This window comes from Chitinophaga sp. ARDCPP14, assembly GCF_051362515.1.
GTDB lineage: Bacteria > Bacteroidota > Bacteroidia > Chitinophagales > Chitinophagaceae > Chitinophaga.
Window position 1 is genome coordinate 403,700 of record NZ_JBKIXB010000001.1, and the last position, 115,343, is coordinate 519,042.

General features: G+C 47.7%; 97 protein-coding genes, 1 tRNA gene, 2 pseudogenes and 1 riboswitch (2 of these 101 running past the window's edge). Of the genes and pseudogenes, 44 read left to right on the forward strand and 56 right to left on the reverse strand.

Going from position 1 to position 115,343, the window contains the following annotated elements; all coding sequences use genetic code 11:
* The 9 genes from ACLHR0_RS01525 to ACLHR0_RS01565 all read left to right on the forward strand — a co-directional run.
* Positions 1-615, forward strand: partial view of a metal-dependent hydrolase gene (locus ACLHR0_RS01525; protein ID WP_370909797.1) — the 3' portion only. 66 nt of this gene lie to the left of the window's left edge; 615 of the gene's 681 nt are visible here — the last part of the coding sequence; its start codon lies off the left edge, out of view; it ends in the stop codon at positions 613-615.
* A gap of 66 nt (positions 616-681) precedes the next feature.
* Positions 682-1,503 carry a ParA family protein gene (locus ACLHR0_RS01530; protein WP_370909796.1) on the forward strand — a complete coding sequence of 274 codons (822 nt, stop codon included), beginning with the start codon at positions 682-684 and terminating at the stop codon, positions 1,501-1,503.
* On the forward strand, positions 1,487-2,404 hold the full coding sequence (locus tag ACLHR0_RS01535) for a ParB/RepB/Spo0J family partition protein (RefSeq protein WP_370909795.1): 918 nt from the start codon (positions 1,487-1,489) through the stop codon (positions 2,402-2,404). The genes ACLHR0_RS01530 and ACLHR0_RS01535 overlap by 17 nt, the downstream gene beginning before the upstream one ends.
* Positions 2,405-2,465: 61 nt before the next feature.
* Positions 2,466-3,104, forward strand: a complete 639-nt coding sequence (locus ACLHR0_RS01540) for a DUF5683 domain-containing protein (protein WP_436484347.1) — start codon at positions 2,466-2,468, stop codon at positions 3,102-3,104.
* 41 nt (positions 3,105-3,145) lie between these two features.
* Positions 3,146-3,865, forward strand: coding sequence for a 4-hydroxy-tetrahydrodipicolinate reductase (gene dapB / locus ACLHR0_RS01545; RefSeq protein ID WP_370909793.1), 720 nt, complete (start codon positions 3,146-3,148; stop codon positions 3,863-3,865).
* Between the two features lie 151 nt (positions 3,866-4,016).
* Complete coding sequence (locus tag ACLHR0_RS01550) at positions 4,017-4,436, forward strand: RrF2 family transcriptional regulator (RefSeq protein WP_142683316.1); 420 nt, start codon at positions 4,017-4,019, stop codon at positions 4,434-4,436.
* Positions 4,437-4,825: 389 nt separating this feature from the next.
* A complete protein-coding gene (locus ACLHR0_RS01555) occupies positions 4,826-5,509 on the forward strand; it encodes a phosphoadenylyl-sulfate reductase (protein ID WP_436484348.1) in 684 nt (227 codons plus the stop codon).
* 35 nt (positions 5,510-5,544) lie between these two features.
* A complete protein-coding gene (cysD, locus tag ACLHR0_RS01560) occupies positions 5,545-6,453 on the forward strand; it encodes a sulfate adenylyltransferase subunit CysD (protein ID WP_370909791.1) in 909 nt (302 codons plus the stop codon).
* A gap of 81 nt (positions 6,454-6,534) precedes the next feature.
* Positions 6,535-7,785: a sulfate adenylyltransferase subunit 1 gene (locus ACLHR0_RS01565; protein ID WP_429045529.1), complete on the forward strand. Its 1,251-nt coding sequence runs from the start codon at positions 6,535-6,537 to the stop codon at positions 7,783-7,785.
* Between the two features lie 231 nt (positions 7,786-8,016).
* Here ACLHR0_RS01565 and ACLHR0_RS01570 read toward each other — a convergent pair whose 3' ends face one another.
* On the reverse strand, positions 8,017-8,955 hold the full coding sequence (locus tag ACLHR0_RS01570) for an NAD-dependent epimerase/dehydratase family protein (RefSeq protein ID WP_429045527.1): 939 nt from the start codon (positions 8,953-8,955) through the stop codon (positions 8,017-8,019).
* A gap of 245 nt (positions 8,956-9,200) precedes the next feature.
* On the opposite strand from ACLHR0_RS01570, the gene kdsA reads away from it, so the two are divergent.
* The gene (gene kdsA, locus ACLHR0_RS01575) at positions 9,201-10,022 is read left to right on the forward strand and encodes a 3-deoxy-8-phosphooctulonate synthase (RefSeq protein WP_370909788.1); all 822 of its coding nucleotides are present in this window, start codon (positions 9,201-9,203) and stop codon (positions 10,020-10,022) included.
* A 119-nt stretch (positions 10,023-10,141) separates the two neighbouring features.
* Positions 10,142-10,543, forward strand: coding sequence for a hypothetical protein (locus ACLHR0_RS01580; protein WP_436484349.1), 402 nt, complete (start codon positions 10,142-10,144; stop codon positions 10,541-10,543).
* Between the two features lie 70 nt (positions 10,544-10,613).
* Here ACLHR0_RS01580 and ACLHR0_RS01585 read toward each other — a convergent pair whose 3' ends face one another.
* Positions 10,614-10,835 (reverse strand): PspC domain-containing protein, encoded by a 222-nt coding sequence (locus ACLHR0_RS01585; RefSeq protein WP_079468922.1) that lies wholly within the window; start codon positions 10,833-10,835, stop codon positions 10,614-10,616.
* A 209-nt stretch (positions 10,836-11,044) separates the two neighbouring features.
* On the opposite strand from ACLHR0_RS01585, the gene ACLHR0_RS01590 reads away from it, so the two are divergent.
* From ACLHR0_RS01590 to ACLHR0_RS01600, 3 genes are all read left to right on the forward strand, one after another.
* Complete coding sequence (locus ACLHR0_RS01590) at positions 11,045-13,315, forward strand: aconitate hydratase (RefSeq protein WP_436484350.1); 2,271 nt, start codon at positions 11,045-11,047, stop codon at positions 13,313-13,315.
* A gap of 85 nt (positions 13,316-13,400) precedes the next feature.
* The gene (locus ACLHR0_RS01595) at positions 13,401-14,018 is read left to right on the forward strand and encodes an HD domain-containing protein (RefSeq protein WP_436484351.1); all 618 of its coding nucleotides are present in this window, start codon (positions 13,401-13,403) and stop codon (positions 14,016-14,018) included.
* Between the two features lie 10 nt (positions 14,019-14,028).
* Entirely contained in the window at positions 14,029-14,610 is a 582-nt protein-coding gene (locus ACLHR0_RS01600; protein ID WP_370909784.1) for a TIGR00730 family Rossman fold protein, read from the forward strand.
* On the opposite strand, the gene ACLHR0_RS01605 is transcribed toward ACLHR0_RS01600, so the two are convergent.
* Positions 14,607-15,656 (reverse strand): DUF4421 domain-containing protein, encoded by a 1,050-nt coding sequence (locus ACLHR0_RS01605; protein ID WP_429045519.1) that lies wholly within the window; start codon positions 15,654-15,656, stop codon positions 14,607-14,609. The genes ACLHR0_RS01600 and ACLHR0_RS01605 overlap by 4 nt on opposite strands.
* A 31-nt stretch (positions 15,657-15,687) precedes the next feature.
* Positions 15,688-16,158 (reverse strand): metallophosphoesterase family protein, encoded by a 471-nt coding sequence (locus tag ACLHR0_RS01610; protein ID WP_370909782.1) that lies wholly within the window; start codon positions 16,156-16,158, stop codon positions 15,688-15,690.
* 56 nt (positions 16,159-16,214) lie between these two features.
* Between ACLHR0_RS01610 and purU the strand changes: the two genes are divergently transcribed.
* Positions 16,215-17,084, forward strand: coding sequence for a formyltetrahydrofolate deformylase (gene purU / locus ACLHR0_RS01615; RefSeq protein ID WP_436484352.1), 870 nt, complete (start codon positions 16,215-16,217; stop codon positions 17,082-17,084).
* 33 nt (positions 17,085-17,117) lie between these two features.
* Positions 17,118-17,951, forward strand: coding sequence for a CHAD domain-containing protein (locus ACLHR0_RS01620; protein ID WP_436484353.1), 834 nt, complete (start codon positions 17,118-17,120; stop codon positions 17,949-17,951).
* Positions 17,952-17,981: 30 nt separating this feature from the next.
* Here the strand turns inward: ACLHR0_RS01620 and hutG are convergent, their stop codons facing one another.
* From hutG to ACLHR0_RS01650, 6 genes are all read right to left on the reverse strand, one after another.
* Positions 17,982-18,986: a formimidoylglutamase gene (gene hutG, locus ACLHR0_RS01625; protein WP_436484354.1), complete on the reverse strand. Its 1,005-nt coding sequence runs from the start codon at positions 18,984-18,986 to the stop codon at positions 17,982-17,984.
* Positions 18,983-20,209, reverse strand: coding sequence for an imidazolonepropionase (gene hutI, locus ACLHR0_RS01630; RefSeq protein WP_436484355.1), 1,227 nt, complete (start codon positions 20,207-20,209; stop codon positions 18,983-18,985). The genes hutG and hutI overlap by 4 nt, the downstream gene beginning before the upstream one ends.
* A gap of 30 nt (positions 20,210-20,239) precedes the next feature.
* On the reverse strand, positions 20,240-21,910 hold the full coding sequence (hutU, locus tag ACLHR0_RS01635) for a urocanate hydratase (RefSeq protein WP_436484356.1): 1,671 nt from the start codon (positions 21,908-21,910) through the stop codon (positions 20,240-20,242).
* Complete coding sequence (hutH, locus tag ACLHR0_RS01640; RefSeq protein ID WP_436484357.1) at positions 21,888-23,456, reverse strand: histidine ammonia-lyase; 1,569 nt, start codon at positions 23,454-23,456, stop codon at positions 21,888-21,890. Before hutH ends, hutU begins: the two co-directional genes overlap by 23 nt.
* Before the next feature lie 29 nt (positions 23,457-23,485).
* A complete protein-coding gene (locus ACLHR0_RS01645; protein WP_429045505.1) occupies positions 23,486-23,965 on the reverse strand; it encodes a MarR family winged helix-turn-helix transcriptional regulator in 480 nt (159 codons plus the stop codon).
* A gap of 127 nt (positions 23,966-24,092) precedes the next feature.
* Positions 24,093-24,515, reverse strand: a complete 423-nt coding sequence (locus tag ACLHR0_RS01650) for an SET domain-containing protein (protein ID WP_436484358.1) — start codon at positions 24,513-24,515, stop codon at positions 24,093-24,095.
* A gap of 125 nt (positions 24,516-24,640) precedes the next feature.
* Here ACLHR0_RS01650 and ACLHR0_RS01655 point away from each other — a divergent pair, with 125 nt between their 5' ends.
* Together ACLHR0_RS01655 and mgtE are read left to right on the forward strand one after the other, a co-directional pair.
* Positions 24,641-25,519: a bestrophin family protein gene (locus ACLHR0_RS01655; protein ID WP_436484359.1), complete on the forward strand. Its 879-nt coding sequence runs from the start codon at positions 24,641-24,643 to the stop codon at positions 25,517-25,519.
* A 55-nt stretch (positions 25,520-25,574) separates the two neighbouring features.
* The gene (gene mgtE, locus ACLHR0_RS01660; RefSeq protein WP_429045501.1) at positions 25,575-26,951 is read left to right on the forward strand and encodes a magnesium transporter; all 1,377 of its coding nucleotides are present in this window, start codon (positions 25,575-25,577) and stop codon (positions 26,949-26,951) included.
* 35 nt (positions 26,952-26,986) lie between these two features.
* On the opposite strand, the gene ACLHR0_RS01665 is transcribed toward mgtE, so the two are convergent.
* A complete protein-coding gene (locus tag ACLHR0_RS01665; protein WP_436484360.1) occupies positions 26,987-27,517 on the reverse strand; it encodes a histidine phosphatase family protein in 531 nt (176 codons plus the stop codon).
* A gap of 102 nt (positions 27,518-27,619) precedes the next feature.
* On the opposite strand from ACLHR0_RS01665, the gene ACLHR0_RS01670 reads away from it, so the two are divergent.
* From ACLHR0_RS01670 to ACLHR0_RS01685, 4 genes are all read left to right on the forward strand, one after another.
* Positions 27,620-29,992: a prolyl oligopeptidase family serine peptidase gene (locus ACLHR0_RS01670; RefSeq protein WP_436484361.1), complete on the forward strand. Its 2,373-nt coding sequence runs from the start codon at positions 27,620-27,622 to the stop codon at positions 29,990-29,992.
* A 265-nt stretch (positions 29,993-30,257) separates the two neighbouring features.
* Positions 30,258-32,093 carry a glutamine--fructose-6-phosphate transaminase (isomerizing) gene (gene glmS / locus ACLHR0_RS01675; protein ID WP_429045496.1) on the forward strand — a complete coding sequence of 612 codons (1,836 nt, stop codon included), beginning with the start codon at positions 30,258-30,260 and terminating at the stop codon, positions 32,091-32,093.
* A gap of 90 nt (positions 32,094-32,183) precedes the next feature.
* On the forward strand, positions 32,184-34,385 hold the full coding sequence (locus tag ACLHR0_RS01680; RefSeq protein WP_436484362.1) for a DUF4954 family protein: 2,202 nt from the start codon (positions 32,184-32,186) through the stop codon (positions 34,383-34,385).
* Positions 34,373-34,945, forward strand: a complete 573-nt coding sequence (locus ACLHR0_RS01685) for a DNA-3-methyladenine glycosylase I (protein ID WP_436484363.1) — start codon at positions 34,373-34,375, stop codon at positions 34,943-34,945. The genes ACLHR0_RS01680 and ACLHR0_RS01685 overlap by 13 nt, the downstream gene beginning before the upstream one ends.
* Before the next feature lie 232 nt (positions 34,946-35,177).
* Here ACLHR0_RS01685 and ACLHR0_RS01690 read toward each other — a convergent pair whose 3' ends face one another.
* From ACLHR0_RS01690 to ACLHR0_RS01730, 9 genes are all read right to left on the reverse strand, one after another.
* Complete coding sequence (locus ACLHR0_RS01690) at positions 35,178-36,227, reverse strand: cytochrome-c peroxidase (RefSeq protein WP_436484364.1); 1,050 nt, start codon at positions 36,225-36,227, stop codon at positions 35,178-35,180.
* 7 nt (positions 36,228-36,234) lie between these two features.
* On the reverse strand, positions 36,235-36,990 hold the full coding sequence (locus tag ACLHR0_RS01695; protein WP_436484365.1) for an MbnP family protein: 756 nt from the start codon (positions 36,988-36,990) through the stop codon (positions 36,235-36,237).
* 68 nt (positions 36,991-37,058) lie between these two features.
* Entirely contained in the window at positions 37,059-38,297 is a 1,239-nt protein-coding gene (locus ACLHR0_RS01700) for a sugar MFS transporter (protein WP_429045485.1), read from the reverse strand.
* 60 nt (positions 38,298-38,357) lie between these two features.
* Positions 38,358-39,140 carry an SDR family oxidoreductase gene (locus ACLHR0_RS01705; RefSeq protein ID WP_436484366.1) on the reverse strand — a complete coding sequence of 261 codons (783 nt, stop codon included), beginning with the start codon at positions 39,138-39,140 and terminating at the stop codon, positions 38,358-38,360.
* A 20-nt stretch (positions 39,141-39,160) separates the two neighbouring features.
* Complete coding sequence (locus ACLHR0_RS01710) at positions 39,161-39,988, reverse strand: amidohydrolase family protein (protein WP_429045481.1); 828 nt, start codon at positions 39,986-39,988, stop codon at positions 39,161-39,163.
* Positions 39,989-40,039: 51 nt separating this feature from the next.
* Entirely contained in the window at positions 40,040-40,369 is a 330-nt protein-coding gene (locus tag ACLHR0_RS01715; protein WP_370909761.1) for an L-rhamnose mutarotase, read from the reverse strand.
* A gap of 5 nt (positions 40,370-40,374) precedes the next feature.
* Positions 40,375-41,226, reverse strand: a complete 852-nt coding sequence (locus ACLHR0_RS01720) for a fumarylacetoacetate hydrolase family protein (protein WP_370909760.1) — start codon at positions 41,224-41,226, stop codon at positions 40,375-40,377.
* Positions 41,227-41,250: 24 nt separating this feature from the next.
* A complete protein-coding gene (locus tag ACLHR0_RS01725; protein WP_429045479.1) occupies positions 41,251-41,997 on the reverse strand; it encodes a hypothetical protein in 747 nt (248 codons plus the stop codon).
* A gap of 82 nt (positions 41,998-42,079) precedes the next feature.
* On the reverse strand, positions 42,080-42,865 hold the full coding sequence (locus ACLHR0_RS01730; RefSeq protein WP_436484367.1) for an SDR family NAD(P)-dependent oxidoreductase: 786 nt from the start codon (positions 42,863-42,865) through the stop codon (positions 42,080-42,082).
* Between the two features lie 144 nt (positions 42,866-43,009).
* On the opposite strand from ACLHR0_RS01730, the gene ACLHR0_RS01735 reads away from it, so the two are divergent.
* Positions 43,010-43,687, forward strand: coding sequence for a M15 family metallopeptidase (locus ACLHR0_RS01735; RefSeq protein ID WP_436484368.1), 678 nt, complete (start codon positions 43,010-43,012; stop codon positions 43,685-43,687).
* A gap of 2 nt (positions 43,688-43,689) precedes the next feature.
* On the opposite strand, the gene ACLHR0_RS01740 is transcribed toward ACLHR0_RS01735, so the two are convergent.
* The 6 genes from ACLHR0_RS01740 to leuC form a co-directional block, all read right to left on the reverse strand.
* Complete coding sequence (locus ACLHR0_RS01740) at positions 43,690-44,079, reverse strand: hypothetical protein (RefSeq protein ID WP_436484369.1); 390 nt, start codon at positions 44,077-44,079, stop codon at positions 43,690-43,692.
* Positions 44,080-44,352: 273 nt separating this feature from the next.
* Complete coding sequence (locus ACLHR0_RS01745) at positions 44,353-45,858, reverse strand: 2-isopropylmalate synthase (protein WP_370909755.1); 1,506 nt, start codon at positions 45,856-45,858, stop codon at positions 44,353-44,355.
* A gap of 26 nt (positions 45,859-45,884) precedes the next feature.
* Positions 45,885-46,964 (reverse strand): 3-isopropylmalate dehydrogenase, encoded by a 1,080-nt coding sequence (gene leuB / locus ACLHR0_RS01750; RefSeq protein WP_436484370.1) that lies wholly within the window; start codon positions 46,962-46,964, stop codon positions 45,885-45,887.
* A 37-nt stretch (positions 46,965-47,001) separates the two neighbouring features.
* Entirely contained in the window at positions 47,002-47,601 is a 600-nt protein-coding gene (gene leuD, locus ACLHR0_RS01755; RefSeq protein WP_370909753.1) for a 3-isopropylmalate dehydratase small subunit, read from the reverse strand.
* 14 nt (positions 47,602-47,615) lie between these two features.
* Positions 47,616-48,365 carry a class I SAM-dependent methyltransferase gene (locus tag ACLHR0_RS01760; protein WP_429045470.1) on the reverse strand — a complete coding sequence of 250 codons (750 nt, stop codon included), beginning with the start codon at positions 48,363-48,365 and terminating at the stop codon, positions 47,616-47,618.
* 34 nt (positions 48,366-48,399) lie between these two features.
* Positions 48,400-49,800 carry a 3-isopropylmalate dehydratase large subunit gene (leuC, locus tag ACLHR0_RS01765; RefSeq protein ID WP_436484371.1) on the reverse strand — a complete coding sequence of 467 codons (1,401 nt, stop codon included), beginning with the start codon at positions 49,798-49,800 and terminating at the stop codon, positions 48,400-48,402.
* Positions 49,801-50,028: 228 nt separating this feature from the next.
* On the opposite strand from leuC, the gene ACLHR0_RS01770 reads away from it, so the two are divergent.
* Entirely contained in the window at positions 50,029-51,507 is a 1,479-nt protein-coding gene (locus tag ACLHR0_RS01770; RefSeq protein ID WP_429045466.1) for a hypothetical protein, read from the forward strand.
* Positions 51,508-51,524: 17 nt separating this feature from the next.
* Positions 51,525-52,103 (forward strand): NADPH-dependent FMN reductase, encoded by a 579-nt coding sequence (locus tag ACLHR0_RS01775; protein WP_436484372.1) that lies wholly within the window; start codon positions 51,525-51,527, stop codon positions 52,101-52,103.
* Here ACLHR0_RS01775 and ACLHR0_RS01780 read toward each other — a convergent pair.
* Both ACLHR0_RS01780 and ACLHR0_RS01785 read right to left on the reverse strand, forming a co-directional pair.
* Positions 52,082-53,209: a hypothetical protein gene (locus ACLHR0_RS01780; protein ID WP_436484373.1), complete on the reverse strand. Its 1,128-nt coding sequence runs from the start codon at positions 53,207-53,209 to the stop codon at positions 52,082-52,084. The genes ACLHR0_RS01775 and ACLHR0_RS01780 overlap by 22 nt on opposite strands.
* A 1-nt stretch (position 53,210) precedes the next feature.
* Positions 53,211-53,852 (reverse strand): ABC transporter ATP-binding protein, encoded by a 642-nt coding sequence (locus ACLHR0_RS01785; protein WP_436484374.1) that lies wholly within the window; start codon positions 53,850-53,852, stop codon positions 53,211-53,213.
* A 444-nt stretch (positions 53,853-54,296) separates the two neighbouring features.
* Here ACLHR0_RS01785 and ACLHR0_RS01790 point away from each other — a divergent pair, with 444 nt between their 5' ends.
* Both ACLHR0_RS01790 and ACLHR0_RS01795 read left to right on the forward strand, forming a co-directional pair.
* Entirely contained in the window at positions 54,297-55,271 is a 975-nt protein-coding gene (locus ACLHR0_RS01790) for a ribonucleoside-diphosphate reductase small subunit (RefSeq protein ID WP_429045459.1), read from the forward strand.
* Positions 55,272-55,309: 38 nt separating this feature from the next.
* On the forward strand, positions 55,310-57,685 hold the full coding sequence (locus ACLHR0_RS01795; protein WP_429045457.1) for a ribonucleoside-diphosphate reductase subunit alpha: 2,376 nt from the start codon (positions 55,310-55,312) through the stop codon (positions 57,683-57,685).
* 69 nt (positions 57,686-57,754) lie between these two features.
* Here the strand turns inward: ACLHR0_RS01795 and ACLHR0_RS01800 are convergent, their stop codons facing one another.
* Together ACLHR0_RS01800 and ACLHR0_RS01805 are read right to left on the reverse strand one after the other, a co-directional pair.
* A complete protein-coding gene (locus ACLHR0_RS01800) occupies positions 57,755-58,600 on the reverse strand; it encodes a helix-turn-helix domain-containing protein (RefSeq protein ID WP_436484375.1) in 846 nt (281 codons plus the stop codon).
* 9 nt (positions 58,601-58,609) lie between these two features.
* Positions 58,610-59,272, reverse strand: a complete 663-nt coding sequence (locus tag ACLHR0_RS01805) for a TrmH family RNA methyltransferase (protein ID WP_436484376.1) — start codon at positions 59,270-59,272, stop codon at positions 58,610-58,612.
* A gap of 51 nt (positions 59,273-59,323) precedes the next feature.
* Between ACLHR0_RS01805 and ACLHR0_RS01810 the strand changes: the two genes are divergently transcribed.
* Together ACLHR0_RS01810 and ACLHR0_RS01815 are read left to right on the forward strand one after the other, a co-directional pair.
* On the forward strand, positions 59,324-62,026 hold the full coding sequence (locus ACLHR0_RS01810; RefSeq protein ID WP_436484377.1) for an AsmA family protein: 2,703 nt from the start codon (positions 59,324-59,326) through the stop codon (positions 62,024-62,026).
* A gap of 261 nt (positions 62,027-62,287) precedes the next feature.
* Positions 62,288-62,671 carry an SdpI family protein gene (locus ACLHR0_RS01815; RefSeq protein WP_436484378.1) on the forward strand — a complete coding sequence of 128 codons (384 nt, stop codon included), beginning with the start codon at positions 62,288-62,290 and terminating at the stop codon, positions 62,669-62,671.
* A gap of 67 nt (positions 62,672-62,738) precedes the next feature.
* Here the strand turns inward: ACLHR0_RS01815 and ACLHR0_RS01820 are convergent, their stop codons facing one another.
* From ACLHR0_RS01820 to ACLHR0_RS01840, 5 genes are all read right to left on the reverse strand, one after another.
* Complete coding sequence (locus ACLHR0_RS01820; RefSeq protein WP_429045448.1) at positions 62,739-65,921, reverse strand: efflux RND transporter permease subunit; 3,183 nt, start codon at positions 65,919-65,921, stop codon at positions 62,739-62,741.
* 29 nt (positions 65,922-65,950) lie between these two features.
* Complete coding sequence (locus ACLHR0_RS01825) at positions 65,951-67,084, reverse strand: efflux RND transporter periplasmic adaptor subunit (protein WP_436484379.1); 1,134 nt, start codon at positions 67,082-67,084, stop codon at positions 65,951-65,953.
* A gap of 18 nt (positions 67,085-67,102) precedes the next feature.
* Positions 67,103-68,437 (reverse strand): TolC family protein, encoded by a 1,335-nt coding sequence (locus tag ACLHR0_RS01830; protein ID WP_436484380.1) that lies wholly within the window; start codon positions 68,435-68,437, stop codon positions 67,103-67,105.
* A 408-nt stretch (positions 68,438-68,845) separates the two neighbouring features.
* Complete coding sequence (lipA, locus tag ACLHR0_RS01835; protein ID WP_079468971.1) at positions 68,846-69,745, reverse strand: lipoyl synthase; 900 nt, start codon at positions 69,743-69,745, stop codon at positions 68,846-68,848.
* A 36-nt stretch (positions 69,746-69,781) separates the two neighbouring features.
* Positions 69,782-70,588 (reverse strand): hypothetical protein, encoded by an 807-nt coding sequence (locus tag ACLHR0_RS01840; protein WP_436484381.1) that lies wholly within the window; start codon positions 70,586-70,588, stop codon positions 69,782-69,784.
* Positions 70,589-70,781: 193 nt separating this feature from the next.
* Between ACLHR0_RS01840 and ACLHR0_RS01845 the strand changes: the two genes are divergently transcribed.
* Complete coding sequence (locus ACLHR0_RS01845; protein ID WP_370909736.1) at positions 70,782-71,189, forward strand: OsmC family protein; 408 nt, start codon at positions 70,782-70,784, stop codon at positions 71,187-71,189.
* Positions 71,190-71,441: 252 nt separating this feature from the next.
* Here ACLHR0_RS01845 and ACLHR0_RS01850 read toward each other — a convergent pair whose 3' ends face one another.
* Entirely contained in the window at positions 71,442-72,725 is a 1,284-nt protein-coding gene (locus tag ACLHR0_RS01850) for a DUF2851 family protein (protein WP_436484382.1), read from the reverse strand.
* 127 nt (positions 72,726-72,852) lie between these two features.
* A riboswitch (SAM riboswitch) is annotated at positions 72,853-72,972 on the forward strand.
* 185 nt (positions 72,973-73,157) lie between these two features.
* Between ACLHR0_RS01850 and ACLHR0_RS01855 the strand changes: the two genes are divergently transcribed.
* Together ACLHR0_RS01855 and ACLHR0_RS01860 are read left to right on the forward strand one after the other, a co-directional pair.
* A complete protein-coding gene (locus ACLHR0_RS01855; RefSeq protein WP_429045438.1) occupies positions 73,158-74,336 on the forward strand; it encodes a trans-sulfuration enzyme family protein in 1,179 nt (392 codons plus the stop codon).
* Between the two features lie 96 nt (positions 74,337-74,432).
* Complete coding sequence (locus ACLHR0_RS01860) at positions 74,433-75,614, forward strand: homoserine dehydrogenase (RefSeq protein ID WP_429045436.1); 1,182 nt, start codon at positions 74,433-74,435, stop codon at positions 75,612-75,614.
* 62 nt (positions 75,615-75,676) lie between these two features.
* Here the strand turns inward: ACLHR0_RS01860 and ACLHR0_RS01865 are convergent, their stop codons facing one another.
* The 4 genes and pseudogenes from ACLHR0_RS01865 to ACLHR0_RS01880 form a co-directional block, all read right to left on the reverse strand.
* Complete coding sequence (locus ACLHR0_RS01865; RefSeq protein ID WP_370909733.1) at positions 75,677-76,246, reverse strand: Maf family protein; 570 nt, start codon at positions 76,244-76,246, stop codon at positions 75,677-75,679.
* 2 nt (positions 76,247-76,248) lie between these two features.
* Positions 76,249-77,193, reverse strand: a pseudogene (locus ACLHR0_RS01870) (geranylgeranylglycerol-phosphate geranylgeranyltransferase); the annotation flags it as partial.
* A 10-nt stretch (positions 77,194-77,203) separates the two neighbouring features.
* On the reverse strand, positions 77,204-77,725 hold the full coding sequence (locus ACLHR0_RS01875) for a KdsC family phosphatase (protein ID WP_370909732.1): 522 nt from the start codon (positions 77,723-77,725) through the stop codon (positions 77,204-77,206).
* 43 nt (positions 77,726-77,768) lie between these two features.
* The gene (locus tag ACLHR0_RS01880) at positions 77,769-78,533 is read right to left on the reverse strand and encodes a Rossmann-like and DUF2520 domain-containing protein (RefSeq protein ID WP_436484383.1); all 765 of its coding nucleotides are present in this window, start codon (positions 78,531-78,533) and stop codon (positions 77,769-77,771) included.
* 224 nt (positions 78,534-78,757) lie between these two features.
* On the opposite strand from ACLHR0_RS01880, the gene topA reads away from it, so the two are divergent.
* Both topA and ACLHR0_RS01890 read left to right on the forward strand, forming a co-directional pair.
* Positions 78,758-81,106 carry a type I DNA topoisomerase gene (gene topA / locus ACLHR0_RS01885; RefSeq protein ID WP_370909730.1) on the forward strand — a complete coding sequence of 783 codons (2,349 nt, stop codon included), beginning with the start codon at positions 78,758-78,760 and terminating at the stop codon, positions 81,104-81,106.
* Between the two features lie 127 nt (positions 81,107-81,233).
* Positions 81,234-82,106 (forward strand): transglutaminase-like domain-containing protein, encoded by an 873-nt coding sequence (locus ACLHR0_RS01890; RefSeq protein ID WP_370909729.1) that lies wholly within the window; start codon positions 81,234-81,236, stop codon positions 82,104-82,106.
* Positions 82,107-82,433: 327 nt separating this feature from the next.
* On the opposite strand, the gene ACLHR0_RS01895 is transcribed toward ACLHR0_RS01890, so the two are convergent.
* The 5 genes from ACLHR0_RS01895 to ACLHR0_RS01915 form a co-directional block, all read right to left on the reverse strand.
* The gene (locus ACLHR0_RS01895) at positions 82,434-82,652 is read right to left on the reverse strand and encodes a hypothetical protein (RefSeq protein ID WP_370909728.1); all 219 of its coding nucleotides are present in this window, start codon (positions 82,650-82,652) and stop codon (positions 82,434-82,436) included.
* 89 nt (positions 82,653-82,741) lie between these two features.
* Positions 82,742-84,055, reverse strand: coding sequence for a ribosome biogenesis GTPase Der (gene der, locus ACLHR0_RS01900; protein ID WP_429045428.1), 1,314 nt, complete (start codon positions 84,053-84,055; stop codon positions 82,742-82,744).
* 58 nt (positions 84,056-84,113) lie between these two features.
* Positions 84,114-84,983, reverse strand: coding sequence for a GTPase Era (era, locus tag ACLHR0_RS01905; RefSeq protein WP_079468984.1), 870 nt, complete (start codon positions 84,981-84,983; stop codon positions 84,114-84,116).
* A gap of 114 nt (positions 84,984-85,097) precedes the next feature.
* A tRNA-Met gene (locus ACLHR0_RS01910) sits at positions 85,098-85,169 on the reverse strand.
* A gap of 111 nt (positions 85,170-85,280) precedes the next feature.
* Complete coding sequence (locus tag ACLHR0_RS01915; RefSeq protein WP_436484384.1) at positions 85,281-85,688, reverse strand: single-stranded DNA-binding protein; 408 nt, start codon at positions 85,686-85,688, stop codon at positions 85,281-85,283.
* 238 nt (positions 85,689-85,926) lie between these two features.
* Here ACLHR0_RS01915 and ACLHR0_RS01920 point away from each other — a divergent pair, with 238 nt between their 5' ends.
* Positions 85,927-88,302 (forward strand): TonB-dependent receptor, encoded by a 2,376-nt coding sequence (locus ACLHR0_RS01920; protein WP_436484385.1) that lies wholly within the window; start codon positions 85,927-85,929, stop codon positions 88,300-88,302.
* Positions 88,303-88,540: 238 nt separating this feature from the next.
* Here the strand turns inward: ACLHR0_RS01920 and argH are convergent, their stop codons facing one another.
* The 9 genes from argH to ACLHR0_RS01965 form a co-directional block, all read right to left on the reverse strand.
* A complete protein-coding gene (gene argH / locus ACLHR0_RS01925) occupies positions 88,541-89,875 on the reverse strand; it encodes an argininosuccinate lyase (protein ID WP_429045423.1) in 1,335 nt (444 codons plus the stop codon).
* 78 nt (positions 89,876-89,953) lie between these two features.
* On the reverse strand, positions 89,954-91,018 hold the full coding sequence (locus tag ACLHR0_RS01930) for a M20 family metallo-hydrolase (RefSeq protein ID WP_436484386.1): 1,065 nt from the start codon (positions 91,016-91,018) through the stop codon (positions 89,954-89,956).
* Positions 91,019-91,021: 3 nt separating this feature from the next.
* Complete coding sequence (gene argB / locus ACLHR0_RS01935; RefSeq protein ID WP_436484387.1) at positions 91,022-91,810, reverse strand: acetylglutamate kinase; 789 nt, start codon at positions 91,808-91,810, stop codon at positions 91,022-91,024.
* Positions 91,811-91,812: 2 nt separating this feature from the next.
* The gene (locus ACLHR0_RS01940; protein ID WP_429061302.1) at positions 91,813-92,763 is read right to left on the reverse strand and encodes an N-acetylornithine carbamoyltransferase; all 951 of its coding nucleotides are present in this window, start codon (positions 92,761-92,763) and stop codon (positions 91,813-91,815) included.
* A gap of 72 nt (positions 92,764-92,835) precedes the next feature.
* Positions 92,836-93,963 carry an aspartate aminotransferase family protein gene (locus ACLHR0_RS01945; protein ID WP_436484388.1) on the reverse strand — a complete coding sequence of 376 codons (1,128 nt, stop codon included), beginning with the start codon at positions 93,961-93,963 and terminating at the stop codon, positions 92,836-92,838.
* A 31-nt stretch (positions 93,964-93,994) separates the two neighbouring features.
* Positions 93,995-94,978, reverse strand: coding sequence for an N-acetyl-gamma-glutamyl-phosphate reductase (gene argC, locus ACLHR0_RS01950; protein ID WP_436484389.1), 984 nt, complete (start codon positions 94,976-94,978; stop codon positions 93,995-93,997).
* 11 nt (positions 94,979-94,989) lie between these two features.
* Complete coding sequence (locus ACLHR0_RS01955) at positions 94,990-96,180, reverse strand: argininosuccinate synthase (RefSeq protein ID WP_436484390.1); 1,191 nt, start codon at positions 96,178-96,180, stop codon at positions 94,990-94,992.
* Between the two features lie 50 nt (positions 96,181-96,230).
* Positions 96,231-97,010: a GNAT family N-acetyltransferase gene (locus ACLHR0_RS01960; RefSeq protein ID WP_370909718.1), complete on the reverse strand. Its 780-nt coding sequence runs from the start codon at positions 97,008-97,010 to the stop codon at positions 96,231-96,233.
* 743 nt (positions 97,011-97,753) lie between these two features.
* On the reverse strand, positions 97,754-99,814 hold the full coding sequence (locus ACLHR0_RS01965) for an alpha-L-fucosidase (protein ID WP_436484391.1): 2,061 nt from the start codon (positions 99,812-99,814) through the stop codon (positions 97,754-97,756).
* 319 nt (positions 99,815-100,133) lie between these two features.
* Between ACLHR0_RS01965 and ACLHR0_RS01970 the strand changes: the two genes are divergently transcribed.
* Complete coding sequence (locus ACLHR0_RS01970) at positions 100,134-101,528, forward strand: Gfo/Idh/MocA family protein (protein WP_370909716.1); 1,395 nt, start codon at positions 100,134-100,136, stop codon at positions 101,526-101,528.
* Positions 101,529-101,781: 253 nt separating this feature from the next.
* Here the strand turns inward: ACLHR0_RS01970 and galK are convergent, their stop codons facing one another.
* Entirely contained in the window at positions 101,782-102,927 is a 1,146-nt protein-coding gene (galK, locus tag ACLHR0_RS01975; protein ID WP_436484392.1) for a galactokinase, read from the reverse strand.
* Positions 102,928-103,036: 109 nt separating this feature from the next.
* Positions 103,037-104,359, reverse strand: a complete 1,323-nt coding sequence (locus tag ACLHR0_RS01980; RefSeq protein WP_436484393.1) for a sugar MFS transporter — start codon at positions 104,357-104,359, stop codon at positions 103,037-103,039.
* A gap of 198 nt (positions 104,360-104,557) precedes the next feature.
* On the opposite strand from ACLHR0_RS01980, the gene ACLHR0_RS01985 reads away from it, so the two are divergent.
* The 8 genes and pseudogenes from ACLHR0_RS01985 to nagB form a co-directional block, all read left to right on the forward strand.
* Entirely contained in the window at positions 104,558-106,474 is a 1,917-nt protein-coding gene (locus ACLHR0_RS01985; protein WP_429045408.1) for an MFS transporter, read from the forward strand.
* The gene (locus tag ACLHR0_RS01990) at positions 106,446-107,411 is read left to right on the forward strand and encodes an ROK family protein (RefSeq protein ID WP_370909712.1); all 966 of its coding nucleotides are present in this window, start codon (positions 106,446-106,448) and stop codon (positions 107,409-107,411) included. Before ACLHR0_RS01985 ends, ACLHR0_RS01990 begins: the two co-directional genes overlap by 29 nt.
* Positions 107,412-107,447: 36 nt before the next feature.
* Complete coding sequence (locus tag ACLHR0_RS01995; protein ID WP_436484394.1) at positions 107,448-108,503, forward strand: N(4)-(beta-N-acetylglucosaminyl)-L-asparaginase; 1,056 nt, start codon at positions 107,448-107,450, stop codon at positions 108,501-108,503.
* A gap of 65 nt (positions 108,504-108,568) precedes the next feature.
* Entirely contained in the window at positions 108,569-109,324 is a 756-nt protein-coding gene (locus tag ACLHR0_RS02000) for a copper homeostasis protein CutC (protein WP_429045404.1), read from the forward strand.
* Between the two features lie 83 nt (positions 109,325-109,407).
* Positions 109,408-110,292, forward strand: coding sequence for an alkaline phosphatase (locus ACLHR0_RS02005; RefSeq protein WP_429061307.1), 885 nt, complete (start codon positions 109,408-109,410; stop codon positions 110,290-110,292).
* A gap of 7 nt (positions 110,293-110,299) precedes the next feature.
* Positions 110,300-111,067 (forward strand): endonuclease/exonuclease/phosphatase family protein, encoded by a 768-nt coding sequence (locus ACLHR0_RS02010; RefSeq protein WP_436484395.1) that lies wholly within the window; start codon positions 110,300-110,302, stop codon positions 111,065-111,067.
* 20 nt (positions 111,068-111,087) lie between these two features.
* Complete coding sequence (locus ACLHR0_RS02015; protein ID WP_436484396.1) at positions 111,088-113,382, forward strand: beta-N-acetylhexosaminidase; 2,295 nt, start codon at positions 111,088-111,090, stop codon at positions 113,380-113,382.
* 235 nt (positions 113,383-113,617) lie between these two features.
* Positions 113,618-115,343 (forward strand): annotated as a pseudogene (nagB, locus tag ACLHR0_RS02020) (glucosamine-6-phosphate deaminase) (its annotated part continues 206 nt past the right edge of the window); the annotation flags it as partial.

The window sequence follows — 115,343 nt, forward strand, 5'->3', positions numbered from 1 at the left end:
GATCCTTTCATCACCCATAACGAACTGGCGGCTAAGGTGGATATCCATGCCATAACGGCGGATTATATTTTTGTTTCCCACGGACATGAAGATCATACGGCCGACCTGGTAGACCTGGCAAAACGGACAAATGCAACAGTAGTATCCAATTTTGAAATTGCCACCTGGGCAGGTAAACAGGGAATCGAAAAGGTACATCCCATGAATACCGGCGGGAAATGGAAGTTTGACTTTGGTACGGTAAAATGCGTGGTGGCACAACATTCCAGCAGTTTACCCGATGGAACCTACGGCGGTAATCCCATGGGTTTCATATTTATGACGGAAGAGGGGAATTTTTATTATGCCGGCGATACCGCACTCACCGTGGATATGGAGCTGATACCAGCTGTTACTTCCCTGGATTTTGCAGTACTGCCAATTGGCGATAACTTCACCATGGGCATCGAAGATGCCATTGCGGCCGCTGAAATGATAGAATGTGAGAAAATAATAGGGGTACACTACAACACTTTCGGCTACGTTAAGATTGACACAGACGAAGCAAAGATGCAGTTTATTGATGCCGGGCTTGAACTGTTACTGCCTGAAATAGGCAGTACTATAGAGGTTTAAGGAAGAAGTGATCATAGCTGATTTATCCTTTATCCTATAAATAACCTTGAATTTTTAAATTACACAATGGCTAGAATAATCGCAATCGCTAACCAAAAAGGTGGCGTAGGAAAAACTACAAGTGCAATAAACCTGGCAAGCAGCCTGGCTGTGCTGGAATTTAAGACACTGCTGGTTGACGCCGACCCGCAGGCAAACAGCACCACAGGGCTGGGTTTCGACCTGCGCAATGTGCAGCAGAGCCTGTACGATTGTATGGTGAATGACGTGCTGGCCAAAGACGTTATCCTGGAATCAGATACTCCCAACCTGAAGGTATTGCCTTCCCATATAGACCTCGTAGGCGCAGAACTGGAACTCATCAACCATCCCAACAGGGAAAGAGTGATGAAACAGGTGATCGACACCGTGGAAGCGGACTACGACTTCGTTATTGTTGACTGCTCCCCTTCCCTCGGCCTTATCACCGTAAATGCCCTCGTGGCGTCCAACTCGGTGATCATACCCGTGCAGTGCGAATTTTTTGCACTGGAAGGACTCGGCAAACTGCTCAACACCATCAAAATTGTACAAAGCCGGCTGAATATAGAACTGGAAATTGAAGGCATCCTGATGACCATGTACGATGGCCGTCTGCGCCTCAGCAACCAGGTAGTGGATGAAGTAAAACAACATTTTGAAGAAAGTGTGTTTAACACCATCATCCACCGCAATACCAAACTGGGAGAAGCTCCCAGCTTCGGCAAATCCGTTATTATGTATGATGCAGCCAGCACAGGTGCGATTAACTATCTCAACCTGGCCAAGGAAATCCTGCAGAAACATAATTTCACCAAAATTAAATCTAAAGACAAAATCCTAGCTATTAACGATGACCAATCCAAGTAAGAAAGAGGCGTTAGGCAAAGGCATCCGCTCACTGCTTCAGAACATGGATACAGATCTGAAGCAAACTGCCGGCGCCCTGGGTGATAAGGTAGTAGCTGCTGCTACCGGTATTGAACGCATATCGCTGGATCTGATTGCCACCAATCCGAAACAGCCGCGTCGTGACTTTGATGAGGTTTCTTTACAGGAGCTAAGCCAGTCGATCAAGCTGCACGATGTTATCCAACCCATCACCGTATCCAGGATCAGCGCCAAAAAATTCCAGCTGGTCGCCGGTGAACGGCGCCTGAGAGCCAGCAAACTTGCCGGCCTCAAAGATATTCCCGCTTATATCCGCCAGGTAAACGACCAGGAACTCCTGGAACTCGCCCTGCTGGAAAACCTGCAACGGGAAAACCTCAACGCCATTGAAGTTGGACTCAGCTATAAAAGGCTTATGGATGAATGCAGTCTCACCCAGGAACAGGTGGCCGACCGCATGGGCAAAGAAAGAAGTACCGTTACCAACTATATACGCCTGCTGAAACTGCCCCCGGATATCCAGGTAGCCGTGCGCAACGGCCAGCTCAGCATGGGCCACGCCCGCGTACTCACCGGCGTGGAAAATGTGGAAAACCAACTTTTCCTGTATAACGAAATCCTGAAAAACGGATTGTCAGTACGCCAAACAGAAGAACTGGCCCGCACCATCAATCAGGCCGATAAAAATCATCAGCAAAAAGCTGCCAAAGTAAAACTACCTCCTGCTTTTCAGAAAATACAGGACAAACTGGCCACTCACTTCTCTACCAAAGTAAAACTGGACAGGGGAAAAAGCGGTAAAGGCAGCATCTTAATTGAATTCTATTCGGATGAAGAGCTGGATAGTATCCTCGAAAAAATAGATATATACGGTGGCTAATAAGGCGCATTACATATTTCATTCACTACGATACTCTTTGTTGTTTTTAATCGCGGTTGTAATGGCAGCGCCATTGCACGCGCAGCAGGATACCCTGCGCCCGGTAGCCAAAACAATGGATACGCTCATCCGGCCCATCCCTGCTCCAGGTACGGACACCGTGAAAGCCAATAAAGCCATCTTCACCGACAGCGCCTATATTCCCGATTCCAAACTCCCCCACAGCCCGCGTAAAGCAGCCCTTTACTCCGCCGTGGTACCAGGTCTGGGACAGGCATATAACAGGGAATACTGGAAAATTCCGCTCGCATACGCCGCCATCGGCACCTGTGTGTATTTCTTCGTGGATAATATGAAGACCTACAAACTGTACCGCGATGCCTACCGCCTCCGGGTAGACGGCAACCCGGATACAAACGACACCAGCCCGGATACCAAACCTTATGATACGGAATCACTGAAGCTGGGCCGCGACCAGTTCCGGCAGTATGTGGACTATTCCGTGTTGTTCTTCATCCTGGCCTATGGCGTAAACATTATAGACGCCACGGTATTCGCACACCTCCGCAACTTTGATATGTCAGACGACCTGAGTATGCGCGTTTCTCCCACACTGATCAACAACCGTACACTGGGCATCGGCATCAACATTTCCATCGGCGGCAAAAAGGCCAAAAGCCGGTACTTTGCCGGCCGCTGATCATCATTAATACATCCACTTAAATACAACTTGCAAGGGTCATGAAAATAGCGCTCATCGGATATGGTAAAATGGGACAGGCAATAGATGCTATTGCCACTGCCAAAGGACATGAGATAATACTCCGGGTAGACGTCAACAGCAAACACCTGCTGGAAAAAGAACACCTCGGCCAGGCAGATGTAGCCATCGAGTTTACCACCCCTGAAACAGCTTACCACAACATCGTAAAGTGCTTCGAGGCAAATGTACCCGTAGTATCCGGTACCACCGGCTGGCTCGATAAACTGCCGGAAATAAAAGCGCTTTGCCTGGAAAAAAACCAGGCTTTCCTCCACGCCACCAATTTCAGCATCGGCGTTAATATCTTCTTTGAACTGAATAAGAAACTGGCAGCCCTCATGGCCAGCCAGCCGCAATACAACGTACAGATGGAAGAAATCCATCATACCCATAAAAAGGATGCGCCAAGCGGTACTGCTATTACACTGGCAGAACAGGTGCTGGCCTCCCTGCCCCGTAAAACCGGCTGGGTAAACGAAGAAAGCAACCAACCGGAAGCCCTTCCCATCATCTCTAAAAGGATTGATCCGGCGCCGGGTACACACACTGTAAATTACACCTCCGCCATCGACGATATTACCATCACCCACACCGCCCACTCCCGTGAAGGCTTTGCAGCCGGCGCAGTAGTAGCGGCAGAATGGCTGAAAGGTAAAACCGGCGTGTTCACCATGCGGGATGTATTGAATTTAGGATAGCAGCAGCTAAACGCATTAGCCGCCGGATACCGCTCCGGTGGCTAAAAGCCAGCCACTCACTGCTGGCAGCTAAAAACTGCTTATCTTTGCAGGAATATAAAGTGTGCACGGCACTATTAGTTCATCCGTGGAGGGATGCAAAAAAGTCAGTATGTTATCGAAAAAAACGCAATACGCATTTCACGCATTAGTACACCTGGCAGAGAACGTAGATAAAGGCCCCATCCTTATATCTGAAATTGCACAGGAAAAAAATATCTCTATCAAATTCCTGGAAAATATTTTGCTGGAATTGAAGAATGCCGGCATCCTCGGCAGTAAAAAAGGAAAAGGTGGCGGTTATTACCTCATGCGGCCTCCAAAAGAGATCGCACTGGCCAAAATCATCCGCCTGCTCGATGGCCCCATTGCGCTGCTTCCCTGCGTAAGCCTCAATTACTACGAACGCTGCGAAAACTGCCGCGATGAAGCCGTTTGCGGCCTCAACGAAGTAATGGGCCGGGTAAGGGACTCCGCCCTGAAAATCCTCGAGAACAAAACTTTGAAAGACATTCTGACCCGGAACAGCTAATCAGGGTGTAAAATATCCGAGCCGGCCCAAACGCCGGCTTTTCCGCTACAGTAGCAGGTTCCAGGATCAAGTCCACCTCCCCTCCAGGTCACCTCCGGGTTTACAGCACGGATACTCCCAGTGTAAAGCCACTCCTATCCCAGTCTACAGCGGATATGTCCCCAGCTTACAGCACATATAAGCTACTCCTTTTCCCCGTCCACAGTAAATAGCCCCCAGGCTCTACCCACGCCCAATTTCCACCCGCCACCACAGCCATTTTACCCGAAAGAAATAATTTTTTACCTTATTAGTCTATCTTTTTTATAGGTTTTATGTATTTTTGTTGAAGGAGTGACCGTAATCGCTCCGCTGGCACTAGACATATCAATTCAATAAGGAAGATCTACATGACAGACATTACCACCGCGCTGGTCAATAAACCGGTTGAGGAGGCCATACAGTACCTGCTGGAACAATACCCCGGCGCTGTAGCATTCTCCACCTCTTTTGGCCAGGAAGACCAGGTGATATCAGATATTATCTGGCGTAACCAATTGCCGGTTAGAGTTTTTACCCTGGACACGGGCCGCCTCTTTCAGGAAACATACGATGTAATGGACCTCACCATGGCCCGTTATAAACAACCTGTAGAAGTTTTCTACCCCGACACCGCCGCGGTAGAAAAACTGGTTTCCACCAAAGGACCCAACAGCTTTTACGAATCAGTGGAAAACCGCAAAGAATGCTGCGGCATCCGTAAAATTGTACCGCTCAACCGGGCCCTGGAAGGCGTAAAGGTATGGATCACCGGCCTCCGGGCAGAACAATCCGAAAACCGGCAAGGCATGGAAATCCTCGAATGGGATGAACATCGCCACCTCTATAAATTTAATCCGCTGATCCACTGGGGCTACGACGAAGTACTGGCCTACCTGGATCAACATAACGTGCCCTACAATAAACTGCACGATAAAGGCTTCATCAGCATTGGCTGCGCACCCTGTACACGCGCCATTGAGCCGGGAGAAAATCCGCGCGCCGGCCGGTGGTGGTGGGAACAGTCGCAGAAAGAATGCGGTCTGCACGGATAAACAACATTTGCTTTTAGAATAAATTATTATAGTCCATGACTAATCAAATAAATTGGGAATTTCCTCAGGCACTGGAAGATGAAGCCATTTATATACTCCGCGAAACAGTAGCACAGTTCGAAAAACCAGTGCTCCTGTTCTCCGGAGGCAAGGATTCAATTACACTCGTACGACTGGCACAGAAAGCATTTTACCCCGGTAAAATTCCTTTCTCCCTGCTTCATGTGGATACCGGCCACAACTTCCCGGAAACCATCGAATTCCGTGATTGGCTCGTGAATTCACTCGGACTGGACATCATCGTTAGAAATGTACAGGACAGCATCGACCAGGGTAAAGCCCAGGAAGAAACCGGCAAATACGCCAGCAGAAACGCCCTCCAAACCGTTACCCTCCTGGATGCCATCGAAGAAGGAAAATTTGACGCCTGCATCGGCGGCGCCCGCAGGGACGAAGAAAAAGCCCGCGCCAAAGAAAGGATTTTCTCCGTAAGAGACGAATTCGGTCAATGGAACGCCAAAATGCAACGCCCCGAACTGTTCGATATCCTCAACGGTAAAATCAATATCGGTGAAAACGTACGCGTATTCCCCATCTCCAACTGGACAGAACTGGACGTGTGGAATTATATCGTTCGTGAAAAACTGGAAATACCTTCTATCTATTTCTCCCATGAAAGAGAAATTATAGAACGCGACGGTCTATACTGGCCTTACTCCTCTTTCCTCAATACTACCGCCGATGAAGTACCGTTCCGCCAGAAAGTACGCTTCCGTACCGTAGGCGACATGACCTGTACCGCCGCCGTGTTATCTGAAGCCGATAAACTGGAAGATATCATTGCCGAAATCATGGAAGCAAAGATCTCTGAACGTGGCGCACGTATAGATGACAAACGTTCTGAAGCCGCTATGGAAAAGAGAAAACAGGCAGGATACTTCTAGCAGCATTCCCTGTAACACACACTTTAACTTAATTAAACACATCTTTTAACGCCAGCCGCTAAAAGCAAAAAAATAAAAATAATGGAGGTTTTACGTATAGCCACTTCCGGTAGTGTAGACGATGGTAAAAGTACCTTAATAGGCCGTTTATTATACGATACCAATTCTATTCCGCAAGATAAAATGGAAGCGCTCCACGCTGCCAGCAAACGCAAAGGACTGGACTTTACAGACCTGTCGTTGCTAACCGACGGACTGGTAGCAGAACGTGAGCAGGGAATTACGATAGATGTGGCACACATCTACTTCTCCACCCCTACCCGTAAATACATCATTGCCGATACCCCCGGGCATATTGAATATACCCGCAACATGGTAACCGGCGCCTCCAATGCACAGGTATCGCTGATCCTCATCGATGCCCGCAGAGGCATCGTGGAACAAACACACCGCCACTTCTTTATCGCTAACCTCCTCCGTATTCCGTACCTGGTGGTTTGCGTAAATAAAATGGATCTCGTGGATTACAGCGAAGCCCGCTTTAACCAGATAGTGGAAGATTTCCAGCAAATGCTCGATAACGCCGGTTTTAAAGGACAGGAAGTGAAGTTTATTCCCATCTCCTCCCTGTATGGCGAAAACGTGGCCAGCCGCACGGGTGCTATCAACTGGTACAACGGCAGCACCCTGCTGGAATACCTGGAACAGGTGTCTTTCGATCATGAAGACCGTAACCACCCTGCCCGTTTCCCCATTCAAAGCGTGATCCGCCCACGCACCACCGAATACCACGATTTCCGTGGCTTTGCAGGCAAAGTGGCCAGCGGGCATTTCTCTGTTGGCGACGAAGTGATCTCCCTGCCCTCCGGGCAAAAGAGCCGCATCAAAACCATTGAGCAATTTGAAAAACAACTACCGGCAGCGCATGCACGCGAAAGCGTGGTGATCACCCTGGAAGGTGAAATAGACAGCAGTCGCGGTAACATGCTCGTAAAAACAAACGAAATACCACCGCAACTAAAAGAAATAAGCGCCAATATCTGCTGGATGGACCAGCTGCCGCTTACTTCCGGCAAAACCTACCTGTTGCAACATGGCGTTAACCGCGTGAAAGCAAAAGTGCAGCAGATCAACTACGTAACAGACGTAACCAACCACGTACAGGTAACGGACAAAACATCCATGACACTAAACGACATCGGCAGAATTACGCTGAAAACCGCAGCACCCATATTCGCCGATCCTTATCAGAGCAATCCGGCCAACGGCGCCTTCATTCTCATCGATGAATTCAACAACACCACCGTAGCGGTAGGCTTCATCGAAGGGTAGCGCAGCGCGGATTTTGTCTTGGCTCAGGATTACGCTGATTTTACTGATTACCTGGATTTTTACTTTTGGATTTTTTTTGATTTTTTAGATTTTCTTATAATAATTAAGGGAGATAAGAGCGGATATCCGCTTCTATCTCCCTTAATCCTTTATAAAATCAAAAAAGTAAAAATCCAGGTAATCAGTAAAATCAGCGTAATCCTGAGCCAAGACAAAATCCGCGGCAATCTCCTATATATGCTCCAGCATGTCCCGCGTCATTGCCGCCAGGTCGAACTCTGGCTTCCAGCCCCAATCGGCCCGTGCCTGGCTGTCGTCGATACTGTTGGGCCAGCCATCTGCGATTTGCTGACGGTAATCCGGTTCGTAGGCCATGGTGAAGGCGGGAATGTGTTTCTTTATTTCTGCGCCTATTTCTTTCGGGGAGAAGCTCATGGCGCCCAGGTTATAAGCGGAACGTACTGCTATTTTAGAGGCGTCTGCTTCCATTAGCTCAATGGTGGCGCGGATCGCATCCGGCATGTACATCATTGGCAGGTACGTGTTTTCAGAGAGGAAGCTGGTATATTTCTGATGCTCTTTCGCCTCATGGAAAATTTCAATGGCATAATCAGTGGTACCGCCGCCGGGCGCCGATTTATAGCTGATCAGGCCAGGGTAACGTAAGCTTCTTACGTCCACACCAAAGCGGTGGTTGTAGTATTCGCACCAGCGCTCACCCGCAAATTTGCTGATACCATAAATGGTGGTAGGCTCAATTACCGTGTGCTGAGGCGTTTCCTGCGATGGTGAGTTAGGACCAAATACCGCGATGGAACTTGGCCAGTATATTTTATCGAGGTTTTCTTCTTTCGCAATATCCAGTACGTTCAACAGGCTTTGCATGTTAATATGCCACGCCAGTAATGGATTCTTTTCACCGGTGGCCGACAGGATCGCCGCCAGCAGATAGATCTGGGTGATATTATGACGGATCACCAACACATGCAGCATCTCCTTGTTCATCACATCCAGCGACACATACGGACCGGTTCCTTTCAGCAAATCATGCTCTTCACGCAGATCTGAAGCCAGCACATTCGCATCCCCATACATCTTTCTTAAGGCCAGGGTGAGCTCCACGCCAATTTGTCCGCAGGCGCCTATAACCAGTATCTTATCTTTCTTCATACAAAAATATAATTGTAAGCTATTTTAAATCGGACCGTAATATTAACGGGTTCGCCGCTATTTCCATTCACCCCGCCTCAGCGCATGACAATGCTATAACAATAAAATTAACGCCAGGTTATACACATGGTTTTCGGATTACAATGTTATGACAATTACCCCAAATAGCGTGGCTTCATCACCTCCCTTTGCCAGAGAATGCCTATCTTTGCACCTTCAATTAAATGACACAATTTTTTCAAGATATGAAGCATTTAAAATCTTTATTCAAAGAGCAATACAACCCCGAAAATTTCTTCCTGATTGCTGGTCCCTGTGTGATTGAAGAAGAATCCATTTTGATGGAAGTGGCGGAAAAAGTATCCACCATCTGTAAAAGATTAGCGATCCCTTATATTTTCAAGGCTTCTTACCGTAAAGCAAACCGTACCAGCGTGCATTCCTTCACCGGAATCGGTGATGTGGAAGGACTGGAACTGCTGCAGAAAATTGGTAAAACTTTTAATGTTCCGGTTACTTCAGATATTCACTCCGCCGCAGAAGCTGCTATGGCAGCCGCTTACGTGGATGTATTGCAAATCCCTGCCTTCCTCTGCCGCCAAACGGACATCCTGCTGGCCGCCGCAGAAACAGGCAAGGTAGTAAATGTAAAGAAGGGACAGTTCCTCAGCGGCGAATCCATGAAATTTGCCGTGGAAAAAATCAAGGGAGCCGGTAATGATCATATCATCCTCACCGAACGTGGTACCACCTTCGGCTACCAGGACCTGGTAGTGGACTACCGCAATATCCCTATCATGAAACACCTGGGTGAGCCCGTGGTAATGGATTGTACCCACTCCTTACAACAGCCCAACCAAACCAGCGGCGTAACCGGTGGTAACCCGCAAATGATCAGCACCATCGCCAGAGCAGCCATTGCTACCGGCGCAGATGGCCTGTTCATTGAAACCCACCCCGATCCTTCCTGCGCAAAATCCGACGGCGCCAACATGCTCCGCCTGGATTTACTGGAACCATTACTGGAACAACTGGTGGAACTCCGCCAGGTAGTGAGAAAGTTTTAATCCAAACCACATAATGCAAAAAAGCTATTATCATCTTCCGGTGGTAATAGCTTTTTTCTTTACATGAAGCTTTGCACTTTTTTCAGTAAATTCATGAAACACATAAAACTCAGTTCACTATGATTAATATCCACGAATTAAAATCAGGTGATACCATTATCACAAATTATGGCGGGACAGAAAAGGAAGGGAAGATTTTGCAGGTAGATCATGAGGATAAGAAAGTGTTGGTGGCTACGGATGAAAATGAGTTCTGGTACGATCTTGATAACCTGGAACCTATTCATCTGACCGAGGCCACCCTGCTGAAACTGCAATTTCATAAAGATGAAACGGCATCGTCGAAGGCAGGAGGAACATTGTATGTGAGAGGACCCTTCTCTATCCGCTGGTTTGAAGAAGGCAACAAACCGCTGATGCAGCTGCATTACCGGGATGAAACCAGGAATCTCACAGAGCCGATCACGTTAAATGAATTGCAGAACCATTATCACCAGATGACATTGTTTCACCTGGAATAAGGAAAATATTTAAAAGAAAAGAGGTGGTTCACGGATAACGCGAACCACCTCTTTTCTTTATATCAATAACTTATAAATAACGCAGTGGATTCCTCCGGGCATTTAGAATGTAATTCTTCATATTTACCCAAAAGGCAAGAATCATGTATACAATGAGTGGGGAGCCCATTGTCAGGAAAGTGGCATAAATGAAAAAGATGCGAATACGGGACGTGGCTACGCCAAGTTTATCTCCTATAGCGGCACATACACCGAACGCCTTCCATTCCACAAAGTCTTTTATCCGGTTCATACTTCAAATTTATCAAATTCCGGCTGGAAAAACAAGGAAAAAACGGCTGGCAGGGCTATTCCCTGTACCGCGTTGAATATCAGGGGAACTTTAAAAGTACAGGAAGTTTTCAGGTAGTTGACCCGATGTTAAGTATTTAATTTAAAAACTTGCTGATTTTAGTTAATTTTGCGAGCAATTTTTAACCGCTCTTAAATAATTTTTTTCCCATGGTGTTTGATATTGACATGATTAAAAAAGTGTATGCGGCACTCCCGGGTAAGGTGGAAGCAACCCGTAAAATGCTGGGTCGCCCGCTGACACTGGCTGAGAAGATTTTGTACGCTCACTTGTATGCACCGACTACCACGCCCTACGAAAGAGGCAAATCTTATGTTGAATTTGCGCCGGATCGCGTAGCTATGCAGGATGCAACCGCCCAGATGGCATTGCTCCAGTTTATGACCTGCGGTCGTGATAAAGTTGCGGTTCCCTCCACTGTTCATTGTGATCACCTCATTCAGGCTAAAGTAGGCGCTACAGAAGATCTGGCAACGGCTATTGACACCAATAAAGAAGTTTACGATTTCCTTTCCTCAATTTCTGATAAATACGGCATCGGTTTCTGGAAACCAGGCGCTGGTATCATTCACCAGGTAGTGCTGGAAAACTATGCGTTTCCGGGTGGTATGATGATCGGTACCGACTCCCACACCCCTAATGCCGGCGGTTTAGGCATGGTGGCGATTGGTGTTGGCGGTGCTGACGCGGTTGACGTAATGGCCGGCTTACCATGGGAGCTGAAAATGCCGAAACTGATCGGTGTGAAACTGACGGGCAAAATGAGCGGTTGGACTTCTGCCAAAGATATTATCCTGAAAGTAGCAGGTATCCTCACCGTAAAAGGTGGTACCGGCGCTATCGTGGAATACTTCGGCGAAGGTGCGGATAGCTTCAGCGCTACCGGTAAGGCAACCATTTGTAACATGGGTGCTGAAATCGGCGCTACCTGTTCCCTGTTTGCATACGACAGCAAAATGGCCGATTACCTGAAAATCACCGGTCGCTCAGAAGTGGCTGCCCTGGCTGATGAAGTAAGAGACCATCTCCGCCCTGATGCAGATGTATATGCAGATCCTTCCAAATACTACGACCAGGTGATCGAAATCAACCTGGACGAACTGGAACCTTATGTAAACGGTCCGTTCACCCCGGATCTGGCATGGCCTATCTCCAAATTTGCACAGGCAGTAAAAGAAAACAACTGGCCTGAAAAACTGGAAGTAGCCCTCATCGGTTCCTGCACCAACTCTTCCTACGAAGATATTTCCCGCTCTGCTTCCCTGGCACAACAGGCCATCGACAAGCACCTGGAGATGAAATCTGAATACACCATCACTCCCGGCTCTGAACTGGTACGTTTCACCATCGAAAGAGACGGTTTACTGAATACCTTTGACCAGGTAGGCGGTGTGGTACTGGCAAATGCCTGCGGTCCGTGTATCGGTCAGTGGGCCCGTCATATCGACGACCCTACCCGTAAAAACTCTATCATCACTTCCTTCAACCGTAACTTCGCGAAGAGAAATGATGGTAACGCTTCTACCCACGCATTTGTGGCTTCTCCGGAAATCGTAACAGCATTGGCGATCGCAGGTGATCTTACCTTCAACCCGCTGACCGACAAGCTGAAAAACAAAAACGGTGAAGAAGTAATGCTGGACGAACCGGTAGGTTTTGAACTGCCTCCAAAAGGCTTTGCCGTGGAAGATGCCGGTTACCAGGCCCCTGCTGCCGATGGTAGCGGTGTTCAGGTGAAAGTATCCCCTACCTCCGACCGTTTACAACTCCTGGCGCCATTTGCTGCATGGGAAGGCACCGATCTGAAAGGATTGAAACTGCTCATCAAAGCAAAAGGTAAATGTACTACGGATCATATCTCTATGGCTGGTCCATGGCTGAAATACCGCGGTCACCTGGATAACATCTCCAACAATATGCTCATTGGTGCGATCAACGCATTCAACGATAAAAGCGATACCGTTAAAAATTCCATTACCGGCGAATATGGTGCAGTACCTGCTACCATGCGCGACTACAAAGCACACGGCTTCGGTGCAGTGGTAGTAGGTGATGAAAACTACGGTGAAGGCTCCAGCCGCGAACACGCTGCTATGGAACCCCGTCACCTCGGCGTTCGTGCCATCCTGGTGAAATCTTTCGCCCGTATCCACGAAACCAACCTGAAAAAACAAGGCATGCTGGGTTTGACCTTCGCTAACAAAGAAGATTATGACCTGATCCAGGAAGATGATACCATCGACATCCTGGGTCTTACTACCTTCGCTCCAGGTAAACAACTCACTGTTGTGCTTCATCATAAAGATGGCACCACCAGCGAATTCCCTGTAAACCACACGTACAACGAACAACAGATCGAGTGGTTTAAAGCCGGTGGCGCACTGAACGTAATCCGTGCAGAAGCTGCGAAAAAAGCTTAATCAGGCTACTCAGCATAAAAGAAACGGGCAGGAATTTTTTCTGCCCGTTTTCTTTTTAAATTACTCCCCGAAAAGAACCCTGCGTATGTCAGCATTAAATATCATCTGGTCCTCCCTTCATCCCAACACGGATGTGGCGCTGGTTAACAGCTCCTACGCGGCCCTGCTGGATGCCTACCAATCGCCCGGAAGGTATTATCACAACTGGTCGCATATACAGCAGCTGGTAAGCCTGCAACAGGTCTATGCGCATCAGCTCACAGATCCGGAAGCCGTGCTTTTTGCCATCTTCTTTCATGATATCATTTATAACCCGCAGCAACCCGATAATGAAGAGCGCAGCGCTGCAGCCGCAGTAGCCCATCTGCATAAAATTAATTACCCGGCGGAAAAAACCGCCCAAATCAGCGATTTCATTATCGCCACCAAAACACATATCAATACCCGTCAGGATCCGGACCTGGATTACTTCCTGGACTTCGACCTGCAAATACTCGGCGCCGCACCGGAAACATACCGGGCCTACGCACAGCAAATCAGGCAGGAGTACCAGGTTTACCCCGATGAGGTGTATAACTCCGGCCGTAAAAAAGTATTGCAGCATTTCCTGGAAATGCCCGCCATTTATGTAACACCGGCGTTCCGGGAACAATATGAAACAGCTGCCCGCACCAACATCCGGGCTGAATTGAACACTTTATAATCAAAAGGATATGAATCGAATTGTTGTTTACTGTGGCTCCAGCGCCGGACATGATCCCGTTTATATGCAACAGGCCACCCTGCTGGGCGCCGCACTGGCCCAACGCAACCTTACACTGGTGTATGGCGGCGCTAACGTAGGACTGATGGGCGCAGTGGCAGATGGCGCCTTAAATGCCGGCGGCAAAGCCATTGGCGTACTGCCTCACTTCCTGCAACAGAAAGAACTGGCGCATACCGGCCTCACAGAACTGATCCTGGTGGACACCATGCACGAACGCAAAACGAAGATGAATGAATTGTGCGATGGCGTTATCGCATTGCCCGGAGGCTTCGGCACCATGGAGGAATTGTTTGAAATGCTCACCTGGGGACAACTGGGCCTGCATAAAAAACCCATCGGCCTGCTGAATGTAAATGGCTTCTACGACGCCCTGATGGCCCTGTCGCAAACCATGTCTGAGAAAGGCTTCCTCACGGCAGAGAACCGTGATATGCTGTTATGCAGCAATGATATCAGCGACCTGTTATTACAAATGGAAAAATACCAGCCACCGGCCAGGTCCAAGTGGATTTCACCGGCGCAAAGCTAAATCGTCTTTGATTTCCACAACGGCTTTTCCAGGGTGAAACGGCGCACCAGGCTCACCCTGAAATTGCCTGTGCCAAAGGTTTGATAAGTATGTGGTATCGACATGCCGCTACGGGTGTTCATTCCCACGTAGTGTATCCCCGCAAAATAACGGCTGGAATTATACCCCAGCGAGGCCCGCACCGTATTACTGAATTGCAGTCCCGCTTTACGGCTCACATTCCCGTTTTCCAGGAACAGGGTGGTGATATTTCCTCCTAAACCGCCGGTAAGCGATAAGGATAAAAAGAAGTGCTCCTTCAGCACAAAGGTGTAAGCATATCCTACATTGGCAGCCAGGGAATAAATGCCGGTCTTATGATAATGCTCATCCCGCAGAAATGCGGTATCTGCCATATTGGTGGGGATGAGGGAAGAATCGCCTTTGATGCCGGCAAAGAACATTTCTCCGCCTATGATCAGCGAACCCGCACTTTTCTTCTGGTATTCATTCTGTAGATTGGGCGCACGGTAAGAGAAACGTTTGTCGTTGAAGATATATCCCACATTCAGGCCGAAGTCGGTGTTCCTGATATCAGGCCGCTGCGGATAAGGATGCAGCGCAGTATAGGCTTTACCATATACTTCCTCCGGGTTGGCTACATAATAGCCTTTATAATATTGACCGTAGAAGTCTACCACAATTTTACGCAGGTATACATGCGACTGCAGATCGATGTATTTCGTTTTGCCGTACCTGTCGTTGCTGTTGATAAATGGCAGGTTAAACCCGATGTTAATGCCTATAAACCGGTAATTGGCGCCAAACCCCACATTAAAAGGAGTATTGGGACGGTAAAGGACATCAGTTTTCGTTTTCCGGTCTACGATGTCATACTTGGTGTACTTGCGGGAGCCGTACAGCCGGAAGGTAATATCTTCCGTATGATCTTCGATATACGCCGTATCATTTTCTGTTTTCAGCCATTTCAGGAATCTTCCCTGCGCCTTTGCCTGCGCAGATCCAAGTCCCAATACTACCAGCCATGCTAAAATTCGTAGGTTCATAAACGTTGTAGGTTATAAGCAATGATGTTGATCAGGGCAGTTCTATCACCTCGAGTTGTTGAATATTACCAGCCTCCAGTTGAAAACGCAGCAGCGTTTTTACCTTGTGCCATCCTTGTTGACCGCATGCACCCGGGTTCATATGTAACAAATGAAGTGCCGCGTCCGGCATTACTTTCAGGATGTGCGAATGCCCGCAGATAAACAGTTTGGCAGGATGCTGTTTCAGTTGTTCCTTCACGCCCGGGGCATATTTCCCCGGATATCCGCCAATATGTGTCATCATCACCTCTACTCCTTCCAGGTTGAAACGCAGGGTTTCGGGGTAACGGATACGGATATCTGCCCCGTCGATATTCCCGGAAACGGCCCTGAAAGGCTTGAATTTTTCCAGTTTATCGGCCAGATCCACATTACCGATGTCGCCGGCATGCCAGATTTCATCTACTTCTTCAAAATATTTGAATACCTGTGGGTGCAAATAGCTGTGGGTATCCGACATTAGTCCTATCTTTTTCAACGGAGAATTGTATTATAATTTTATATTTTGGTAGTCATATGTTAAAACAAGAAGTCCCTCATATCACCGCCTGTTTGCTTATTTGCTGTCCCGACCGGCCGGGCATCGTAGCCGGCGTATCACAGTTCCTCTACCTGTTGGGTGCAAATATACTGGATGCAAGTCAACACAGTACCGATCCACGGGAAGGATTATTTTTTATGCGTATGGAATTCCAGCTGGAACAGCTTGATAAGTCCGCGCTGGAAACGGCTTTCCAGCAACAGGTAGCTACCCCGCTGCAAATGGAATGGAAAATAGATTACAGCGATCGCCGCAAACGTATGGCTATCATGGTATCGGCGTATGATCATTGTTTGCTGGAATTATTATGGAGATGGAAAAGCGGTGAGCTGGCGGTAGATATCCCGCTCGTGATCTCGAATCATGCTTCCCTGGAAAAGGAATGCACTGCATTGGGGATCCCTTTTCACTACCTCCCGGTAAGCAGCGGTACCAAGGAATTGCAGGAGCGCGTTGCCATGCGGCTGCTGGAAGAGCACCGGGTGGATTTCACCGTACTGGCCAGGTACATGCAGATCCTGTCGCCACAGTTTGTAAGTCATTATCCGCAACGGATCATCAATATCCATCACTCTTTCCTGCCTGCCTTCGCCGGCGCACGTCCTTACCTCAACGCCTATACGAGAGGCGTAAAGCTGATTGGCGCCACCGCCCACTACGTTACCAACGAACTGGATGAAGGCCCGATTATTGAGCAGGATGTGGCCAGGGTAAGCCACAAGCACACCGTGGAGGACCTGGTGATGCTGGGCCGTGACATTGAACGGCAGGTGCTCACCCGTGCAGTGAAAGCGCATATTGATAACCGCGTGATCCTGCATGGCAACAAAACCATTGTGTTCTGATGGTTTCAGCGGATTTCGTTAATTTTAAAAGACATGTTGCAAACGGCTTTATATCATTATCTCCGTAAGGAATGCGATACGGTCACCACCGCATATGCCACCCTGCGGGAGGCTCCCGGTGACGCTGATGCCATACACGCCATGCGGGTAGGCGTAAAAAAGCTGCGGGCCTTTTTTTCGCTGGTAAAACAGCTGCCGGATTATTCGTTCGGGGCGGGTAAACATCTACGCACCGCCAGGCTGATACAGTCGATCGGCGGCGCTTCCAGGGATACGCACCTCCAGGAAAAAAACCTGCGCAGCTATGAAAAAAAAATATCGTGGCGCTTTTCATTTGCGCATCTCTTACTGCAAAACAAAGCCGCTACAGCCAGTGAAATGTTAGCCGCCACAGTGAAATACTGCTCCCTGAAAAAACTGGAGTCACTGCCGGAAAGATTTAAAGAGGCTATTGCCAATACCGATACCAATGCTGCTACTGCCGCGCTGATCAGCTACCTGGAACAACAGCATCAAAAAATCACCGTGCCGGCCAGCAGCGCGCATCACACGGTATGGCACGAAGTCAGGAAAGAAGTAAAAACATTGTACTATCAGCTCAATATACTGGAACAGGTACTCCCTGCTGTTTTCACAGAAAACCTCGCCACGCCTACCCGTAAAGCGGGTGAGCTTCTTGGCCAATGGCATGATACCAGCGAATTATTGTTGTTTGTAAAGGCAACGGCAGCACAGCTGAAGAAAGAGAAGATTACCCTGCCGGTAAATGCACAACAGCTGATACAGCTGCTGCAAATGGACATGAAAGAACAACTGGCGCAATGCGCCTGGCAGGTTAAGGAACTGAAAGCCGCTGCCGTATTTTAACGTATACCCGTTAAAGATAACGGCTACACGCTAAAATGCTTCTTCCCCGCTATACGCCATCACTATCTCAAAAACCAGCGCTGCCGCCAGTTTCGCAGTGCGGTTATCTATATCCAGTGAAGGATTTAATTCTGCAATATCGGCTCCTGCCACTTTCCCGCTTTCCAGTATCTTACGGAAACATTGCAGGAACAAACCTCCCGGCATAATACCATTATAAGCCGTAGCGCTTACTCCCGGCGCAAAGGGTGCTGCAAATACATCCAGGCAGGTGGTCAGGTATACTTTATCCACCTGGCTGAGAAAATGCTGTATGGCGGCAAACAACGTGTCTTTATCCTGCAAATGAAAAGCATCTGCGCTTACATAAGTCGCTTCTTCTTCTCCTGCAGTATTAAAAAGCTGGCGGGTATTCCCGTTCTTCTGGATACCCAGGGCCAGGTAATGAAAAGGCAGGCCGGACTGTTTGGCATCCTGCGCCAGTTGCCAGAAGCCGGTACCTGAGCTGGCGCCTTCTTCACCGGGAACACGGATATCAAAATGCGCATCAAAGTTGATAAAGCCTACGGATTGCTTTCCTGCAAACCGGCGGATACCACTGGCATGCCCATACGTAATTTCATGACCGCCGCCCAGTAACAGCGGCAGGTAACCTGCCGTGAGGATATCGTTCACCGTTTCGCTGAGCACCTGCTGTGCATTTTCCAGTTCGCCATTGGGACAAAGGATATCTCCCGCATCCAGCAACACCGTTTGTGCGTTGAAGTGAACCGGAAAGTTGGCAATCACCTTCCGTATGGCGGCGGGTCCTTTTGCAGCACCTGCCCTGCCTTTGTTGCGGCGCACGCCTTCATCGCAGGCGAAGCCCAGCAGGACAATACCTTTCTGACCCGGCTGCAAAACCGGCAAGGGCGTTTGCAACAGGTCGGTTACGGTAATTACCTGGTGCCAGCGCAGCAGGTCGGGGTCTGTACCATCAATACGACCGGTCCAGGAACCACTTGCAGTGGGCTGATAGCTTTCTTTTGTTATCATACTAAAACTCCTTTCTTCCATACCAGTGACGGCTTCATCTTACCCTGGTAATAAAGTATGTCGCGATAATCCGCGGTGGGATAAGCCTGCATATCAGCGGCGTAACCTGCCAGCAGCTGGCCTGCATCTTTCAGTTGCAACGCAGGCGCTGCTCTTACGGTCAGCGCAGCCAGTACTTCTGCGGTGGATAACTTTTCGGCGGCGCTCATTACGGCAGCCTGTATCAGCAAATCGCCCATGGGGGCCGATCCGGGGTTCCAGTCGCTCGCAATGGCTACACATGCACCTGCATTCAGCAGCCTGCGCGCCGGCGCATATAACATACCTAATCCCAGTGAAGCACCTGGCAAAACTACTGCAACGGTATCAGAATTAGCGAGTAAAGCAATTTCTTTTTCAGTGCTGGCTTCCAGGTGATCGGCAGATAACGCCCGCGCATTCACGGCAACTTCAGCACCGCCGGTGCTGAACTGATCCGCATGCACTGTTGCCACAAATCCCTGCTGCATGGCCTGTTGCAGGAAACCGGCAGCAGCCTTTGCAGAAAAAGCAGTTTCTTCTATAAAAATATCCACGCGGTTACTCAACTGCTCCTGCTGCACCACCGGCAACAGTTCCGTTAAAATCCACTCCAGGTAGGCTTCTTCACTGCCTGTATAATCACGGGGTTTCATATGCGCAGCCAAACAGGTGGAAATCAGCGTGGCAGGCGTGTGCAGCCCCGCCTGCTGTATGGCGCGCAGCATTTTCAATTCACTCTCCAGGTTCAGGCCGTAACCACTTTTTACTTCCATGGTGGTAACGCCTTCTTTCAGATGCCGGTTAGCGCGGGCCACCGTGTTCTCCGTAAGGGTAACAAGATCGGCTATACGCGTTTTGGTAACCGAATCCCATATACCACCGCCTGCACGGGCTATTTCCAGGTAACTTTTACCGGCTATGCGCATGGCATAATCACGGTTGCGGCTACCATCGTAACAAATGTGTGTATGACAATCAATAAATCCCGGCAATAACACGAGCGGTGTATCCTGGAAAGCGATTTCGCAATCCGGGTATTTCTGCAACAGGGTTTTGTACCCTGCTATCGCAATGATCTCCCCGTTTTCCACCACTACCCCGCCCTTCTCTATCACGGTCAACTGTTCATCGTGCAGGGCGCCTTTCAGCGACAAGCCCGTCATTGGCAGGATCTGGGCAAAAGGACCGATTAATGTTTTCATGGGCAATGATTAAGCGGTTAACCGCTGTGATTAAATGCTGATATCAAATTTTTGTCCCCATTCCTGTGCCTTTTCGTAACCCGCATCCGCATGACGGAAAATGCCCAGCGCCGGATCATTGAAGAGCACGCGGCGTAAGCACTCAGCTGCACGGTCGGTACCATCCGCCAGCACTACCATGCCGGCATGTTGTGAATATCCCATCCCTACGCCGCCGCCATGATGAAAAGACACCCAGGTAGCGCCGCCGCCGGTATTGGCCATGAGGTTGAGCAATGTCCAGTCGCTCACAGCATCGGAGCCGTCTTTCATAGATTCGGTTTCGCGATTGGGAGAGGCCACGGAGCCACAGTCGAGGTGATCACGGCCAATCACAATCGGCGCTTTCACTTTTCCTGTTCTCACCAGCTCATTAAAAATAAGCCCCGCTTTTTCGCGTTCGCCCAATCCCAGCCAGCAGATGCGTGCAGGCAATCCCTGGAACGCCACTTTCTCCTGCGCTTGTTTCAGCCAGTTGATCAGGTGGGTATTTTCCGGGAACGCTTCCATCAACGCGCGGTCGGTGGTATAAATATCTTCCGGATCGCCGGAGAGGGCTACCCAGCGGAAGGGTCCTTTCCCTTCGCAGAAGAGCGGACGGATATATGCCGGCGTAAATCCGGGGAAGTTGAAAGCATTGGGCTCTCCGCCTTCCCGCGCAAATTCGCGGATGTTATTACCATAATCAAAAGTAACGGCGCCTTTCTGCTGCAGCTGCAACATAAAGCCTACATGGCGCGCCATGCTTTTCAGCGACAGCTCCCGGTATTTTGCCGCATCGCTTTTACGCAGTTCCAGCGCGGCCTGCAGTGTAATGCCATTAGGCACGTACCCGTTCAGCGGATCATGTGCGGACGTTTGATCGGTGAGGATGTCCGGTATGATATTATCTTTCAGCATTCTTTCCAGCATATCACCGGCATCGCTTACCAACCCGATGGATAACGCTGTTCCGTTGGCCTGTGCTTCCTTCGCCCATTGAATGGCTTCTTCGTAGGAATAAGTCATACGGTCAATGTAACGGGTATCCAGTCTTTTTTGAATACGTGTAGGATCAATGTCGGCGCCAATGAACACGGCTCCGGCCATAGTGGCTGCCAGAGGCTGTGCGCCGCCCATACCGCCAATACCTGCTGTTACCAGCAGCTTACCGGCCAGGCTGCCATTGAAGTGCTGCCGGCCGCATTCCATAAAGGTTTCATAGGTTCCCTGTAATATACCTTGTGTACCGATATAGATCCAGCTGCCGGCCGTCATTTGTCCGTACATCATCAGGCCCTTGGAACGCAGTTCGTTGAAATGCTCCCAGGTGGCCCATTTCGGCACCAGGTTGCTGTTGGCCAGCATTACTCTTGGCGCCTGCGGATGCGTGCGTACAATACCTACCGGTTTACCGGATTGCACCAGCAGGGAATGCTCGTCGTCCAGCGTTAATAATATTTCGATAATTTTCTGAAGAGATTCGCGGTTGCGCGCTGCCTGGCCGATGCCGCCGTACACCACCAGCTCATCGGGATTTTCGGCTACTTCTGCATCCAGGTTGTTAAGCAGCATGCGCAGGGGCGCTTCGGTTTGCCAGGATCTGGCGTGCAGCTGTGCACCACGTGGCGCTTTATAATGCGGGTGAGCTGCATATGTTTTAATAAAGTCCAAACTGGTCATTATAAAGTCCGTTTAAGTTAAGTTGATGATTAGCGGCAGCTTCATTGGCTACACGTACCAGCGATTGATCGACAACAATTTTGTGCAGGGCGGCAATATCATTGGCAAAGATCCGGTCCTTATCTGCAAAGGTTACATGTCTGCGCGTATACTGATGTACGGCTTCCAGTACCGGGCCTGATTTCATTGGCCGGCGAAAATCCACTGCCTGCGCGGCATACAACAGCTCAATAGCAAGAATGTATTCGAGATTGCCGATCACCTGGTTCAATTTGCGGCCACTGATAGACCCCATTGATACATGATCTTCCTGACCCAGTGAAGTAGGTACGCTGTCGGCGCTGGCAGGGAAACACAGGGTTTTGTTTTCCGTTACCAGTGCAGCGGTGGTGTATTGTGGTATCATGAAACCGGAGTTGAGTCCGGCATCCTGGATCAATAATTTTGGCAGCCCGTATCTTCCTTCAATCATCATATAACAACGCCTGTCGGAGATGTTGCCCAGTTCCGCAGCAGCCACGGTAGCGTAGTCCAGGGGCAATGCCAGTGGCTGCCCGTGGAAGTTGCCACCGCTGATGGTGTCTTCTGCACTGAAAATAATGGGGTTATCGGTAACGGCATTCAGCTCTATGGTAGTGAGTTCCTGCAGGTGTTGCCAGGCGGTGCGTGACGCGCCGTGCACCTGCGGCATACAGCGCAGGGAATAAGGGTCCTGCACTCGGCCGCAATCCACATGCGACGACATGATCTCCGAGTTATCCAGCAATGCTTTCAAACGGTGCGCTACCAGCTGGTTGCCGGGGTACGGGCGGATAGCATGTAAGCGGGGATCAAATGGTTTGGCGGTGCCCATCAGTCCTTCGAGCGACAACGCCCCGATGATATCCGCGGCTTCGAGTGCGTTGTGCAGGCGTTGCACCGCTTTAACGGCAAACGACAGGATGAACTGTGTGCCGTTGATGAGCGCCAGTCCTTCTTTAGGACCCAGCACTATCGGTTGTATCCCTTCCTGTTGCATCATGGAAGCGGTATCTGTTTTCGCGCCACGGTACATCACATGCCCCAGCCCTATCAATGGCAGGAACAGGTGCGATAACGGTGCGAGGTCGCCCGAAGCGCCTACAGAGCCCTTTTCAGGCACCAGCGGCGTTATCCTGTGTTCAATATGCCAGATGATTCTTTCGAGGGTGGACAGCGCCACACCTGAGTAACCCTGTGCCAATGCCTGCACTTTGGTGATGAGCATGATGCGGGCAATTTCTTCCGGGATATTTTCTCCTACACCTACACTGTGACTTTGCAGGATGTTGTATTGCAGAGCGCGGGTATCTGCTTCCGAAATCTTGGTATCGCACAACGGGCCAAAACCAGTGTTAATACCATATACCGTGGTGTGTTGCGCCACAATGGTTTGTACATAGCCGAAGCTGGTTTGTACACGCGTAATGACTTCCGGTACCAGTATGCCTTTCACTTTGCCGGCAGCAATATCAATCGCGCGGGCAACAGTGAGCTGGTCGATACCGTACTTAAAAATATCACTCATGTCGTTAGATTTTTCTGGTGTATGAAGTATTATAACTGTTGTCTGATCCTTTCTGATAAAGACTTTTGCTGCACTGACTGTTCAATCTGGGCGATGGCAGCCAGTATCTGCTGGCTTTGTTTGTTTTCCGTTGCCAAAGCTTCCATAGCGCCGGTGATGGCTTCCCATACGGGTTGTATCTGTTGCAGCAGGTCTTCGCCTTTTTTGGAGAAAGCGACCAGTTGCCGGCGGCCATCTTCCTTACACGGCGTTGTTTTCAGGAGTCCTTTCTTTTTCAGGTTGGTCACCATCTGGCTTACGGCGGAGTGGGATATTTCCAGTTGTTCTGCAATATCGATCATGGGTACCGGCTGCTGTCTGGATAAGAGGTAAAACACCGGGAACCAGCTGGCATCAAAGGGTATGCCCGCCTGTTCATATACCTTGTTTACTTCCATGAGAAAGTATTCGCTCAGCCTGCGCAGGCGGCTGCCAAAAACGAGGTAGCCAAGTGATGGATAAAATGACATATGAAAAGGTTGATGTTAATATTATATAAGCGCTTATACAATATTACGAAAGAAATACGAATAATATAGTCACCGGGCAGGAATATTCACTGCTGTCTGCCCGCAACGGTACTATTCGTACTGCTTCTTACTTTTTAGCGGTCTGTTTCTTTTTAGCGGTCTGTTTCTTTTTAGTATCAAACCAAAGGGGGGAGCTGTCCGTTACATCACCATTGTAGTTGATAAAAAGCTCTTCTCCTTTCTTGATATCACGACGGGTGATGATACTCATGGTTTCTTCCTTGAAGTCCATTTCATACTCACAGTTGGGGTTGTAATCGTGATTATAGATAGAGCAAAAGCCCAGTGCCACGCAGGAACGGGTTTCTTTTGCACCCCAGAGAAAAATATAATTGTGGAGTCTTGTTTTATCCACAATCTCAGTATCGTCGTAAGTGAGAACGAGCACGGGTGACGTCTCAATTCTTGTTCCGGCAGGGATTTTTTCTTTGGTATAAACACCCCGGCCTTTTCCTTTCGACTTATCAATGTACAAATACGGCTTTATCATAGCGTAATTTCAAATAAAAGAAGACGTAAAGTAAAGTTAAAGCAGGAAGTTATCAAAATCATGTTTAAAAAATTTAGGTTTGCCGCCCGGAAAATATTTTTTTTGCCTTTCATTAACCTGCATATATGATCAATTATAATCCAAAGGAGTGGTTTACGTTCATTTTCCGTCTTCATAAAGCGGATACAGTAAGGAAGCTGTTCCCCATGTTTATTGCCCTCTCCATCTATTCTGCCATTGTAGCCTGGCTGGAACTGGAGGTCTGGAAGATGTCTGACAAGAGTGAACTGAAGAACATCACGCTGATGTATGGCCTGCTGGGCTTTGTGATCTCCCTGTTACTGGTGTTCCGCACCAACACCGCGTATGACCGCTGGTGGGAAGGCCGCCGGCAATGGGGCGCCCTGGTGAACAGCAGCCGCAACCTGGCTATTAAAATCCAGGCCATACTGCCATTGGAAAACAAGGCCGACAGGGAGTTCTTCAAAGTAATGATCCCGAACTTCGCCTATGGCCTGAAAAATCACCTGCGCAAAACTTATGTGCACGACGAGATGGAAGCTATACCAGGACAGGAGCCGCTTCATACTGATATCAGTAAGCATGTGCCTAACCAGTTGTCGCAGCTCATCATGACTAAAACCATGGACCTGTACCGCAGCGGGCAGCTCAGCGGGGATCAGCTCATTGTGCTGAACAACGAGCTGCAGTCGTTTGCAGATGTATGCGGCGCCTGCGAACGGATCAAAAATACCCCCATCCCTTTTTCCTACAGCGTATTTATCAAGAAATTTATATTCTTCTATGTAATGTCCATGCCCTTTGGATACGTGTTCAGCCTGGGTTACCTCATTATCCCCATGATTGTATTCGTATTCTTTGTACTGGCAAGCCTCGAGCTCATTGCAGAAGAAATTGAAGACCCCTTTGGCAAAGACGCCAACGATTTGCCGCTGGATAGCATTTGCAGCAACATCCGCCTGCATGTATCAGAATTATTATAACGACTGCCCCGGCAGCGTGCTATTTTAACTTAATTTCGCAGATAGAGGCAATTGTATGGAAAATGAAGCTTTACTGGAAAAATTCCAGACACTGACAAAAGAAAGAAATTACCGCGAACTGTCAGTATACCTGGACGACCAGCTGATTACGGATATAGCCGAATTGATTCACGAGGTCCCCGAAGATGCCGGAATAATCATCAATCACCTGTCGATCGGCAGAGCGGCAGCGGCTTTCCGTATCCTGGACTTTCCTTTACAGGAAGATGTGATACGTACTTTATCGCCCGCAAAAATAGCAGAGCTCATGAACGAGCTGCCGGCGGATGACCGTACCGCCTTCCTGGAAGAGCTTCCCAGCGAAGCGGTAAAAGAGCTGATCAAACTGTTGGACCCCGAAGAACGGCGCATCACCCTTTCCCTCCTGGGCTACAAGGAGAACAGTGTGGGCCGTATCATGACGCCCGATTACATTGCCGTTAGAGAAGAATGGACCGTGAAGGAGGTGCTGGATTATATCCGCGAGCATGGAAAGGACAGTGAAACCATCGACGTAATTTATGTAATCGACGAAAAAGGGCAGCTGCTGGACGACTTCCGGATACGTGAGTTCCTGCTCGTATCACCGGAAACGGTGGTGCATACCCTCATGGACGACCGCTTTGTATCGCTCCATGCCAACGACGACCAGGAAGAGGCCATCCAGGTTTTCCGGATGGAAAACAGGGTAGCCTTGCCCGTAGCAGACGACCAGGGCATCCTGCTCGGTATTGTGACCATCGATGATATGTTGTGGATCGCCAACGAAGAACATACTGAAGATATCCAGAAGATTGGTGGTACCGAAGCCCTGGACGAGCCTTACCTCGATATGCCCCTGCTCAAACTGGTGAAGAAGCGGGTTGGCTGGCTGGTAGTATTGTTTATCGGTGAAATGCTGACCGCCACCGCCATGGGATTTTTTGAAGATGAAATTGCGAAGGCGGTTGTACTGGCACTGTTTGTACCGCTCATCATTTCCAGTGGCGGTAACAGCGGCTCACAGGCTTCCACGCTTATTATACAGGCAATGGCGCTGGGCGAAATCAGCGTGAGCGACTGGTGGCGCGTGATGCGCCGGGAAATCCTTTCCGGCCTGCTGCTGGGCGGCGCACTCGGCGCCATCGGCTTCCTGCGTATCCTGCTCTGGAATACCCTGTTCAATACTTACGGCGCACACACCGTGCTGATAGGCGCTACAGTAGGCATTTCCCTGGTAGGCGTAGTATTGTGGGGAACCCTCTCCGGTTCTATGCTGCCGCTGGTACTGAAGAAATGCGGCGCGGATCCGGCCACGTCCTCCGCGCCTTTCGTGGCGACCCTGGTGGATGTAACCGGGTTGTTGATTTACTTTACAGTAGCCTATACCCTCATGAAAGGCATCTTGCTGTAATGCGCAACTATAGCGGGGGAAAAGGCTTTCCTCCGCTAATAACAGATCTCTTTAAGCACCGTTCCTTCTCTTGTTTTCCGCACTATAAACAACCGGTCGTATTCATTCTCTCCTATAGAATCCGTATGTGGCTTAGCTTTCAGGCTATGCAAGATAGGGATCAGGGTATTGGAATGCCCTATCACCAGCAGGCGCTTTCCCCAGTCCTGGTGCCGGGTAACCTGGTAAATAAAAGATTCCCCGCTGGTATCTGCGGCATAAAAACAAGTATCGATGTGCAGGTGGATGCGCAAACTATCGGCCGTGGCAACCGCTCTTTTATAAGGCGTGAAGTAAATTTTATTCAGGCCCGAATCCTTCAGCAGCCGGTATAATGCGCCTGCCCTTTCCTGGCCTGCCAGGGTTAAAGTGGAATCCGGACCCGGGTTTCTTTCTGCATGCCTGATCACATAGAAGGTGCCTGTTAAAAAGGTACTGTCTTCAGATACCGGTACCGGTTGGCGGACGGGCAGCTTCGGCTTACAAGCGGCAAGGATCAGGAGGGAAAGGAGTATTGATATACGCATAGCGTGGATTTAAGGCAGATGACCGCATTACGTCCATCCAAAACTTACGGCAATTTATGATTAAACCGTTACATTTATTCCCCAACAAAATAATGAACCGCTATGAGAAAATGGGTTATACCCGCCATTATTTTTTTATCAGCCAACCGCATCAGTGCCCAACAGGCAATGCCGCTCACGGTAGAAAAGATCATGCGCGATCCCAAATGGATAGGAACTTCTCCTGATAACGTTTTCTGGGGTACCGACAACCAGACCGTTTATTTCAGCTGGAATCCCGGCAAGCAACTGAGCGACTCCCTTTACTATGCCGGTGTTAAAAACAATACGCCCCGGATTACAACCGCAGGTGAGCGCTCTCTTATTAACGCCAAAGCTGCCGGTACCTGGAATGCAGATAAATCGCTACTGGCTTATTCCTATGAAGGGGATATTTATTTACTGGAGATAAAAAGCGGGAAAACCACCCGCATCACCAATACCAAAGCCGTGGAGTTTAACCCGGCATTCAGTTTCGGCGGTAAACAGGTGGTGTTTCAGCAAAACCGCGATCTTTATGGCTGGGACAAAGCTTCCGGGTTAATCAGTCAGCTTACCAGCTTTGAAGCAGGCAGCAAGCCGGCCGAAAACGATGACAGTAAAACCGGCAACGCAGAAGAAAAGTTCCTCAAAGCACAGCAAGAGGAACTGTTGCAGGTGATCCGTGATAAAAAAACAAAGAAAGACGCCGCCGAAGCTTTTGATAAAGCATACGACCCCAAACCACTACGGTCCCTGTACCTGCAAAACAAAAGACTAAGGGACCTGCAGATCAGTCCCGACGGGCGTTTCGTTACCTATAGCCTTTTCACCGCACCCACTGATGCCCGCAATACCATCGTTCCCGAATTTGTAACCGCCACCGGTTTCACCACCGATATTGCGGCCCGCGATAAAGTAGGCGCGCCGCAAGGCAGCTTCGAAAGTTTTGTATACGACCGGCAGCGTGATACGGTGCTCCCCATCAAAACCACTGATCTCCCCGGCATCAAAGACCAGCCCGATTACGTAAAGGACTACACGAAAAAGGATACGCCCAAAGTAAGGGAAGTAATTGTGAACGGTCCTTACTGGTCGGAACAAGGCACACATGCCATTGCCGACATCCGCTCACAGGATAATAAAGACCGCTGGATTGTACTCCTCAACGCTGAAAACGGTACCGTGAAAACACTGAACCGCCAGCGCGACGAAGCCTGGATAGGCGGCCCCGGCATTGGCTGGAGCATGGGTGGCAGCAATATCGGCTGGATAAATGAAAACACCTGCTGGTTCCAGTCGGAAGCCACCGGTTATTCACATCTGTATACCGCCAATGTAAACGATGGTACAGTTAAACCCCTCACCAGCGGCAACTATGAAGTACAGGAGGCACAATTATCTCCTGATAAAAAATACTTTTATATTACCACCAATGAAGTACACCCCGGTGAAAAACAATTTTACCGTATAGGCGTTGCCGGTGGAAAGGCCGAAAGGATCACTACCCTGCCCGGCGCCAATGAAGTAACTGTTTCTCCGGATGGAAAATGGATTGCGTTCCGTTACTCCTATTCCAACAAACCCTGGGAATTGTATGTGCAGCCAAACACACCGGGCGCAAAAGCAGTACAGGTCACCAACCTGGCGCAGACCGATGAATTTAAATCATATCACTGGCGCGATCCGCAGGTAATAACGATTACCGCGCGGGATAACCAGCCCGTGTATGCCCGCTTATACACCCCGGACCCTGCAAAAAATAATGGCGCGGCAGTGATTTTCGTACATGGCGCAGGCTACCTGCAAAATGCACATAAATGGTGGAGCTCCTATTTCAGGGAATACATGTTCCATAACCTGCTCACCGATAAAGGCTATACCGTACTGGACATGGATTACCGTGGCAGTGCCGGCTACGGCCGCAACTGGCGTACAGGCATTTACCGCTATATGGGCGGCAAGGATCTGGACGATGAAGTGGACGGCGCAAAATATCTGGCAGAAAAATTGCAGGTGGACGCCCATCGTATCGGTATCTACGGAGGCAGTTACGGCGGCTTTATGACGCTGATGGCCCTGTTCACCCAGCCAGATGTGTTTGCATCCGGCGCTGCGCTGAGGTCTGTAACGGACTGGGCGCATTATAATCATGGCTACACCAGCAATATACTGAATGAACCATTCACTGACAGTATTGCTTACCGCAGGTCTTCCCCCATCTACTTTGCAGATGGACTGAAAGGCAAACTGCTGATGTGTCATGGCATGGTGGATACCAATGTGCATTTCCAGGATATCGTGCGGCTGTCGCAGCGACTGATTGAATTAGGGAAGAATAACTGGGAGCTGGCCGTGTATCCCGTGGAAGACCACGGATTTACTACGCCCAGCAGCTGGACAGATGAATATAAAAGAATACTTTTGCTCTTCGAGAGTACGCTCTTGAAGAGATGATTGCATTTTAAATTTTTTTATTTAGTTCCGTCGATATAAAAAAATTATAAAAGGGGGATACAGTGAATGATGCAGGCTAATGTTAAGGAATCTTAATATTCGCAAGGATCGTTCCCGGTATTCCCTTTTTCATTTTACATTAGGACCGTTGTAAAATGCATGCTGACCATATCTTTACTTAAACAATATTCACATTTTCTGATGTGATCTTAACATTTTAATGCGATATTGCAATGATAAAACCTAGCACAAATCCAAAAACCTTATGTGTGGAATCGTAGCTTACATCGGGCAGAGAGAAGCCTACCCGGTAGTATTAAAAGGCCTCAAAAGACTGGAATACCGCGGATACGACAGCGCGGGAGTAGCCCTGATCAATAACGGGTTACAGGTATACAAGAAAAAAGATAAAGTTGCCGCCCTCGAAGCATTCGTGGAAGGAAAAGATCTCCGGAGTCATATTGCCATCGGGCATACCCGCTGGGCAACACACGGAGAACCCTGCGACCGCAATGCGCACCCGCATTTATCCGGCGACGGTAAACTGGCCATGATCCACAATGGCATCATTGAAAACTATGTACAGCTGAAACAGGAGCTCATTAACCAGGGCCATGTTTTTCATAGTGATACCGATACCGAAGTACTCCTTCATTTTATTGAGGAAATCAAAAAACAAAACCAGTGTTCACTGGAAGAAGCCCTGCGCATCGCTTTAAAAAGAGTGGTAGGCGCTTATGTGATTGTACTCATTGATGAAGAAAACCCGGATACCCTCATCGCCGCCCGCAAGGGAAGCCCGCTGGTAATAGGCGTTGGCAAGGGCGAACACTTCCTGGCTTCTGACGCATCTCCCATCATTGAATACACGAAAGAAGTAGTGTATGTAAATGATTATGAAATTGCCATCATCAAAGCAGATGAACTGATCCTGAAAAACATTTCCAATGAAAGGCAAACGCCTTACATTCAGAAACTGGATATCGAACTAGCTGCCATTGAAAAAGGAGGCTATGATCATTTCATGCTGAAGGAAATCTTTGAACAGCCGCAAACGATCTTCGATAGCTTACGTGGCCGTTTAGACGCGAAAAAAGGCACCCTCACCATGGGTGGCATGCGCGAATATGCGGATGTGCTGAGCAATGCCAAACGTATCATCATCGTAGCCTGCGGTACCTCCTGGCACGCAGGGCTGGTAGCCGAATACATGATTGAAGAATTATGCCGCATCCCGGTGGAAGTGGAATACGCTTCCGAGTTCCGCTACCGCAACCCGGTAGTAGGTCCCGGTGATGTCATCATTGCCGTATCGCAATCTGGCGAAACAGCCGATACCCTCGTAGCCATTGAAAGCGCTAAAGAAAAAGGCGCTATCATTCTCGGCGTTTGCAACGTGGTAGGTTCTTCTATTGCACGCTTATCTCACGCCGGCGCTTATACGCATGCCGGTCCTGAAATTGGCGTGGCCAGCACCAAAGCCTTTACTGCCCAGCTGGCAGTGCTTTGCCTGGTAGGCTTAAAACTGGCGGCCGATAAAGGCACCATCACCCCGCAAAGGTTCCAGCACCTGCTGGATGAACTGGAGCAGGTTCCTGAAAAAGTAGCAACGGCCCTTAAACTGGATAACCAGATCAAACAGGTAGCCGCCAAATATAAAGACGCACGTGATTTTCTCTACCTGGGCCGCGGATACAACTTCCCGGTAGCCCTGGAAGGAGCGCTCAAACTGAAAGAAATTTCCTATATCCACGCGGAAGGCTATCCTGCTGCGGAAATGAAACACGGTCCCATTGCACTGGTAGATGAAAACCTGCCGGTAGTAATTGTAGCCACGAAAGACAGCTACTACGAAAAAGTAGTGTCTAACATTCAGGAAATTAAAGCCCGTAAAGGTAAAGTGATCGCAGTAGTAACAGAAGGCGACAACACCATTCCTCCCATGGCGGATGATGTAATTTTTGTGCCTGCGGCAGATGAAATGGTAGCCCCTATCATTTCTGTAGTACCGTTACAACTGCTCGCTTATCATATAGGCGTGCTCAAAGGTCTGGACGTTGACAAACCCCGGAACCTTGCGAAATCAGTTACAGTAGAATAAAGACAATGGAGATACTCATCTGGTTATTTTATTATCTGCACGCATAATAAAATAACCAGATAGTCATTTCTCCTCAAATGATGTATCCTCATGAATAATATCCAAAAAAGACCCCTTTCCGATCTGGGGTATAATTTCATTGAAACCACGTTACCGAAAGGCAAAGACGAATATTATCTCCGTAATGAACAATGGAGCAGGCAGGACCAGTACAGGAAATTAACAGCATACGAAATAGAATCGCTGGTACGTAATGATAACACCTCCGACGACTGGAATATTATTTTTGTTTCCAACGAATTTGATCCACAACTGGTACAGCACTGCCACTTTTTCGGGATGGTACGTATCGGGAAACTGGAACCCTACTACCTGGAGTTCCATAACCTTCGGATGCCGGTGGGATTGTACAACAGTACCATCTGCGCCTGCGACTTCGGCGACAATGTAGTAGTACACAACGTAAATTACCTATCGCATTATATCCTCGGCAACGAGGTAATTGTAGCCAACGTAAACGAAATGGCTACTACCGATTATGCTAAGTTCGGAAACGGTATCCTGAAAGAAGGCGAAAACGAAAACGGCCGCATCTGGATGGAACTGTGCAATGAAAACGGTGGCAGAAGCGTAATGCCCTTTGATGGCATGCTCCCCGGAGATGCCTACCTGTGGACACGCTACCGCGATGATGAACAACTGCAACAGCAATTCAAATCGTTCACAGAAAAACAATTCGATAAAAAACGTGGCTACTACGGTATGGTTGGCGATCGTACAGTGATCAAAAACTGTAAGATGATCAAAGATGTTACCATTGGTACCGACGCATACCTGAAAGGCGCCAACAAACTGAAAAACCTTACCATCAACAGCAGCAGCGAAGCTTCTTCACAAATAGGAGAAGGCTGCGAAATGGTAAACGGTATCATCGGCTACGGCTGCCGCGTATTCTACGGCGTGAAAGCCGTTCGTTTTGTAATGGCCTCGCACTCGCAGTTGAAATACGGCGCCAGGCTGATCAACTCCTATCTCGGCAACAACGCCACTATCTCCTGCTGCGAAGTATTGAACTCACTCATCTTCCCGGCACATGAACAACACCATAACAACTCGTTCCTGTGTGCAGCGCTGATCATGGGTCAGAGCAACATGGCAGCAGGCGCCACCATCGGCTCCAATCACAACTCACGCGGCGCCGACGGTGAAATCATTGCCGGCAGAGGGTTCTGGCCGGGCCTGTGCGTAAGCCTGAAACATAATTCCCGCTTCGCCAGCTTCACCCTTATTTCCAAAGGCAACTATATGTCGGAGCTGAATATCTCCATTCCATTCAGCCTGGTGGTAAATGATGAACATGAAAACCGCCTGAAAATAATGCCCGGCTACTGGTTCCTGTACAACATGTACGCCATTGCCAGGAACTCCTGGAAATATGTAGACCGCGACAAACGCACCGATAAACAACAACTCATTGAATACGATTACCTGGCGCCGGATTCTGTAGAGGAAATATTCCAGGCGCTGGCGATCATGGAAACTGCCACCGGGAAAGCATGGTACGCCCTGCCGGAAAATGCCTCCAAAAAAGAACTAACGGAAAAGGACCTCCGTAAAAAAGGAAAGGACCTGTTAAAAAATAGTCCGGAAGAAGTAGCCAAGCTCACCATTCTCTCCAAAGGATTTGAAAACAGCTCGCGTGAAGTAGAACTGCTGAAAGTACACAAGGCTTATCCATTGTTCGTGGAAATGGTAGTACTGTATGCTGTTAAAAATATTCTCGCCGCAGAAAAACCATCATTCCTGGCTTTACAGGCCGCAGTAAGCACCGCTAAACGCGGCGACTGGCAAAACATCGGCGGACAACTGATGAAAGCGGAAACGGTAGCCACGCTCAAAACAAAGATCCGGAAAAATAAGATCAGCAGCTGGCCGCAACTGCACACGGCCTATGAAGAAATAGGCAATGAATATGCAGCCGACAAATTACAACATGCCGTAGCCTGCCTGCTGGAAATAAAAGACAGCTCCCTGAAAAATATGACCACCGCCGATCTCGCGCAATGGATGAACGATTCTGTTGTAACGATGGAGTGGATCACCGCACAAATTAAACGCTCCAGGGAGAAGGACTACAAAAATCCGTTCCGCCAGCTGGCCTATGAAAGTGAAAAAGAAATGAATGCAGTAGTTGGCAGCCTGGAAGACAATAGTTTCATTAAACAAACTGCTGAAGACCTGGAAAAGTATAAATTGCAGGTAAACAAAACCATCAGCGAATGGGAGCTATAGAAAAAGTAAGATGCCACTGGTCGGAGAAAGATAAGCTTTACCAGGACTACCACGACAAAGAATGGGGCACGCCCAGTCATGACGATAAACATCTCTTTGAAATGTTATGCCTGGAAGGTGCGCAGGCGGGTCTCAGCTGGTATACCGTACTTACCAAAAGAGAAAATTACCGCAAAGCCTTTGATAACTGGGACGCTAAAAAAATAGCGAAATACGACGAGAAAAAAGTGGAAGAACTGATGCAAAACGAGGGCATCATCCGCAACCGTCTGAAAATAAAATCTGTGATCGGCAACGCAAAAGCCTACCTCGCAGTCCAAAAGGAATTCGGCAGCTTTGACAAATACATATGGTCATTTGTCAACCACAAACCCATCGTTAATCACTACCGCAAAGGCATGGCCGGCGTTCCCGCCAAAACAGCCATTTCCGACGCCATGAGCAAGGACCTGCTGAAACGGGGATTCAAATTCGTGGGCTCCACCATCTGCTACGCCTACATGCAGGCCACCGGCATGGTAGACGACCACATGGAGGAGTGCTGGAAGAAGCGCGGATAATGCGGATTTTGTCTTGCTCAGGATTACGCTGATTATACTGATTAGCTGGATTTTTACTTTCTTGATTTTATAAAGGATTAAGGGAGATAGCAGCGGAGATATTCGCTTTTATCTCCCTTACTTATTATTAAAAAAATTAAAAAATCAAAGAAATCCAAAAAATCCAAAAGTAAAAATCCCGGTAATCAGTATAATCAGCGTAATCCTGAGCAAGACAAAACTCGCGGCGATCCTACTCGATCCGTACCTCACTAAGGGAAGCATTGCCGAGAAAAGAGTAGTCCGTGAGCGTGTTCAGAAAGAAATACAGCTGCCGCTTTTCCTGGTCCGACAACGGGATGCCCTGCTTTACCAGCGGGTCGGTGGTGGGAGTGACTTTCACACCGTGGTCGTAGAAGTCGAAAACCTGGAAAATATCGAAGAAACGCCCATCGTGCATATAAGGGGCGCTTTTGAGAATATTGCGCAGGGAAGGTACCTTAAAACGAAGATTATCATCTGTGCTCCCGGTGATCTTCATCCGGCCGATGTCATTCAATGCCGGTAAATAAGGCAGCCCATTACTGCGGTAGGTGAGATCTGTGAACAATGGTTCCTTATGACAGGCCGCGCACTTCTCCTGGAAAACGGTGTATCCTGCGTTTTCTTCAGCAGTGAAGGCAACGCCGGGGACTTTGAGCATTACGCTGTCGTATTTGGAACCGGCCGATACCATGGTGGCAATAAACTGGGTGAAGGCTTTGAACATGCGCTCACTGGTGATTTCTTCCGTACCAAAAGCAGCTTCGAACATACTCCTGTATTGGGAGTCTGTCCGCATTTTTTGCATCAGCTCCTTCAGGTCCACCGCCATTTCGTTGTGGTCTGTTAAGGGAGTGAGCGCCTGTATTTCGAGATGATTCACGCCGCCATCCCACATAAACGCTTTTTGCCAGATCATGTTAAACAGTACCGGTACAGAGCGGATGCCCTGCTGACCGGCCACGCCATGCGCCAATGCGTGATCAAAATGGCCGAAAGCCGCAAACTGCTGGTGACAAAAACCACAGGACACGGTGCTGTCCTGCGACAGGCGGTAATCATAAAACATAAACCGGCCCAATGCCACACCTGGTTTGGTGAGCGGGTTACGGGTGAAGTCGTATACCGGCCGCGGAAAATGCGCGGGCAGCTGCAGTAAAAAAGGCTCCGGCCCTTTTACCGCGCGCTTCTTTGTGCCCGCCTGCACCAGCGCCAGCAAAAGGCAAAACGCCCCAATGATGTATATGACCTTATGATTCACGCAGCGGCTAATTGGAAATACCTGTTATGTTAAACATATGCTGATAATTGCCGGCTACCTGTCTTGCTTTTACGCCCGGCGCCATGATCACGGTTATCTTTTTAAAACTTACAGTATCCGGTAAAAACCACTTTTCCACATCGGCAGTAAGATTAATACGGGGTTGTTTACCTGCTGCAATTGTTACCGGCTGCGGAAGCGGCAGCGTCACATATTTCAGCACACCATCTTTTGTTTTATAACCGCCGCAATGAAATAAAAATTCCTGCATAGGCGTGTTAACCGCAGCAGAATGACCTTCTATCTGCGCCATAATATAACCGCTGTTCCACGTCCAGAACATGCCGGATTCTACAGCCAGCGCGCCGGATTGCACCCCGCTCACATTACGGATACTATCTACCCCGATCAGGAAACGGATACTCTTATATTCGCCGGCAGGAATACTATCCAGCAGGATATTTTTTGAACTGTCGATCGCATCATCTACCAGGAAATAAGCCGGTGGCAAAGTAACCACATTGCCATTGACGGCTTCCAGTGAAAAGTTGCTGAGGAAATAACGGAAACGGCTGATGGTAAAAGCCTCTCCTGAAGCATTGGTGTAAGTGATCTCTTTCCTTACCAGCGGCTGCTGCCCCATCAGGTGGGTGAAAGACAATTGCAGGGAAGGTACAGGCCCGGGATCAGCAGGCGCCCCGGCAAACAACATGGTTACAACCAGGAACCAGCAAGCATAGGAAGCAAAAATCCGCAAAATCATGGTATCCTCTTTTGTTAAAGAAAGTTACAATGATTTTGCGGATTAAATATTAAAAAGAAATCTGCTGATTAAACTCTTTTATATCCTTTCCAGCCGTACAAAAACACAACAACAAAGCAGAAAGTAGGAATGCCGTAAGAAATAGCCAGCGACTGCCATTCCGTTACAATCCCCATCAGGTAAGGGACGGATGCACCACCTACGATAGACATTACCTGGAAAGAAGCGCCGCGTTTGGTATGTACACCCAGGTCTTTTACGCCCAATGCAAAAATGGTAGGGAACATAATAGACATGAAGAAGAAGATAGCGATAAGCGCGTATACAGAAGGAGCCCCGTTACCAGTCATTACAAAAGCGCAGAGTAGGACATTTATAAACGCATAAACAGCAAGCAATTGATTCGGAGCGATTTTGCGCATAAGTGCTGTGCCCACAAAGCGACCTCCTGTGAACAGTGCCATACCAATAGAGAGCAGAAGTGATGCATTTTTAGCAGAGGTGCCATGCCAGTATTCAGTTACATAGTTAATAAACAAAGCGCCTACACCTACCTGAGCCGCCACATAAAAGAATTGTGCTACCACTCCTAATACAAAATGCCGGTGAGCAAAAAGCGGGCGGGTATCCGCCATCACCTCTTCACCTTCCTGTTTTGCTTCTTCAATTTCTGGCAAGGGAGTTCTTACGAAAAAAGCTGCTATTAGCAATACTACAACAGCAATAGCAACATAAGTAATCTTTACCGTGGTGAGATCTCCTTTACCAGTGCCGAGAAATAGCCAGGCACCAATAATAGGTCCCAGGAAAGACCCCAGCCCGTTAAAACACTGTGATAAATTCAACCGTTGCTCGGAAGTAGCTTTATCTCCCAACACGGTTACATATGGATTGGCAGCCGTTTCCAGGCAGGCCAATCCGCAAGCAAGTATAAACAATGCCAGCAAGAAGAAATCAAAATTGAGTGCGTTGGCCGCTGGATAAAAAAGAAATGCACCGGTAGCATACAACAGCAAACCCAGTATGATCCCCTTCTTGTAGCCAAATTTGTTCATAAACATTCCCGCAGGAAATGCCATGAGGAAATAAGCGCCGAAATAAGCGCCCTGTAATAAAGTAGAACGTTTCGTAGTAATGCTCAATACTTCCTGGAAATGTTTATTTAATACATCCAGCAGCCCGTATGCCAGTCCCCATAGGAAGAACAGGCTGGTAACCAGGATCAGCGGGAACAGGTAGCTGCCAGGCTTTGCGCCTGTATCTTTACTGGTGGTATAGGTGGAATTACTTACTGCGCCTCCGGCCATAACGAAGAATTTAATGTTTCAGGTGATTAAATGTTGATAACGTGTGTTGGCTCTTTATCCTTAGCTGATGGATCTGTCGAGATGCGTGTAACCACCATCTACGTATACGATTTGTCCGGTTGTGTGAGATGAACGTGACGACAGCAGGAATACGGTGCTGTTGGCGATTTCTGTTGAAGTGGTCATCCTTTTTTCAAATGGAATGTTAGCCGTGATAGACGCCAGTTTTTCTTTTGGATTGGGCAACGAATTAATCCAGGTTTCATACAGCGGCGTCCATACTTCAGCTGGGATAACCGTGTTTACACGAATGGAGTATGGCAGCAATTCCACTGCCCACTCACGGGTAAGCGCGTTGATAGCGCCTTTGGAGGCAGCATAACCACTGGTGTTCCCCTGGCCGGTATCGGCTACTTTAGATCCGATGTTCACAATATTTCCTTTGGTGACCTTCAGGTACGGCAATGCAAAATGCGCCAGGTTGTAGTAGTGTGATAAATTATTTTGCAGCGACTGCATAAACCGCTCGGGGCTGCCATTTTCCAGTCCTACGCCATCATTGGCGCCGGCATTGTTTACCAGGCCGTCTATTCTGCCATACTTTGCTATCGTTTCAGAGATCACTTTTTTACAATCTTCCACTTTACCCAGTTCTGCGGTAACGGCGATCGCCTTACCACCCACCGCGATAATTTCGTTTACGGTTTTTTCATTATCGGCAGTACTGCGGCCGGCAATCACGGTAATACCACCTTCTGCTGCTATCAGCTTTGCGATAGCTTCCCCGATTCCTTTTGCACCACCGGTAACGATAATCACTTTCTCCTGTAATCCTAAATCCATAGTATGTATGATATTATTTTTTATAGATGATAAAATGAGCGGGCATTGCCTCCCATTATCTGTTCCTGTTCACTTGTTGATAAGGTGCTGATGAAATCTGTCACGATGCCTTTCACTTCGTGGTACCTGGCGGCTACCAGGCACACGGGCCAGTCGGAGCCATACACCAGCCTGTTTGCACCAAAGGCTTCCAGCGCTACTTCCAGGAAAGGCCGGAAGTGTGCCGGCTCCCACTGCTGCCAGTCGGCTTCGGTAACCATGCCGCTTAGTTTGCAGTATACGTTTGGCGACTGTGCAATGCGGCGCATATGTGCCGCCCATGCGTCCAGTTCACCGGCTTTAATATCGGGCTTGGCCAGGTGATCAATGATCAGTGGCTGGTCAGGGAACTGCTGTACAAATTCTTCTACCGCAGGTAACTGTTTCGGATATACGAGAATATCATACGTGAACCGGTGCTTCGCCAGCGCTTTGATACCGCGGCAGAAATGTTCCCCGAGAATAAACCGGTTATCCGCCTCACCCTGTACAATATGGCGGAAGCCTTTCAGCTTCGGATGTGCAGCGTACTGTTCCAGTTGTTCACTGATATTTTCAGCGCGGAGGTCTGTCCAGCCCACCACGCCTTTAATAAAATCATGCTTATCCGCCAGCGCCAGTAAAAAGGCCGTTTCATCCGGCGACTGATCCGCCTGTACCGCCACACAGCCGTGAACGCCGTTTTCAGCCAATACGGGGGCCAGGTCTTCCGGGTAAAAGTCGCGGCGGATCACTTCCATAGATTCATCGATCCATGCGTCGCGGACAGGATCGTATTGCCAGAAATGCTGATGTGCGTCAATAACCATGTAGATATTTTTTGCATACCGGTCGCCGGAAGTTCCGGCGGCCGGTATACTTTACAATGCAAAAATCTGATCCATAATCACCCACTTCTCACCTTCCTTTGCTACCGGCAATGACTGCTGGTATTTCCACATCAGCTGTTCCCACACCTTTACGGCGGGATTGGCAGCGTCCATCGCATCTTTACGTTCAAAGGAGAAAGTATCGTCTACTTCCATGATCATAAACAGGCGGTTACCGGCACGGTAAATATCCATTACGGTAATGCCGGCGTCCGTGATACTCTTTTTTATTTCAGCGGATACGTTGCGGTGATGCGCTTCATATTCGCTGATCAATTGCGGATCATCTACCAGATCCAGCGCCAGACAATATCTTTTCATAATTATTATTTACAGGCTACAGCAGTTTGTTTGGAAGTACCCAAACCATCAATACCCAGTTCAATCACATCCCCTGCTTTGAGGTATACCTGCGGATTCATGCCCAGACCCACACCAGCAGGCGTACCGGTGGAAATCACATCTCCCGGGAGCAGGGTCATGAACTGGCTCAGGTAAGCCACTACATAAGCTACGTTGAATATAAAGTTGGAAGTATTGCCATCCTGCATTTTCTGACCGTTAACGGTGAGCCATAAACGAAGATTATTCACATCGGCAATTTCATCTTTGGTAGCCAGCCATGGGCCTAACGGAGCGAATGTATCGCAGCTCTTTCCTTTTACCCACTGTCCGTTTCTTTCAATCTGGAAAGCTCTTTCGCTGTAGTCGTTATGCAGGCAGTAACCCGCTACGTAGTCCATTGCGTCTTTTTCTTCCACATAAGTGGCCTTTTTGCCAATTACTACTGCCAATTCCACTTCCCAGTCGGTTTTCTGACTGTTGCGCGGAATCACCAGGTCGTCGTTTGGACCCACCAGTGCGCTGGTACTTTTAAAGAACACGATAGGTTCTGTAGGAATGGCTGCGTTGGTTTCACGCGCATGATCTGCGTAGTTAAGACCGATACAGATAATTTTGGAAGGACGGAGGATAGGTGAGCCCAAACGTGTACCGGCAGGCACCTGCGGGCATTCTGCAGCATGTGCGCCATACCATTCTGATAACCGCGCCAGCCCGTTGGTTTCAAAGAATTTCTCTCCAAAATCTTCACCAAAAGCACTCACGTCAAACATTCCCGCTGCGGTTGCAACACCCGGTTTTTCTTCTCCCGGTAAACCAAACCTGATCAGTTTCATATCGATATTATTTATTTATTAGTCTTACTTAATTTCTTTCAGTGTTTTAATCTGTAATCTTCCGTTTTCCACATGCAGGTCAATCACCGGTTCTGCTTTACCATCTTTTACAAAAGAGAAATACACATGATCATTTTGTCCTGTTGGCTGGATCACACCTTTACTGCCACTGGGCACGGGCATGAACATACTTTTACGGAGACCGCCAAATTCCACATACAGCTCCAGGCTGTCGGGTGAGGCATCCGGCTTGATCTCTGCAATAAAATCTGCCAGGATGTTTCCGGACTGGATACTCTTTTTATATTGCTGCAACATTTCGCCGCCGGCAGATACCTTACCAAGACCCAGCGTACCTTCCATGTATGCCCAGATTGGCTCAGGCGGCGTGGCAGCCCATAATATTTTCATGTCTTTTTTACTGTCTACAAAAGCGTGGTAATAACGTGGCTGATGATTCGCTTTCATAACGCCGATATAACAGCTGTTGGGCTCATTCCACAACACCTTATAAAGGTCTTGTTCCGGTGCGTCTTTCAGGATTGTTTGTTCAAAAGTTTTTTCCTTTGTTCCTTCTTTCAGCTGAAATTTAATCGTGACCAGCGAAGTATCTTTTTCCTTATCAGAAAAAGTAACAGATACGGTACCACCCGGTGTAGCCGGTTTAACCGCTGTGGCGGAATCCCCGGTAGCAGTTTCCTTGTTGGTACCGGAATTACAGGCAGATAATACGGCTATTGCTATTGCCAGCCCTATTCGAAAATGTTGCATGATATAACTAAAAATTAATGAATGAATAACTTGAAAGATACGGGTAATCGTCCGCACTTTAAAACACACATCATATTAATTATTAATTATTAAGCCTGATAAAACCGCCATCGATGGGATAGTCGGTTCCGGTAATAAAGCCTGCTTCGTCGGAACACAGGAATAACGCCAGGTTACCCACTTCCACTGGTTTAGCCATGCGGCCGATGGGTTGTGTTTTACTCAGCTTATCAAACATTTCAGCTTCCCTGCCCGGGTAATTCTTGGCAATAAATCCATCCACAAACGGCGTGTGTACTCTTGCGGGCGACACGCAGTTGCAACGGATATTAGCGCCGAGGTAATCTTTCGCCACGGATAATGTCATAGTCAGCACCGCGCCCTTACTCATAGAGTAGGCCAGCCTGTCCGGTATACCTACACTGGAAGCAATGGATGCCACATTGAGGATCACACCGCCGCCCTGTGCTTTCATTTGTTTAATGACTGCATACATGCAGTTATAGGTGCCCTTCACATTTACCTGGTACACCCTGTCGAAGTCCTGTTCCGCCGTATTTTCGAGGTTACCCACATGCGCAATGCCTGCACAGTTCACCAGGATATCCAGTTTACCGGCCGTTTGTACAATACCGTCCATAACGCCTATCACGGCTGCCTGGTCGGCTACATTGCACGCATGCACACTTGCCTGGCCACCTGCTGCCTTGATTTCCTCTGCTGTAGCTTTACCACCATCTTCATTCAGCTCCAGGATATGCACCTGCGCACCCTGGGCCCCGAATGTTTTTGCTATTGCCTGTCCTATGCCGCTACCACCACCTGTGATAACCGCTACTTTATTGTCTAGTCTGAACAGTTCCATCATTAAAAAATTTAAGGGTTCTAAAATACCTATTAATATAAGGTGATTGCAATTGTATTTTCACTGTATTTCATACTTTCTTGCCTAATTTTCGCAAAATTCAATAATCAGGTCCAAATACGGGGCTTTTTCTGCAATTTTAAGCACATGAAAATAATACTGTTAGCGGCGCTCCTGTGGACCATTTCCGGCCAGCTATCCGCCCAGAAAATACCGGTGAATAAATACGGACTCGCCGTATTGAGCACCCGGCAGCAATATGATCAGCTGGTGAAAGCCGACAGCAACCAGCTGCTCGTAAACCTGGAAAAGTATATCCCGGGCATCAAAAAAGATGTGCGCTATGCCACCACCAATAACTTCACCAAACAAAAGCTTTATACCCGCACCGATATTTACCTCCGGCTGCCGGCAGCCAAAGCCCTCAAAGCAGTACAGGAAGCCCTGCGCAAAAAGGGATACGGCCTGCTTATTTACGATGCATACCGTCCTTATCATGTAACGGAAACGATGTTTAAAATAGTACCAAACGATCTCTATGCGGCCGATCCCCGCAAAGGATCGGGGCACAACCGCGGCGTGGCCATAGACCTGAGTATGGTAAGCCTGAAAACAAATAAGCCCGTGGCAATGCCTACGGACTTTGATGATTTTACCCTGAAAGCGCATGAAAACTACACCCCGCCGGACCCGGCAATGGCGGCCAACCGCAAATTGTTAAAAGATACCATGATGCAACATGGCTTTAAAGGAAGTTCTACAGAATGGTGGCACTTCTATCTGCCGGATTATAAAAAATACCCGCTGATGGATATCTTCTTTTAAGATCATGGAATCTTCACGGTATCCACCCGGTTGGGAATCCCCTCCCACTTTAAATAATAGGTGCCGTTATCGGCAGGTATAAAAGAATACGTTTTGGTTTGTGTAGTAAATGCCTGTGTACATACGGTGCAGGTATTGTATATATATTCCGCCTTTAGCAGTACGGTATCCTTGTCCCTCATCTCCACAATTTTGTTGATGGCGTAGCAGGAATTGGGGAAGGTACAGCTTACATCATAAAAAGCACCGTTCTGACCTCTTGCATCGCTGGTGGATTTACCCATGTATTTCGCGCCCACAATATTCACCCATCCGTACTGGGAGCAATTATCTCCTTCTTTGCTGCAACCGGCAAAGAGTAAAAAGGCAAGGAGTAAGGGAATTGTTTTCATCAGGCAAATATTTCACCCGTAGAACGGGGTGGCGCGGGAAAAGTTACAGCACGCGGATTTTGTCTTTCTCAGGATTACGCTGATTTTACTGATTAACCGGATTTTTACTTTTGGATTTTTTTTAGATTTCTTTGATTTTTTTTAATAATAAGTAAGGGAGATAAAAGCGAATATATCCGCTTCTATCTCCCTTAATCCTTTATAAAATCAAAAAAGTAAAAATCCAGTTAATCAGTAAAATCAGCGTAATCCTGAGAAAGACAAAATCCGCGGCTAGTATATCTTGTTCAGCGCGTCCACGTAGGCGTGCACGGAAGCGTTCACGATATCGGTGGAGATACCGAAACCGTAGTACGACTGGCCGTTATGTTTTACGCGCATGTTTACTTTACTCACATCATCGCTGCCGCCGCGCATGGATTGAATATTAAATTCATCCAGTTCAATATCGTCTTTAATAATATCGTGGATCGCATTGATGGTAGCATTAACGGGACCATTACCGGCAGCACTGGCTTCTTTTTCTTCGCCATTGATACGCAGTTTAACGGTAGCCATGGGGCGGAGCGGATCGCCGCAAACCACCTGCAGTAAGATTACTTTGATGGCATTGTCACCGTAGGTTTTAGCGTCGCCGTCGCCCATCAGTTCCAGCAGATCGGCATCATTGATTTCCTTTTTGGTATCCGCCATCAGCAGGAAGCGTTGGTACACTTCGTCGATGTTTACTCTTTCCAGGTTGTATCCCAGGCGCGACAGGTGATGCTTCAGCGCATGACGGCCGCTGCGGGCAGTGAGGATAATGGAGTTGGAGTTGATCCCTACATCTTCAGGGTTCAGGATCTCGTAGTTCTCGCGGTGTTTCAGCACGCCATCCTGGTGGATGCCGGAGCTGTGTGCAAATGCGTTACGGCCTACAATGGCTTTGTTGGGCTGTACCGGCATGTGCATCATGGTTTCCACGAGATTACTGATTTCATAGATCCCTTTTGAGTTGATCTGGGTATGATAACCCAGGGCATGATGCGTTTTCAGGATCATGGCTACTTCTTCCAGCGAAGTGTTACCGGCACGTTCACCGATACCATTGATAGTACATTCCACCTGGCGCGCGCCGTTGATAATACCTGCAATGGTATTGGCGGTAGCCAAACCGAGGTCGTTATGACAGTGAACGGAAATGATCGCTTTATCGATATTGGAAACGTGATCTACGAGGTACTTGATTTTTGCGCCATACTGATCGGGCAGGCAGTAACCGTTGGTATCGGGGATGTTAACGGTGGTAGCACCGGCTGCAATCACGGCTTCGATCATGCGGGCCAGGTATTCATTGTCTGCGCGGCCGGCATCTTCTGCATAAAATTCCACATCGTCGGTAAACTTGCGGGCATAGGTTACAGCGGCTACGGCACGTTGTAAAATTTCATCGCGGGTGCTGTTGAATTTATATTTGATGTGCATATCGGAAGAACCGATACCGGTATGGATACGTTTGCGTTTTGCGAAGCGTAAAGCATCTGCGGCAGCATCAATGTCTTTGTTATTGGCACGGGTAAGTGCGCAGATCACGGGCTCTGTAACCGCTTTGGAAATTTCCACCACGCTCTGGAAGTCGCCCGGACTTGAAATCGGGAAACCTGCTTCAATGATATCTACGCCTAGTGCTTCGAGTTTTTTAGCTACTTCAATTTTTTCAACGGTTGTCAGTTGACAGCCGGGGACCTGTTCTCCATCACGCAAGGTGGTATCAAAGACGTATACACGATTTTTATCCATGATAGTGTAATAATTTTATTGAATGATTAATTCAGATTCTCTAATACTTTGGCGCCCATCGCATCGGTGCCCATAATGAAATCGTTCACGGTGTGTTTGTTGGCGATGTCCATTGTTCTGTAACCCTGTCTGAGAGTAGCTTCCACGGCTTTGATCACCCGTTGTGATTCTGTTTTCAGGCCGAAGGAAATATCCAGCATGAGGGCAGCGGATAAGATAGAAGCCAGCGGATTGGCAATGCCTTTACCGGCAATATCATGTGCAGATCCGTGGATCGGTTCAAAGAAACCGGTGCTGTCACCGATGGAGGCAGATGCCAGCATACCCATGGAACCAGCGATCTGGGAGGCTTCATCCGTAAGGATATCTCCAAACAGGTTACCGGTAACCACTACATCAAAGCGTTTAGGATCTTTGATCAGCTGCATGGCCGCGTTGTCGATGAACATATGTTCTGTTTCCACATCAGGGTATTCTTTTGCTACTTCCTGCACCACTTCTCTCCAGAGACGGCTTGCTTCCAGCACGTTTGCTTTATCCACAGAGCACAGCTTTTTGCGGCGGGTACGCGCTGCTTCATAAGCTTTGCGGGCAATGCGTTCTACTTCATAACGGTGGTAGATCATGAGGTCCGAAGCGGTGTTGCGGTCGGCAGTCCGGGTCTTTTCACCGAAATACACGTCGCCGGTCAGCTCACGGAAAAAGAGGATATCTGAACCGCGTAAAATTTCCGGTTTAATGCTGGATGCTTCCAGCAGTTCATCAAACAACTTTATCGGGCGGAGGTTGGCATACAATCCCAGTTCTTTCCTGATCTTCAGCAAACCTTGTTCTGGTCTTACTTTCAGGGTAGGATCGTTGTCATATTTAGCATGACCGATAGCGCCGAACAGGATAGCATCGGCGTTCCGTGCTTTCTGCAGCGTTTCTTCAGGCAGCGGATCACCGGTAGCTTCAATGGCTACGTGGCCCATGATCCCTTCTTCGAAGGTAAAAGTGTGGTGATAATTTTTGGCTATTGTTGTCAGCACTTTTTGTCCCCATGCGGTCACTTCCTGTCCGATCCCATCCCCGGGTATAACTAGTATTTTCTTCTCAACGCCCATATATGTGTTTAGCTTTTAGTATTTAGCTTTTTGATGATTAGAAATTATATGTTCTTGTGGTTTCGTATTGTTCAATTTCTTTACGGAGGCTCAGCAGGTAATCGATATCATCATAGCCGTTGAGCAGGCATGTTTTTTTATACTGGTTGATATCGAAGTTTTCTTTTTCGCCGGTGCTCACAATTTTTATGAACTGGTTTTCCAGGTCTACTTCCAGTTCGGCTTTAGGATCGGCTTCTATGGCTTTAAAGATCCGGTCCAGGAAATCTTCTGATACCTGGATGGGTAAAATGAAGGTGTTGAGGGCGTTATTTTTAAAGATGTCTGCAAAGAAGCTACTCACCACTACTTTAAAACCGGCATCCGCAATCGCCCAGGCAGCGTGTTCACGGGAGGAACCACAACCGAAGTTTTTACCGCCTACGAGGATCTGGCCACTGTAGATGGGATTGTTCATCACAAAATCCGCCTTTGGCGTATTATCGGCTTCATAGCGCCAGTCGCGGAACAGGTTTTCGCCGAAACCTTCCCGGGTGGTAGCTTTCAGGAAGCGTGCGGGGATGATCTGGTCTGTATCTATATTCTCGATGGGTACAGGTACCGCAGATGAAACGAGGTGTTGAAATATTTTACTCATGATGATTTTACAGTTTAAATTTTTGTGGCGGCTACTCTCAGGCGCACATAATCCGCATACAATTCGCCGTTCCGCATCAGCTGTGGCGCCAGTTCGTATTGCACCTGCTGCAGGATGGCGCCTTTGTCCTGTTCCGGCACACCGGCAAAAAAGTGAGCGCCAAACATCTCCAGCCAGTCGCTGATGCCTGTTTCCGGATCCACCAGTTTTGAAGGGCGGTCAAAAAAATGCACCCTGTCTATTTTAAAGCCTTCCTTTTCCAGCAGGGTAGTATATTCTGCCGGAGATGGAAAATACCAGAACGGTTCGTAGGTATAACCCCGTTGCTGCATGGCCTTTTCCAGGTAAGTAAGGATCTGCTGCACATTGCCTTTGCCGCCCATTTCTATCACCAGCCGGCCGCCTTTTTTAAGTTGGGCGTACATCCGGCTGATGGCTTTTTCCTTCTCCCGCACCCAGTGGAGGGTAGCATTGGAAAAGATGCCATCAAACTGTTGTGGCAGGGAAAAAGTAGTAGCGTCGCCCACTTCAAAGGAAATGCCGGGAAAATGTTCACGGGCGCTGCTGATCATAGCGGCGGAAGCATCTATTCCTGTTACGGTGGCGCCTTTTTGCGCCAGCTGCGCGGTGAGTTCACCGGTGCCGCACCCCAGGTCCAGGATATTTTCCCCCGATTGTGGCTGCAGCCAGTCGATCAGGCTGTTGCCATATTCAAACACGAAGGCGTGTTTTTCTTTGTATAAGTCAGCGTTCCATTGATCCATAGCTTTCGGCTTTACTTGTTCTTTTTGTTAACTATTACGCCAACAATTCCCTTACATCTGTTACCCTGCCCGTAATGGCTGCTGCCGCCGCGGTGAGCGGACTGGCCAGGAAGGTGCGGGCATTGGGACCCTGACGACCTTCAAAGTTACGGTTGGAGGTGGAAATGCAGTACATGCCGGCAGGCACTTTATCTTCGTTCATGGCCAGGCAGGCGGAGCAACCTGGTTCACGCAGCTGGAAACCGGCTTCGGCAAATATTTTGTCGATGCCTTCTTCCATGGCCTGGGCCTCCACCTGTTTGGAGCCGGGAACGATCCATACCACTACATCGTCTGCTTTATGTTTGCCTTTCACAAAATCTGCTACGAGGCGTAAATCTTCAATGCGGGAGTTGGTGCAGCTGCCGATGAATACATAATCCACTTTTTTGCCCAGCAGTTCGGCGCCGGGTTGGAGGTCCATATACTCAAGCGATTTTTTGAAAGAAGGCCTTTCTTTCTCGTCGAGCTGCTCCAGAGAAGGAATGTGACGGGTAACGCCCATGCCCATACCGGGGTTGGTACCATAAGTAATCTGTGGTTCTATATCGGCGGCGTCAAAGGTAAGCACCTGGTCAAATACGGCGTCGCTGTCGGAATACAGTGTTTTCCAGTATTCCAGGGATTTATCCCAGTCGGCTCCCTTAGGCGCGAACTCGCGGCCTTTGATATAATCGAAAGTGATATCGTCCGGCGCGATAAGGCCTCCGCGGGCGCCCATTTCAATACTCATGTTACAGATGGTCATGCGGGCCTCCATACTGAGACTGCGGATGGCTTCCCCTGCATATTCCACAAAGTAACCGGTAGCGCCGGAAGCGGATATTTTAGAGATGATATAAAGAATGATGTCTTTAGAAAGTACGCCCTTGCCCAGTTGTCCGTTCACTTCGATCTTCATCCGCTTGGGCTTGTATTGCAGGATACACTGGGTAGCCAGTACCTGTTCTACTTCGGAGGTACCGATACCAAAGGCAACAGCGCCAAAAGCTCCGTGGGTGCTGGTGTGGCTGTCGCCGCAAACGATGGTCATGCCCGGCAGGGTGATGCCCAGCTCCGGTCCTATCACGTGCACAATGCCCTGGAACCGGTGGCCCAGTCCGTAAAGCTCTACACCGAATTCAGTAGTATTTTTTGTCAACATTTCCACCTGGCGGCGGCTCAATGCTTCTTTGATAGGCTGGTCCTGGTGTAAGGTAGGTACGTTGTGATCGGCGGTAGCCCTGGTTTTAGCCGGGCGGAATACCGGGATGCCACGCTTACGCAGCCCGTCAAATGCCTGGGGGCTCGTCACCTCGTGAATAAAGTGCGTGTTGATGTACACCGCATCGGGATGCCCCGGCTTGCTAACCACTATATGGCCATCCCAGATTTTATCAAATAACGTTTTTCCCATCCTTTTGCTTCCTTTTATAATTGTTTATACCTTCAAATCTAATGGTCCTTAATTAATTGCCATATCGCTAAATTTGCTTTAATTACAACCTTTAAACACCACTGATACACGTTAATATACTGTTTATCAATAAATTACAAGATTTTAATAACGATGCCCAACAGTCAAAGTGATGCTTTATTCATATTAATAAAAACCTTAACAAAAGCCGAAAAACGCAATTTTCAGTTGGCGTTTAACAAAAACAACACCAAGGAAGATGTACTTTTTATCCAATTGTTCACCACGCTGGACAAAATGAAAGAGTACGATGAAGAGCAGATACTGAAGAAAATAACGGATATTAAAAAGCAGCAGCTATCGAATGTAAAAGCACATCTTTACAAGCACCTGTTATCCAGTTTGCGGCAGCTATATAAACAAAAGGACCCGTTGATCGACCTGCGCGAGCAGCTGGACCATGCGCGGGTGCTGTATAATAAAGGGTTGTACAACCAGAGCCTGAAGATACTGGCCAAAGCCAAAACGATGGCGCAGGAACAGGAAGAGGTAATGCTGACCTATGAAATTGTGGAGTTTGAAAAGCTGATTGAATCGCGGCATATTACGCGAAGCCTGGAAAACCGGGCGGAAGTGCTGAGTGCCGAGTCCAGGCAGATAGAACAGCAGCTTACCAATATCAGCCGCCTGTCGACCCTTTCCCTGCGGATGTATGGCCTTTACCTCAAGCTGGGCCACGCGCGCAATGAGCGGGATGCCGAAATGGTAAAGTCTTTTTTTGAAAGCCAGCTGCCGCCCTTGCAGCATGTGCATATGAGCTTTTACGAAAAAGTGTACATGTACCAGGCATCGAGCTGGTACTACTATATTCTGCAGGACTTCGTGATGTATTACCGATATACGCAGAAATGGGTGGACCTGTTTCGCAAATACCCGTCCCTGCAGCAAACGGATATGGACCTGTATATTAAAGCGCAGCATAATTTGCTGACCGCGCATTTTTATACTTCGAATTTTGAAAAGTTCAAAACAGCTCTGCAGGACCTGGAAGAATTTATCCGGGACAACCAGGATAATTTCCACGAAAACACCCGCACCTCTGCTTTTGTATACCTGTATACCGCCAAAATAAACCGTTATTTCCTGGAAGGCACGTTCAGCCAGGGTTTGGAAATGGTGCCGGAACTCGAAACAGAGATCACCAGGCATACCCTGAAAATAGACCAGCACCGGGTGCTGGTATTTTACTATAAGATTGCCTGTTTATATTTTGGTAGCGGTGACAACAACAAAGCCATTGTTTATCTTAATAAAATTATCAATTTAAAAATTGGTAACCTGCGGGCAGATATCCAGTGTTTTGCCCGTATCCTGCACCTCATTGCACATTACGAACTGGAGAATTACAGCCTGGTGGAATACCTGATCAAATCTGTTTACCATTTCATTTCAAAACACAAGGATCTTGGTTTGGTGATGGAAGAAATCATGAAATTCCTCCGCCGTTATATTTATGCCAATCCCAAAGCATTACGTAATGCGTTCGTAGACCTGAAAGACCGGCTGGAGCAGATCTCGGAAGATCCGTATGAACGCCGATCCTTCCTTTACCTGGACATTATTTCCTGGCTGGAAAGTAAGATTGAGAGCATACCGGTGCAGGAAGTTATTCACCGGAAATTTGTGAATAAAGAAAAACGCATTTAAATAAAACCGACGAGCATATGTCTGCTGACAAACAGTATCATTTCACTGCCATTTCCGGCAGTTTACGGAAAGGCTCTTACAACACGATGGCGCTGAAAGCGCTGCAAAAACTGTGTCCTTCAAACATCAGGGTGGAGCAGGTATTTTTCGACAAGATCCCGATGTACAATGCCGACCTGCATACCGAGCAATTGCCGGAAGAAGTAGTGCCGCTGGTGCATAAAATTAAGGAATCGGATGGCGTGATCATCGTTTCACCGGAATACAACTACTCTATACCCGGCGCCCTGAAAAACGCGATAGACGTGGTTTCCAGGCACCCCGATAAACCCTTCAGCGAAAAGGCAGTGGCTATTATGGGCGCCTCGCAGGGCCAGATCGGTACTGCCAGGATGCAGTATCATTTACGGCAGGTGATGGTATTCCTGAATGCGTTTGTGATCAACAAACCGGAGATCATGATTGGCAATGCCCAGCATAAGTTTGATACCGATGGTAACCTGACAGATGAACTGGTGATTAAGCAAATCCCTCAGTTGTTGCTTTCACTGGCACGGCTGAGCGACAAAATGGGTCATGATCCTGCTTCTATATAAGGTTCATAGCTGCGGTATTTTGTAAAAAAGATAATGGCCGATGCTGTCTGTAACAACAGTACAGCCGGCCATTCATAATGTCCGAGCACCATGAACAGCACAATGAAAGAAGTGAGCATGGTATAACGTACATGCACCTCCGGATTCATTTTAGGGAAAAACAATAGGGTACGGAACAGGATCATTAATGATAATGCCGTGCAGAATACCGTTATCAGTCCCCATGGCGTTGTTTTCGTATATGCATTAACGGTAATGATGATCATCTCCGGTAAAAAAGTAATCACATATACCCCCACCAGCCGCATATAGTGGCTGAATAAATTAACAGGAAGATTCTCCATGAAATTGAGGTACGTATCATCAAACGCGCGATGATGCACCATCAGCTGCATATGTGTAAGCACGCTGATCATAACACCCAGCTGTAGTCCGCGGAGATCGAAATAATCACCTCTCGTCATAATGAGAAATGTGAGCCACAGCACTCCTGCGGAAAACAGTTTGGTGCTCACAATCCGGCGTGGAAAATTAGTAAACAGTTCATACAGGAAAAACAATACCGGCGGCTTTGTGAAGTGCCGGTTGATCCAGCGTTGCAGGTGGCCTGTAAAAAAGATGACATCCGGTTGTTCCAGTTTTCTTTCATATAACGTTAACGGCCATATGCAATTGGCAATATTAACAACCGTGATGATCACCGCCTGTACATAATATCCCTGTCGGATCGCAATAACAAGGGCAATGGCCACATATACCAGTACCGGCATATAAATGGCCGTATGGAGCCGCAGCCAGATAACGCGGCGGGTTGGTTTATCGATACTGCCCATGGTGGGATACAGGAAATCATATCCCTGCAGCTGAAATGTTTTCAGCATGAAGCCCACGCATTTGAGCGCGTAGGACGTCCACAGCAGGAGTACCAGGAACAGGAACGTATAATTGCCCAGGAAGCCCAGCATCAATCCTTTGTGATAGGCGAGCAGGTTGGCGCCGTTTACCACGCCGAACAGCAAATAAAACAGTACCAGGAAAAAGCCCGTATTCTGAATATAGAACCGTTGTGTGAATATTTTGCTAAGTATTGCCGTGGTGGTACGCATATCAGCTGAGCGTAATGTTTTTATGAGCTACTTTCAGTGTGCCCGTTACCGTTAATTCTTCCTCATCCAGCGGCTGGTGGGAAGTGATACAAAAAGAAACGCCTTTGGCGCTGTACTCCCGGATCAGGTCGTACAAAACGGCCAATGCGCGGGTATCGATGGTGATAAGGGGTTCATCCAGCAGGATGAGGGCCGGGTTACCGGTAAAGGCCAGCAGCAGGGATAATTTCTTTAGCATGCCGCTCGAATAGCTGCTTACCGGGTTATTCACAAAGATATGCACACCCAGTTTTTCACTGATGGCCCGGATGTCTCCGGGGTTCCCTCCTTTGGTGTTGAGGTAAAGCTCCAGTAAATCGCGGCCGGTGAGGAAAGAAGGGTAAAGCGGTTCCGCTTCCGCGTAGTTGATCAGGCGGCGGAACTGTACCGGGTGTTCCCGGCTGCTCACCTTTCCCTGCAGCAGTATTTCCCCTTTGAAGGGGATTAAGCCTGCCATGACCTTCATGCAGGTGGTTTTGCCGGCGCCGTTCTCCCCCTGCAGCCAGTAAATGCCGGCGGGCAGCTCCAGCCGGGCAATATCCAGGACAGGTACATCCTGGTAGTTCTTCTTAACCGCATGAAGGGCTATAACCGGTTCGGGCATATGAAAAGACTTAAAAGTGTAAATATGAAAAATTATCGCATATATATCTACGGAAGGTCCTCTTTTTAACAAAAATTTTCCGGGTACATTTTTATACTGATCATCATTCATTTAGCCGTAACAGTTAAAAAAATAATCATATAAGCCAGATTTTTGCATGGCCCTTTTCACATGCTAATCATATTACATATGCACAAAGTGCAAAACGCGTGAAACACGCATTGCCACTATACTTTCATTAAAGTTGTATATCTTTTCCACACCTGTTGAAAACTATATCGGGCATGCCTTACCCGGATGCTTACATTTGTAATCCTGAGCGTATGGATTTTAGGAAGCAGAGATGTTGAAATCGGATTGTGGGAAAGAGAAGTGAAGATTTCGGTATGCTGACCCCAAAAGAAAAACCAAAAACCTTCGACAGTACCCATAAAATAATTAAAGATGAGTAACGAGAATGAAATTCTTTTAAAAGAGAACAAGGACCGTTTTGTGCTATTGCCGATCAAATACCCAAAAATCTGGGAGCAATACAAAAAGCATGAGGCCAGTTTCTGGACAGCAGAAGAAATAGATTTAAGCAGTGATCTTAAGGATTGGGCAGGCCTGAATGATGGCGAACGTCATTTTATCTCTCACGTACTGGCATTTTTCGCCGCCAGTGACGGGATCGTAAATGAGAACCTGGCAGTAAACTTTATGAGTGAAGTACAGATCCCGGAAGCCCGGTGTTTTTACGGCTTCCAGATCATGATGGAAAACATCCACTCTGAAACATATGCATTGCTGATAGACACCTACGTAAAAGACGGCACAGAAAAAGACCGTTTGTTCCACGCCATCGATACCGTACCTGCGGTAAAGAAAAAAGCGGAATGGGCATTGCGCTGGATTGAAAATGGCAACTTCGCCGAACGCCTGGTGGCATTTGCTGCTGTAGAAGGTATCTTCTTCAGCGGTAGTTTCTGCTCCATTTTCTGGTTGAAGAAAAGAGGCCTGATGCCGGGATTAACCTTCTCCAACGAACTGATCAGCCGCGATGAGGGCCTGCACTGCGAATTCGCGTGCCTGCTTTACAGCATGCTGGAAAACAAACTGAGTGAAGAACAGGTACACGGCATCATCCGCGATGCAGTGAGCTATGAAAAAGAATTTATCACAGAAGCCCTGCCGGTTGGACTGATCGGCATGAATGCCGAACTGATGTCGCAATACATTGAATTTGTGGCAGACAGATGGATCGGTGAACTGGGCTACAACAAGATATTTAATGCGTCTAATCCTTTTGACTTCATGGAAATGATTTCCTTACAGGGTAAGACCAACTTCTTTGAAAAACGTGTGGGAGATTACCAGAAATCCGGCGTAATGGGTGGTACAAAAGAATCACAGACATTCAGCCTGGAAGAAGATTTTTAAAACATTTTGAATTACTAACCTCTTAAATTCGCAAACCCATGTTCGTAATCAAAAGAGATGGAAGGAAAGAAGCAGTGAAGTTCGATAAAATCACTGCGCGTATTGAAAAACTATGCTATGGTTTCAATACAGAATATGTAGATGCCATAGATGTAGCGAAAAAAGTGATACAAGGTTTGTATGATGGTGTAACCACCAGCGAACTCGACAACCTGGCTGCCGAAACGGCCGCTTCCCTTACTACAAAGCACCCTGACTATGCACTGCTGGCTTCCCGCATAGCAGTAAGCAACCTGCATAAGAATACCATCAAGTCGTTTTCCAAAACGATGAAGAAACTGTATGATTATATTGATCCCAAAACCGGCAAAAACGCAGCGCTGCTGTCTGACGACGTTTGGGAAATCATCCGGAAGAATGCAGAAATCCTGGATTCCAGCATCATCTACGACCGCGACTTTGCCTTTGACTATTTCGGGTTCAAAACACTGGAACGTTCTTACCTGCTGAAAACAGACGGTAAAGTGCAGGAACGCCCCCAGCATATGCTGATGCGCGTATCTGTTGGCATTCACAAAGAAGACATTGAGTCTGCCATCAAAACATACAATCTGATGAGTGAGCGCTGGTTTACACATGCCACGCCTACCCTGTTCAACGCAGGCACTCCAAAACCACAGATGTCTTCCTGCTTCCTGCTCACCATGCAGGACGACAGCATCGAAGGCATTTACGATACCCTGAAACAAACGGCCAAAATTTCACAGAGCGCCGGTGGTATCGGTTTAAGCATTCATAATATCCGCGCTACAGGATCTTACATCAGCGGTACCAACGGTACTTCCAATGGTATTATCCCGATGCTGCGCGTATTCAACGATACAGCACGCTACGTGGATCAGGGTGGTGGCAAACGCAAAGGCGCTTTCGCTATCTACCTGGAACCATGGCACGCCGACATCTACGAATTCCTGGATCTGCGCAAGAACCACGGTAAAGAAGAAATGCGCGCCCGCGACCTGTTCTACGCCCTCTGGATGCCAGACCTGTTTATGAAACGCGTGGAATCCAACGGCGACTGGTCGTTGTTCTGCCCGCACGAAGCACCAGGACTGCACGAATGCTGGGGTGATGAATTTGAAGCCCTGTACGCCAAATACGAACAGGAAGGACGCGCCCGTAAAACAGTAAAGGCACAGGATCTCTGGTTTGCCATCCTCGATGCGCAAATAGAAACCGGTAACCCCTACCTGCTGTATAAAGATGCTGCCAACCGCAAATCCAACCAGCAAAACCTGGGTACCATCAAGAGTTCCAACCTCTGCACGGAAATCATCGAGTATACTGATGCAGATGAAGTGGCCGTTTGTAACCTGGCCTCCCTGGCGCTGCCCCGCTTTGTAATTGATGGTAAATTTGATCACCAGAAATTATTCGAGGTAACCTACCAGGCTACCCTGAACCTCAACAAGATCATCGATAACAACTACTACCCTATCGAAGAGGCCAGACGCAGCAACATGCGCCACCGCCCTGTAGGACTGGGTGTACAAGGTCTTGCTGATGCGTTTATCCTGATGCGTTATCCATTTGAAAGCGACGAAGCTAAAAAACTGAACAGCGAAATATTTGAAACTATTTACTTCGCAGGGTTAACCGCTTCCAACGATCTCGCAAAAGTAGACGGCGCCTACGAAACCTTTAAAGGCTCCCCTGCCTCCAAAGGTATCCTCCAGTTTGATATGTGGGATGTGAAACCTTCCGCACGCTGGGACTGGGAAAGCCTGAAAAAATCTATCGTGAAAGATGGTATCCGCAACTCCCTGTTGCTGGCGCCAATGCCTACCGCTTCCACTTCACAAATCCTCGGTAACAACGAGTGCTTTGAACCATACACTTCCAACATCTACACCCGTCGTGTACTGAGCGGTGAGTTTGTGGTGGTAAACAAACACCTGCTAAAAGACCTGGTAGAACTGGGACTGTGGGATAATGATATGAAAACAAAGATTATTTCACACAATGGTTCTATCCAGAACATTGCTGAAATACCTGCAAATATTAAAGAACTGTACAAAACAGTTTGGGAAATCAAACAACGTAACCTCATTGATATGGCGGCTGACCGCGGAGCTTTCATCTGCCAGTCACAATCACTGAACCTGTTCGTTGACACACCTACTACCGGTAAACTTACCTCCATGCACTTCTACGCCTGGAAGAAAGGTCTGAAAACCGGTATGTATTACCTGCGTACTCAGGCAGCCACTCAGGCCGTTCAGTTTACTGTAGAGAAACAAGGCGGTCAGCAAATCCAGCCAGTAGTTGCTACCGGCGGCGACAGCGCGGCAGAAGAAATGGTGGTGGGTGCAGTTTGCACCATGGAAGAAGGTTGCGTTACCTGCAGTGCATAAGGGTTTATGTAAGTATAAATGCGAATCCCTGGTCAAATGGCCAGGGATTTTTTTGTGCAATAACTTTACCTAATACCTTTTCCCCGGCTTCGTGGTACAAAACTCCTTACGCGCAATTTGTTTAATAAACGTTTCAGGCGTGGTTCCCAGGTAGTACTGAAAATCTTTGATCAGGTGACTCTGATCATGATACCCAAAGTCGTGGATCAGATCAAACCAGTCGATCGAATCCGCAGTATTATGTTCTATGCTGCTGATCACCTGCTTGAAGCGCAGAAACCGCAGCATTTCTTTGGGGGAATAACCAACATATTTCTTAAACCGCATCTGCACCGTACGTTCGGAGAGGTCTGCATCTGCAGCAATGGCTTTCGCCGGCTGGATAAGCGGATCATTAAAATAATCAGCGCCGTTTAAAAGCGGCAGCGCCCCTTCCTCCGCCGCATGCGTAGCGGTGGAGATATAATCCTTTAGAATGTCTACTCTTTCTGCTGAAGAAGGCGTTCTTTTCAATACTTCCCATAATTCATGTGCAGATGCCTGCTCCATAAAATCACCGGGGTGATGGAGCTGTTCACTATTCAGTGCATCTACCGGCACCTGGAACAGCCGGTAAAAACCATCCAGGTTGAATACCACGGCCAACAGGTCTGTTTCCGGCAGCAATTCGTAGTTCAACATCTTCCTTAAAGGGCCTAAAACAGCCACTTTATCTATCTGCATATCATCCAGCTCGGCGGCGGCAAAAGAGAACCTGACAGGGGCGCCAAAATTGAACAGCCACATCATTTCATAGTTGGGCGACAGGTGCGCGGTAGTGGTAACGAAATCCCGGCCGGATTGCATCACGTAAAAATGCTTCACGATATCCGACAATGGCGGCGAAACTTCGAAATGTGTACCTGCTAATGCCATAAGGAGCGGTTAATTTTCTTCATCCAGATCGTGTGCCTTGAATCCCCATTCCGTCAGTAAAGTCTGATACTGTTCTTCCGGCAATCCCTGTTTATTGTAATGCCCTGCAATGGTTTTCTGACGCATGGCCTCATAAATACTCACTGCGCAGGCTACCGAAATATTCAGGGAGCGGATAATACCCATCTGGGGAATAATAAAATTCCCGTCTGCCATTGCCCTGGTGGCATCGCTCACGCCGTTCTGTTCATTCCCAAAAACCAATGCTACAGAGCCACTGAAATCAATATCATAAAGACTCACCGCATCTGCGGCGAGATGTGTCGTTAATATTTTGTCATATTTGCTGCGCAATACGGCAAAACAATCTGCCGCATTATCAAAATCATGTATGGTGAGCCACTGTTTGGCACTGCTACTGCTTCTGTGGCCCCAGTTCTTTATCCGCGGCGCTTTTGATGTGATGATATAAATATCCTGTATTCCTACGGCATCGCATGTACGCATCACCGCCGACACATTATGAGGGTCCTGTACATCCTCCAGCACTACGGTTAAATTAGCCTGCCGTTTGCCCAATACAGATAATAATTTTTCTCTTCTTTCCGGTGTCATACGCTGATTATTGCCGCTAAAATACGAAATAGTGCAGAGATGGTCCTGCACCCACATTTCCTCGTTTACACATTATGCTTATCTTCACCCCCAAAATATAGATAACCTATGCTCAAAAAGATCCTGAAAATTGTGGGTATCACAATGGTGGTCTTGATACTGGCCGCTATTGCCATCCCCTATTTCTTTAAAGACAAAATAATAGCGAAAGTAAAAACAGAACTGAATAAAAAGCTGACCGCCAAAGTAGATTTTAAAGATGTGGATATCAGCTTATTCCGCCACTTCCCCCGGCTGGCCGTTGGTCTGGAAGACCTGCAGGTGATCGGCACCGGCGAATTTGCTGCCGATACCCTTCTTTCTGTAAAACAGATAGACATAGCCCTCAACCTGATGAGTGTGATCAAGGGAGATAAAATGGACATCTACAACATTGCACTCTTACAGCCACGCATACACGCTATTGTTAATAAAGATGGCGTACCCAACTGGGATATCATGAAGCCTGATACCGCCGCCGTAAGTCCTGCCGACACCGGCAAAAGCAGCTTCTCCCTCAGTTTACAGCAATATAAAATTGAAGATGCCTGGGTGAATTACGACGACCGCCAGGGCAACATGGAATTACTCGTTACAGGCCTGAACCACCAGGGCAAGGGCGACTTTACACAAGACCAGTTCCTCCTGCAAACCAGTACCACAGCCGGCGGCATTACCTTCCGGTATGGCCTCGTTCCTTATTTGTCGCAGGTAAAAACCACCCTGGATGCCGCTATCCAGGTGGATAATAACACCAACACCTATACGTTTAAAGATGGCAAAGCCTCTCTCAACAACCTGGAACTGGCGCTGCAAGGGTTCTTTAAGCTGGTAAATGATTCCACCTATGGTATGGATATGAGCTTTAAAGCGCCTTCCACCAATTTTAAAGACCTGTTGTCTTTAATACCTGCGGTATATAAAACAGATTTCGATAAGATAAAAACCAGTGGTACCGCCGCTTTTGGCGGGTTCGTAAAAGGCAATTATTCTCCTGTGCAAATGCCTGCGTTTGGACTGGACCTGGCCGTAAAAGATGGTTTCTTCCAATATCCTGATCTTCCAAAACCGGTAAAAAATATCCAGATTGCCATGAAGATCAGCAATCCCGATGGTGTACCGGATCATACCGTGATAGATATGCCCACCGGCCACCTGGAAATGGATAACACGCCGCTGGACCTGCGCATGCTCATTAAAACACCGGTATCTGATATGTATGTAGACGCTGCTGCCAAAGGCAAACTGGATCTTTCTAAAATCACCCAGTTTGTAAAACTCGAAGCCGGCACCAATTTATCCGGCCTGCTGGATGCCGACATCAGCGCCAAAGGCAACATGAGCGCTATCGAAAAACAACAGTACGATCGCTTCTATGCCGCCGGCACACTGCAACTGAGCAATATGCTCTACAAAAGCAAAGATTACCCCGATGGTGTAAAAGTGAATAATCTCTTCTTGCAGTTCAACCCTAAAAACGTAACGGTGAAAGACCTTAACGGTCAATACCTGGGTACCAACTTTGAAGCCAACGGAGAAGTGAATAACCTGCTCGCCTATACGTTTAAAAACGAGCCGCTGGACGGACAAATGAATTTCAAAGCAGATGAAATCAACCTCGACAAATGGATGGGTACCACCAGCACCACTTCCACCGATCCCGCCACTGCAAAAAAGGATTCCGCTGCCGCTACCCCATTTGCCGTACCAGCTAACCTGAACTTAGGATTGCAGGCCAATGTGAATAAGATCCACTACGATAAAGCCGATCTTACCAATGTATCCGGCAAGCTGCTGGTAAAAGATGAAACAGTAACCATGCAGCAGTTGAAAGCCAATGCCCTGCAGGGTACTATGGAAATAAACGGCAGCTACAGCACCAAAGCCAGCAAAACAAATCCCGATATCAACCTGGCCTACGACGTGCAAAACCTGGATGTGCAACAAACATTCAACACCTTCAATACCGTACAGAAATTAATGCCAATCGGCAAATTCCTTTCCGGTAAAATTACCTCGCAGTTAACGATGCATGGTAAACTGGGAAAGGATATGTCGCCCGATCTGAGTACGCTTACGGGAGATGGCAACCTGCTGCTTGTACAAGGATTCCTGAAACAGTTTGCCCCAATTGACCAGCTGGCCAACACCCTTAATGTAACACAGCTGAAAGATCTTTCGCTGCGTGACATTAAAAACTATTTCTCTTTTGAAAACGGACGTGTTAAAGTAAACCCGTTCAAAGTAACGGTGAATGGTATACGAATGGATATCGCCGGTTCGCACGGCTTTGACCAGTCGCTCGATTACACACTGCAGCTGGCACTGCCACGCAGCATGATGGGCACTGCCGGCAACACGCTGGTGAACAACCTGGCGTCGCAGGCACAAAGCAAAGGCATCCCCATTAACCTGGGCGACAGCGTTCACCTGCAGGTATTAATGGCCGGAAACATTCTCAAGCCGAGCGTAAAAACCGACCTGCGTGAAACGGCTAACAACCTCAAATCACAGGCAACAGAACTGGTAAAGAACAAGATCGACACCGTAAAAAATACGGTAAAGGATAGTCTTAACCAGATCAAAAATACCGCTGTCAATTCCCTGAAAAATCAACTCAAAGATCAACTCAGCGGAAAGAAGGATTCTACCAAACCCGCCACGGGCAAACCACTGGACAACGTAGGCAAACAAGCCGGCGAATCCGTGAAAAACACGCTGAACGGCCTGTTCGGCAAGAAGAAACCGGCGGCGGATACCACGAAGCACTGACGCGGAGGTTGTCTTTCCCGCTGATTACGCTGATTTTACTGATTACTTTGATTTTACTTTTTGGATTTTATAAAGGATTTGGGGAGATGTAAGCGGATATTTTCGCTTATATCTCCCCAAATCCTTTATAAAATCAAAAAAGTAAAATCCTTTATAAAATCAAAAAAGTAAAATCAAAGTAATCAACAAAATCAGCGTAATCAGCGGGAAAGACAAAATCCGCCTTTTTTACGTAACTTATGGTAACCAAAACCCCGGACCATGTGGTTACGTTTCTTACATTCCACTTATTGTAATCCAGCTATTTTTGCGGGCATCATCTTTTATCTCATGGGGTATTTCATACACCGTTTCCCGCCTAAAAGCCCCAAATCCTGGTATGGTTACCGCAGCGTATTGTCTACCAAAACGCCTGAAATGTGGCGCTCTGCCAATGAATATGCCGCATATATTTCGCGGCGTGTGGGCGTGATACTGGTGGTTAGCGGCGTTGCATGCGCGCTTCTTTTTCAGCGTCAGTCCGATTGGTTCTGGTATATCACGGTGGGCGCTGTAGTAGCAGGGACTATGTACCTGGTAGGAGATACTGAATGGGAATTAACCCGTCACTTCGACAAAGACGGCAAACGTATCCTTCCGGAATAAAACAAAGAAGGCGCTGCTTTCGCAACGCCTCTTCGTGTATGTACAATTATAAACCCTTCTCTTTTTATTACAATCTGCCCTGCACATCGTGCTCCGGTACAGACTGATAATTCTCTTTCATCTTACGGAGCTTCTCTTTGCCGTAAGCCAAACGGGTGATCACCACGTACAGCACCGGCACTATAAAGATAGCCAGGAAGGTGGCGGTAAACATACCACCCAATACGGTCCAGCCCATTGTTTTACGCGCTTCCGCACCTGCGCCGGATGAAAATACCAGCGGCAGGATACCCAGCAGGAAGGCCAGGGAAGTCATGATAATAGGGCGTAAACGCAGCTTCGCTGCTTCCACCGCCGCTGTTACCAGGTCCATGCCCTTATCCACACGCTCCTTCGCAAATTCCACGATCAGGATCGCATTCTTGGCCGACAAACCGATCAGCGTGATCAAACCGATCTGTGCGTATACGTTGTTGCTCAGCTTCGGCAGGAAGGTAAGCACCGTAATGGCCCCAAAGGCGCCAATAGGCACCGCCAGGAGTACCGAGAATGGTACCGACCAGCTCTCATACAATGCGGCCAGGAACAGGAACACAAAGATGATAGACAGCGCAAAGATGTACACCGTTTTGGAACCCGACAGGAGTTCCTCGCGGCTCAAACCGGAGAACTCATAACCATATCCATCCGGCAGGGTTTGCGCCGCCACTTCTTTCAGCGCATTGATGGCGTCACCACTACTGTATCCCGGAGCCGGGTTACCATTTATTTCCGCAGAGCGGAACAGGTTATAGTGTGAAATTACCGGGGCACTTTCTATCACCTTATAAGAAGTAAGAGAACTCAGTGGCACCATAGAACCGGCTGCATTGCGTACAAATAACTGGCTCAGGTTTTTGATATCTCCACGATAACTGGAATCCGCCTGCGTTACCACGCGGAAGTTACGGCCATAGATGGTGAAGTCGTTGATATAAGCACTACCCATGTATGTTTGCAATGCAGTAGCAATATCAGATATCTTCACCCCCATTTTCTTCGCCTTCTCACGGTCGATGTCCAGCTGGTAGCCGGGCGTGCGTGCGGTGAAGAAGGAGAATGCCTTGGCTATTTCAGGGCGTTTGTTGGCGGCAGCCAGGAAGTTCTGTAATACCCCTTCAAACGCTTTCACTTCGCCGCTTCCTTTTTGCTCCAGTATAAATGAGAACCCTGCGGTAGATCCCAGACCCGGAATGGCCGGAGGCGGAATTACCACTACGTTTGCTTCTTTGTATTTCGATAGCTTTTTCTGCAGTGCAGCTACCAGTCCGAAAACCTGCAGGGAATCCGGCTTGCGTTCATCCCAGGGCTTCAGCTGACAAAAGATAGTCGCACTGTTTGATTTAGTGGCAAAGTTTACCACGTTCAAACCGCCGAGCGCTGCATAGTGGGCAATACCTTCGGTGTTGTCCAGGTCTTTCATCATTTGCTGCATGACAGCCAGCGTACGTTCTGTAGAAGAAGATTCGGGCAAATCGAAGGTGATGTAAATACGTCCGTCATCTTCTGTAGGAATGAACCCGGTGGGCTTCGCTTTGAATAACATCATTGTTCCCACAAAAATGCAGATCAGGATGACAACTACAAAGCGGAAGTAGCGGATACTTTTCTTAACCCCCATGGAATAACGGGAAGTAGTATGCCCGAACCAGCGGTTGAATTTAAAGAAGAACTTGTTCAGACCTTTTGAATCTTTATCCAGGTGCATTGGTTTCAGCAACAGGATACACAACGCCGGTGTTAATGACAAGGCTACAAAAGCAGAGATCATTACCGAGATGGCGATGGTGATCGCAAACTGCTGATACAGGCGGCCTACGATACCAGGTATAAACCCTACCGGCACAAACACCGCCGCGAGGATCAGTGCAATCGCAATTACCGGCCCGGATATTTCCTTCATGGCCATTGCAGTAGCGTCTCTCGGCGACATTTTCTCATGGTCAATATTATGCTGCACTGCTTCCACCACCACAATGGCATCATCCACCACGATACCAATGGCCAGTACGAAACCGAACAAAGTAAGGGTGTTGATGGTAAATCCAAGCGGGATGAAGAAGATAAATGTGGCGATAATGGATACCGGGATAGCCAATACCGGGATCAGGGTAGCGCGCCAGCTCTGTAAGAACAGGAACACCACGATCACTACCAGTATCAGCGCTTCCACGAGTGTGTGCAATACTTCCTCTATGGATACTTTTACTACAGATACGGATTCAAATGGCACTACATATTCCACATCGTTTGGAAACTGCTTCTTCAGTTCTTCCATTGCTGCCGTAACATTCTTCGCTGTTTCAATCGCATTGCTTCCCGGCGCCTGGTAAACCAGCAGGTAGGCTGCACGCTTGCCATCCACAAAGTTGTTACCCGCGTAGTTGAATTTGCCTAACTGCACACGGGCTACATCTTTCAGGTATACCAGCGTTCCGTCTGACGGACGTGTTTTAATGATCACATTTCCAAATTCCTCAGGGGTGGATAAACGTCCTTTGGTGAAGATGTTGTATTCAAAGGTTTGCCCGGTTTGTTGCGGCGGCGCACCCACGGAACCTGCGGTGATCTGCGCATTCTGTTCTGCCAGCGCTGCGCGTATATCCTCGGCAGTTACGCCCATTTCTGCGAGCTTATCGGGCTTCAGCCAGATACGCATACTGAAATCATCTGCACGGGTAAAGATATCACCCACACCTTTGGCCCTGAGCAACGCATCTTTTACATATACGTTGGTGTAGTTATCCAGGAAGGTAATATCGTGTGTGCCTTTGGGTGAGTACAAAGCTACCAGCATGAGAATGCTGGGATTACGCTTTCTAACGGTTAAGCCCAAACGCTGTACTTCCTGTGGCAGGGTAGGCTGCGCAATACCCACGCGGTTTTGCACATCCAGTGCGGCGATGTTGATGTCGGTACCTACTTCAAAGTTTACCGTCATACTCATCTGACCACTGCTGGTGTTGTTGGTGTTGATATAGGTCATGCCCGGCGTACCATTTACCTGTACTTCCACGGGCGTGGCCACGGTTTGTTCTACCGTTTGCGCATCCGCACCGGTATAGGTACCTGTTACCTGCACAGTGGGGGGTGAAATTTCCGGATACTGGCCAATGGCCAGGTTCATCATCGCCAATATCCCCACCAGCACCAGTACTATAGATATTACTATAGCCGTTACGGGTCGTTTTATAAAAGTATCTGCAATCATGATCTTCTGCTGTTGATTCTACTGATAAACTATTTCTTCGCAGGCGCGCCTGTTGGTGCGGCTGGTATTCCTATCTGTATCTTGCCGCCATCACGTAAACGCTGGAAGCCTTCTGTAATCACTTTATCGCCGGCCTGTATACCGTCCATGATCACGATCCTGTCGCCGATTCTTGGTCCGAGATGTACTTTTTGCTGGGCTGCCACAGAATCTTTTGCGATGAATACAAAGTATTCACCCATCTGCTCGGTGATCGCTTTGTAAGGAATGATCAGCCTTTCGCCGGATTGTTCGTTCAACACACGCAACACGCAGCTCATACCATCTTTCAGGCGGTCGTCGGGGTTACTGAATTCGATACGCACGCGAATAGTACCGGTCTGGTTATCCACGCCGCGGTCGATAGCCAGGATCTTACCGGCATGAACGAACTCTGTGCCATCGGACAATTGCAACCGGAAGGTGGAGTCGCTGGCTTTACTGCCCTGCATGGCGGCAAAACGGGAGATATCATTTTCTGTTACCACGAAATCAACACCTATCGGGTTTTCGCTGGAGATGGTATTCAGGAGGGTTGTACCGGGGCTCACCTGTGCGCCCAGCTTTACCTGTGAGATACCGATACGCCCGGTAAACGGCGCTTTGATCAGGGAATAATCCAGGTCGGTACGCACAGCAGACAGGTTGGCTTCTGCGGCAGCCAGCTGGCTGCGGGAAGTTTCCAGCGTCGCTTTCGCGTTATCGAGTATCTGACGGGCCACCGCATCCTGCTCTGCCAGTCGCTGGTAACGGTCGTCATCTTTTTTTGCTCTCTCAAAGGTGGCTCTTGCGCTGGCCACATTTGCCTGCGCCTGCAGATAAGCCGCTTCATATTTACGGCGGTCTATTTCATACAGGGTCTTTCCTTTCTGCACCACTTCACCTTCTTTAAAAAAGATCCCGGTAATAAACCCTGACACCTGGGAACGCAGTTCCACCTGGTTCAACGCTACTACTGTGGCGGGATATTTATCGTAATAAACGGCCGGTGCTACGGATGCCTCCGCAATATTTACCGGTGTAGGGGGCACAGCAGGCGCTCCTTTCTGGGCAGGACCTTTACAGGCAGTAAAGCCCAGGATACTGGCAGCGCTGATTAAGACAATGTTGTTCATTTTTTTCATATCCGTTCCGGTTACCATTTAATAATTAGCGGTTAAGGTTCCTAATGCTTTTTGCAGGTCTATCCGGCTGGACAGCACCTGGTACATGGAATTATAAAAATTCAGTTGCGCAGTGCGCAGTTCTGTTTCAGACACCAGTACATCGAGGTAAGTTTTAATTCCTTCTTTATACTGCAGTTGTAACATATCGTATACATCCTGTGCCATCTGTACATTTTCTTTCAATGTGAGATAGTCGTTATAATTACTTTTATATGCAGCCATTGCCTGTGCGTACTGCGAATTGATCTGGCTTCTTAAAGCCGCGAAATCCCATTGTGTACGCTGGATCTGGAGTTCTGCCATGCGAATGTTATGCACTCTTTTTCCTCCCTGGAAAATGGGTAAGGATAATTTCAATCCAAGTAAAGAGTTGGGGAAATTCTCACTGTATAACTTGCCAAATTGCTCATTCTGGTAAGCAAAAGAGTAGTTAATAAAAGCAGATACGGTGGGCAGGTAACTCCATTTATTGTATTTCAGGTTAGCCTGCAGTAAGCTTTGCTGTGTTTCGAGTAACTGGTATTCAATGCGGTTTTTATAATCGGCCGTCAACAGGGTGTCCGCGCCGGTTACCTCTGCTGCTACGGAAGCGGAATCCTCCGTCAGCGGCACATCGCCGCCGTTCAGCGGATATCCCATCAGTTCCTTCAGGTAAGCCTGTTTGGAGATGAGCAGTTCACGCGCGGCCTTTTGTTGTGCGCGGGCATTGTTCAGTGAAATGGTAGCGCGCTTGGCATCCGTTTTATCCACAATACCGCTGGCGTATTGGTTATTCGCGTCTCTGAGGCTGCGTTCCAGGCGGATAATGTCTTCACTCAATACCTTGATCTGCTGTGTAGTGAGGAGTACGTCGTAGTAAGCCTTGCTCACATCTGCCACCAGGTCTATCTGGTTGCGTGCTGTGGTCTGATGGCTTTGTTTCCGTACATCCCTTGCCGTATTGGTGGCCAGTAAGAGATCGCGGGTAAAGAGGTTCTGATTCAGTCCGAACTGCGCGGTAGAAGTATTGGCCACGCCTACTTTGGTAGGATTACCACCAAAAATGGAAGTGGGCAGTTCCAGGTAATGCTGGATATTATAATCCAGGTTGATCTGTGGATACCAGTCGGCCAGCTTACTTTTCACTGTTCTGTCGGTAATCGCTTCATCGATGCGCGATTGCCTGATGACCGGCTGATGGGAAAGGGCATACCGCACACATTCCTGCAGGGTAGCGCTGGTTAACAGAGAGTCCGTAGATTGCTGTGCAAATACCTGCGGGGATATAAATAATCCGCACGCCACAGCTAACAAATAAAATGCTCTTTTCATAAAAGGCTTTTGACATTCAGTTCATCATTGTACCAATCGAAAGAAAATAATGTATACCAGCAAGCGGTTGATTTCTTTCATGGCATGGCATTATCATCCCGTATTTGTTGCAGCGCTGTACGCACTCCAACATTTTTAATTGCCGCAAAAACATGTTAAGCTGTAATCATTACAGCAAACAGGTAGGTCGATAAGAGAGTTGCGAATTCAAAATCATCTGAAACTTTATCAGCACGGTTTCCAGGATGGTTTCAGGTATCTGAATACAACGTATAACAGCGAAGTAGGTGAACAACAAAATGATTCTGTTGCTTAGGTAAAACGAATTCGGGCGCTAAGATAACGCTATGAAAACGAAAATCCACCCTTTTGGGTGGATTTTAACAATTAAGTGAAAATCAGTTCCGGTCATCCTTTATTACGACCGCTGACAATATGTTTCTCTGCGTGATAAGATGATCTTACTAACGGTCCTGACTCTACGTAGTCAAGTCCCATATTGTAACCTATCTCACGTAATTCGGCAAATTCATCAGGATGCACGAAGCGGGCAACAGGCAGGTGTTTTGGAGTAGGCTGGAGATACTGGCCCAGCGTTACCACATCACAACCGTTGTCGTACAGGTCCTGCATGGCCTGTACCACTTCTTCTTTTGTTTCGCCCAAACCGAGCATGATACCGCTTTTCGTGCGCATGCCACCTTCTTTCAGGCGACGGATCACTTCCAGGCTACGGTGATATTTGGCTTGTATCCTTACCTGTTTGGTTAAACGTTCTACAGTTTCCAGGTTATGTGATACAATTTCGGGCGCCACATCGATAATGCGCTGGAGATTTTCCCATTGGCCGCGGAAGTCCGGGATAAGGGTTTCCATGGTGGTTTCCGGGTTCAATGCCCTTACGGCATTGATGGTGTTGGCCCAGATAATGGAACCGCCATCTTTCAGTTCATCCCTGTCCACAGAGGTGATAACGGCATGTTTTACTTTCATCAGGTAAATGGCTTCGGCCACACGCTGTGGTTCATCAAAATCCACTGCCTCCGGCCGACCGGTGGCTACGGCGCAAAAACCGCAGCTACGGGTACAGATATTTCCCAGGATCATGAAAGTAGCGGTACCGGCTCCCCAGCACTCGCCCATATTAGGGCAGTTACCACTTTCGCAGATCGTATGTAATTTATGGGTATCTACCAGGTTTCTAACCTGTTTATAATTCTCGCCTATGGGTAATTTAACGCGCAGCCAGTCTGGCTTTTTTACTCTTGTTGTAGCCGGTTCGGCGGCTATTACGGGTAGTTCTTGCATCGCTTATTCCTTTCTTTAGAAGAGCAAAGTTAATACTTATCTCTTATTCCAGCGCTTCCCGAATTGGATGCTGATATATGCATTAAAAAAGAACTGTTTATTTGGGTCAACGCCATCCACTATCACCATAATAGGGATCTTTTTTGTGTAATATTCAGCATTTACCCCTACTTCCAGGGCGCTCACCACCTCGTTAAAATGGGCCCAGTCGAACCGCATGCCCAATTTGGCATGTAAACCCGGTACCACACTGAGGTTATTCCAGCCCTTACCAAAGCCGCCGGCGCCATTGATCTGTTCCTTATGCAGGAAAAGGTCTGCCGTTTCCGGGCTGTATTTGATATCCACATTCTCGCCGTTTTCGTCCTGTACGTTCAGGTAATAAGGTTTCAACAGCCCCAGGGATACGCCTCCGTAATAGATGGCGTCTACTTCTACCCCGTTTTTATTGGCTTTGCCACCGATCAGATACCGCTGACCCACGCCCAGCTTAGCCTGGTAGAAATTATTCTGTTTACCGTATATAAATGGACGCTGGGTAAAGGCATAACCGCTGTTGTTCTTTACTTCCTTGTGACTTTTCTTCTCTCCAAACTCAAACTGGAAATAATTCACCTTTTTCCTGGTTTTCCGGTATCCCAGTTCCGCAAAGCCGGACCAGCCGTCGGTATTCAGCCGGGCACCCGCGGAAAAGTCGCGCTGGAAAACGTTTTCCCCTTCTTCCTGTTCACGGAAAATGGAGATCTTCTTCAGCTTACGCTGTTCCTTGTCGCTCTTCTTATTAGTGCTTTGCTGCTGCCGTGAGGTGGATTGCGCAAACAAGCCGCCGGATATTGTTGCCAAAAACAGGATTAAGTATATTTTTTTCACAGTGGGCTATTGTTATAATAATTAAACGCTTGAACAAAGGTATTGTTATGTATATATTACAAACGTAGCTAATTTTTTTTTAGTTTACCAGGGCCTTCACTGCCAGGGAATACACTTATAATAAAAATACATTTAATTTTACGGATTGATCATTTAAAAAGATATCATGCAAACAGCATCTATTATCTATACCGGCGAACTTCGTACAACCGCCACCCACCTGCAATCAGGCACTGTTATCGAAACAGATGCCCCTGTTGATAACCGTGGTAAAGGAGAAAGATTTTCCCCGACCGACCTGGTGGCTACCGCCCTCGGTTCCTGCATGCTCAGCATCATGGGCATTAAGGCGCTGGATAATAACTGGGCTATTGAAGGCACCAAAGTAAGCGTTCAGAAAATAATGGGCTCAGATCCCCGCCGCATTACCGGCGTAACCATCGTATTCGACTTCCCCGCCGGCCATGGCTTCGGTGAAAAGGAAAGAACCATCCTGGAAAGAGCTGCCCTCACCTGCCCGGTGGCCAAGAGCGTGCACCCGGATATTGTGCAGGACGTAACCTTTAACTGGTAAAGCGGAGAATCGCCTTCGGCGATTGTAAATTGTCTTGGAGCAGGATTACGCTGATTATACTGATTGGCTTGATTTTTACTTTTAGATTTTAAAAAGATTAAAGGGAGATAGAAACGGATATACCCGCTTTTATCTCCCTTCATCTTTTTAAAATCCAAAAAAATCCAAAAAGTAAAAATCAAGCCAATCAGTATAATCAGCGTAATCCTGCTCCAAGACAATTTCCGCATCGCCGAAGGCGAGGCGCCCTCCTCACACCCCCGCGATGATCTTCGCTCCTATGGCGCAATGCAGGCACTTCTTCTCGTCGCAGTAGTGTTGCTTCAGCTGCAACAGGGCTTGCGATTCCATAGCGCTTTCCTGGGTTACGCCCAGCCGGCTCCAGCTGTTGGTGATGTGGTTCTTTTCCGGCGGCAGCTGTTGCAGGAAATGCAACGCTTTTTCCTGGTAATATTTCCCGTTCTTATCCTGTCCGTACAGGAACAGCAATGGCAATACCGTGTTGATCAGGATGCCCTGCACCGCCTGTTTTCCCGGCCGTTGTGTGCGGGCCACGGAGTGTCCGAAGCGGTAGTGCGTATGCCAGTACGCCGACGGCTGTACGAAGAACAGCTGTTCCAGCGCTGTTACGTCGGGGGCTTCCAGTATGCGGGAAAACAGGTGGGGAGATTGCTGCAAAAGCGCCGCAAAAGTGGCCAGCCGCATGGTAGGAAAGGCGGCAGGCCGCATCCGCAGCCAGTTCCATTGGTGAGCGGCCATAGGGCTTAGCCGGAACTTGTGTTGCAGGTGCCCGTAAACATCCTGTAACTGCAACGCATATCCGTCTGTTTGGGGCGCTTCCAGCATACCTGCCTGGCCAAACAGCAGGGCCTCCAGCTGAAGCAACAGGTGCCGGTACCGCATCAGCATTTTGTAGGGCAGCGACTGTGCCACCTGCAGGAATGGTAAGGTATTTACGGGCGTGCCATAACTTTGCGCTACCGCCCAGTAACACACCTCTTCCCAGTTGTAGCGATTATGCTGCAGCCAGGCCCGCAGGCTGCCGATCTTACGTTCCCAGCGCTCTGCCAGCAAGCGTTCCTTCCAGCTGAGCCAGATGAGGGGCGGCACCCGCGCAGCATGCGGGGCACAGGGAACAAAAGGCGACAACCGCCGAAGCTCCTCATACCGCTGCAGGAGCAACTTGGGAATATGCTGTTGCAATTCCAGGCAGGGCGCCTCGCCCATTCCTACGGCGGGCATATCGTGTACAAACACCACATGCAGGATAATTCGCCCGTATTGCGGATTATGCTGGTGCCCATGCCGGAACCAGTCGGATGTACGCAGGTGCAGCTCCACCTGGCCTACCCATAAAGTAGCCCCGATCCTGATTTTTGCGGCCGAAAAATCCGGCCCGCCATTGTGGTTGTGACTACCGGGAAACAAGACCTGTACTGATTCTCCGCCGGTAGTGGTTAGATGATCCTGCTTAAATAGCCGGAATGCCCAGATATGCTGGAACAGCTCTTCTGAGAGCAACGGGTTAACAAACATAAGAGATATGGTTGGGTACAAAATAATATCATCCAAAGGTAATAAAACATCGATTAATAAATAAAATTCAACTCCAATTTGGAAATCTGCTCAAAGTCATATTACCTTTGCGCCAGTTCTTACACATCACTTATCCAGAAAGGCGGAGGGACTTGGCCCTGCGATGCCTTAGCAACCTTTCCTGATTATTATGATCAGGAAAAAGGTGCTAATTCCTGCCCCGGTGCGAATCGGGGAAAGATAAGTTGGCAGAGATAATACTTCACAGAGATATATAACTTTCTAAAGGAGCTCTTCCAACAAACGGGAGAGCTTTTTTTATGCCCCTTCCCCACCCTTTTCATGGATTTGTTGTTGTTTAAGTTGATCTTTAATGATATCGTTGCAGTTGGCAATTGTGCACATTGAACATCATTAAAAATAATTTATAACATGAAAACAGCTACACAACTGATTCATAGCATCCCGGTAGACGAACTGACAGGCGCCATTTCTGTGCCTATCTATCAAACGTCCACCTTTGTGCAGGAATCACCCGGCATCAATAAAGGCTTTGAGTTTTCGCGGGCGAACAACCCCACGAGAAAAGTGCTGGAAGACCTTATCTGCAACCTGGAAGAAGGGTTTGCCGGATTTGCGTTTGCCAGCGGTATGTCGGCCATAGATGCGGTGCTGAAGCTGTTAAAGACCGGCGATGAGATCATGGCCGTGGAAGACACCTACGGTGGCATCTTCCAGATCTTTAATCACATGTTTGAACGCTTTGGCATCAAAGTGAATTTTGTAGATACCAGCAACCTCGATAAAGTACTGGCCGCCATCACGCCCAATACAAGGATCATCTGGCTGGAATCCCCTACCAATCCTACTTTGCGCGTATCTGATATTAAATCTATCAGCAAAATTGCTAAACAACATAACATCCTGCTGGCGGTAGACAATACCTTCAGCACACCATTACTGCAACAGCCGCTGACACTGGGCGCCGACCTCGTTATCCACAGCGCTTCCAAATACCTCGCAGGACACTGTGACGTAATTGCCGGCCTCGTAGTCGTAAACTCAAAAACACTGGCAGACCAGATCCGGTATAACCAGAATATTTCCGGCAGTATCCTCAGCCCGTTTGAAGCATGGCTCACCATACGCGGTATTGAAACATTATACCTGCGCCTGGAAAAACAATGCAGCAACGCCAACGCCATCGCCAATTGGCTGGCCACACATCCCGCTGTGGATAAAGTATTTTATCCCGGACTGGCTACTCATAAAAATCATCACATTGCCCGTAAACAACAAAAAAATTACGGCGCACTGGTAAGCTTTTCCCTGAAAAGCGACAATATCAAAAACGCTATACGTATCGTAAACGCCACCAAATTATTTAAGCTGGCAGAAAGCTTTGGCGGCGTGAAAAGCATGCTGGCCCATCCGGCCACCATGACGCATCGTACCATACCGGAAGAATTCCGGAGAAAAACAGGTCTGCAGGACTCCTGCATCCGTTTATCAGTAGGCATCGAAGATGCTGATGACCTGATCAACGACCTGAAACAGGCGCTGGATAAATTAAACCATCCGGCCGGCAAGCAAATTACTGTTTTACAATAGCCGTCAGCGGTTAGCACACCACTTTCAATGTTCAGAACCTGATCATCTCTGTGCAGCGAAAGACTGACCCCTACGGCGGAAAGCTCAAAAAAAAGTATGGAAAACAAGATCATCAATTTAGGCATTTTCGGATTTGGCGTCGTAGGACAAGGACTCTATGAAGTTTTGAACAGAACAAAAGGTATTAATGCACGGATCAAAAAAATCTGTATTAAAGACCCCAATAAATCAAGACCTATCGATAGCAGCTACTTTACGACAGATAAAAACGACATCCTCGAAGATCCTACCATTGACGTAGTAGTGGAACTGATCAACGACACCGAAGCAGCCTTCGAAATAGTAAGCAAAGCACTCCGCAACGGCAAAGCCGTAGTAAGCGCCAGCAAACGTATGATCGCTGAAAACCTGCCCGCACTATACCAGCTGCAGGCAGAAAACAAAGTGCCATTCCTGTATGAAGCGTCCAGCTGTGCGAGTATTCCCATTATCCGCAACCTGGAAGAATATTATGATAACGACCTGCTCAATGCTGTAGAAGGTATCTGTAACGGATCTACGAATTATATTCTTACCAAAATATTTGAAGAGAACCTCAGCTTTGCCACTGCCCTGCAACAGGCACAGGACCTGGGTTTCGCGGAAACAGATCCTACACTTGATATCGAAGGATATGATCCGAAATTTAAAATAGTGATCCTGCTGCTGCACGCATTCGGCACCTTTGTGAAACCGGAAGAAGTGTTCAATTTCGGGATCCATCACCTCAATGATTTTGATATACAATTTGCCAAACAAAGAAATTGTACCATCAAACTGATTGCGCAATGCCGCCGCCAGAACGGTCACGTATTTGCGTATGTGCTGCCACACCTGATCAGGGAACACAACCTGCTTTATGATGTGTATAACGAATACAATGGTATCCTGCTGGAAAGCGCATTCACCGATAAACAATTTTTTGTAGGCAAAGGCGCAGGCGGTACGGCTACCGGCAGCGCGGTATTATCCGATATCTCTGCCCTGTTATACAACTACCGCTACGAATACAAAAAGATCAAACAAAACAATCAGCCCAACTTTACCAACGACGTAAACCTGAAAGTATACCTGCGCTACAAAACACCGGACCAGGTGGACCTGGCAGAGTTCTTCAATATCTCTGAGAAATATGAATCTACTGAATGGCGCTATGTGGTAGGTACTATTAACTTACAAAAACTGAGAGAAGCCGGCTGGCTGAAAAATAAAGATGTGAATATTCTCGTATTGGAATAAAGATAGTAATAAGCAAAAACCAATCATGAAAACGGCGCAGTTCCCTGCGCCGTTCCTCTTGCTTAAAAATTTTCCAGTTCTTCCACTACCCTGCTCACCGGTAGCCCCATTACATTATAGAAGCAACCGTTTATACTGTCTATGCCCACAGCGCCGATCCATTCCTGGATCGCATAAGCCCCGGCTTTATCAAAAGGTTTATACTTATCCACATAATAAGTGATCTGCCCGGTGGTTAACGGCTTGAAATGCACGGCCGTTGTTTTGGAAAAAGCGACTTCTTTTTCTCCCTGTTGAATAATAACGCCGGTGACTACACGATGTTCACGCCCGCTGAGGCGCGACAAAATATCAATGGCATCTTCACGGTCCTTTGGCTTGCCGATAATGTTGTTATCCAGTACCACCACTGTGTCTGCAGCGATAATGATATCGCTGGCCTCACACAGGTGCTGCACAGCGGCCGCTTTCTGCCGGGCAATATGAACCGGGATATCGGGTATGGCCAGCCCGGGAGGAAAAGTTTCTGCGGTTTCTACCACCTTCACCTGGAAAGGGATTCCGGCCTGCTCCAGCAGCTGCTTTCTGCGTGGCGACTGGGAAGCCAGGATAACGGGCGCGCGGTTATACATCTCTATAAATAAAGTTTAAAAAATATCATTGATAAAATACCGGTGAGCATAATTACCTTCACCAGGGAACTCACCTTGTGATAGTGTTCCGGCAGGCTTGCTTTTTTTAATCTCAGGTAGATATAGGCGCAGGGCACCTGCACAAACAGGAACAAATAGCCGATGGCAATATACCAGCCAAGTATCCACACCCGGATTTCCACCAGGAGGATAATAATGATCAATGCCAGCAACAGCGCATTGCAAAAGCGTTTGGCCGCCAGCACTCCCCAGGCAATGGGCAGGGTGCGGCACCCGTCTTTGCTGTCGCCCATCATATCTTCCAGGTCCTTCACAATTTCCCTGACCATAGAAATGAGGAATGCAAATAACGCATACACCCCGATGATCTGGATCAGCTTCCGTCCGGTGGGCGACAAGATGGCTTCAAAGCTATGATAGATCTGTTTTTCGTAAAAACCTACCACCACTACTGCCAGGGCAGTTAGTAATGAAATGACCACATTCCCGATGAGTACCTGTCTTTTAAAAGAAGTGGAGTAAAACCAGAGCAGCAGGGAACAGATTACCTGGGTGAAGCCGAGGTAAAACTGCTCTGTTTTCCAGGCTACCAGGAAACCCAGCGACACGCCGGCCAGGTTAAGCATGGTGTGCCAGGCCATAGCCCAGCGGCGGCTGATAATTTTGTCCAGCACCATTTTATCGGGCTTGTTGACAATATCTATGTTAATATCAAAATAGTCGTTGATGATATAACCCGCAGCTGCTACCAATATAGTAGACAGGCTTAATAAAATAAATTGAGGAACCGGCAGTGACGGCTCTTCGCCGGAGCTGCGTAAAACCGGCTCTACTACGCAATATTGCAGTAAAAACTGGGTTAGGCCAATATATATCAGGTTTGGGTACCTGATCAGTTTAAAAAATGCAGCCCAGAGCTTCATAGTTTTTCTTTTATTATTTCGATGCTATTCCTTCATCCATTAACCAATGTCCATTCAGTTTCAATACTTTTTCCATGACTTCCCTCACGCAACCGTGGCCTCCGGGCAATGGGGACACATACCTGGAAATACTTTTTATTTCGGCTGCCGCATCTGCGGGGCAGGTGGGCAAAGCCACCAGTTGCATAGGCAGATAATCCGGGATATCATCTCCCATATATAATATCTCTTCCCAGCGAAGATCATTTTCAAAAACATAATCCTGCAGCTTCTCCTGCTTATCATGTATGCCGGTGAAAATATCTTTTATACCGAGTCCCTGTAACCTGCTCACCACACTTTCTGATTTTCCCCCGGAGATGATCACCACACGATAACCTTTTTTTACCGCCAGTTGTAAAGCATAACCATCCTTGATGTTCATCCTGCGGGACATTTCACCTCCCGGCAGCAATTGCAGGGTGCCATCGGTGAGTACACCATCTACGTCCAGCACAAAGGTGGTGATAGATTTAAATAAAGCCAATACGTTCATGGGGCCAAAAATAGCCAATTACGCATTAAGAATCGCTTATTCTCTATTTATTATGGAACTGGTAAATGGCGTCAGACATCACCTGGTAAACCAGTTGCAGATAGGGGTCACCGGCCAGCAATTCGCGGTGGAGGCTCATGGTGGTTTCGTCCTGGCGCAGCGCCGGACCGGTTTGTACCGACTCTGGTGCAAACTTCTCCAGCCGGTCGAAAGTTTCCTTTATAATAGGTTGTAACAGGTTAAAGTCCAGCTGTTCTTTTTCACAATAGGCTTTTGCCTGTGCGATCAGGTGATTGGTAAAATTATTACATAATACCGCCGTGAGGTGATATTTCAGCCGTTGTTCCGAGGAAGTAATGGTAACGCTGCCGGAAATACTCTGGGCGAGAGATTGCAGTCGCCGGAGCACCTCGTCGTTGCTGGCCTCCAGCATCACCGGGATGGGCGGATAGCTCTTCACTTCCTTGCGGATCGACTGTAACGGGTATACAACCCCCGTATTAGACGATATCCGGGAGATCGCCGCCAGGGGTACAGCCCCTGCGGTATGCGCCACCATACGCTTCCCTAAGCGAAGCTGGTCGTTCAGTTCGGGGATGGCTGCATCACTTACCGCGAGCAGGTATACGTCTGCGTCCATATTTATATCCTGCAGATCGTCTGTATAATTTGCGTGGAGCATCTCTCCCAGTTCCCTGGCGTGTTCCTTGTTCCGGCTCACCACCTGTTTTACCTGGTGCCCATGAATTTTTAAGAGGTGTCCGAAACAATGCGCAACATTGCCAGTGCCAACGATAACTACATCCATTATAATTAATTTTAAAATAACAAACCGCCGGTATCCGTCTGATTCGTGCTTTCTAATATACGGGTTTTAGCGGGTCCCCGTTTTTTTCATTACATTACAACGTATTTTAACGTTTAAGAGTGCCTTATTTTTTAATTTGATGGTACTTTTATATTATTGCGGAATTCATTGCAGTAATTATTTTATAGAATTTGCGTATTTAGCAGCACAATAAAGAAGCATACATGGCAAAAAATTTAGTTATAGTTGAGTCCCCGGCGAAAGCCAAGACCATAGAAAAAATATTGGGCAAAGACTTCGAAGTCAGGTCCTGCTTCGGTCACATACGTGACCTGGAGAAGGATGACATGGGGATAGACATTGAAAATAACTTCAAGCCTAAGTATGTGATCCCGGAAGATAAGGAAAAGGTGGTGAAAGAGCTGAAGAAGATGGCGAAGGATACCGATGAGGTATGGCTGGCAACGGATGAGGACCGTGAGGGGGAGGCCATTTCCTGGCATCTGTGTGAGGTGTTGAACCTGGACCCAAAGACGACCAAACGTATCGTTTTCCATGAAATCACCAAGCCTGCTATTGAGGCTGCGGTACAACATCCGCGTCACCTGGATATGGACCGTGTAAATGCACAGCAGGCCCGCCGTATCCTGGATCGCATCGTAGGTTTTGAAATTTCCCCGGTACTGTGGCGCAAAATGAGCATGCGCAACTCCCTGTCGGCCGGACGCGTACAATCCGTAGCGGTACGGCTGATTGTAGAAAGGGAAAGAGAGATCAATACCTTTAATTCGGTGAGTACCTTCAAAGTGGAAGCTTATTTCACCGGCAAGGATATTAATGGTAAGAACATTTCCTTCAAGGCAGATGGTCCCGGTAAGTTCAAAACCGCGGAAGATGCGGAGAAATTCCTGGAACAATGTGTTGGAGCGGCTTATACCGTAAAAGACATACAGGTTAAACCAGGTAAGAAATCACCTGCAGCGCCTTTTACCACTTCCACCCTGCAGCAGGAAGCCAGCCGCAAATTAGGCTACAGCGTTTCCAAAACCATGTTGCTGGCTCAGAAGCTGTATGAAAGCGGTAATATCACCTATATGCGTACCGACTCCGTAAACCTGTCGGATACCGCTATCGGTGAAATTGAAAAAGCGATCAAAACCAGTTTCGGTGATAAATACCATCAGCACCGGAAATTTAAAAATAAGAATGAGTCCGCACAGGAAGCGCATGAGGCCATCCGTCCTACCTACATGGAAAACACCACGGTAGATGACAGCGATACCCGCAAACTGTACGAACTGATCTGGAAACGTACTATCGCCAGCCAGATGGCAGATGCGGAACTGGAAAAAACCACCGCCAAGATCGATATCTCTACCAACCACGAAGAGCTGAGCGCCAGCGGGGAAGTATTGAAATTCGACGGCTTCCTGAAAGTATATATGGAGAGCCATGACGATGAGGATGAAACAGAAGAAGAACAGGAAGGCTCTTTACCGCCACTGGCAGTAAAACAGTCGCTGGATCTGAAAGAGATGAAAGCCACTGAAAGATTCTCCCGCCCGGCTCCCCGTTATACGGAAGCCAGCCTGGTAAAGAAACTGGAAGAACTGGGCATTGGCCGTCCGTCTACCTATGCACCTACCATTACCACTATCCAGAAGCGTAACTATGTAGAAAAAAGGGATAAAGAAGGAATAAAAAGAGATTTCCGTATCCTGAGCCTCAAGGACGATAAGATCACTAAACAAACCGATGCGGAAAATACCGGTGCAGAAAAATCAAAATTATTCCCGACCGATCTGGGAATGATTGTGACCGACTTCCTGAACCAGTATTTTAATAATGTAATGGACTACGGTTTTACCGCCAAGATTGAAGGGGAGTTTGATGAAATTGCCAGCGGTAAGAAGGTATGGAACACGATGATCAGCGAATTTTATTCTCCTTTCCACAAAGATGTGGAAAACACCCTGGAAAATGCAGAGCGTGTAAAAGGAGAACGTCCGCTTGGCACCGATGCCGCTACCGGTAAACCCATTGTAGCCCGCATGGGCCGTTATGGCCCGATGATCCAGATAGGCAGTGTGGAAGATGAGGAAAAGCCGCGCTTTGCCAAATTGAAATCTACCCAGAGCATTGAAACCATCACCATGGATGAAGCCATGGAATTGTTTAAATTGCCGCGTAACCTGGGTCAGTTCGAGGACTCCGAGGTTATTGTAAACATTGGCCGTTTTGGTCCGTATGCACAGCACGATAAGAAGTTTTATTCCCTGAAAAAGGAAATGGACCCTTATACGGTGGAACTGGATGAAGTAGCGCCGCTGATTGCGGAGAAACGCACCGCCAAAGACGAACGGACTATCAAGATATTTGAAAAGGAGAAAATTCAGATCCTGAAGGGCCCATATGGTCCTTATATTAAGCAAGGCCTGAAGAACTATAAGATACCGAAGGAGAAAATAGATAACGCAGCTGATCTGACAGTGGAAGATGCCAAAGCGATCATTGAAGACGTTAAAGCAAATCCACCTAAGAAAAAGGCGCCTCCCAGAAAGAAAAAAGCTTAACGCTGTGGTAAGAATATGCTGAAAAATGGGGCAATGATAATAACTGCAGTGTGAATGGTATGCTTATTATTTAATTTGCCGACAGGATCACATTATTTAATGATTACCACATGATCATAATAATGGTATGAACGAAAACAGAGAAATAAACGCTTTGTTCCACCTGTTGGATGATCCGGATCTGGAGGTATTTGATACGGTTGCCAGTAAAATATTACTGTACGGTAAAGATATCATTCCGAACCTGGAGAATTTGTGGGAGAATACAATTGACGAGGCTATTCAGGAAAGGATAGAACTGCTCATTCACCGGGTACATTACCAGGATTTGCAGGCGGCGTTGCGTGTATGGGGGCTTTCAGAAAGACAGGACCTGATGCAGGGCGCCATACTGGCGGCCCGGTACCAGTTTCCCGATCTCATGGATGCGCAGATCATTGCGGAAATAGACCGGATCAAACGTAATATATGGCTGGAACTCAATAATTATCTTACACCGCTGGAACAGATCAATGTGCTGAACAGCATGATCTATAACTACTTTGGCCTTAAAGGAGAAGAAGTTTCTTACCAGCGTAAAAATCAGTTTTTTATTAACCAGGTGGTAGAATCCAAAAAAGGTAACCCTGTTACCAATGGAATCATTTACCAGAGCCTGTGCACAATGCTGGATTTACCGGTGTATGCAGTGAATATTCCCCGGCAGTTTATCCTGGCGTATTTCGACAGCTACATCGATTTTTCCACCCCGATAGAACCTGATGACCACCGGATCCTGTTCTTTATAGATCCCATACAGGGCCAGATATATACCCAGCAGGATGTAGACACTTATCTGAAAAGGGTTTCTGTGCCACCGGTGCCTTCTTACTTCAAACCACAATCCAACAAACGCATTATACAATTCTTACTGGAAGAATTATCCAAATGCTTCCGCGACGACAAAGACGCCTACAAACAGGATGAACTGATCAACCTGGCGAGTATACTCGAGGATTAGCGCGCGCCTTCGGCGCTTTTAAATTGTCTTGGCTCAGGATTACGCTGATTATACTGATTTGTTTGATTTTTACTTTTTTGATTTTTCATAGATTTTATAAATGATTAAGAGAGATAAAAGCGAATATATCCGCTTATATCTCTCTTAATCATTTATAAAAATCCAAAAAAACAAAATCAAACAAATCAGTATAATCAGCGTAATCCTGAGCCAAGACAATTTCCGCAGCGCCGAAGGCGCGAAGGCCCACACACGAAAAAGCCCACCGCACAAGCGATGGGCTTCTTAATTTCTTGCAAGAAAAGATATTATTGTTATAATAATCTCTTACTTAGCTGGAGTTGCAGCAGCAGCAGAATCAACAGGAGCAGTTACAGCAGCAGAATCAACGTGAGCAGCAGAATCAACTGGAGCAGTTGCTACTGGAGCAGCGTTCATAGTGTCTACTGGTGCAGTTGCAGCAGAATCAGCAGCAGGAGTGCTACCACCGTTACAAGCAACGAAGAACATGCCAGCGGCAACAGCGAATACGAATAATTTTTTCATTTTTTAGGTTGTTTTATTTTTAAAACCGCCGCAAAGGTATGCAAAATTTATAAAATACAAAATCTGCGGCCTGCTTTTTCGGTAAGTATTTATTTTTTTCTGAAGAAGATCTTCAACGGAACGCCTGTAAAGTTGAATTTCGTGCGGATCTGGTTCTCCAGGTAGTTACGGTATGGTGTTTTCACATCATCCGGGAGATTACAGAAAAACGCAAATGCAGGTGTATGCGTAGGGATCTGCGTTACGTACTTGATACGGATAGGAATACCTCTTACCACCGGTGGATGATACGCTTCAATAGCTTTCAGCAGTACATCGTTTAACACGGAAGTCTGGATACGGCGTTTACGGTTTTCGTATACGTCCAGGGCTGTTTCAATCGCCTTGAAAATACGTTGCTTTTCAGTTACGGAAGTGAAGATGATGGGCACATCGGAGAATGGCGCCAGTCGCTCTTTCAGTGTTTTTTCATAATCCCTGGCGGTGTTGGTACCTTTTTCCACGAGGTCCCATTTGTTCACCAGTACTACTACGCCTTTACCTTTGCGGGCAGCGAGACTGAAAATGCTGAGATCCTGTGCAGTGATACCTTTTTCGGCATCCAGCAGCAGCATTACCACATCAGATTCATCTACGGCCTTGATGGCGCGGATCACGGAATAAAATTCCAGGTCTTCATGCACTTTTGTTTTACGACGGATACCAGCGGTATCTATCAGCATGAAATCTTTCTGGAACATATTATAGCGGGTGTGAATGGTATCGCGGGTAGTGCCGGCAATTTCGGAAACGATATTACGCTCTACGCCTACCAATGCATTCAGCAGGGATGATTTCCCTACGTTAGGCTGACCAATGATCGCTATTTTAGGAATATCTGTGTCCAGTCTGGCGTCTTCCATTTCCGGGGTAATAAAGCTTACCACATCATCCAGCAATTCGCCGGTACCGCTACCGGTCATGGACGAAAGGAAGTGGATATGTTCGAAGCCCATACTGTAGAATTCAGTGGCTTCCAGCTGACGCTGACTGTTATCTACTTTATTTACTACGAGGAAAACCGGTTTGGAGGTGCGACGCAGAATGTTTGCCACGTCTGCATCCAGGTCGGTAATACCGGTGGTTACATCACACATGAAGATGATTACATTGGCCTCTTCCATAGCCACTTTTGCCTGCTTGCGAATCTCCCGCTCAAATACATCATCACTGTTGGTTACAAATCCGCCAGTATCGATTACGTTGAAGGTTTTGCCGTTCCAGTCGGCAATACCGTATTGACGATCGCGGGTTACACCGCTTTGGTCATCCACGATGGCCTTCCGTTGTTCCAGTAAACGATTGAACAACGTTGACTTGCCTACGTTGGGGCGACCCACTATAGCTGCTGTAAATCCTGCCATTTTTTTATTATATTTTGTCGTACTAACCTGGATAATACATCCAGGAATTTTGCAATGATTAATATCCGTATTCCTTCAGGAAAGTGTCGTTGTCGCGCCATTTGCCGCGTACTTTCACAAACAGTTCCAGGAATACTTTCCGCTCAATAAATTTCTCTATCTCCTGCCGGGCTAATGTTCCCAGCTCGCGGATGGATTTACCCTTTTCACCGAGGATAATTCCTTTCTGGGTGTCGCGGGTGACGATGATTTCAGCGGTGATCTTTGTCAGTGTTTCCTTTTCCTGGAATTGTGTAACAATTACCGTGGTGTGATAAGGAATCTCTTCTTCAAACAACTGAAATACTTTTTCACGGATCATTTCTGCCACTAAAAAACGTGTAGACTTATCCGTTAGTGTATCATCCGGATAGAACGGGTTGCCATCAGGTAACAGCTTTATAATTTCAGCCAGCAACTCTTTAATACCTTTCTTCTGCATTGCAGACACCGGTACTACCGCTGCTGCTTTGCCCCAGGCTTTGGCGCGTTCTACCAGAACTTCCATATCCTCTTTGAGGATATTATCCATTTTATTAAGGATGAGAACGATCGGCACTTTCAGTTTCAGTGAATCAAATAATTCCAGGTTTTCTTCCATAGAATCTTTCGAATCCATGATCAGCAAAGCCACATCGGCATCCTCGAGGGCGGATTTAACCGCACCCATCATTTTCTCATGCAGCTTGTATTTGGGATCAATGATACCCGGCGTGTCAGAAAAAACGATCTGATACGCGGGGTCCGTTAATACGCCTGTAATACGGTGCCGCGTGGTTTGCACTTTGGGGGAAATAATAGCCAGCTTCTCGCCGATAATGGCGTTCAGCAAGGTGCTTTTTCCCGCATTGGGCTTACCAAAAATATTTACAAAACCTGCCTTATGCATGATGACATTTAAAACCTGGTGATGTTGCTTTCACAACTCAAACTTACCGAAATAAAAAAAGCCGAATTTCTTCGGCTCTTAATCTTTTTTATGGACGCTGACGTACCTATTTTGTAGCGAGGAGCGGATTCGAACCACTGACCTTCGGGTTATGAGCCCGACGAGCTACCTCTGCTCTACCTCGCAATGAGGGTGCAAAGATACAAATATTTCAATCCGCTCCAAATCTTTTTTAAAAGAAAAACAAAAAGCCAACCGTAACTGGTTGGCTTTCATATTGGAATGCTTCATACATTGTTAAAATGGAAGATCGTCAGCCGGCTGCTCCTGAACGGGCTCTGCCTCGGGTACGGTCATCTCGGCGACCGGCATTTTCCGCTTTTCCTCGTCCTTACGGCCGAGTAACTGCAGTGAAAACACCCGGAGCCGGATGGCCCCGCATAACGCACCGGTAGCTGTACTTACATAGGCCTCCAGTTTTGGAGCGCCTTCTACATACACCATTACACCCTGCGTTAAATAAGGAGCTACATTGGCCTTGTCCCAGAGCGAGCAATCCACCCAGGTGGTTCTTTCTTCCAGTATGCCCTGCGCGTTTTTAAAACGCTCATTTACCGCTACCGGAAAATTGAAAACAGTGGCGCCGTTGACTTCTTTTTTCACTACATCGCGGCCAAGATGCCCGATAAACTGAAGTTTGATCATCAGAAATAAAGATTTAAATGATTAAAAATTTATAAAAGATGACTGAGAGAAGTATCCCCGAAAATTACGCATTTTTCCTTCTCCCAAAAAATAATTTCTGATTTATTATAGATACAAGTATACCTTTGCATTAACACAATACATGGGGTGCCTTACTTTCAGGCTGAGATCACACCCAATGAACCTGGACCAGGTAATGCTGGTTAGGAATGAACTAACAGAAAACAGGATATTTAAAATGAAACAGCTAATGTTATTAGTGCTGCTATCTGTAGCAGGCACTTTACATGCACAATCCCTGGTTACCGGTACCGTTACCAGTAAAGCCAGCGGCCAGCCACTGGAGGGTGTTACCATCTCCATCAACCAAACCGGCGCTGTTACCGACAGCAGAGGCCACTACAGTATTCATCTTCCTAAAAAAGGAAGTTATCCCTTAACCGCCAGCTACATTGGCTTCAAAACATTTACCACTACCATTACAGCGAATAACACTACACAGCTGGCAGACATTTCGCTGGAAACAACAGCACTGTTTGTAAAACCGGTAGAGATCAGCAGTTTACGCGCCGGTAAAAATTCGCCTTTCGTAAACACCACTTTAACCGCGGCAGACCTTAAGAAAGAAAACCTTGGCCAGGACCTGCCCATACTGCTGGATCAGCAACCAGGCGTAGTTACTAACTCAGACGCAGGTACCGGTATCGGCTACACGGGCATGCGCGTGCGCGGTTCCGATATCACCCGCATCAACGTTACGGTAAATGGTATCCCGGTAAACGATGCGGAATCGCAGGGAACATTTTTTGTGAATATGCCCGACTTTGCGTCCTCTGTGAGCAGCATTCAGCTGCAACGCGGCGTAGGCACCTCTACCAACGGCGCCGCTGCTTTTGGCGCCACGCTGAACCTCAGCACCAACGAATTCAATGAAAAAGCATACGGCGAAATCAGCAACAGCTACGGTTCTTTCAATAGCTGGAAACATACGGTGAAAGCAGGTTCCGGCCTCATCAACGATCACTTCACCATCGACGCACGCCTTTCCAAAATTTCATCAGACGGGTATATCGATCGCGCTACTTCAGACCTGCGCTCTTTCTATACTTCCGCCGCCTACGTTTCTGCCAAAACAGCCATCCGACTGAACGTCTTCTCCGGGAAAGAAAAAACATACCAGGCATGGAACGGCGTACCACAGGCACTTCTGGAAACAGACCGCACCTACAATTCTGCAGGCACCGATAAACCAGGCACCCCGTACGATAATGAAACGGATAACTACCAACAGGATCATTACCAGCTATTCCTGAACCAGGAAGTAAATTCACATCTCAACTTCAACGTGGCCTTCCACCTCACCCGCGGACGCGGCTACTACGAACAGTACAAAGCTCAACAACCTTTCTCTGAATACGGCCTGCAAGGACCAGTGATCAACGGCAAACAGGTTGATACCACTGATCTCGTTCGCCAGCTGTGGCTGGACAACTACTTCTATGGCTCGGTATTTTCGGTAAACCGCACCGGTGACAAGTTCAACTGGAGCCTCGGCGGCGGCTGGAACCGCTATACCGGCGACCACTACGGCAAAATCATCTGGGCACAAACAGGCATCGATAAAGACCATGAATATTATAATTATCCTGCTGCTAAAAACGATTTCAATATCTACTGGAAAGGAGAATATAAACTCACTTCTGCCCTCAGCATTTTCGCAGATATGCAATACCGCAACATCATGTACAATATGGATGGCTTTGAAGCCGCACCCGCATACATTGCACATGTGAACTATAATTTCTTTAATCCGAAAGCAGGTATCTCCTATAACATCAACCCTACCAACCGTATATTCGCTTCTGTGGCTATTGCACACAAAGAGCCCAACCGCGTAGACTTTGAAAATAACTTTGGTACAGCAACACCCAAACCGGAAGTGCTCCGTGACGTGGAAGCCGGTTATTCATGGAACAACAACATCGCTGCCATCCAGGCCAACGTGTATTACATGAACTACAAAAACCAACTGGTGCAAACCGGTATGCTCAATGATGTGGGTGCATACATCCGTACCAACATTCCTAAAAGCTACCGCATGGGTATTGAAGTAAATGGAAATGTAAAACTGGGCAGTATCGTGAGTGTGGCCGCCAATGCAGCTTTGAGCCAAAACAAAGTACTGGACTATCATGCCGTTACTTACGATGCCGACTACGCATCACATACCCAGGTGTTCAACAAAACAGATATCTCCTTCTCCCCTTCTTTTGTAGGTGGGTTAACCTTAACCGTGAAACCGGTTAAAAACCTGAACATCGATGTGCTGGGTAAATATGCAAGCCGTCAGTATATGGATAACACCTCCAATGTAGCCGGCAGCCTGGATGCTTACTTTGTAAACAACCTGCGTATCAACTACGTAGTGCCGCAACCGTTATTCCGTGAACTTGGGCTGCAATTCATGCTGAACAATATCTTCAACGTGAAGTATGAACCTAACGGAAGTACCTACAGCAGCTATGATCAGGCTAGTAACCGTGTGGTGTACGACAATTATTATTACCCGATGGCGGGGATTAACTTCTTTGCCGGAGTGACGATAGGATTCTAAAGCATAGGCGGTTGATCAAAGCGGATTTTGTCTTGGCTCAGGATTACGCTGATTTTACTGATTAGCTGGATTTTTACTTTTGGATTTTTTTTTGATTTTTTAGATTTTCTTAAATAATAATTAAGGGAGATAAGAGCGAATATCCGCTTCTATCTCCCTTAATCCTTTATAAAATCCAAAAGTAAAAATCCAGCTAATCAGTAAAATCAGCGTAATCCTGAGCCAAGACAAAATCCGCTCAGCTATTCAGTAATTTCTCCAACGCTTTATCTACCGATTCAAAAGGGAAACTTTTTATCACTGCATCCATTTGTGCGGCAATTTGCTGTGTACCTAAATTACCGATGCTGCCTGCGTGGGTATGTTTTACTTCTTTATCAGGGGAGAAGGTGCCGTTTTCAATGTCCATGCCTACTTTTTTATAAGCTTCGCGGAACGGAGTACCTTGCAGCACCAGGTTGTTTACCACTTCCACGCTGAAGAGATACTGGTACTTATCATCGTCCAGTATGTTTTCCTTTATGCGCACATTTTCCAGCATCAGGCGGCTCATGCGGATACAGTCTTTCAACGTTTGGAAGGCGGGGAATAAATTCTCTTTCAGCAGCTGCAAATCGCGGTGATAGCCGGAAGGCAGGTTGGTGATCATCATAGCAATTTCGTTCGGCAATGCCTGGAGCTTATTACCATGAGAGCGGATCAGTTCCCATACATCCGGGTTCTTTTTATGCGGCATGATGCTGGAGCCGGTGGTGAGTTCATCCGGGAAGCTAATGAAGCCGAAGTTCTGGTTCATGAACAAACAGGCATCCATGGCCATTTTAGCAATGGTGGCGGCAATGCCGGCCAGTGCAAAAGCCACTATTTTTTCCGTTTTACCGCGTCCCATCTGTGCGTATACCACGTTGTAGTTGAGCGAATCAAAACCCAGCAAGGCAGTGGTAAGCTCACGGTCGAGGGGGAAGGAAGATCCGTAACCCGCGGCGGAGCCGAGCGGGTTTTTATTCACTACTTTATAAGCGCCCTGCAACATAGTGAGGTCGTCTACCAGGCTTTCCGCATAAGCGCCAAACCATAATCCGAAAGAAGAGGGCATGGCAATTTGCAGATGGGTGTAACCTGGTATCAGGTGTGCTTTGTATTCCTCACTTTTTTGCTGTAACAGGTGGAACAACGCAAGTACTTCTTCTGTCATGGTTTGCAGCTCATGACGCAGGAACAGCTTCAGATCTACCAAAACCTGGTCGTTGCGGGAACGGCCGCTGTGGATCTTTTTGCCTACTTCCCCCAACCGGCGGGTCAGCAACAGTTCTACCTGTGAGTGGATATCTTCCACTCCTTCTTCCAGTTTAAAATCACCGGACTGAATTTCCTGGTAGATGTTTTTGAGTTCCTGTTTTAATATAGTGAGTTCTTCTGCTTCCAGCAATCCTATACTTTGCAGCATGGTGATATGTGCCATAGAACCCAGCACATCAAACGGCGCCAGGAAGGCGTCCATTTCACGGTCTTTTCCTACGGTGAATGTTTCCACCGCCGCTAAGGAGGCTTTATCTTTTTGCCACAATTTCATAATACTATAGTTTTTCCACGCTGTGTTGGAGCATGAAATTAAAAATCATATTTACCAAAGATACGCTGCCCTTCCATACTACTGGATCATTTCAAGTAACTGGATATAACTCTGTATACCCTCTTTGATTTCATGCAGGTGAATATATTCATCTGCGGTGTGTGAACGGGCGGAATCGCCGGGACCCATTTTCACAGAGGTAGCCGGGATCAGCGCCTGGTCAGAGGTAGTAGGCGATCCATAGCAGGTTTTGCCCACGCTTATGCCTGCCTGTACAAACGGATGATCCATTGGAATAAAGGAAGGCCGCATTCTCATGGACCGTGGCTTTACTTCGCAGGATACATTGGCCCGGATGATTTCCAGCAGCTCCTCGAGTGTATATTGATCGTTGGCCCGTACATCCACTACAAAGGAGCAGTCGGCCGGTACTACGTTATGTGCTTTATTGGAAGTGTTGATCACTGTAGCGCTCATCTTCACCGGGCCCAGTGTTTCCGATACTTTCGGGAACCGGAAATCTTTGAACCAGTTAAGATCAGACAATGCTTTATACAGTGCATTCTCACCTTCTTCCCTTGCAGCGTGTCCTGCTTTGCCATAGCTGGTACAATCCAGTACCATCAGGCCTTTTTCCGCGATGGCCAGTTGTGTTAAAGTAGGTTCTCCCACAATAGCAAACTCGATAGCGGGCAGTTTTGGCAGGATACTTTCTATCCCGTTGGGGCCGCTGATTTCTTCTTCTGCGGTAGCCGTGAGGATGATGTTATAGCCCAGGTCACTACGATGATAAAAATGCAGGAACGTTGCGATCAGGCTCACCAGGCAACCGCCGGCATCATTACTACCGAGTCCGTAGAGCTTTCCGTCTTCCACATCCGGACTAAAAGGATCGCGGGTATATTGCGGATTGGGTTTTACGGTATCATGATGGGAATTCAGGAGTATATTACGTTTGGAGGGATCGTAATGTTTGTTGAGGGCCCAGATATTATTGAGATGCCGCTCATGCGGAATATCCATTGCCGTCAGGAATTCACTGATCAGTTGCGCGGTACCGTCTTCTTCGCGGCTTAATGAAGGGGTGGCGATCATCTGTTTGAGCAGGGCCACCGCCACATCATATAGTTTTTCGTTCCACATAGGTTAGCATATTAGAGTGCCTGCCACTTTCGGGGTTGTATTGCTCAGAACATCGTCTGCATGCCCTATCAGCACTTCTTTTACACCATTGTCAATTGCCCCGAAAGCGTTTTGCAGTTTAGGCAATATCCCTTCTGTCAGTATTTTTTCTTCCAGCAGTTGCTGGTAAATTTCTTTGTTGATAAGATTTATAACGGATTCATCATCTGCAGGATCACGCAATACGCCTTTCTTTTCAAAGCAGTAGATCAGCCGCACGCTGTAGTGCTGCGATAAAGCAATGGCCAGGGAAGAAGCGATGGTATCTGCATTGGTATTCAGGATCTGGCCTTTACCATCGTGCGTAAGCGGGGCAAACACCGGTGTGATGCCTGTATCCAGTAATGCTTTCAGCGGACCGGTGTGCAAGATATCCGTGCGTACATCTCCTACAAATCCGTAGTCGATTTCCTTTACGGGTCTTTTTACAGCGGGGATGATGTTGGCGTCTGCACCGGTTAAACCGATGGCATTGCAGCCATTAGCCTGCAGTTTGGCTACCAGCTGTTTGTTTACTAAACCGCCGTATACCATTGTCACCACGTCGATGGTGTCTGCATCTGTGATCCGCCTGCCGTCTACATACTTCGATTCGATACCCAGCTTATCACCGATACGGGTAGCGATTTTGCCGCCGCCGTGTATCAGGATTTTCTTACCGGGAATTGCTGCAAACTTCTCCACGAAGGTTTGCAGCAATGCCGGGTTATCGATTACGTTTCCGCCTACTTTGATAATGAATAAGTCGATCATAATTATCCTTTGAGTATTTCACTCAAAACTGCCTGGGCAGCCCATACCCGGTTACCGGCTTCCCGGATAACGATGGATTGGGGACCGTCCAGTACTTCATCTGCAATCACTACATTCCTTCTTACCGGGAGACAGTGCATTACCTTGGCAGCATTGGTGAGCTTGAGTTTTTCGTTGGTAAACATCCAGGAAGGGTCTGTGCAGGTGATCTTACCATAGTCTTTGTAAGAAGACCAGTTTTTCACATATACAAAATCCGCGTCCTGCAGGGCTTTATCCTGATCGTATTCAATTTGTGCGTTACCGGAAAATTTTTCGTCCAGTTCGTAGCCTTCCGGATGGGTGATTACAAAATCGGCTTCTCCCCATGCGTTCATCCATTGTGCAAAAGAGTTGGGAACAGCCTGTGGCAGCGCTTTTACGTGAGGCGCCCAGGTCATTACCACTTTAGGCTTACGGGTTTGCTGCCAGTTTTCCTTAATGGTAATGACGTCTGTTAAACTCTGCAAAGGGTGCAGGGTAGCGCTTTCTAGACTTACTACCGGCACGCCGGCATACTTAATGAACTGGTTAATATATTTCTCGGTATAATCTTCTTCTTTATTCTTCAACCCCGGAAAAGTACGGATGGCCAGTATGTCGAAGTACTGCCCCATTACTGCCGCCGCTTCCTTCACGTGTTCGGTGGTGTTGCCGTTCATCACCACACCGTCATTCATTTCCAGCGCCCATCCTTCCTTGTCGATATTAAACACAATTGCTTCCATACCCAGGTTCTTTGCAGCGATCTGTGTACTTAAACGTGTTCGCAAACTGGGATTCAGGAATATCATTCCCACTGTTTTGTTCTTACCTAATTCCTTATCCCTGAAAGGATCTTTCTTGTAGTTCAGCGCAATGTCCACTAACCGCGGGACACTGGGAACATCTGCTGTAGAAATAAATTGTTTCATTTCGCTTATAGGCTTTAAACAGGCAGTGGAAAGATGTTAAAGGCACACTGCCTGCCGTACATGGTTGTTTACTTATTTGTTTAATGCTTTTCCGAATGCTTCCAGGAACTGATCTGCATGGGCTTGTGTAAGCGCCAGGGAAGGCAGCAAACGGATCACGTTTGGCTTGGCTTCACCGGTGAAGATCTTATGGGTATGCAGCAGTTCTTTTTTCACATGTGATAATTCTTCCGGGAGATCTATACCGATCATCAAACCACGGCCTCTGACTTCTTTTACCTTATCAAAGGTGCGTAGCTGTTCCATGAGATAGTTACCTACTGTTGCTGCGTTCTCTATCAGTTTTTCAGCCTGGATGGTTTCCAGTACTGCCAGCGCTGCTGCGCAGGCCAGGTGATTACCACCGAAAGTAGTGCCCAGCATACCATACACCGCCTGAAATTTAGGTGCAATGATGATGGCGCCGATCGGAAAACCATTTCCCATTCCTTTCGCCATGCTGTAGATATCTGCGTTTACGCCTGCAAAATCGTGCGAATAAAACTTACCGCTGCGGCCATATCCACACTGAACGGAGTCTGCAATGAACACCGCGTTGTGCGCATCACACAGGCTCCTGATCTTCCGCAGGAACGATTCGCTGGCTACGTTGATACCACCTACGCCCTGGATACCTTCAATGATAACAGATGACACTTCATACTGCTGGAAAGCCTGATCCAGTGCGGCTTCATCTTCCCAGGGTAAAAACACTACGTTCTCTGTTTCATTTACCGGCGCAACAATCTTCGGATTGTCGGTAGCTGCTACTGCCAGGGATGTTCTGCCATGAAAAGCTTTCTTAAAAGCGATGATTTTCTTTTTGCCGTTGTAAAAAGAAGCCAGCTTCAGGGCATTTTCATTGGCTTCTGCTCCGGAGTTGCACAGGAACAGCTGATAGTCTTCCTTACCGGACACCTTGCCCAGCAAGGCGGCCAGCTCTTCCTGTAAAGGCATCTTTACAGAATTGGAATAGAAGCCTACTTTATGCAGCTGATCTGTAAGGCGTTTTACATAATGTGGATGCGTGTGACCAATAGAGATCACGGCATGCCCGCCATACAGGTCGAGATATTGTGTGCCCTTGTCATCCCAAACATGGGAGCCCAGGGCTTTTTCTATAATGATATCGTTAACGGGATATACGTCGAAAAGTTTCATGTCGGCAATAAATTGAAAATGATAAAAACACTTAGAACACGATGGACTTCAGTTTCAGTCCGGCGGTTTCATCCAATCCGCACATCAGGTTCATGTTTTGCACTGCCTGACCAGAGGCGCCTTTCAGCAGGTTATCTTCAATGGAATGGATCACCAGTTTGTTGCCGGTTTTTTCCAGTTGAATCAAACACTTGTTGGTATTTACCACCTGCTTCAGATCGATCTGTTTATCGCTTACATGTGTAAACGGATGACCGGTGTAGAAGTCCTTGTACAGCTTCACAGCGTCTTCCAGCGATAAGTCGGTTTGCAGGTACGAGGTTACCCAGATCCCTCTTGGATAATCGCCGCGTACCGGCACAAAGTTCACCTCACCATTGAAGCCTGGCTGCAACAGCTGCAGGCTTCGTCGTATTTCTTTCAGGTGCTGATGATTCAGCACTTTATAGGTAGATATATTATTGGCTCTCCAGGTAAAGTGGGAGGTCGACTGTAAGCTTTGCCCCGCTCCGGTAGAACCGGTGATACCGGTGGTATGCACTTCTGTGAGCAAACCTGCTTTTGCCAGTGGTAACAGGCCCAGCTGGATACCGGTAGCAAAGCAGCCGGGATTGGCAATGTTCTTTGCTGTTTTTATGAGATCGCGCTGCATTTCCGGCAGGCCGTATACAAAAGTGCGGTCCTTCACGGTTTCGCCTAAACGAAAATCCTGGCTCAGGTCAATCACTTTTACATGGGCAGCCACATCGGTTGCTTCGAGGAATTTTTTAGATTCGCCATGGCCCAGGCAAAGGAACATCACATCGATATCATTGCTGAGATCGCCGGTAAACAGTTGTTCTGTTTCACCCAGCAGATCTGCATGTACTGCATACAAAGGATTGCCTGCATTACTACGGCTATGTACAAACGAAATGGTAACATCCGGGTGATTCAATAAAAGCCGGATCATTTCACCGCCTGTATAACCTGCCCCGCCTACAATTCCTGCTCTTATCTTTTTATCATTTGCCATTGCCTGCTGATTTAGATAGAATTTTTAACCTGATGCCAGATCATTGTCTGGTTACCAAAAATTTTGCTGAATCCTCTTACATCATCTCCGCTCCAGCCGGTGTTCATTTCACCGTATTTACCAAACTTGCTGCTCATCAGATCGTAAGGCGAGCTGATACCGGTAACCTGGAAACGGTAAGGCATCAGGGTAACAAATACTTCGCCGGAAACATTTTCCTGGGTGTTTTGCAGGAAGGCTTCGATGTCACGCATCACGGGGTCCATGATCTGACCTTCGTGCATGTAGTTACCGTAGAACTGCGCCAGTTGATCTTTCCAGCTCAGCTGCCATTTTGTTAACACGTGTTTTTCCAGTGCGTGGTGCGCTTTGATGATCACCATTGGTGCAGCAGCCTCAAACCCTACACGTCCTTTGATACCGATGATGGTATCGCCTACGTGAATATCGCGGCCAATGGCAAAAGGACCGGCGATGGTTTGTAAATATTGAATCGCTTCAGATGGATGACCAAAAGTTTTATCGTTCACACCTGTAAGCTCACCTTTTTCAAAAGTTAATTTCACGGGTTCTTCACCCTGCTTTGTGAGCTGGGTAGGCCATGCCGCTTCCGGCAGCATACCGTTGGAGGTCAGTGTTTCCTTACCGCCCACTGAAGTTCCCCACATACCTTTGTTGATAGAGTACATGGCTTTTTCAAAGTTCACTTCTACTCCTTTGGATTTGAGGTAGGAGATCTCTTCTTCACGGCTCAGTTTCAGGTCACGGATGGGGGTAATGATTTCCACGCCGGGGATCATGATATGGAACACCATATCAAAACGTACCTGGTCGTTACCGGCGCCGGTGCTGCCGTGCGCTACCGCATCGGCACCTACTTCCTTCACATATTCCGCGATGGCTAATGCCTGGCTCATGCGCTCCGCACTTACGCTCAGCGGGTAAGTATTATTTTTCAGTACATTACCGAAGATGAGGTATTTGATCACACCATCATAATAAGAACGTATTGCATTAACAGTTTTATGACTTTTAACGCCCAGGCTGTAAGCGCGCTTTTCTATTTCCTGCAGTTCTTCTTCAGAGAAACCGCCAGTGTTTACGATCACTGAATGCACTTCATATCCTTTTTCTTCGGTCAGATATTTAACGCAATAGGAAGTATCAAGTCCTCCGCTAAATCCCAGTACTACTTTTTTCATTATGACATCTTTTTTTATAAATCCAGATAACAATATTGACGACCCTGTAGTCAGAACAGGAAAAATTTCTTTTTAGATCCGGTGGCGCCACCTTCTTTTTTACTTTTCAGCAAAACAAATCTTTTAAAACGTAACCATCGCTCGTAGAGCTTTATGTTTCCTTTAAATCTGCGGCGGCGTCTGGCGTGGTGTATGTGACCGCTGGCGCTTACGGAGAATTGTGGCTCTGGTTGTGGTGCAGCAGCAGTGGCTTTTTCGGACATTGCTTTCTCTTCTGCTTCCTTCAGTTTTTCCAGCGGGTTGTACAGCATGGCGGTACACAGGCAGTTTTTCCTGTCTTTTGCCGTAAGGATATCGAAGTTTACGCAGCTTCTGCAGCCTTTCCAGAACTCTTCGTCGTCGGTGAGTTCGGAATAGGTTACCGGCTCGTATCCGAGTTCGGAGTTGATTTTCATTACTGCCAGCCCGGTGGTTAAGCCGAAGATCTTGGCATCTGGGTATTTCTCTCTCGACAGCTCGAATATTCTCTTTTTAATTGATTTAGCCACACCGTGGCCTCTGAAGGCGGGATTAACGATCAGACCTGAATTTGCCACAAATTTCTCATGACCCCAGGCTTCTATATAGCAGAAGCCTACCCATTCGTCTTTGTCGGTAACAGCAATTACCGCTTTGCCTTCCTTCATTTTCAGTTCTACATAGTCAGGAGAACGCTTGGCAATGCCTGTTCCTCTTGCTTTTGCAGACGACTCCATCTCGTTTGTGATGGTATTTGAATAGTGAACGTCGTCAGGAGTGGCTACCCTAACGATGATATGTTGATTTTCCAACTTTTTAAATTGAAATCGTGAATCAATAAACTAACTTGAAATTCCATTGCTGGAAAGGTTCACCGGAGGATTGGGGAATCGCGGTGCGATAGCGGTCATATTCAGACAAGCGCTATCAAATTCTAGGTCGTCGGGAAAGAAATCTAAAGACATTGAACCCAACAGAATATACCCCCTCGATGAAAGCGGGATGATATGCAGAAATGTTGGTATGAGTTGCGGTTTTTTCCAACTTCAGTTCAGCGTTAAATTGTTATAAATATTGTCTTTAGTTTTAGATTATCCGCAAAGTTATAACAATATCCTTTTAAATAGTCGAATTTTTTTTGGGTAGAGAAGAATTTTAACAAACGCGGAGGTTGTCTTTCTCAGGATTACGCTGATTATACTGATTATAAGGATTGATCACTTGGATTTTTAAAGGATTTGGGGAGATATAAGCGGAGGTTGTCTTTTTCGGGATTACGCTGATTATACTGATTATAAGGATGATCACTTGGATTTTTAAAGGATTTGGGGAGATATAAGCGGAGGTTGTCTTTCCCGGGATTACGCTGATTACGCTGATTATGCTGATTATGCTGATTTTAATAAGAAAATATATTAATTATAATAATGTATATAGAGAGATAAAAATGGAATATCCAATTCTATCTCCCCAAATCCTTTAAAAATCCAAGTGATCAATCCTTATAATCAGTATAATCAGCGTAATCCTGAGAAAGACAAAATCCGCGTCGGTGTTACCGCGTGATTACGCCCAACTCGGCAATTGCGGCCTGCGCCTGCTTTTCGTCTGCGGGCGAAGTGGCCACAAAGCGGATATAGCGGGCGGTAGTCTTTTTGAAAGCCACTGTTTGCTGTACCGGGTTGTTTTTGATATTGGCAAACTGACCACTGGCTACCGGGCTGCCCCAGTTTTTGCCATCGGTGCTGGTGTAAAATCCGTAACCATAAATAATACCTTCGCCGGTGGGCGGAGTGTAGGTAAATCCTTTCAGGGAGAGGGTTTCGCCCAGATCCACCTGCAACTCATGCGGGTATCCTTTATTGCCTGCCACATAAATAGTAGCGGTATTGCCGTCTATTGCTTTAGCAGGGTCATTATCTTTGGTGGCCGCTTCCGGGGAAATTACTTTCCATTTGGCAGAAGCGATATCAAAGGTAGCGGTAACGGTTTCGCTGGCAGTTTTGCCGTTGTCGAGGAACGCTTTGGCGTGTACCACACCGCCCAGGGGCAGGTTGATAACCGTACTTTCTGCAGATATATACTTCGGCGACTTCACGGTAGGTTCGCTGCCATCCAGGGTATAGTGAATATCGGTATCGCCGGATTCGCTGTGTATCCATACTTTTCCGTCGGCGGTACGTCCTATCTGTGGCAGAGTGAGCAATCCCGGCGCCTTATAGAGCTGCACTTCGCTGATCACCGGCGCCGCCTTGGCATCCATGATATTGATACGCACCTGGGTGGTGGTGTAATCTTTCAAACGCAATATACGTTTGTGGCCGATGGTGGTTTCATTGGCAATTTGCTTCCAGGCGCCCTGTTCCAGCACTTCCACGTTGAAGGCTTTCACACGCTGCCCCAGTGCAATATATTCCTGCAGCACCAGCCTGTTGAACGTAACCGGCTGTTTATACGTAAGCGTAATAGTGGTAGCAGTGGCATCGTCGGTGGTGGCCCAGTAGGTGTTGTTGGTACCATCATTCAGGTGCGACACTTTCACCGCTTTATTATTGCTGCGTGTATGAGTAGCCGTTACTACGGCCTGCTTTGCCAGGTTGGTTTTAAAAGATACATCCAGTACACGGCGCAGTTCCATCAGGCGGGTGGAGTCGTTGGGGTGGATAAGACCATCGCGGTCAACCGGCACATTGAGGATCAGGTTACCGTTGCGGCCCACGGAGCCGTAATAAATATCGAGCAGGGAGGACACGGACTTCACCTTATCGTTTGTTTCCGGGCTGTAAAACCATCCCGGCCGGATGGATACATCGCATTCTGCGGGAATCCATTGTTCGCCATCCTCATTACCTTCATTGAGTGATTTGGTGGCCGGGCCGTTGGCGCCCGGTGCAAAACCTTTTACATTCAGCGTGCTCCAGTTGGTGGTGCCGGCAATACCATTCTCATTACCTACCCAGCGGCAACCCGGGCCTACATCACTGAAGATGACAGCATTGGGTTGATTCTTATATACCACGCTGTGGAACAGGTTCCAGTCGTACGGCTGTTTGATATTACCGCCATTGGCGCCATCGAACCACTGCTCAAACACAGGGCCGTAGCTGGAAAGCACTTCATTGAGCGTATTGGCGAACACCTGGTTATAACCGGGCTTGCCATATTCAGGATGGTTGCGGTCCCACGGAGAGAGGTACACGCCAAACTTCAGACCGTACTCTTTACAGGCGGCAGACAATTCTGCCAGCACATCTCCTTTACCATCTTTCCATGCGCTTTCGCGGACAGTGTGGGTGCTGTACTTGCTGGGCCAGAGGCAGAAGCCATCATGGTGTTTGGCGGTGATCACAATTCCCTTCATACCGGCCGCTTTGGCGGTGCGTGCCCACTGACGGGCATCCAGGTGGGTAGGATTGAATACTTTAGGATCTTCATCTCCATGTCCCCATTCTTTGTTGGTGAAAGTGTTTGGACCAAAATGAATGAACATGTAATATTCCATGTCATTCCAGGACACCTGCGCTTTGGAAGGCAGGGCGCCATAGGGCTTGATTTCCTGGGCCATTGCCATATTAAAGCCTAGCAGCCCCGCGAGGAGTAACGTGTTTTTCTTCATTGCCGGAAATAAAAGTTACAGATTACGATGTGAGCGAAGATATAGCAGATAATCAGAATCATTCAATCTCAAATTCCCTATTATTAATTCAATTTTAGCTTAAACCGGCCTTTGACACGAGGCTGATACGCCTTTGATACGCCTTTGAGGTGGACTTGATCCGCTTTCGCCCGTCTGTAGCGCGAAATAAGCCACAATTCTTCGCCGTTTATCACAAAAATGTAAGATTATTCCCTATTGGGTTGGTTTAGATAAATCAATTTTTATAAATTTAGTCCCTCCTAAGACGTATAATGTATACGCTGATAAACTTTGAACAATGAATAAAAATCCACTGCATCGCAGAAGTTTTCTGAAAAACACGGTAGCAGCTGGCGTAGGACTTTCTATGCTCGGCTCTTCTGCCAAATTATTTGCCAACGAAAAGAAACCAAAAGTTAGAATTGGTCTGATTGGTGTTGGCGCCCGCGGACTCGGTCATCTGAATTTCTGTCTCCATCGCGAAGATGCGGAAGTAGTTGCTTTCGCAGATCCTGACACCGCCTACACCCTCCCGAAGGTACGTGCCATGATCGAAAAGGTATACGGCGGCAAAAGAAAAGTAGCTGAATACACGAATGGTCCGGAAGATTTCCGCAACATGCTGAAACGCGACGACATCGACGCAGTGATTATTGCTACTCCCTGGGAATGGCATTCTATCATGGCGGTGGCCTGTATGAAAGCAGGAAAAACACCGGCGGTGGAAGTTTGCGGCGCATCAGATATCCAGGAATGCTGGGAGCTGGTAAACACCAGTGAAGAAACCGGCATCCCCGTATTTGGTATGGAGAACGTATGTTACCGCAGGGATGTGATGGCGGTACTGAATATGGTACGCCAGGGTTTATTTGGTGAGCTTATCCACTTACAGGGTGGCTACCAGCATGATCTGCGTGGCGTTAAGTTTAACAACGGCAAGCAGTATTACGGCGGTGGTGTGGAATTCGGAGAAAAGGCGCTGTCGGAAGCCAAGTGGAGAACTAACCACTCTGTGCATCGCAACGGTGACCTGTACCCTTCCCATGGCCTCGGTCCTATCAACAACTATATCAATATTAACCGTGGTAACCGTTTATTGTCGCTGACATCCGTGGCTACCAAATCCCGCGGTCTGCATAAATACATTGTAGACAATGGCGGTGAAAACCATCCAAATGCAAAAGTAGAATTCAAACTGGGCGATATCGTGTCTACCCTGATCAAAACCAACAATGGTGAAACGATCATGTTGTCGCACGACACCAACTCCCCGCGTCCTTACTCACTGAACTTCCGTGTTCAGGGTACCAATGGCCTGTGGATGGATGACCAGGAATCTATTTACGTGGAAAAGAAAAGTAAGTACGACGAGTGGGAAAAGACCGGCGACTTTAAAGACGCCAACAGCTACTTTGGAAAATACGACCACCCATTGTGGAAAAAGTATGCTAACGATGCCGCAGGCGCAGGTCATGGTGGTATGGACTGGTTTGTACTCAACTCTTTCCTGGAGTGTATCAAACGTGGCGCACCTTACCCGCTGGATGTATACGACATGGCTACCTGGTACGCTATCACTCCACTGAGTGAGCAATCCGTGGCAGAAAGCGGCAGTGTACAGTTCATTCCGGACTTCACCCGTGGCCGCTGGATGAACAGAACGCCGATCTTCGCACTGGACGACCAGTACTAAGCGGAGGGAGCGCCTTCGGCGCTGCGGATTTTGTCTTGGCTCAGGATTACGCTGATTTTACTGATTAGCTGGATTTTTACTTTTGGATTTTTTTAGATTTTTTAGATTTTTTAATAATAATTAAGGGAGATAAAAGCGAATATATCCGCTTCTATCTCCCTTAATCCTTTATAAATCAAAAAGTAAAAATCCAGCTAATCAGTAAAATCAGCGTAATCCTGAGCCAAGACAAAATCCGCAGCGCCGGAGGCGCCTAGTCAATAATAGAAACCCCTTCCTCTATAATAGTTACATATACTTCCGGCTCCTTGCCATATTGATCCTGGTACCGGGATTTGATGAAGGAGACGTATTCATCTACCTGATCGGATTTTACGAGGTTGATGGTGCAGCCACCAAAACCTCCGCCCATTACGCGGGCGCCGGCCACTTCTTTTCTTTCCCTGGCAAGAGATACGAGGAAGTCCAGTTCCGGGCAACTTACTTCATAGAGTTTGCTCAGTCCTTCGTGGGTGGCATACATCAATTCTCCAAACTGTTGCAGGTCGCCTTTCCTGAGCAGTGCGGTAGCATCCTGTACGCGTTGTATTTCAGCGATCACGTAATTACAGCGGTCGTATACTTTGGAAGAAAGCTGTGCGCGTACTTCGTTGAGCATATTCATATCTGCATCGCGCAGGGATTTCACGACGGGGTGATTTGCCTGGATGGCCTTTACCCCTTCCTCACACTGCTGCCTACGTACATTATATTCCGAGGAGGCGAGTGAGTGGTGTACCATGGAATTGCACAGCACTATTTTGTAATCGGGGAAGCTGAAAGGGAAATATTCAAATTCCAGGCTGCGGCAGTCGAGGCGCATTACCTGGTCTTTTTTACCATGCAAGTTTGCAAACTGGTCCATGATGCCGCATTTTACGCCGGGGAAAGTATGTTCCGCTTTCTGACCGATGAGGGCCATTTGCATGCGATCCAATCCGTATGCGAAGATGTGGTCCAGTGCGGCTACGAGGCCACCTTCCACTGCCGCGGAGGACGACATGCCTGCGCCTACGGGAATATCGCCGGCCAGTACACAATCGAAACCCTGTACTGGTAGTCCGCGTTCCTGCAGCTGATACACTACTCCCATGAGATAGTTGATCCATCCGGGGGTTGGCTTCACCTCGTCCAGGCTGAACGACACGGTTTCGTTGGTAAAAACGGCGTGTACATTACATTGCTGAGTATTGTTGAGCGCGATGGCATATACAATTTTTTTATCGATAGCTGCGGGTAAAACAAAACCATCATTATAATCTGTATGTTCACCGATCAGGTTGATTCGTCCGGGGGAAACGACCATCAGTGGCTCTTTTTCAAATAAGTGGATAAACTGCTCCCTGGTTTCTTGTATCATTAAAAGATTATTAAACGTAAAATTTACACCTAAAAATATAAAAATGATTGAGAATAAAAAAAGGTTGTTCCGATTTTCGGAACAACCTTTCAAAAAATATCAGGAGTAGTTAATTCTTGCCTACTTTATCGCCTACCAGGGCATAAAACAGGATGTACAGGTAGCAGGGCACCATGCAGTACAGGAATGCGTGTCTGAAATCGATGCTGCTGCTGTAAAGGAAGCTGAACATGCTGTGCTGGTCGAACATACCGCTGTAGATCTGCGGGATTACGCCACCACCGGCGATACCCATTACCAGTAAGGCGGAGCCTATTTTGGTAAAGCGTCCGAGTCCGTCGATCGCCATTGGGAAAATGGCCGGCCACATGAGTGCGTTTGCCAGTCCGAGTAAAGCGATGAATGTTACCGCAGAGAAGCCGGTAGCGAAATAGGCGGCTATGGTAAACAGTACGCCCAGTATAGCAGAGATCTGCAATCCTTTTTTACCCGAAAGGTATTTCGGGATGGTGGCGATACCTATTACATAACCTGCCAGCATGGCTACGAGGGTGAAGGTGGTGAAGTACTTGGTATCGTCTACGCTCATGCCGAGGGCTTTTCCGTACTGACCGATTACGTCGCCGGCCATTACTTCCACGCCTACATAAACAAAGATGCAGAGTACGCCCAGCAACAGCTGAGGGAACTGGAATACGCTTGTTTTACCGGTGGTAGCTGCGGCGGTGGCAGCATCTTCCGAATTGGTATCTATTTCCGGTAAAGAAGAACGTTTCAGGAGAAACGCCAGTATAGTTAATATGATAGCGATAGCTACATAGGGTCCGATTACGCGGGAAGCCAGGCTATCGAGTAAAGCATTTTTCTGAACTGCATCTACCGCAGCGGCGATATCTTTTTCCAGCTTGTCGGCTCCTTTCAGTACAATAGAGCTGAGGATCAGTGGTGCCAGGGCGCCTGCACTTTTGTTACAGATACCGAGGATACTGATACGTTTGGCTGCACTTTCCTTTGGTCCGATGATGCTGGCGTAAGGGTTGGAAGCGGTTTGCAGCAATGATAATCCCGCGCCCTGGATGAACAGGCCGGTGAGGAACATGGCAAAGCTGCGTGCGTTGGCGGCAGGAATAAATACCAGGGAGCCGATGGCTATGATGAGGAGTCCTAAGGCCATCCCATTCTTGAAACCTGTTTTGTTCAGGATAAAGGAAGAAGGAATAGAGAGGAAGAAGTAGGCCATATAAAAGGCCATGGTTACCAGCAGCGCCTGGGAAACGTTCAGTTCACATACGATCTGGAAAAACTGGATCAGTGTTCCATTGAGCCAGGTAACAAACCCGAATACGAAAAACAATATGCCGATGATGGCCATTGATTGCGCATACCCGGCCTGTTTGGAAGGGACTTTCATTGTTACTGTTTGGTTGGACATAAGCTGTCAGAATTATTTTTTTTTGATAAACACGAACATAATTAAACTTCTCTTATATTTCTTGTATATTTCGCAATTATTTTTGCTAAAACGTTTTACCCAATCACTAAATTGCAAGAATATTTTGACTTTTTAAAAAATTTTAAAAAAATAATTATACATTTAACCGGCAAAATTTCACCGTAACTTAACACGTTTATGACTGAGCAATCAAAACAAAACGCACAAAGCACCCATCCTTCGTTCTTTGTGCTTATTCTGGTTTTCTTTTTCTGGGGATTTCTGGCTGCCTCCAACAGTATCTTTATCCCATTTTGCAAATCTCACTTTAACCTTACCCAGCTGGAGTCGCAGCTGATCGACTTCTCTTTTTACAGTGCCTATTTTATAGGTTCACTGATCCTGTACCTGGCTTCCACTGCTAGAAAAGTGGATATCCTCAACAAGATCGGGTACAAGAAGGGTATTATTTACGGATTGCTGATTTCGGTGCTTGGCTCGGTGATTATGATTCCATGTGTGAATAAGGAAAAGATTGTTCCTATTAAAGAAACCATTGCTGACATCAGCGGTTTCCAGGTAGAGCAGCAGTTACAGACTTCCGACAGGCAGGTGAAGATCCGCCGTGAGAAAGACCCTGACACTTATTCGCTCCTGATCAGCAGCAATGAATCCGCTGAAAAGTACACCACGAATCCACAGTTAATTTCTGCAGTTTCCGGTGGTTTTACAAAAGATGAGGAGCATAAACAATATGCTGCCAGCTTCACAAAAGCCAACCTGGAAAAGATAGTTACGGTACTGGATACAGATTATAAACAAACGGTTACATTCGGATATTTTGCCCTTATCCTCATGGCTTTATTTATAGTGGCCTTAGGATTTTCACTGCAGCAAACTGCTGCCAATCCATTTGCTATTTTACTGGGAGATCCTGCCAAAGGTACACACCGCCTGAATCTCGCGGGAGGTATCAACTCCTTCGGTACTACCATCGGACCCATCATCGTGAGCATGTTGCTGTTTGGTAATATTAAGGGCGGCGAAGTAAGTACGGATATCAGCAAGATCAATACTTTATATTTCCTGCTCATTGCGTTGTTCCTGATTGCAGCTGCTATTTTTGCTTTTGTGAAGATGCCGGAAAGCCAGGATACAGAAGGTTTTGAATCTTCTCCCAAGGCTACTAAGTCATTACTGGCTATCACCTTTATGTTCATCCTGATCCTCATGGGGCTGGTGCTGAAATTTGAATTGCCTATGTTCATTGCCGGTATTGTGGGTATTATCGGTATCCTCTTCTATACCAAGATGGCATCTGCCAACAATAGTGAAGGCTGGGGTGCCATGAAATATCCGCAGCTGATCCTGGGCATGCTGGCCATCTTTATATATGTGGGTGTGGAAGTATCCATTGCCAGTAATCTCGGCGCATTACTGAAGCATCCTGGTTTCCTGACTGTAAAAGGTTTGGCAGAATCAGAACTGGATCCTTATGTATCGCTGTTCTGGGGAAGTATGATGATTGGCCGCTGGACCGGTGCTATCAGCGTATTTAATGTATCTAAAACCACCCGTAATATTCTCTGTGTAATTGTTCCTTTTGTGGCTTATGGTGTTATTCTCGGCGCCAACAGCATCAAGGGCAATGATATCAGTGTTTTATATCCATATGTCATCTGTATAGTGGTACAGATCATTGGCTTCTTCGCCGGCCAGGACAAACCTGCCAAAACCCTCACCATCTTTGGTTTGCTGGGTGTTGGTTCTGTTCTGATCGGGCTATTTACCACCGGTCAGCTGGCTACATTTGCATTTATCAGCGGCGGATTATTCTGCTCTGTGATGTGGCCAAGCATTTTCGCATTATCTATCGCAGGCCTGGGTAAATATACCGGTCAGGGTTCTGCGTTCCTGGTAATGATGATCCTCGGTGGCTCGCTCATTCCTCCTGTACAGGGCGGTCTGGCAGACATTGCAAGCATTGGTATCCACGCCTCTTATGTTATTCCGGCGCTGTGCTTTGCTTATCTCGCGTTCTTCGCATTTAGAGTTAAAACCATTTTAAAATCTCAAGGAATTGATTATGAGTCAGCAGTTAGCGGTGGGCATTGATATCGGGGGTACTAACACCAAATTTGGTATTGTAGACCGCAGGGGTAATATTATATGTGATGGTCGGATGTTAACCAATCAGCACGAAGATGTAACCGGCTTCCTGGATGAATTGCACGAACACCTGTCCGCGCTTATTGAACAAGCGGGAGGCATCGAAAACATGAAAGGTATCGGGGTAGGCGCTCCTAATGGCAACTACTACACCGGCAATATAGAATATGCGCCCAACCTGCGCTGGAAAGGCGTAGTACCGCTGGCCAGTTTGCTGGAGCAGAAATTCGGTTTGCCTACCGTACTCACCAACGACGCCAATGCGGCAGCTTTGGGAGAACTGATTTATGGTGCTGCCAGGGGTATGAAAGACTTTATCGTGATCACCCTGGGTACAGGTGTAGGAAGCGGTATTGTAGCCAACGGGCAGCTGATTTATGGCCATGATGGTTTTGCCGGAGAGCTGGGTCACTGTATCGTGATCCCTGGCGGCAGGCTGCATGCCGGTACCGGAGCACATGGTTCGCTGGAAGCGTATGCTTCTGCCACCGGCGTTACCAATACCGCCATAGAATTCCTGGCTAACCGCCCGGATACGCCCAGCATTATGCGGGAGCATACCAACGAAGAAATCAATTCCAAGCTCATCTACGAAGCAGCCATGGAAGGCGATCCGCTTGCCAGGGAAGTATATGAGTTCACCGGCAAAATACTCGGTGAAGCCCTCGCCAATTTCGTGATGTTCTCCAGCCCGGAAGCGATTGTGCTGTTCGGCGGCTTAACCAAAGCCGGAGACCTCATCATGAAACCGGTACGGGAACATATGGAGAAGAACCTGCTTCCTATTTTCCAGAATAAGGTTAAATTGCTGTTCTCTGAACTGAAAGAAAGCGATGCAGCCATTCTGGGCGCCAGTGCACTGGCATGGGAAATGAAAGACTAGCTTTCAGCGGAAGCAGAAAAGTATAAAATGCTTTATATGAGTAATAGAAGATCATTCCTGAAAACAGCGGCCCTCAGCGCCGCTGTTTTCTCTTTGGACGGAGTAACGGGAACGCCTGCACGTTCACAGGGAAAACGCGGACTGGTAAAAGGAAAGCCGATTGTGGTATCTACGTGGGACTTTGGCCGTGCAGCCAATGCTGCTGCGTGGGAGGTACTGAAGAAAGGCGGCCGCGCACTGGATGCTGTGGAAGCAGGCGTAAAGATCCCGGAAGCAGATCCCAACAACCACACCGTTGGTTTCTCCGGTTACCCCGACCGCGATGGCCGTGTTACGCTCGATGCCTGTATCATGGATGAACATGGCAACTGCGGCTCTGTAGGCGCACTGGAACATGTAACCCACGCTATTTCTGTAGCCCGCCTGGTGATGGAAAAAACGCCACATGTGATGCTGGTAGGCGATGGCGCCTTACAGTTTGCACTGGCCAATGGCTTCCAGAAGGAGAACCTGCTGACGCCTGAATCAGAAAAAGCATGGAAAGAGTGGTTGAAAACATCGGAATATAAGCCTGTCATCAACATAGAAAACAAATCGTATACGCCCACCAACGGCGCCACCGCGTTTAATCCGCTGATGCTGCCGGGGAATGTATACAACCACGATACAATAGGCATGGTGGCAATGGACGCCGACGGTAACCTGTCCGGCGCCTGCACTACCAGTGGCATGGCCTTTAAGCTGCATGGCCGCCTGGGCGATTCTCCCATCATCGGCGCAGGATTGTATGTAGACAATGAAATTGGCGCTGCTACCAGCACTGGTGTTGGCGAAGAAGTGATCAAAATAGTAGGCAGCCACCTGGTGGTGGAACTGATGCGTCAGGGATATCCGCCGGAAAAAGCCTGTAAAGAAGCGGTAGACCGTATTGTGAAAAGAAGTCCTTCCAAAGCAAAAGAAATCCAGGTTGGTTTCCTGGCCCTCAATAAAAAAGGAGAGCATGGCGCTTATTGCCTCCAGAAAGGCTTTAGCTATGCGGTGTGCACCAGTGATACCAGCAATGTGCTAATTGACGGGAAACATCATTTTTAGCAGACAGGGATCAGCCGTTGTGGCTGATCCCTGTACTGATACCTCATTCTCAAAAGCTATTTTTTATGTCTTTCACCCTCGAAATATGTGCAGGATCAGTAGCATCCTGCATTGCAGCGGAAGAAGGCGGCGCAAACCGGATAGAACTGTGTGACAACCTGCTGGAAGGCGGTACTACGCCCAGCTATGGTGCCATTGCGCTGGCCAGAGAAAAAGTAAAAATAGACCTCTACCCTATTATCCGCCCGCGTGGTGGTGATTTCCTTTACTCCGACCTGGAGTTTGAAGTAATGAAACGTGATATTGAGCTTAGCAAGCAACTGGGCTGCAATGGTGTGGTAATTGGTATCCTCCTGCCTGATGGCCGGGTAGATAAACAACGATGCAAAATACTTGTTGACCTGGCATGGCCGATGGGTGTTACTTTTCACCGCGCCTTTGACATGACAGACAACCCGTTTGAAGCCCTGGAAGATATCATTTCCATCGGTTGTGAACGGATCCTTACTTCCGGTGCGCGCAATACTGCGCTGGAAGGCGCGTCCCTATTGAAAGAGCTGGTGGAAAGGGCGAACGACCGCATCGCTATTATGGCCGGTTCCGGTGTTCGTGCCAGCAATATTGCCCAGCTGATTACCGCTACGGGTGTTACGGAATATCATACTTCCGCAAAAGCCTATGAAGAAAGCGGGATGATCTATCGCAATCCCAATGTGAGCATGGGCGGCATTCCCGGCGTTCCTGAGTATGGCATCTCTGCCACACAGAAAAAAGAAGTAACATTAATACGTGAAATAGGAGAGAAAACATTACTATCTTAGTCGCTCTGTTTAGCTAAAGATTTATTGAAAACCCATTATTAATTGCAGGCTGACGTGTGTCAGCCTAAAAGTGAACAACGAAAATGAAAAAACTGATCATTGCAACAGGTTTGTTGCTTGGCGGATTCTTCGCGCAGGCACAGATCAAAGGGGTAAAGCATGTTATCCTGATAGGCATGGATGGCTTCGGCGCTTACTGTTTTCCGAAAGTGGACAACCCCAACATGAAACAAATGATGCAGGACGGTGCGTGGACCTTACAGGCCCGCAGTGTATTGCCTTCCTCAAGTGCGGTTAACTGGGCCTCTATGGTGATGGGCGCCGGTCCTGAAGTACACGGTTATACAGAATGGGACAGCCGGAAACCGGAATTGCCTTCCCGCGAGCTGGATCAGTATGGTATGTTTCCATCTATATACACGATTTTACGTGAACAAAAACCAAAGGCAGAGATAGGCGTTATTTACAGCTGGGAGGGTATCGGTTATTTGTTTCCAAAAGCAGCGGTCAACAAAGAGCTTGGCACACACGACAACGACAGCCTCGCTACTGCGGCGGCTGTAGCATATATCAAAGAAAAGAAACCGGACTTCCTGTTCATCCATTTTGATGAACCCGATGGAACCGGGCATAATATTGGTCATAATATACAGCCTTACTTCGACCAGGTAGCAAAGAATGATGTGTTGCTGGGAAAAATTCTGCAGGCAGTGAAAGATGCAGGGATGTGGGATAATACCATCATCCTGCTGACGGCCGATCATGGCGGCATCAAGAAAGGACATGGCGGCAAAACGATGGAAGAAATGCAGATTCCCTGGATCATCCGTGGCCCTGGCGTGGCAAAAAATAAAGAGATCAAAAGCAGTGTGGTGACCTACGATACCGCTGCTACTCTTGCCTGGATCTTTGGGTTGAAAACACCGCAGGTGTGGACCGGAAGGCCAGTGACGGAAGCGTTCAAATGATATTGATATGAAAAAAATGCTGCTTTTAACGGTGGTATGTTTTGCAGGTTGCACCCTTTTTGCGCAAACACAAAAAGTAAAGGTGCTTACCTACAACATTCATCACGGGGAAAACATGAAACAGGTACTGGATCTTCAGGGAATTGCCAATGTAATACTGGCCACTAATCCCGATCTGGTGGCGTTGCAGGAAGTAGACAGTGTTACCGGCCGTACCAGCCAGAGCGATCAGCTGAAAGAACTGGCTTCCATCACCGGCATGTACACTTATTTTGCCAAATCAATGGATTTTGATGGCGGCGGTTACGGCACCGGCATTCTATCCCGTTTCCCTATCAGCAGTAATACTACCATGGTGTTACCTTCTGCAAAAGGCAATGAGCCCAGGGCCGCCGGTATTGTTACCGTTCAGCTGCCGGGAGATAGTTCACTGCAGTTTGTGACCACTCACCTGGATGCAGGCAGAAAGGCTACCGACCGTATTGCCCAGGCAAATGCACTGGCAGACTATTTCAGGGCCACGGCTACTCCGGTGATTATTGCCGGCGATTTCAACGCCCTGCCGGCCTCAAAGGAACTAAAAGTACTGAAACAGGTATTTACGGATGCCAGCAGCCTGATGGGACCAACCTTTCCTGCCGATTCACCGACCATAAAACTGGACTATATCATGATTGCTCCCAAACAACGGTGGACGATCACCGGCGCACGTGTCATTGAAGAAACAGTAGCATCTGATCATCGCCCGGTGTTGTGCGAACTTGAAATGAAATAAGAGAAAAAACAATCCATTATATGACAATGAAAAGAGTAATTCACCTGTGCTTACTGATGGCAGCAGCAGGACTGTGGAGTTGTACCACTCAGCAGCCCTCCGCACCCAAAGGCAGTGTGAGCATCATTCCTATGCCTGCCAGTGTCAGCGAAACAGCTGATTCTTTTTTACTGGACAAGCAAACGGTGATTGTTGCCAATAATGAAAGCGACAAAAAAACAGCCGCTTTATTTAATGCCTGGCTCAAAGAACTGACCGGGTATGAACTGGCGGTAAAAGACCAGGGAGATAAAAATGCAATCCTGTTACAGACCGGCAATGACAGTGCTAACGCAGAAGGCTATACGCTTGCTGCGACTCACAACAACATCACCATTAAAGGTAACAGCAGCGCCGGCACTTTTTATGGCGTACAGACGCTGATCCAGTTACTGCCGGTAGAAAAAGCGCGCGCCATGTTTGTACCGGGTGTGAATATTACCGATGCGCCGCGTTTCGCTTACCGCGGGCTGCACCTGGATGTTGGCCGCCATTTTTTTTCTGTTGATTTTATTAAGAAGTACATCGACCTGATGGCGATGCACAAATTGAATACGTTTCACTGGCACCTGACAGAAGACCAGGGCTGGCGTATTGAAATAAAGAAATATCCGCGCCTGCAGGAAGTGGCTTCCAAAAGAAAAGAAACCATGGCCGGCCGTTATGCCGACAATAAATACGATGGCAAGCCTTATGGCGGCTATTATACACAGGAGCAGGTGAAAGAAGTAGTGCAGTATGCTACCGATCATTTCATCACGGTGATTCCTGAAATTGAAATGCCGGGTCATTCGCTGGCAGCGCTTACTGCATATCCCAACCTGGGCTGCACCGGCGGCCCGTATGAAGTAGGCACCCGATGGGGCGTGTACGACGATGTATACTGCGCCGGCAACGACAGCGTTTATCTTTTCCTGCAGGATGTACTGGATGAAGTGATGGCGTTGTTCCCCAGCAAGTATATCCACATCGGCGGTGATGAATCTCCCAAAGTACGCTGGGAAAAATGTCCTAAATGCCAGGCGCGCATGAAGCAGGAAGGTTTGAAAGATGAGCATGCGTTGCAGAGCTATTTCATCCAGCGGATGGAGAAATACCTGAACAGCAAAGGCCGGCAGATCATCGGCTGGGATGAAATCCTGGAAGGCGGTTTGGCACCCAACGCTACGGTGATGAGCTGGAGAGGCATTGAGGGCGGCATTGCAGCAGCCAAACAAAAGCACGATGTGATTATGACGCCGGGCGAATTCTGCTACTTTGACCACTACCAGTCCAAAGGCACGAATGAACCACTGGCAATAGGCGGATTCCTGCCGGTAAGCCAGGTATATTCCTACGAACCCATACCTGCAGAGCTGAGCAGCGAGGAGGCTAAATACATTAAAGGTGCACAGGCTAACGTATGGACAGAATACATCAACAATACCAACTACCTGGAATACATGGTATACCCGCGCGCAGCTGCATTATCAGAAGTATTGTGGTCGCCCAAGGATAAACGCAACTACGACAACTTCGTGGACCGTTTAAAAGTACATGTAAAAAGGCTCGACCTGAAAAAGGTAAATTATGCCAAGCATGTTTTTGAAGTTACCGGTAAAGTAACCGATAATAGCAAAGGCGGTGTAGCAGTAGTACTGAATACAAAACTGGATGGCGGTAAAATATTTTTCACCATCGATAGTACTGCCCCTACCCCTCAGGCGACTCCTTATACAGCGCCGGTACAGATTACCCGCAACGGCACGCTCCGTGCGCAGGTATTCCTGGATGGCAAACCTTTTGGCAACGAATACAGCCAGACGTTCCTGTTTCACAAAGGATTGGCTAAAAAGGTAAGCATGGCTTCCGCAGCAGATGCTGCTCACCGTCCTGCCACGACCTTTACGCTGGTAAATGGAGTGGAAGGCAATGCTGCTTATAACGACAACGAGTGGTTTGGCTTTAAAGGAACGGATATGGAAGCAGTAGTGGAGTTGGACAGTGTGCAGGATATTCACCTGGTAGGCATTAATACAATCAATGTAAAGGGCGACTGGATCTACCCACCGAAGCAGGTAGTGTTTTCTGTATCTGACGATGGTAAAACATTTAAAGAAGAATACAAGCAAAACACCTTTGCGCAGCAGGGCATCAACAAGATCAGGGGCCATTTGCAGGCTGTTCGCGGCCGCTTTGTGAAGGTGCAGATGCAGAACTTTGGTAAGATCCCTGCCGGTGCAGCAGGAGCAGGCAACGGCGCATGGTTGTTTGCAGATGAACTTATTATAGACTAAAATCGAAAACCGTCCCGGCAAATGCGGAACGGTTTTCATTTTATGACTCCTACACCAAAATATATGATACGGCCTTCAACCGCTGTATGCTAAACATATTAACGAGATCAAATATTAATTGGTTTATTACAAGCTAAAAGAAATATAATTTAAATATTGCTAAATAATAATGCGCATTAGCAGTAAATTCTTTAATTTTCCGGCTCGTTTTTAAACCGCATCTAATCAAAAACGTTTACAAATGACGATTAATCATCAGGAAATCGAACTGATCGACAGCTTTGAACAAATTGCTGTGGAAATTCACCCTTCTGCCAAAGAAGGTTCCAAAGCAGTAGCACAGGAAATTGCCGCGCTGATCCGCGAAAGGCAGGCTGCCGGCCAAAAATGTATTTTAGGATTGGCCACCGGCTCTACTCCTAAATATCTGTATGCAGAATTGGTACGTCTGCACAAAGAAGAAGGACTCAGCTTTAAAAACGTCATCACCTTTAACCTGGATGAATATTATCCTATAGAGCCGGATGCTTTACAGAGCTATAACCGCTTTATGAAAGAGCACCTGTTCAATCATGTTGATATCCCTGAAGGCCAGTACAACATTCCGGATGGTACTATTCCAAAGGACCAGATCAAGAAATATTGTGAGGCTTACGACAAACGTATTGAAGAATTAGGCGGTATCGATATCCAGGTGCTGGGTATTGGCAACAACGGCCACATTGGTTTTAACGAACCAGGCGCCAATATTAATTCACACACCCGTCTCGTTACACTGGACAACAGCACCCGTTTGGCCAATGCGTACGAGTTTCCGAATATGAGCCAGGTGCCCCGTTTGGCTATCACCATGGGTCTCAGCAGCATCTTTAAGGCAAAACGTATCTTACTGATGGCATGGGGTTCCCATAAATCCAAAATCGTTCGCCGTTCGGTAGAAGGACACAGTACCGACCAGGTGCCTGCTTCCCTGCTGCAACAGCATTCAAACTGCAAGTTTGTGATCGACGAACAGGCAGCTGCAGAGCTGACCCGTTTCAACGAACCGTGGCTTACCGGCGATTGCGAATGGACGCCCGGTCTGATCCGCAAAGCAGTAACCAGCCTGGCGCTGAAGCTGAACAAGCCTATCCTGATGCTCACCGATAAGGACTATAACGAAAACGGTTTGAACGACCTGATCGTACAGTATGGTTCTGCCTATGAGCTGAATATCGAAGAATTTAACGCCATTCGTGATACCATTACCGGCTGGCCTGGCGGCAAGCCCGGTCCGCAGTTACCGAATCACCCCGAACGTTCAGAACCCGCTAAAAAGCGCGCGCTGATCTTCTCTCCGCATCCCGATGATGACATCATTTCTATGGGCGGTACTTTCATCCGCCTGCATGAGCAGGGCCACGATGTACATGTAGCTTACCAGACTTCCGGCAACATAGCCGTAACAGATGAGTTCCTGCTGCGTTTCATCGACTTTGCCGTAGGTTTTGAAGGCATGTTCGATATTGATAAAAGCAAAAGCTCCCTGATCCTGGATGAAGCGAAAGCCTTCATCCGCACCAAGAAGCCGAGCCAGAAAGATACTCCTGAGATCCGCGCTATCAAAGGTTTGATCCGCCGCTGCGAAGCAAAAGCTACCTGCCGTTATGTAGGTATTGCGGAAGAAAACGCCCACTTCATGAACCTGCCTTTCTATGAAACCGGTTTGGTGGAAAAGAAACCCATGGGACCAGAAGACGTGGCGCTGACCGTAGAGTTGCTTCGTAAGCTGAAGCCGCAACAGATTTTCTGTGCCGGTGACCTTGCCGATCCGCATGGAACGCATAAGGTGTGCCTGGATGTAATCTTTGCCGCACTGGAAATTGTGAAAACAGAGGACTGGGCGAAAGATTGCTGGGTATGGCTGTATAAAGGCGCATGGCAGGAATGGGAAGTACATGAAATTGAAATGGCTGTTCCAA

Excerpts from the sequence above, each read along its gene's own strand:
- ACLHR0_RS01530 (WP_370909796.1), top strand. The coding sequence starts at position 682 with ATGGCTAGAATAATCGCAATCGCTAACCAAAAAGGTGGCGTAGGAAAA.
- ACLHR0_RS01535 (WP_370909795.1), top strand. The coding sequence starts at position 1,487 with ATGACCAATCCAAGTAAGAAAGAGGCGTTAGGCAAAGGCATCCGCTCA.
- ACLHR0_RS01540 (WP_436484347.1), top strand. The coding sequence starts at position 2,466 with ATGGCAGCGCCATTGCACGCGCAGCAGGATACCCTGCGCCCGGTAGCC.
- dapB (WP_370909793.1), top strand. The coding sequence starts at position 3,146 with ATGAAAATAGCGCTCATCGGATATGGTAAAATGGGACAGGCAATAGAT.
- ACLHR0_RS01550 (WP_142683316.1), top strand. The coding sequence starts at position 4,017 with ATGTTATCGAAAAAAACGCAATACGCATTTCACGCATTAGTACACCTG.
- ACLHR0_RS01555 (WP_436484348.1), top strand. The coding sequence starts at position 4,826 with ATGACAGACATTACCACCGCGCTGGTCAATAAACCGGTTGAGGAGGCC.
- cysD (WP_370909791.1), top strand. The coding sequence starts at position 5,545 with ATGACTAATCAAATAAATTGGGAATTTCCTCAGGCACTGGAAGATGAA.
- ACLHR0_RS01565 (WP_429045529.1), top strand. The coding sequence starts at position 6,535 with ATGGAGGTTTTACGTATAGCCACTTCCGGTAGTGTAGACGATGGTAAA.
- ACLHR0_RS01570 (WP_429045527.1), bottom strand. The coding sequence starts at position 8,955 with ATGAAGAAAGATAAGATACTGGTTATAGGCGCCTGCGGACAAATTGGC.
- kdsA (WP_370909788.1), top strand. The coding sequence starts at position 9,201 with ATGAAGCATTTAAAATCTTTATTCAAAGAGCAATACAACCCCGAAAAT.
- ACLHR0_RS01580 (WP_436484349.1), top strand. The coding sequence starts at position 10,142 with ATGATTAATATCCACGAATTAAAATCAGGTGATACCATTATCACAAAT.
- ACLHR0_RS01585 (WP_079468922.1), bottom strand. The coding sequence starts at position 10,835 with ATGAACCGGATAAAAGACTTTGTGGAATGGAAGGCGTTCGGTGTATGT.
- ACLHR0_RS01590 (WP_436484350.1), top strand. The coding sequence starts at position 11,045 with ATGGTGTTTGATATTGACATGATTAAAAAAGTGTATGCGGCACTCCCG.
- ACLHR0_RS01595 (WP_436484351.1), top strand. The coding sequence starts at position 13,401 with ATGTCAGCATTAAATATCATCTGGTCCTCCCTTCATCCCAACACGGAT.
- ACLHR0_RS01600 (WP_370909784.1), top strand. The coding sequence starts at position 14,029 with ATGAATCGAATTGTTGTTTACTGTGGCTCCAGCGCCGGACATGATCCC.
- ACLHR0_RS01605 (WP_429045519.1), bottom strand. The coding sequence starts at position 15,656 with ATGAACCTACGAATTTTAGCATGGCTGGTAGTATTGGGACTTGGATCT.
- ACLHR0_RS01610 (WP_370909782.1), bottom strand. The coding sequence starts at position 16,158 with ATGTCGGATACCCACAGCTATTTGCACCCACAGGTATTCAAATATTTT.
- purU (WP_436484352.1), top strand. The coding sequence starts at position 16,215 with ATGTTAAAACAAGAAGTCCCTCATATCACCGCCTGTTTGCTTATTTGC.
- ACLHR0_RS01620 (WP_436484353.1), top strand. The coding sequence starts at position 17,118 with ATGTTGCAAACGGCTTTATATCATTATCTCCGTAAGGAATGCGATACG.
- hutG (WP_436484354.1), bottom strand. The coding sequence starts at position 18,986 with ATGATAACAAAAGAAAGCTATCAGCCCACTGCAAGTGGTTCCTGGACC.
- hutI (WP_436484355.1), bottom strand. The coding sequence starts at position 20,209 with ATGAAAACATTAATCGGTCCTTTTGCCCAGATCCTGCCAATGACGGGC.
- hutU (WP_436484356.1), bottom strand. The coding sequence starts at position 21,910 with ATGACCAGTTTGGACTTTATTAAAACATATGCAGCTCACCCGCATTAT.
- hutH (WP_436484357.1), bottom strand. The coding sequence starts at position 23,456 with ATGAGTGATATTTTTAAGTACGGTATCGACCAGCTCACTGTTGCCCGC.
- ACLHR0_RS01645 (WP_429045505.1), bottom strand. The coding sequence starts at position 23,965 with ATGTCATTTTATCCATCACTTGGCTACCTCGTTTTTGGCAGCCGCCTG.
- ACLHR0_RS01650 (WP_436484358.1), bottom strand. The coding sequence starts at position 24,515 with ATGATAAAGCCGTATTTGTACATTGATAAGTCGAAAGGAAAAGGCCGG.
- ACLHR0_RS01655 (WP_436484359.1), top strand. The coding sequence starts at position 24,641 with ATGATCAATTATAATCCAAAGGAGTGGTTTACGTTCATTTTCCGTCTT.
- mgtE (WP_429045501.1), top strand. The coding sequence starts at position 25,575 with ATGGAAAATGAAGCTTTACTGGAAAAATTCCAGACACTGACAAAAGAA.
- ACLHR0_RS01665 (WP_436484360.1), bottom strand. The coding sequence starts at position 27,517 with ATGCGTATATCAATACTCCTTTCCCTCCTGATCCTTGCCGCTTGTAAG.
- ACLHR0_RS01670 (WP_436484361.1), top strand. The coding sequence starts at position 27,620 with ATGAGAAAATGGGTTATACCCGCCATTATTTTTTTATCAGCCAACCGC.
- glmS (WP_429045496.1), top strand. The coding sequence starts at position 30,258 with ATGTGTGGAATCGTAGCTTACATCGGGCAGAGAGAAGCCTACCCGGTA.
- ACLHR0_RS01680 (WP_436484362.1), top strand. The coding sequence starts at position 32,184 with ATGAATAATATCCAAAAAAGACCCCTTTCCGATCTGGGGTATAATTTC.
- ACLHR0_RS01685 (WP_436484363.1), top strand. The coding sequence starts at position 34,373 with ATGGGAGCTATAGAAAAAGTAAGATGCCACTGGTCGGAGAAAGATAAG.
- ACLHR0_RS01695 (WP_436484365.1), bottom strand. The coding sequence starts at position 36,990 with ATGATTTTGCGGATTTTTGCTTCCTATGCTTGCTGGTTCCTGGTTGTA.
- ACLHR0_RS01700 (WP_429045485.1), bottom strand. The coding sequence starts at position 38,297 with ATGGCCGGAGGCGCAGTAAGTAATTCCACCTATACCACCAGTAAAGAT.
- ACLHR0_RS01705 (WP_436484366.1), bottom strand. The coding sequence starts at position 39,140 with ATGGATTTAGGATTACAGGAGAAAGTGATTATCGTTACCGGTGGTGCA.
- ACLHR0_RS01710 (WP_429045481.1), bottom strand. The coding sequence starts at position 39,988 with ATGGTTATTGACGCACATCAGCATTTCTGGCAATACGATCCTGTCCGC.
- ACLHR0_RS01715 (WP_370909761.1), bottom strand. The coding sequence starts at position 40,369 with ATGAAAAGATATTGTCTGGCGCTGGATCTGGTAGATGATCCGCAATTG.
- ACLHR0_RS01720 (WP_370909760.1), bottom strand. The coding sequence starts at position 41,226 with ATGAAACTGATCAGGTTTGGTTTACCGGGAGAAGAAAAACCGGGTGTT.
- ACLHR0_RS01725 (WP_429045479.1), bottom strand. The coding sequence starts at position 41,997 with ATGCAACATTTTCGAATAGGGCTGGCAATAGCAATAGCCGTATTATCT.
- ACLHR0_RS01730 (WP_436484367.1), bottom strand. The coding sequence starts at position 42,865 with ATGATGGAACTGTTCAGACTAGACAATAAAGTAGCGGTTATCACAGGT.
- ACLHR0_RS01735 (WP_436484368.1), top strand. The coding sequence starts at position 43,010 with ATGAAAATAATACTGTTAGCGGCGCTCCTGTGGACCATTTCCGGCCAG.
- ACLHR0_RS01740 (WP_436484369.1), bottom strand. The coding sequence starts at position 44,079 with ATGAAAACAATTCCCTTACTCCTTGCCTTTTTACTCTTTGCCGGTTGC.
- ACLHR0_RS01745 (WP_370909755.1), bottom strand. The coding sequence starts at position 45,858 with ATGGATAAAAATCGTGTATACGTCTTTGATACCACCTTGCGTGATGGA.
- leuB (WP_436484370.1), bottom strand. The coding sequence starts at position 46,964 with ATGGGCGTTGAGAAGAAAATACTAGTTATACCCGGGGATGGGATCGGA.
- leuD (WP_370909753.1), bottom strand. The coding sequence starts at position 47,601 with ATGAGTAAAATATTTCAACACCTCGTTTCATCTGCGGTACCTGTACCC.
- ACLHR0_RS01760 (WP_429045470.1), bottom strand. The coding sequence starts at position 48,365 with ATGGATCAATGGAACGCTGACTTATACAAAGAAAAACACGCCTTCGTG.
- leuC (WP_436484371.1), bottom strand. The coding sequence starts at position 49,800 with ATGGGAAAAACGTTATTTGATAAAATCTGGGATGGCCATATAGTGGTT.
- ACLHR0_RS01775 (WP_436484372.1), top strand. The coding sequence starts at position 51,525 with ATGTCTGCTGACAAACAGTATCATTTCACTGCCATTTCCGGCAGTTTA.
- ACLHR0_RS01780 (WP_436484373.1), bottom strand. The coding sequence starts at position 53,209 with ATGCGTACCACCACGGCAATACTTAGCAAAATATTCACACAACGGTTC.
- ACLHR0_RS01785 (WP_436484374.1), bottom strand. The coding sequence starts at position 53,852 with ATGCCCGAACCGGTTATAGCCCTTCATGCGGTTAAGAAGAACTACCAG.
- ACLHR0_RS01790 (WP_429045459.1), top strand. The coding sequence starts at position 54,297 with ATGAGTAACGAGAATGAAATTCTTTTAAAAGAGAACAAGGACCGTTTT.
- ACLHR0_RS01795 (WP_429045457.1), top strand. The coding sequence starts at position 55,310 with ATGTTCGTAATCAAAAGAGATGGAAGGAAAGAAGCAGTGAAGTTCGAT.
- ACLHR0_RS01800 (WP_436484375.1), bottom strand. The coding sequence starts at position 58,600 with ATGGCATTAGCAGGTACACATTTCGAAGTTTCGCCGCCATTGTCGGAT.
- ACLHR0_RS01805 (WP_436484376.1), bottom strand. The coding sequence starts at position 59,272 with ATGTGGGTGCAGGACCATCTCTGCACTATTTCGTATTTTAGCGGCAAT.
- ACLHR0_RS01810 (WP_436484377.1), top strand. The coding sequence starts at position 59,324 with ATGCTCAAAAAGATCCTGAAAATTGTGGGTATCACAATGGTGGTCTTG.
- ACLHR0_RS01815 (WP_436484378.1), top strand. The coding sequence starts at position 62,288 with ATGTGGTTACGTTTCTTACATTCCACTTATTGTAATCCAGCTATTTTT.
- ACLHR0_RS01820 (WP_429045448.1), bottom strand. The coding sequence starts at position 65,921 with ATGATTGCAGATACTTTTATAAAACGACCCGTAACGGCTATAGTAATA.
- ACLHR0_RS01825 (WP_436484379.1), bottom strand. The coding sequence starts at position 67,084 with ATGAAAAAAATGAACAACATTGTCTTAATCAGCGCTGCCAGTATCCTG.
- ACLHR0_RS01830 (WP_436484380.1), bottom strand. The coding sequence starts at position 68,437 with ATGAAAAGAGCATTTTATTTGTTAGCTGTGGCGTGCGGATTATTTATA.
- lipA (WP_079468971.1), bottom strand. The coding sequence starts at position 69,745 with ATGCAAGAACTACCCGTAATAGCCGCCGAACCGGCTACAACAAGAGTA.
- ACLHR0_RS01845 (WP_370909736.1), top strand. The coding sequence starts at position 70,782 with ATGCAAACAGCATCTATTATCTATACCGGCGAACTTCGTACAACCGCC.
- ACLHR0_RS01850 (WP_436484382.1), bottom strand. The coding sequence starts at position 72,725 with ATGTTTGTTAACCCGTTGCTCTCAGAAGAGCTGTTCCAGCATATCTGG.
- ACLHR0_RS01855 (WP_429045438.1), top strand. The coding sequence starts at position 73,158 with ATGAAAACAGCTACACAACTGATTCATAGCATCCCGGTAGACGAACTG.
- ACLHR0_RS01860 (WP_429045436.1), top strand. The coding sequence starts at position 74,433 with ATGGAAAACAAGATCATCAATTTAGGCATTTTCGGATTTGGCGTCGTA.
- ACLHR0_RS01865 (WP_370909733.1), bottom strand. The coding sequence starts at position 76,246 with ATGTATAACCGCGCGCCCGTTATCCTGGCTTCCCAGTCGCCACGCAGA.
- ACLHR0_RS01875 (WP_370909732.1), bottom strand. The coding sequence starts at position 77,725 with ATGAACGTATTGGCTTTATTTAAATCTATCACCACCTTTGTGCTGGAC.
- ACLHR0_RS01880 (WP_436484383.1), bottom strand. The coding sequence starts at position 78,533 with ATGGATGTAGTTATCGTTGGCACTGGCAATGTTGCGCATTGTTTCGGA.
- topA (WP_370909730.1), top strand. The coding sequence starts at position 78,758 with ATGGCAAAAAATTTAGTTATAGTTGAGTCCCCGGCGAAAGCCAAGACC.
- ACLHR0_RS01890 (WP_370909729.1), top strand. The coding sequence starts at position 81,234 with ATGAACGAAAACAGAGAAATAAACGCTTTGTTCCACCTGTTGGATGAT.
- ACLHR0_RS01895 (WP_370909728.1), bottom strand. The coding sequence starts at position 82,652 with ATGAAAAAATTATTCGTATTCGCTGTTGCCGCTGGCATGTTCTTCGTT.
- der (WP_429045428.1), bottom strand. The coding sequence starts at position 84,055 with ATGGCAGGATTTACAGCAGCTATAGTGGGTCGCCCCAACGTAGGCAAG.
- era (WP_079468984.1), bottom strand. The coding sequence starts at position 84,983 with ATGCATAAGGCAGGTTTTGTAAATATTTTTGGTAAGCCCAATGCGGGA.
- ACLHR0_RS01915 (WP_436484384.1), bottom strand. The coding sequence starts at position 85,688 with ATGATCAAACTTCAGTTTATCGGGCATCTTGGCCGCGATGTAGTGAAA.
- ACLHR0_RS01920 (WP_436484385.1), top strand. The coding sequence starts at position 85,927 with ATGAAACAGCTAATGTTATTAGTGCTGCTATCTGTAGCAGGCACTTTA.
- argH (WP_429045423.1), bottom strand. The coding sequence starts at position 89,875 with ATGAAATTGTGGCAAAAAGATAAAGCCTCCTTAGCGGCGGTGGAAACA.
- ACLHR0_RS01930 (WP_436484386.1), bottom strand. The coding sequence starts at position 91,018 with ATGTGGAACGAAAAACTATATGATGTGGCGGTGGCCCTGCTCAAACAG.
- argB (WP_436484387.1), bottom strand. The coding sequence starts at position 91,810 with ATGATCGACTTATTCATTATCAAAGTAGGCGGAAACGTAATCGATAAC.
- ACLHR0_RS01940 (WP_429061302.1), bottom strand. The coding sequence starts at position 92,763 with ATGAAACAATTTATTTCTACAGCAGATGTTCCCAGTGTCCCGCGGTTA.
- ACLHR0_RS01945 (WP_436484388.1), bottom strand. The coding sequence starts at position 93,963 with ATGAAACTTTTCGACGTATATCCCGTTAACGATATCATTATAGAAAAA.
- argC (WP_436484389.1), bottom strand. The coding sequence starts at position 94,978 with ATGGCAAATGATAAAAAGATAAGAGCAGGAATTGTAGGCGGGGCAGGT.
- ACLHR0_RS01955 (WP_436484390.1), bottom strand. The coding sequence starts at position 96,180 with ATGAAAAAAGTAGTACTGGGATTTAGCGGAGGACTTGATACTTCCTAT.
- ACLHR0_RS01965 (WP_436484391.1), bottom strand. The coding sequence starts at position 99,814 with ATGAAGAAAAACACGTTACTCCTCGCGGGGCTGCTAGGCTTTAATATG.
- ACLHR0_RS01970 (WP_370909716.1), top strand. The coding sequence starts at position 100,134 with ATGAATAAAAATCCACTGCATCGCAGAAGTTTTCTGAAAAACACGGTA.
- galK (WP_436484392.1), bottom strand. The coding sequence starts at position 102,927 with ATGATACAAGAAACCAGGGAGCAGTTTATCCACTTATTTGAAAAAGAG.
- ACLHR0_RS01980 (WP_436484393.1), bottom strand. The coding sequence starts at position 104,359 with ATGTCCAACCAAACAGTAACAATGAAAGTCCCTTCCAAACAGGCCGGG.
- ACLHR0_RS01985 (WP_429045408.1), top strand. The coding sequence starts at position 104,558 with ATGACTGAGCAATCAAAACAAAACGCACAAAGCACCCATCCTTCGTTC.
- ACLHR0_RS01990 (WP_370909712.1), top strand. The coding sequence starts at position 106,446 with ATGAGTCAGCAGTTAGCGGTGGGCATTGATATCGGGGGTACTAACACC.
- ACLHR0_RS01995 (WP_436484394.1), top strand. The coding sequence starts at position 107,448 with ATGAGTAATAGAAGATCATTCCTGAAAACAGCGGCCCTCAGCGCCGCT.
- ACLHR0_RS02000 (WP_429045404.1), top strand. The coding sequence starts at position 108,569 with ATGTCTTTCACCCTCGAAATATGTGCAGGATCAGTAGCATCCTGCATT.
- ACLHR0_RS02005 (WP_429061307.1), top strand. The coding sequence starts at position 109,408 with ATGAAAAAACTGATCATTGCAACAGGTTTGTTGCTTGGCGGATTCTTC.
- ACLHR0_RS02010 (WP_436484395.1), top strand. The coding sequence starts at position 110,300 with ATGAAAAAAATGCTGCTTTTAACGGTGGTATGTTTTGCAGGTTGCACC.
- ACLHR0_RS02015 (WP_436484396.1), top strand. The coding sequence starts at position 111,088 with ATGACAATGAAAAGAGTAATTCACCTGTGCTTACTGATGGCAGCAGCA.